At 64.6% G+C, this 112,582-nt stretch carries 105 protein-coding genes, 2 tRNA genes, 1 other RNA gene and 1 riboswitch (2 of these 109 cut by a window edge); of the genes, 52 read left to right on the plus strand and 56 right to left on the minus strand.

What is annotated here, in order from left to right; translation table 11 throughout:
• Positions 1–53, minus strand: partial view of a RadC family protein gene (gene radC / locus NCR39_RS02635; RefSeq protein ID WP_250450547.1) — the 5' end (the start) only. It extends 676 nt beyond the left edge of the window; the window shows 53 of its 729 coding nt (coding positions 1–53); it begins with the start codon at positions 51–53; its stop codon lies beyond the left edge, outside the window.
• 204 nt (positions 54–257) lie between these two features.
• On the opposite strand from radC, the gene NCR39_RS02640 reads away from it, so the two are divergent.
• From NCR39_RS02640 to NCR39_RS02670, 7 genes are all read left to right on the plus strand, one after another.
• Positions 258–713, plus strand: a complete 456-nt coding sequence (locus NCR39_RS02640) for an FKBP-type peptidyl-prolyl cis-trans isomerase (RefSeq protein ID WP_250450548.1) — start codon at positions 258–260, stop codon at positions 711–713.
• A 2-nt stretch (positions 714–715) separates the two neighbouring features.
• The gene (ispH, locus tag NCR39_RS02645; RefSeq protein ID WP_250450549.1) at positions 716–1,684 is read left to right on the plus strand and encodes a 4-hydroxy-3-methylbut-2-enyl diphosphate reductase; all 969 of its coding nucleotides are present in this window, start codon (positions 716–718) and stop codon (positions 1,682–1,684) included.
• A 345-nt stretch (positions 1,685–2,029) separates the two neighbouring features.
• Entirely contained in the window at positions 2,030–3,247 is a 1,218-nt protein-coding gene (locus tag NCR39_RS02650; RefSeq protein WP_250450550.1) for a branched-chain amino acid ABC transporter substrate-binding protein, read from the plus strand.
• A 222-nt stretch (positions 3,248–3,469) separates the two neighbouring features.
• Complete coding sequence (locus NCR39_RS02655; RefSeq protein WP_250450551.1) at positions 3,470–4,420, plus strand: branched-chain amino acid ABC transporter permease; 951 nt, start codon at positions 3,470–3,472, stop codon at positions 4,418–4,420.
• 25 nt (positions 4,421–4,445) lie between these two features.
• A complete protein-coding gene (locus tag NCR39_RS02660) occupies positions 4,446–5,615 on the plus strand; it encodes an ABC transporter permease subunit (protein WP_250450552.1) in 1,170 nt (389 codons plus the stop codon).
• A 15-nt stretch (positions 5,616–5,630) separates the two neighbouring features.
• On the plus strand, positions 5,631–6,407 hold the full coding sequence (locus NCR39_RS02665; RefSeq protein WP_250450553.1) for an ABC transporter ATP-binding protein: 777 nt from the start codon (positions 5,631–5,633) through the stop codon (positions 6,405–6,407).
• Positions 6,408–7,130 (plus strand): ABC transporter ATP-binding protein, encoded by a 723-nt coding sequence (locus NCR39_RS02670; protein ID WP_250450554.1) that lies wholly within the window; start codon positions 6,408–6,410, stop codon positions 7,128–7,130.
• 662 nt (positions 7,131–7,792) lie between these two features.
• Here the strand turns inward: NCR39_RS02670 and NCR39_RS02675 are convergent.
• From NCR39_RS02675 to NCR39_RS02685, 3 genes are all read right to left on the minus strand, one after another.
• Positions 7,793–8,215, minus strand: coding sequence for a GNAT family acetyltransferase (locus NCR39_RS02675; RefSeq protein WP_250450555.1), 423 nt, complete (start codon positions 8,213–8,215; stop codon positions 7,793–7,795).
• Positions 8,212–9,396 (minus strand): acetylornithine transaminase, encoded by a 1,185-nt coding sequence (locus tag NCR39_RS02680; protein WP_250450556.1) that lies wholly within the window; start codon positions 9,394–9,396, stop codon positions 8,212–8,214. Before NCR39_RS02680 ends, NCR39_RS02675 begins: the two co-directional genes overlap by 4 nt.
• A gap of 280 nt (positions 9,397–9,676) precedes the next feature.
• Positions 9,677–10,708, minus strand: a complete 1,032-nt coding sequence (locus NCR39_RS02685) for a CDP-6-deoxy-delta-3,4-glucoseen reductase (RefSeq protein WP_250450557.1) — start codon at positions 10,706–10,708, stop codon at positions 9,677–9,679.
• A 92-nt stretch (positions 10,709–10,800) separates the two neighbouring features.
• Between NCR39_RS02685 and NCR39_RS02690 the strand changes: the two genes are divergently transcribed.
• Positions 10,801–11,808, plus strand: a complete 1,008-nt coding sequence (locus tag NCR39_RS02690) for an NAD-dependent epimerase/dehydratase family protein (protein WP_250450558.1) — start codon at positions 10,801–10,803, stop codon at positions 11,806–11,808.
• An 18-nt stretch (positions 11,809–11,826) separates the two neighbouring features.
• Here NCR39_RS02690 and NCR39_RS02695 read toward each other — a convergent pair whose 3' ends face one another.
• The 3 genes from NCR39_RS02695 to NCR39_RS02705 all read right to left on the minus strand — a co-directional run bounded on the left by NCR39_RS02695 (position 11,827) and on the right by NCR39_RS02705 (position 15,003).
• The gene (locus NCR39_RS02695; RefSeq protein ID WP_250450560.1) at positions 11,827–12,003 is read right to left on the minus strand and encodes a hypothetical protein; all 177 of its coding nucleotides are present in this window, start codon (positions 12,001–12,003) and stop codon (positions 11,827–11,829) included.
• Between the two features lie 151 nt (positions 12,004–12,154).
• Complete coding sequence (locus NCR39_RS02700) at positions 12,155–12,877, minus strand: pseudouridine synthase (protein ID WP_250450561.1); 723 nt, start codon at positions 12,875–12,877, stop codon at positions 12,155–12,157.
• 80 nt (positions 12,878–12,957) lie between these two features.
• A complete protein-coding gene (locus tag NCR39_RS02705) occupies positions 12,958–15,003 on the minus strand; it encodes a hypothetical protein (RefSeq protein ID WP_250450562.1) in 2,046 nt (681 codons plus the stop codon).
• Between the two features lie 299 nt (positions 15,004–15,302).
• Between NCR39_RS02705 and NCR39_RS02710 the strand changes: the two genes are divergently transcribed.
• Positions 15,303–15,737 (plus strand): hypothetical protein, encoded by a 435-nt coding sequence (locus tag NCR39_RS02710; RefSeq protein WP_250450563.1) that lies wholly within the window; start codon positions 15,303–15,305, stop codon positions 15,735–15,737.
• Between the two features lie 230 nt (positions 15,738–15,967).
• Here NCR39_RS02710 and NCR39_RS02715 read toward each other — a convergent pair.
• The 3 genes from NCR39_RS02715 to NCR39_RS02725 all read right to left on the minus strand — a co-directional run bounded on the left by NCR39_RS02715 (position 15,968) and on the right by NCR39_RS02725 (position 18,320).
• Positions 15,968–16,052: transfer RNA gene (locus NCR39_RS02715), tRNA-Leu, on the minus strand.
• Between the two features lie 109 nt (positions 16,053–16,161).
• Positions 16,162–17,322 (minus strand): ABC transporter substrate-binding protein, encoded by a 1,161-nt coding sequence (locus NCR39_RS02720; RefSeq protein WP_250450564.1) that lies wholly within the window; start codon positions 17,320–17,322, stop codon positions 16,162–16,164.
• A gap of 56 nt (positions 17,323–17,378) precedes the next feature.
• Positions 17,379–18,320, minus strand: coding sequence for a CysB family HTH-type transcriptional regulator (locus NCR39_RS02725; protein ID WP_040051750.1), 942 nt, complete (start codon positions 18,318–18,320; stop codon positions 17,379–17,381).
• A 227-nt stretch (positions 18,321–18,547) separates the two neighbouring features.
• On the opposite strand from NCR39_RS02725, the gene NCR39_RS02730 reads away from it, so the two are divergent.
• The 7 genes from NCR39_RS02730 (at position 18,548) to NCR39_RS02760 (ending at position 25,551) form a co-directional block, all read left to right on the plus strand.
• Positions 18,548–20,224, plus strand: a complete 1,677-nt coding sequence (locus NCR39_RS02730) for a nitrite/sulfite reductase (protein WP_250450565.1) — start codon at positions 18,548–18,550, stop codon at positions 20,222–20,224.
• Between the two features lie 10 nt (positions 20,225–20,234).
• The gene (locus NCR39_RS02735) at positions 20,235–20,774 is read left to right on the plus strand and encodes a DUF934 domain-containing protein (RefSeq protein ID WP_250450566.1); all 540 of its coding nucleotides are present in this window, start codon (positions 20,235–20,237) and stop codon (positions 20,772–20,774) included.
• A gap of 4 nt (positions 20,775–20,778) precedes the next feature.
• Complete coding sequence (locus NCR39_RS02740) at positions 20,779–21,510, plus strand: phosphoadenylyl-sulfate reductase (RefSeq protein ID WP_250450567.1); 732 nt, start codon at positions 20,779–20,781, stop codon at positions 21,508–21,510.
• 94 nt (positions 21,511–21,604) lie between these two features.
• Complete coding sequence (cysD, locus tag NCR39_RS02745) at positions 21,605–22,567, plus strand: sulfate adenylyltransferase subunit CysD (RefSeq protein WP_250450569.1); 963 nt, start codon at positions 21,605–21,607, stop codon at positions 22,565–22,567.
• Positions 22,568–22,592: 25 nt separating this feature from the next.
• Entirely contained in the window at positions 22,593–23,906 is a 1,314-nt protein-coding gene (locus NCR39_RS02750) for a sulfate adenylyltransferase subunit 1 (protein ID WP_284507079.1), read from the plus strand.
• Positions 23,907–23,922: 16 nt separating this feature from the next.
• A complete protein-coding gene (gene cobA, locus NCR39_RS02755; RefSeq protein ID WP_250450571.1) occupies positions 23,923–24,681 on the plus strand; it encodes a uroporphyrinogen-III C-methyltransferase in 759 nt (252 codons plus the stop codon).
• A gap of 156 nt (positions 24,682–24,837) precedes the next feature.
• Positions 24,838–25,551, plus strand: a complete 714-nt coding sequence (locus NCR39_RS02760; protein ID WP_250450572.1) for a TIGR02117 family protein — start codon at positions 24,838–24,840, stop codon at positions 25,549–25,551.
• Between the two features lie 224 nt (positions 25,552–25,775).
• On the opposite strand, the gene NCR39_RS02765 is transcribed toward NCR39_RS02760, so the two are convergent.
• From NCR39_RS02765 to lptF, 3 genes are read right to left on the minus strand one after another with little or no spacing between them, the layout of a single operon-like run.
• Positions 25,776–26,141: a sirohydrochlorin chelatase gene (locus NCR39_RS02765; protein WP_250450573.1), complete on the minus strand. Its 366-nt coding sequence runs from the start codon at positions 26,139–26,141 to the stop codon at positions 25,776–25,778.
• Between the two features lie 18 nt (positions 26,142–26,159).
• A complete protein-coding gene (lptG, locus tag NCR39_RS02770; protein ID WP_250450574.1) occupies positions 26,160–27,308 on the minus strand; it encodes an LPS export ABC transporter permease LptG in 1,149 nt (382 codons plus the stop codon).
• Positions 27,309–27,312: 4 nt separating this feature from the next.
• The gene (gene lptF, locus NCR39_RS02775; protein WP_250450575.1) at positions 27,313–28,410 is read right to left on the minus strand and encodes an LPS export ABC transporter permease LptF; all 1,098 of its coding nucleotides are present in this window, start codon (positions 28,408–28,410) and stop codon (positions 27,313–27,315) included.
• Positions 28,411–28,574: 164 nt separating this feature from the next.
• On the opposite strand from lptF, the gene NCR39_RS02780 reads away from it, so the two are divergent.
• From NCR39_RS02780 to NCR39_RS02790, 3 genes are read left to right on the plus strand one after another with little or no spacing between them, the layout of a single operon-like run.
• Positions 28,575–30,122 carry a leucyl aminopeptidase gene (locus NCR39_RS02780; protein ID WP_250450576.1) on the plus strand — a complete coding sequence of 516 codons (1,548 nt, stop codon included), beginning with the start codon at positions 28,575–28,577 and terminating at the stop codon, positions 30,120–30,122.
• Between the two features lie 7 nt (positions 30,123–30,129).
• Positions 30,130–30,546 (plus strand): DNA polymerase III subunit chi, encoded by a 417-nt coding sequence (locus NCR39_RS02785; protein WP_040051762.1) that lies wholly within the window; start codon positions 30,130–30,132, stop codon positions 30,544–30,546.
• Between the two features lie 40 nt (positions 30,547–30,586).
• Positions 30,587–30,952, plus strand: a complete 366-nt coding sequence (locus NCR39_RS02790; protein WP_250450577.1) for a DUF2486 family protein — start codon at positions 30,587–30,589, stop codon at positions 30,950–30,952.
• Positions 30,953–31,069: 117 nt separating this feature from the next.
• Here NCR39_RS02790 and ilvD read toward each other — a convergent pair whose 3' ends face one another.
• Positions 31,070–32,743 carry a dihydroxy-acid dehydratase gene (gene ilvD, locus NCR39_RS02795; RefSeq protein WP_250450578.1) on the minus strand — a complete coding sequence of 558 codons (1,674 nt, stop codon included), beginning with the start codon at positions 32,741–32,743 and terminating at the stop codon, positions 31,070–31,072.
• Positions 32,744–32,849: 106 nt separating this feature from the next.
• On the opposite strand from ilvD, the gene NCR39_RS02800 reads away from it, so the two are divergent.
• Positions 32,850–33,806, plus strand: coding sequence for a LysR family transcriptional regulator (locus tag NCR39_RS02800; RefSeq protein WP_250450579.1), 957 nt, complete (start codon positions 32,850–32,852; stop codon positions 33,804–33,806).
• Positions 33,807–33,840: 34 nt separating this feature from the next.
• Positions 33,841–34,737, plus strand: a complete 897-nt coding sequence (gene lgt, locus NCR39_RS02805) for a prolipoprotein diacylglyceryl transferase (RefSeq protein ID WP_040051765.1) — start codon at positions 33,841–33,843, stop codon at positions 34,735–34,737.
• 18 nt (positions 34,738–34,755) lie between these two features.
• On the opposite strand, the gene NCR39_RS02810 is transcribed toward lgt, so the two are convergent.
• From NCR39_RS02810 to NCR39_RS02830, 5 genes are all read right to left on the minus strand, one after another.
• Positions 34,756–35,487 carry an SIMPL domain-containing protein gene (locus NCR39_RS02810; RefSeq protein WP_250451447.1) on the minus strand — a complete coding sequence of 244 codons (732 nt, stop codon included), beginning with the start codon at positions 35,485–35,487 and terminating at the stop codon, positions 34,756–34,758.
• 75 nt (positions 35,488–35,562) lie between these two features.
• Positions 35,563–36,027, minus strand: coding sequence for an EVE domain-containing protein (locus NCR39_RS02815; RefSeq protein ID WP_250450580.1), 465 nt, complete (start codon positions 36,025–36,027; stop codon positions 35,563–35,565).
• 86 nt (positions 36,028–36,113) lie between these two features.
• Positions 36,114–36,296: non-coding RNA, 6S RNA (ssrS, locus tag NCR39_RS02820), on the minus strand.
• A gap of 105 nt (positions 36,297–36,401) precedes the next feature.
• Positions 36,402–36,740: a cell division protein ZapA gene (locus tag NCR39_RS02825; RefSeq protein ID WP_250450581.1), complete on the minus strand. Its 339-nt coding sequence runs from the start codon at positions 36,738–36,740 to the stop codon at positions 36,402–36,404.
• The gene (locus NCR39_RS02830; RefSeq protein ID WP_250450583.1) at positions 36,737–37,126 is read right to left on the minus strand and encodes an ATPase; all 390 of its coding nucleotides are present in this window, start codon (positions 37,124–37,126) and stop codon (positions 36,737–36,739) included. Before NCR39_RS02830 ends, NCR39_RS02825 begins: the two co-directional genes overlap by 4 nt.
• A gap of 194 nt (positions 37,127–37,320) precedes the next feature.
• Positions 37,321–37,619, plus strand: a riboswitch (cobalamin riboswitch).
• Between the two features lie 104 nt (positions 37,620–37,723).
• On the opposite strand from NCR39_RS02830, the gene NCR39_RS02835 reads away from it, so the two are divergent.
• From NCR39_RS02835 to NCR39_RS02860, 6 genes are read left to right on the plus strand one after another with little or no spacing between them, the layout of a single operon-like run.
• Positions 37,724–39,586: a TonB-dependent receptor domain-containing protein gene (locus tag NCR39_RS02835; protein ID WP_250450584.1), complete on the plus strand. Its 1,863-nt coding sequence runs from the start codon at positions 37,724–37,726 to the stop codon at positions 39,584–39,586.
• 35 nt (positions 39,587–39,621) lie between these two features.
• On the plus strand, positions 39,622–40,620 hold the full coding sequence (locus tag NCR39_RS02840) for a FecCD family ABC transporter permease (protein ID WP_250451448.1): 999 nt from the start codon (positions 39,622–39,624) through the stop codon (positions 40,618–40,620).
• Entirely contained in the window at positions 40,617–41,396 is a 780-nt protein-coding gene (locus NCR39_RS02845; RefSeq protein WP_250450585.1) for an ABC transporter ATP-binding protein, read from the plus strand. The genes NCR39_RS02840 and NCR39_RS02845 overlap by 4 nt, the downstream gene beginning before the upstream one ends.
• A 13-nt stretch (positions 41,397–41,409) precedes the next feature.
• A complete protein-coding gene (cobT, locus tag NCR39_RS02850) occupies positions 41,410–42,465 on the plus strand; it encodes a nicotinate-nucleotide--dimethylbenzimidazole phosphoribosyltransferase (protein ID WP_250450586.1) in 1,056 nt (351 codons plus the stop codon).
• Positions 42,462–43,223, plus strand: a complete 762-nt coding sequence (locus NCR39_RS02855) for an adenosylcobinamide-GDP ribazoletransferase (protein WP_250450587.1) — start codon at positions 42,462–42,464, stop codon at positions 43,221–43,223. Before cobT ends, NCR39_RS02855 begins: the two co-directional genes overlap by 4 nt.
• Complete coding sequence (locus NCR39_RS02860) at positions 43,208–43,777, plus strand: histidine phosphatase family protein (RefSeq protein WP_250450588.1); 570 nt, start codon at positions 43,208–43,210, stop codon at positions 43,775–43,777. Before NCR39_RS02855 ends, NCR39_RS02860 begins: the two co-directional genes overlap by 16 nt.
• Positions 43,778–43,794: 17 nt before the next feature.
• On the opposite strand, the gene NCR39_RS02865 is transcribed toward NCR39_RS02860, so the two are convergent.
• The 4 genes from NCR39_RS02865 to cobU form a co-directional block, all read right to left on the minus strand.
• On the minus strand, positions 43,795–44,688 hold the full coding sequence (locus NCR39_RS02865; RefSeq protein ID WP_250450589.1) for a cobalamin-binding protein: 894 nt from the start codon (positions 44,686–44,688) through the stop codon (positions 43,795–43,797).
• Positions 44,685–45,680 carry a threonine-phosphate decarboxylase CobD gene (gene cobD / locus NCR39_RS02870; protein ID WP_250450590.1) on the minus strand — a complete coding sequence of 332 codons (996 nt, stop codon included), beginning with the start codon at positions 45,678–45,680 and terminating at the stop codon, positions 44,685–44,687. Before cobD ends, NCR39_RS02865 begins: the two co-directional genes overlap by 4 nt.
• Positions 45,681–45,747: 67 nt before the next feature.
• Positions 45,748–46,689, minus strand: coding sequence for an adenosylcobinamide-phosphate synthase CbiB (gene cbiB / locus NCR39_RS02875; RefSeq protein ID WP_250450591.1), 942 nt, complete (start codon positions 46,687–46,689; stop codon positions 45,748–45,750).
• A 4-nt stretch (positions 46,690–46,693) separates the two neighbouring features.
• On the minus strand, positions 46,694–47,248 hold the full coding sequence (cobU, locus tag NCR39_RS02880; RefSeq protein WP_250450593.1) for a bifunctional adenosylcobinamide kinase/adenosylcobinamide-phosphate guanylyltransferase: 555 nt from the start codon (positions 47,246–47,248) through the stop codon (positions 46,694–46,696).
• A 56-nt stretch (positions 47,249–47,304) separates the two neighbouring features.
• Between cobU and NCR39_RS02885 the strand changes: the two genes are divergently transcribed.
• Positions 47,305–48,777, plus strand: coding sequence for a cobyric acid synthase (locus tag NCR39_RS02885; RefSeq protein ID WP_250450595.1), 1,473 nt, complete (start codon positions 47,305–47,307; stop codon positions 48,775–48,777).
• Positions 48,778–49,019: 242 nt separating this feature from the next.
• Positions 49,020–50,570, plus strand: coding sequence for a DUF6119 family protein (locus NCR39_RS02890; RefSeq protein WP_250450597.1), 1,551 nt, complete (start codon positions 49,020–49,022; stop codon positions 50,568–50,570).
• 90 nt (positions 50,571–50,660) lie between these two features.
• Here the strand turns inward: NCR39_RS02890 and NCR39_RS02895 are convergent, their stop codons facing one another.
• Positions 50,661–51,077, minus strand: a complete 417-nt coding sequence (locus NCR39_RS02895) for a PaaI family thioesterase (protein ID WP_250450598.1) — start codon at positions 51,075–51,077, stop codon at positions 50,661–50,663.
• Between the two features lie 178 nt (positions 51,078–51,255).
• On the opposite strand from NCR39_RS02895, the gene NCR39_RS02900 reads away from it, so the two are divergent.
• Entirely contained in the window at positions 51,256–51,882 is a 627-nt protein-coding gene (locus NCR39_RS02900; RefSeq protein WP_250450599.1) for a ParA family protein, read from the plus strand.
• 81 nt (positions 51,883–51,963) lie between these two features.
• On the opposite strand, the gene panD is transcribed toward NCR39_RS02900, so the two are convergent.
• The 4 genes from panD to NCR39_RS02920 all read right to left on the minus strand — a co-directional run bounded on the left by panD (position 51,964) and on the right by NCR39_RS02920 (position 54,323).
• Entirely contained in the window at positions 51,964–52,350 is a 387-nt protein-coding gene (gene panD, locus NCR39_RS02905) for an aspartate 1-decarboxylase (protein ID WP_040051783.1), read from the minus strand.
• Between the two features lie 14 nt (positions 52,351–52,364).
• Positions 52,365–53,198, minus strand: coding sequence for a pantoate--beta-alanine ligase (panC, locus tag NCR39_RS02910; RefSeq protein WP_250450600.1), 834 nt, complete (start codon positions 53,196–53,198; stop codon positions 52,365–52,367).
• 70 nt (positions 53,199–53,268) lie between these two features.
• Entirely contained in the window at positions 53,269–54,132 is an 864-nt protein-coding gene (locus NCR39_RS02915; protein WP_502800154.1) for a segregation and condensation protein A, read from the minus strand.
• Between the two features lie 2 nt (positions 54,133–54,134).
• Positions 54,135–54,323 (minus strand): DUF3460 family protein, encoded by a 189-nt coding sequence (locus tag NCR39_RS02920; protein WP_208863111.1) that lies wholly within the window; start codon positions 54,321–54,323, stop codon positions 54,135–54,137.
• Positions 54,324–54,764: 441 nt separating this feature from the next.
• Between NCR39_RS02920 and NCR39_RS02925 the strand changes: the two genes are divergently transcribed.
• Both NCR39_RS02925 and NCR39_RS02930 read left to right on the plus strand, forming a co-directional pair.
• The gene (locus NCR39_RS02925) at positions 54,765–56,540 is read left to right on the plus strand and encodes an autotransporter assembly complex protein TamA (protein ID WP_250450601.1); all 1,776 of its coding nucleotides are present in this window, start codon (positions 54,765–54,767) and stop codon (positions 56,538–56,540) included.
• A gap of 32 nt (positions 56,541–56,572) precedes the next feature.
• The gene (locus NCR39_RS02930; RefSeq protein ID WP_250450602.1) at positions 56,573–60,718 is read left to right on the plus strand and encodes a translocation/assembly module TamB domain-containing protein; all 4,146 of its coding nucleotides are present in this window, start codon (positions 56,573–56,575) and stop codon (positions 60,716–60,718) included.
• Positions 60,719–60,786: 68 nt separating this feature from the next.
• Here the strand turns inward: NCR39_RS02930 and metG are convergent, their stop codons facing one another.
• A complete protein-coding gene (gene metG, locus NCR39_RS02935; protein WP_250450603.1) occupies positions 60,787–62,913 on the minus strand; it encodes a methionine--tRNA ligase in 2,127 nt (708 codons plus the stop codon).
• Between the two features lie 214 nt (positions 62,914–63,127).
• Between metG and NCR39_RS02940 the strand changes: the two genes are divergently transcribed.
• The gene (locus NCR39_RS02940) at positions 63,128–63,307 is read left to right on the plus strand and encodes a type II toxin-antitoxin system HicA family toxin (protein WP_040051953.1); all 180 of its coding nucleotides are present in this window, start codon (positions 63,128–63,130) and stop codon (positions 63,305–63,307) included.
• A complete protein-coding gene (locus NCR39_RS02945) occupies positions 63,304–63,762 on the plus strand; it encodes a type II toxin-antitoxin system HicB family antitoxin (RefSeq protein ID WP_342065416.1) in 459 nt (152 codons plus the stop codon). Before NCR39_RS02940 ends, NCR39_RS02945 begins: the two co-directional genes overlap by 4 nt.
• Before the next feature lie 217 nt (positions 63,763–63,979).
• On the opposite strand, the gene NCR39_RS02950 is transcribed toward NCR39_RS02945, so the two are convergent.
• The gene (locus NCR39_RS02950) at positions 63,980–64,636 is read right to left on the minus strand and encodes a YiaD family glycine zipper/OmpA-like lipoprotein (protein WP_250450604.1); all 657 of its coding nucleotides are present in this window, start codon (positions 64,634–64,636) and stop codon (positions 63,980–63,982) included.
• Positions 64,637–64,907: 271 nt separating this feature from the next.
• Here NCR39_RS02950 and apbC point away from each other — a divergent pair, with 271 nt between their 5' ends.
• From apbC to NCR39_RS02970, 4 genes are all read left to right on the plus strand, one after another.
• Positions 64,908–65,996, plus strand: a complete 1,089-nt coding sequence (gene apbC / locus NCR39_RS02955) for an iron-sulfur cluster carrier protein ApbC (protein WP_250450605.1) — start codon at positions 64,908–64,910, stop codon at positions 65,994–65,996.
• Between the two features lie 133 nt (positions 65,997–66,129).
• The gene (locus NCR39_RS02960) at positions 66,130–66,663 is read left to right on the plus strand and encodes a superoxide dismutase family protein (RefSeq protein WP_250450606.1); all 534 of its coding nucleotides are present in this window, start codon (positions 66,130–66,132) and stop codon (positions 66,661–66,663) included.
• A 158-nt stretch (positions 66,664–66,821) separates the two neighbouring features.
• Positions 66,822–67,391: a dCTP deaminase gene (gene dcd, locus NCR39_RS02965; RefSeq protein WP_008351052.1), complete on the plus strand. Its 570-nt coding sequence runs from the start codon at positions 66,822–66,824 to the stop codon at positions 67,389–67,391.
• A gap of 98 nt (positions 67,392–67,489) precedes the next feature.
• Positions 67,490–69,775: an arginine/lysine/ornithine decarboxylase gene (locus NCR39_RS02970; RefSeq protein ID WP_040051793.1), complete on the plus strand. Its 2,286-nt coding sequence runs from the start codon at positions 67,490–67,492 to the stop codon at positions 69,773–69,775.
• Between the two features lie 78 nt (positions 69,776–69,853).
• Here NCR39_RS02970 and gstA read toward each other — a convergent pair whose 3' ends face one another.
• Positions 69,854–70,459: a glutathione transferase GstA gene (gene gstA / locus NCR39_RS02975; RefSeq protein WP_250450607.1), complete on the minus strand. Its 606-nt coding sequence runs from the start codon at positions 70,457–70,459 to the stop codon at positions 69,854–69,856.
• Positions 70,460–70,601: 142 nt separating this feature from the next.
• On the minus strand, positions 70,602–71,531 hold the full coding sequence (locus tag NCR39_RS02980) for a bestrophin family protein (RefSeq protein WP_250450608.1): 930 nt from the start codon (positions 71,529–71,531) through the stop codon (positions 70,602–70,604).
• Positions 71,532–71,858: 327 nt separating this feature from the next.
• On the opposite strand from NCR39_RS02980, the gene NCR39_RS02985 reads away from it, so the two are divergent.
• Positions 71,859–73,298 (plus strand): lytic polysaccharide monooxygenase, encoded by a 1,440-nt coding sequence (locus NCR39_RS02985; protein WP_250450609.1) that lies wholly within the window; start codon positions 71,859–71,861, stop codon positions 73,296–73,298.
• Between the two features lie 51 nt (positions 73,299–73,349).
• On the opposite strand, the gene NCR39_RS02990 is transcribed toward NCR39_RS02985, so the two are convergent.
• A complete protein-coding gene (locus NCR39_RS02990; protein WP_250450610.1) occupies positions 73,350–74,189 on the minus strand; it encodes a 2OG-Fe(II) oxygenase in 840 nt (279 codons plus the stop codon).
• Positions 74,190–74,205: 16 nt separating this feature from the next.
• Between NCR39_RS02990 and NCR39_RS02995 the strand changes: the two genes are divergently transcribed.
• Entirely contained in the window at positions 74,206–75,030 is an 825-nt protein-coding gene (locus NCR39_RS02995) for a lytic transglycosylase domain-containing protein (RefSeq protein WP_250450611.1), read from the plus strand.
• Positions 75,031–75,070: 40 nt separating this feature from the next.
• On the opposite strand, the gene NCR39_RS03000 is transcribed toward NCR39_RS02995, so the two are convergent.
• The 13 genes from NCR39_RS03000 to NCR39_RS03060 form a co-directional block, all read right to left on the minus strand.
• Positions 75,071–75,565 carry a type II secretion system protein gene (locus NCR39_RS03000; protein ID WP_250450613.1) on the minus strand — a complete coding sequence of 165 codons (495 nt, stop codon included), beginning with the start codon at positions 75,563–75,565 and terminating at the stop codon, positions 75,071–75,073.
• Complete coding sequence (locus NCR39_RS03005) at positions 75,540–75,917, minus strand: type II secretion system protein (protein ID WP_250451450.1); 378 nt, start codon at positions 75,915–75,917, stop codon at positions 75,540–75,542. Before NCR39_RS03005 ends, NCR39_RS03000 begins: the two co-directional genes overlap by 26 nt.
• Positions 75,918–75,928: 11 nt before the next feature.
• On the minus strand, positions 75,929–76,396 hold the full coding sequence (locus tag NCR39_RS03010) for a type II secretion system protein (RefSeq protein ID WP_250450615.1): 468 nt from the start codon (positions 76,394–76,396) through the stop codon (positions 75,929–75,931).
• Between the two features lie 19 nt (positions 76,397–76,415).
• A complete protein-coding gene (locus tag NCR39_RS03015) occupies positions 76,416–78,326 on the minus strand; it encodes a secretin GspD/PilQ domain-containing protein (RefSeq protein ID WP_250450617.1) in 1,911 nt (636 codons plus the stop codon).
• Positions 78,323–78,865: a hypothetical protein gene (locus NCR39_RS03020; RefSeq protein WP_250450619.1), complete on the minus strand. Its 543-nt coding sequence runs from the start codon at positions 78,863–78,865 to the stop codon at positions 78,323–78,325. The genes NCR39_RS03015 and NCR39_RS03020 overlap by 4 nt, the downstream gene beginning before the upstream one ends.
• Positions 78,862–79,383, minus strand: coding sequence for a hypothetical protein (locus NCR39_RS03025; protein WP_250450621.1), 522 nt, complete (start codon positions 79,381–79,383; stop codon positions 78,862–78,864). The genes NCR39_RS03020 and NCR39_RS03025 overlap by 4 nt, the downstream gene beginning before the upstream one ends.
• Positions 79,380–79,955, minus strand: a complete 576-nt coding sequence (locus NCR39_RS03030) for a hypothetical protein (RefSeq protein ID WP_250450623.1) — start codon at positions 79,953–79,955, stop codon at positions 79,380–79,382. Before NCR39_RS03030 ends, NCR39_RS03025 begins: the two co-directional genes overlap by 4 nt.
• Entirely contained in the window at positions 79,952–80,755 is an 804-nt protein-coding gene (locus NCR39_RS03035; RefSeq protein ID WP_250450625.1) for a hypothetical protein, read from the minus strand. Before NCR39_RS03035 ends, NCR39_RS03030 begins: the two co-directional genes overlap by 4 nt.
• A gap of 13 nt (positions 80,756–80,768) precedes the next feature.
• Positions 80,769–82,409: a GspE/PulE family protein gene (locus tag NCR39_RS03040; protein ID WP_250450626.1), complete on the minus strand. Its 1,641-nt coding sequence runs from the start codon at positions 82,407–82,409 to the stop codon at positions 80,769–80,771.
• Positions 82,410–82,413: 4 nt separating this feature from the next.
• Positions 82,414–83,598: a type II secretion system F family protein gene (locus NCR39_RS03045; protein WP_250450627.1), complete on the minus strand. Its 1,185-nt coding sequence runs from the start codon at positions 83,596–83,598 to the stop codon at positions 82,414–82,416.
• Between the two features lie 17 nt (positions 83,599–83,615).
• Positions 83,616–84,077, minus strand: a complete 462-nt coding sequence (gspG, locus tag NCR39_RS03050; RefSeq protein WP_502800155.1) for a type II secretion system major pseudopilin GspG — start codon at positions 84,075–84,077, stop codon at positions 83,616–83,618.
• 297 nt (positions 84,078–84,374) lie between these two features.
• Positions 84,375–85,781, minus strand: a complete 1,407-nt coding sequence (argH, locus tag NCR39_RS03055; protein ID WP_250450629.1) for an argininosuccinate lyase — start codon at positions 85,779–85,781, stop codon at positions 84,375–84,377.
• 68 nt (positions 85,782–85,849) lie between these two features.
• Positions 85,850–86,659, minus strand: a complete 810-nt coding sequence (locus NCR39_RS03060) for a helix-turn-helix transcriptional regulator (protein ID WP_250450630.1) — start codon at positions 86,657–86,659, stop codon at positions 85,850–85,852.
• Between the two features lie 115 nt (positions 86,660–86,774).
• Between NCR39_RS03060 and NCR39_RS03065 the strand changes: the two genes are divergently transcribed.
• Positions 86,775–87,539: a class I SAM-dependent methyltransferase gene (locus tag NCR39_RS03065; protein ID WP_250450631.1), complete on the plus strand. Its 765-nt coding sequence runs from the start codon at positions 86,775–86,777 to the stop codon at positions 87,537–87,539.
• A 21-nt stretch (positions 87,540–87,560) separates the two neighbouring features.
• Here NCR39_RS03065 and ppc read toward each other — a convergent pair whose 3' ends face one another.
• Positions 87,561–90,611 carry a phosphoenolpyruvate carboxylase gene (gene ppc, locus NCR39_RS03070; protein ID WP_250450632.1) on the minus strand — a complete coding sequence of 1,017 codons (3,051 nt, stop codon included), beginning with the start codon at positions 90,609–90,611 and terminating at the stop codon, positions 87,561–87,563.
• Between the two features lie 278 nt (positions 90,612–90,889).
• On the opposite strand from ppc, the gene hemC reads away from it, so the two are divergent.
• The 4 genes from hemC (at position 90,890) to NCR39_RS03090 (ending at position 96,894) form a co-directional block, all read left to right on the plus strand.
• Entirely contained in the window at positions 90,890–91,924 is a 1,035-nt protein-coding gene (gene hemC / locus NCR39_RS03075) for a hydroxymethylbilane synthase (RefSeq protein WP_250450634.1), read from the plus strand.
• Positions 91,924–93,951, plus strand: coding sequence for a fused uroporphyrinogen-III synthase HemD/membrane protein HemX (gene hemDX, locus NCR39_RS03080; protein ID WP_250450636.1), 2,028 nt, complete (start codon positions 91,924–91,926; stop codon positions 93,949–93,951). Before hemC ends, hemDX begins: the two co-directional genes overlap by 1 nt.
• A complete protein-coding gene (locus tag NCR39_RS03085; protein WP_040051956.1) occupies positions 93,951–95,144 on the plus strand; it encodes a heme biosynthesis protein HemY in 1,194 nt (397 codons plus the stop codon). Before hemDX ends, NCR39_RS03085 begins: the two co-directional genes overlap by 1 nt.
• 160 nt (positions 95,145–95,304) lie before the next feature.
• Positions 95,305–96,894, plus strand: coding sequence for a GDSL-type esterase/lipase family protein (locus NCR39_RS03090; RefSeq protein WP_250450637.1), 1,590 nt, complete (start codon positions 95,305–95,307; stop codon positions 96,892–96,894).
• On the opposite strand, the gene NCR39_RS03095 is transcribed toward NCR39_RS03090, so the two are convergent.
• The 5 genes from NCR39_RS03095 to trxB all read right to left on the minus strand — a co-directional run bounded on the left by NCR39_RS03095 (position 96,884) and on the right by trxB (position 100,721).
• Positions 96,884–97,207: a rhodanese-like domain-containing protein gene (locus NCR39_RS03095; RefSeq protein WP_040051803.1), complete on the minus strand. Its 324-nt coding sequence runs from the start codon at positions 97,205–97,207 to the stop codon at positions 96,884–96,886. The two genes, NCR39_RS03090 and NCR39_RS03095, sit on opposite strands and share 11 nt — an antisense overlap.
• Before the next feature lie 69 nt (positions 97,208–97,276).
• Positions 97,277–97,930, minus strand: coding sequence for a protein-L-isoaspartate O-methyltransferase family protein (locus NCR39_RS03100; RefSeq protein ID WP_250450638.1), 654 nt, complete (start codon positions 97,928–97,930; stop codon positions 97,277–97,279).
• A 123-nt stretch (positions 97,931–98,053) separates the two neighbouring features.
• Complete coding sequence (locus NCR39_RS03105; RefSeq protein WP_250450639.1) at positions 98,054–98,674, minus strand: trimeric intracellular cation channel family protein; 621 nt, start codon at positions 98,672–98,674, stop codon at positions 98,054–98,056.
• A gap of 14 nt (positions 98,675–98,688) precedes the next feature.
• Entirely contained in the window at positions 98,689–99,477 is a 789-nt protein-coding gene (locus NCR39_RS03110) for a Smr/MutS family protein (protein ID WP_250450640.1), read from the minus strand.
• A 236-nt stretch (positions 99,478–99,713) separates the two neighbouring features.
• Positions 99,714–100,721, minus strand: coding sequence for a thioredoxin-disulfide reductase (trxB, locus tag NCR39_RS03115; protein ID WP_250450641.1), 1,008 nt, complete (start codon positions 100,719–100,721; stop codon positions 99,714–99,716).
• A 358-nt stretch (positions 100,722–101,079) separates the two neighbouring features.
• Here trxB and NCR39_RS03120 point away from each other — a divergent pair, with 358 nt between their 5' ends.
• Both NCR39_RS03120 and lolA read left to right on the plus strand, forming a co-directional pair.
• The gene (locus NCR39_RS03120; protein ID WP_250450642.1) at positions 101,080–103,404 is read left to right on the plus strand and encodes a DNA translocase FtsK; all 2,325 of its coding nucleotides are present in this window, start codon (positions 101,080–101,082) and stop codon (positions 103,402–103,404) included.
• Between the two features lie 42 nt (positions 103,405–103,446).
• Positions 103,447–104,115: an outer membrane lipoprotein chaperone LolA gene (gene lolA, locus NCR39_RS03125; protein WP_250450643.1), complete on the plus strand. Its 669-nt coding sequence runs from the start codon at positions 103,447–103,449 to the stop codon at positions 104,113–104,115.
• A gap of 48 nt (positions 104,116–104,163) precedes the next feature.
• Here lolA and NCR39_RS03130 read toward each other — a convergent pair whose 3' ends face one another.
• Both NCR39_RS03130 and NCR39_RS03135 read right to left on the minus strand, forming a co-directional pair.
• Positions 104,164–104,622 carry a hypothetical protein gene (locus tag NCR39_RS03130; RefSeq protein ID WP_250450645.1) on the minus strand — a complete coding sequence of 153 codons (459 nt, stop codon included), beginning with the start codon at positions 104,620–104,622 and terminating at the stop codon, positions 104,164–104,166.
• 189 nt (positions 104,623–104,811) lie between these two features.
• A complete protein-coding gene (locus tag NCR39_RS03135; protein ID WP_250450646.1) occupies positions 104,812–105,753 on the minus strand; it encodes a LysR family transcriptional regulator in 942 nt (313 codons plus the stop codon).
• Between the two features lie 125 nt (positions 105,754–105,878).
• On the opposite strand from NCR39_RS03135, the gene speB reads away from it, so the two are divergent.
• Positions 105,879–106,889, plus strand: coding sequence for an agmatinase (gene speB, locus NCR39_RS03140; protein WP_250450648.1), 1,011 nt, complete (start codon positions 105,879–105,881; stop codon positions 106,887–106,889).
• Positions 106,890–106,893: 4 nt separating this feature from the next.
• Here speB and cytX read toward each other — a convergent pair whose 3' ends face one another.
• Positions 106,894–108,228 (minus strand): putative hydroxymethylpyrimidine transporter CytX, encoded by a 1,335-nt coding sequence (gene cytX, locus NCR39_RS03145; protein WP_250450649.1) that lies wholly within the window; start codon positions 108,226–108,228, stop codon positions 106,894–106,896.
• Between the two features lie 203 nt (positions 108,229–108,431).
• On the opposite strand from cytX, the gene NCR39_RS03150 reads away from it, so the two are divergent.
• From NCR39_RS03150 to NCR39_RS03160, 3 genes are all read left to right on the plus strand, one after another.
• Positions 108,432–109,748 (plus strand): replication-associated recombination protein A, encoded by a 1,317-nt coding sequence (locus tag NCR39_RS03150; RefSeq protein ID WP_250450650.1) that lies wholly within the window; start codon positions 108,432–108,434, stop codon positions 109,746–109,748.
• A gap of 120 nt (positions 109,749–109,868) precedes the next feature.
• Positions 109,869–111,167 (plus strand): serine--tRNA ligase, encoded by a 1,299-nt coding sequence (serS, locus tag NCR39_RS03155; RefSeq protein ID WP_250450651.1) that lies wholly within the window; start codon positions 109,869–109,871, stop codon positions 111,165–111,167.
• Positions 111,168–111,276: 109 nt separating this feature from the next.
• Positions 111,277–111,367 (plus strand) — tRNA-Ser (locus tag NCR39_RS03160).
• A gap of 104 nt (positions 111,368–111,471) precedes the next feature.
• Here NCR39_RS03160 and NCR39_RS03165 read toward each other — a convergent pair.
• A complete protein-coding gene (locus tag NCR39_RS03165) occupies positions 111,472–111,822 on the minus strand; it encodes a hypothetical protein (RefSeq protein ID WP_250450652.1) in 351 nt (116 codons plus the stop codon).
• Positions 111,823–112,058: 236 nt separating this feature from the next.
• Here NCR39_RS03165 and map point away from each other — a divergent pair, with 236 nt between their 5' ends.
• On the plus strand, positions 112,059–112,582 hold the 5' portion of the coding sequence (map, locus tag NCR39_RS03170) for a type I methionyl aminopeptidase (RefSeq protein WP_040051815.1). 259 nt of this gene lie beyond the right edge of the window; the window shows 524 of its 783 coding nt (coding positions 1–524); the start codon lies at positions 112,059–112,061; its stop codon lies beyond the right edge, outside the window.

A 112,582-nucleotide genomic window follows, 5' to 3' on the forward strand; every position in this document is an offset into this window, starting at 1 on the left:
AGCGGCGCGTGGTCTTCCACGACGGGCGCAAGCAGGGGCAGGCAGGCCGTCATCGCGTGCTCCGTGCCGTTGCCGAAGCGAGGCGCGCCGCACGAACGACGCACGCGCCGGACGCGGCGCTTTGCAACTCTGTCTTACAATAGCGGTTTTGGCGCACGCTCTCACCCTGCGCCACGCGGTTCGCAGCTTCGTGCCGACGAGCCGCCGCTGGCCCGGCGCCCGCCGCGCTCGTTACTGAATCGCCACATCCAATACTCATGAGCATCATCGATATTTCCGAGGTGAAACCCGGTTCCCATGTCACGCTTCATTACCGGCTTGCATTGGCCGATGGTGCCGACATCGTCAACACGTTCACCGACAAGCCCGCGACCCTTCTGCTCGGCGCGGGCCAGCTTGCGCCGCCGCTCGAAGACATTTTGCTCGGGCTGAAGGTCGGCCACCATTCGACCTTTCAGCTAACGCCGGAGCAGGCGTTCGGGCCGCGCAATCCGGAACTGGTGCAGCGCGTGTCGATGGCGACGCTGCGCGAAAACAGCATGATCGGCGAGGATTTTTCTCCGGGCGATCTCGTCGAATTCAACGCGCCCAACGGCGGGCGCTATGCGGGCGTGCTCAAGGAAGTGGGCGAGACGTCCGCGCTCTTCGATTTCAATCACCCGCTCGCCGGCCAGGCGCTGGCCTTCGAAGTGAAAATCATCGGAATTCTGTAGCCATGAGCCTGACTGAAAGCCTCACCGATATCGACACCGACCTCGAAATCCTGCTCGCGCAGCCGCGCGGGTTCTGCGCGGGCGTCGATCGCGCGATCGAGATCGTCGAGCGGGCCATCAAACTGTTCGGCGCGCCCATCTACGTGCGCCACGAGATCGTCCATAACGCGTATGTCGTTGCGGATCTGCGCAAGAAAGGCGCGATCTTCATCGAAGAACTCTCGGACGTGCCCGAAGGCAGCACGCTGATCTTCAGCGCGCACGGCGTCTCGAAGGCGGTGCGCGCCGAAGCGGAAACGCGCGGGCTGCGCGTGTTCGACGCCACGTGCCCGCTCGTCACGAAGGTGCATATGGAAGTCGCGAAAATGCGCCAGGAAGGCTTCGATATCGTCATGATCGGACACAAGGGCCATCCTGAAGTGGAAGGCACAATGGGGCAGTCGGGCGAGGGCATGCATCTCGTGGAAGACATCGCGGACGTGCAAAAGCTCGATCTGCGCGATCCGAACCGCATCGCCTATGTCACGCAGACGACGCTTTCCGTCGACGACGCCTCCGCCATCATTGATGCGCTGAAGGCGAAGTATCCCGGCGTGAAGGAGCCGAAGAAGCAGGACATCTGCTACGCGACGCAGAATCGCCAGGACGCGGTCAAGTTCCTCGCGCCGCAGTGCGATGTCGTGATCGTGGTCGGCAGCCCGAACAGCTCGAATTCGAGCCGGCTGCGCGAAGTGGCCGAGCGCAGCGGCATTCCCGCCTATATGGTGGATTCGCCGTCGCAGATCGATCCGGCGTGGGTCGCGGACAAGAAGCGCATCGGCGTGACGGCGGGCGCATCGGCGCCGGAAGTGCTGGCGCAGGCGGTCATCGAACGATTGCGCGAGCTGGGCGTGCGCAGCGTGCGCTCGCTGGAAGGCATCGAAGAGACGATCTCCTTTCCGCTTCCGCGCGGATTGTCCTTGCCGCAGTGATTTAGACGAACTCCTCCAAAAGCGCCTCCGGGCGCTTTTTTTTCGTCCGCCGATGTGGAACAGTTCGCCGCCCGAATCGTCGAATGCACCGAAGCGGGGCATCGGAATGACGTGCAACGTTCGCTCCATTTAGGCCCACTCCCGAAGTGGTGCAACTGCTGCACAACGAAGGATCGCAACCCGGTTGCGCTGTTGCGCCAAAACCCGCTGAAAATGAGGGTTGCAATGCTGGAAAACCCCGCCACGCAAGAATATTGCTCGTCTCATATTTGGCGTTACAATTCGCGCGTCCTGAGTCCCCCGGGACTTTGGTAACGGTTTTGAAAGGCGCAGGAGATCTATCTGATGCGATTCAAGTTTGCTCACGCCGTGTCCATCGCGGCTGCGGTTGCAATGGCAACGGCATGCGGCAAGAAGGACGAGGGCGGAGCGAGCGGGGCAGCGTCGGCGGCGAGCGCCGCGGTCGCGCCGGCGGCTGCGCCTGCGCCCGCGAGCGAGGCAACGGTCGTCAGGATTGGTCACGTCGCGCCGCTCACCGGCACGCAGGCGCATCTTGGAAAGGATAACGAGAACGGCGCGCGGCTCGCGCTGGAAGAGATCAGCAGTCAGGGCCTGACGATCGACGGCCGATCCATTCGCCTCGAACTCGACAGCCAGGACGACGCAGCCGATTCGCGCACCGGCGAAGAAGCCGCGCAGCGGCTCGTCGATCATCATGTGGTCGCGGTGATCGGCCATATGAATTCGGGCGTGTCGATACCGGCGTCGAAAATTTATAGCGATGCGGGCATCGCCGAGATTTCGCCCTCGACGACGAACCCGCAATACACGAAGCAAGGTTACAAGACGACGTTCCGCGTCGTGGCCACCGACGCGCAGCAGGGCCCCGTGCTGGCCGGCTACGCGATGAAGACGCTGCATGCGCGCAAGGTCGTGATCGTCGATGACGCCAGCGCCTACGGCCGCGGCCTCGCCGACGAATTCGCGAAGGCGATACAGGCGGGCGGGGTAAAGATCGCCGCGCGCGAGTCGACAACCGAGAAGGCGCGTAATTTCAAGGCGATCCTCACCAAGATCAAGCGCGTGCAGCCCGACGTCGTCATGTACGGCGGCATGGATGTGACGGGCGGCCCGTTCGCGAAGGAAGCGGCGGCGCTCGGCGTCAAGGCGAAGATCCTGGCGGGCGACGGCGTCTGCACGCAGGAGTTGCCGCAGCTTGCGGGCGATGCCGTGCAGAACGTCGTCTGTTCCGAAGCGGGGCCCGCGCTCTCGAAGATGGACAAGGGCGCGGACTTTGCGCAGAAGTACGAGGCCCGTTTCCACACGCCGGTGCAGATTTACGCGCCGTTCACGTATGACGCGATGTACGTGATCGTCGATGCAATGAAGCGCGCCAATTCCATCGAAGCGGGCAAGGTGCTCGCGGCGATGGCCACGACGGATTTCAATGGTCTGACGGGGCATATCGCGTTTGACGACAAAGGCGATTTGAAGGCAGGCACCATCACGCTTTACGACTTCAAGGACAACAAGAAGGACGTGCTCGACGTCGTGAAGCAGTAGCAACAGGCGTTTGCAGGTCTTGCGGCGTCTAACCGACAGCGCCGTTTCGTATCCGTCTGGCGGATGCCCGCACCTATCCGGCGGCGGGCGGAACGGCAGGCGTTTAACCCTTACCGGTTTTTTTCAAAAGTACGCGCAGTGCTGCTCCAGATTTCGCTTCACACCGGTTTATCGGCCGGTGATAAAGGCGTGATCCGGTCGCACGGGGCTAAGGAGCTTTAAATGGATATTTTCATCCAGCAGATCATCAACGGTCTGGTGCTTGGCAGCGTCTACGCCATCATCGCGCTGGGGTACACGATGGTGTACGGGATTCTCGGCATCATCAACTTCGCGCACGGCGACGTGCTGATGGTGGGCGCGATGGTCGCGCTCTCCGCAATCGGCGTCATGCAAAACCACTTTCCTTCGATGCCCGGGCCGATCATGCTGACGATCGCCCTCGTCATCGCGGCGGTCGTCTGCGCGGTCGTCGGGTACACCATCGAAAAGGTCGCTTACCGGCCACTGCGTAAAGCGCCGCGTCTCGCGCCGCTCATTACCGCCATCGGCGTGTCGATTCTGCTGCAGACCATCGCGATGATGATCTGGGGCCGCAATCCGCTCGCGTTCCCGCAGCTTCTGCCGACCGATCCGATCAACGTGATCGCCGCCGACGAAACGCGTCCGGGCGCGGTCATCTCCATGACGGAAATCGTGATCATCGTGGTCGCGTTCCTCGTGATGGCGGGACTTCTGCTGCTCGTGCACAAGACCAAGCTCGGCCGCGCGATGCGCGCGATCGCGGAAAACCCCGGCGTCGCGTCGCTGATGGGCGTGAATCCGAACTTCGTGATCTCGGCGACCTTCATGATCGGCTCGGCGCTCGCGGCGCTTGCCGGCGTGATGATTGCGTCGGAATACGGCAACGCGCACTTCTACATGGGCTTCATCCCCGGCCTGAAGGCATTCACGGCCGCGGTGCTGGGCGGTATCGGCAACCTGGGCGGCGCGATGGTCGGCGGCGTGCTTCTCGGGCTGATCGAGCAGTTGGGCGCCGGGTATATCGGCAACCTGACGGGCGGCGTCTTCGGCAGTAACTACCAGGACGTGTTCGCCTTCATCGTGCTGATCATCGTGCTCGTGTTCCGTCCGTCGGGTCTACTCGGCGAACGTGTCGCGGACCGCGCTTAAAGACTCGTGTGAGGAGCTCAGAAAAATGACTTCGATTCAACCGATTGAGCCGTCGACGACGCTCATCCCCGAGAAGAACACGACGAAAACGCTCGTCGTCGGCATTCTCACCGCCGTGTTCGTGATCGCGGCGCCGATGGTGATCGGCGCGGCCGGCGGCAACTACTGGGTGCGCGTGCTCGACTTCGCGATGCTCTACGTGATGCTGGCGCTGGGCCTCAACGTCGTGGTCGGCTTCGCCGGCCTGCTCGACCTGGGCTACATCGCGTTCTACGCGGTCGGCGCGTACACGGCGGCGCTGCTGTCGTCGCCGCAACTGACGTCGCAGTTCGAGTGGATCGCGCACCTCGCGCCCGGCGGCCTGCACGTGCCGTTCCTCATCATCGTGCCGATCGCGATGGCGCTCGCCGCCACGTTCGGCGTGCTGCTCGGCGCGCCGACGCTTCGTCTGCGCGGCGACTATCTCGCGATCGTGACGCTCGGCTTCGGTGAAATCGTCCGGATCTTCATGAACAACCTCGATCGTCCGGTCAACATCACGAACGGTCCGAAGGGCATCACGGGCATCGATCCGGTGTCGGTGGCGGGCTTCAATCTGTCGCAGACGCACGAGTTCTTCGGCATGAAGTTCCCGTCCGTGTACATGTATTACTACCTGTTCGTGCTGGGCGCGCTGCTCGTGATCTGGGTGTGTACGCGTCTGCAGCATTCGCGTATCGGCCGTGCATGGGCCGCGATCCGCGAAGACGAAATCGCCGCGAAGGCGATGGGCATCAACACGCGCAACGTGAAACTGCTGGCATTCGCGATGGGCGCGTCGTTCGGAGGTCTGTCCGGCGCGATGTTCGGCACGTTCCAGGGCTTCGTGTCGCCGGAATCGTTCACGTTCTGGGAATCGATCGTCGTGCTGGCGTGCGTGGTGCTGGGCGGCATGGGCCACATTCCCGGCGTGATTCTCGGCGCGGTGCTGCTCGCCGTGTTCCCCGAGTTCCTGCGCTCGACGATGGGTCCGCTGCAAAACGCCATCTTCGGCCATCAGATCGTGGATACCGAAGTCATCCGCCAGTTGCTTTACGGTCTGGCGATGGTGCTGATCATGCTGTATCGCTCGGAAGGCCTGTGGCCCGCCGCGAAACACGAAGACAAGATCGCGAAGATCGCGAAGCGTGGCGGCAAGAAGCCGGTGCGCGCCTAAGCGGGGGATAAGGAAATGAGCGACAAACGTACTCGATTGTCCGTGCAGGGCGTGAACAAGCGTTTCGGCGGCTTGCAGGCGCTCTCGGATGTGCGCCTCGAAATCAAGGAAGGCGAGATTTACGGTCTGATCGGCCCGAACGGCGCCGGCAAGACCACGTTCTTCAACGTGATCACGGGCCTGTACACGCCGGATTCGGGCGTCTTCAAGCTCGACGGCGAAGCCTACACGCCGACCGCCGTGTATCAGGTGGCGAAGGCGGGCATCGCGCGCACGTTCCAGAACATTCGTCTCTTCGGCGGCATGACGGCGCTGGAAAACGTGATGGTCGGACGCCACGTGCGCACGAAGCACGGGCTGATCGGCGCGGTGTTGCAGACGCCGGCGGAACGCCGCGAAGAGCGCGAGATCAAGGAGCGCGCACTGGAGCTGCTGGAGTATGTCGGCGTGCTGCAGTACGCGGATTACACGTCGCGCAATCTGTCGTACGGGCATCAGCGCCGGCTGGAGATTGCGCGTGCATTGGCGACGGATCCGAAGCTGCTTGCGCTCGACGAACCCGCGGCCGGCATGAACGCGACGGAGAAGGTCGAGCTGACGCGTCTTTTGGACAAGATTCGCGCGGACGGCAGGACGATTCTGTTGATCGAACACGACGTGAAACTCGTGATGGGATTGTGCAACCGCATGACGGTGCTCGATTACGGCAAGGTGATCGCCGAGGGTCTGCCGCAGGACGTGCAGAAGGATCCGAAGGTGATCGAGGCATATCTGGGTGCGGGGGTGCACTAAATGGCGACCACGAACGCGATGTTGAAGGTCAAGGGTCTGCAGGTGAATTACGGCGGCATCCAGGCGGTGAAGGGTGTCGATCTGGAAGTCGGGCAGGGCGAACTCGTCACGCTGATCGGCGCGAACGGCGCGGGCAAGACCACGACGATGAAGGCCATCACCGGTTTGAAGCCCTATTCGGGCGGCGATATCGAGTACATGGGGCAGTCGATCAAGGGCGTGCCGACGCACGAGCTCTTGAAGCGCGGCCTGGCGATGGTGCCGGAAGGGCGCGGCATCTTCGCGCGCATGTCGATTCTCGAGAATATGCAGATGGGCGCGTATCTGCGTAACGATAGCGACGGCATTCAGAAGGATACCGAGCGCATGTTCGGCTTCTTTCCGCGTCTGAAGGAGCGTGCGTCGCAGTATGCCGGGACGCTTTCCGGCGGCGAGCAACAGATGCTCGCGATGGCGCGGGCTTTGTTGTCGCGACCGAAGCTGTTGTTGCTCGATGAGCCATCGATGGGTCTCTCGCCGATCATGGTCGAGAAGATTTTCGAAGTGGTTCGCGAGATCTCGAAGGAAGGGCTGACGGTGCTGCTCGTCGAGCAGAACGCGCGGCTCGCGCTGCAGGCCGCTAATCGCGGGTATGTCATGGACTCGGGGACCGTCACTATGTCCGGCGACGCCAAGGTCATGCTCGATGATCCCAAGGTTCGGGCTGCCTATCTCGGAGAGTGATTTTTTCGCTGATGCGCGGGGTTTGGGCGTTGCTCCGGTTATTCGTGTCGGTCTATTAGCACGCCCCTCCCCGGGGCGGGGGTCACTTTCTTTGCTGCTGCAAAGAAAGTAACCAAAGAAAGCAGCTTTTTCGCCCGCACTTCGTTTTTGATGTTGCACTTCGTAGAAACACGTTGGCACTCAGCTTGACACAGCCTTGAATCACCTTCCGCGCCCACTGAGCGCCACCCCATGCGAGCCCCCGGGCTCGACAAAACCGTCGGTTTGCACCGCGCCACTCGAAAGGGGAAATTCCACCGAGACCTACTCATTGCGCCATCAATCGGAAGAGTTTGGTTCGTAGTGTTATTTGTGACGCGTCGTTTGCGGTTGCGGGGTGGAGTCTTTTGACTTTGTGTGAGCGTTACTGCGCGATGGTGTTGACGAGCCCGGGGGCTCGCATGGGGTGGCGCTCGGTGGGCGTGGAAGGTGATTCAGGGCTGTTTCAAGCTGAGTGCCAATCTGGTTCTACGGAGTGTTCACGCTTAATGTGCTTTGGGCCAGAAAAGCTGCTTTCTTTGGTTACTTTCTTTGCAGCAGCAAAGAAAGTGACCCCCGCCCCGGGGAGGGGCGTGCTAATAGACCGACGCGAATACAGGTTCAACGACAGAGAGAAAAAAAGCCTAAAGCCGCTTCCCAAGACTGACGACATCATCAACCCGATACCCCATCCGTTCGTAGAACGAAACCAACTCGCGACGAACAGAAAGCACCTGCAAATTAACCTTAGGGCATCCGAGCCGAGCAAGCGCCGCTTCAGCATGAAGCATCAACGTGCGCCCAAAGCCCATCCGCCGAACCGAAGCCCTCACGGCAAGTGAATACACCCATCCACGATGCCCGTCATACCCACACATGACGGTCCCCACGACGGCATCGTCGATCACGCCGACGAAGAACAACTCAGGCTGAGTAGCAAGCTTATTGTCGATCGACAACGCCGGATCGCGCTGCGGCCTCGACGCATCCGCATACTCGGGAAACACGTCGCGCCACAACGCGATCACGGCATCGCGATCGCGTAGCTCGAAAGTCCGAACGATCACAGCGTATCGAGCACCGAACGCAGCATCGACATCATCTGGTCGATCTCGTCCTTCGTGACATTGAGCGCCGGCATGAAGCGCAGCAGATTCGGCCGCGCCGCGTTCAGCAGCAAACCGTCCGGCTGCATCAGTCGCGCCTTCTCGACGATCTGCGGTCCCTTGTCGCTATCGAGCAGCAACGCGCGCAGCAAACCCTCGCCACGCTCGCCCTTGAACCCGCGCTCGTCCGACAGCTTCAGCAGTTCGCTGCGCAAATACTCGCCGCGCTCGCGCACGCCTTCGAGAAAGCCCGGCGCCGTGAGCTGCGAAATCACCGAATAGCCGACCGCCGTCATCAACGGATTGCCGTTGTACGTGCCGCCCTGATCGCCCGCCTCGAAGCACGCGACCTCCGCCGTCGACAGCAGCGCGGCCAGCGGCACGCCACCGCCGATGCCCTTGCCGAGCGTCATGATGTCCGGCTCGATACCCGACAGCTCATACGCGAACAACGTCCCCGCGCGGCCGCAGCCGCTCTGCACTTCATCGACGATCAAGAGCAGATTGTGCTGCTTCGTCAGCGCGCGCAATTGCTGCATGAATTCGCGCGTCGCGGGAATCACGCCGCCTTCGCCCTGAATCGGCTCCAGCATCACCGCGACGGTCTTCTCGTTGATGAGTTTCGCGACGGACGCGATATCGTTCAGATCCGCCTTCGGGAAGCCCGGCACTTGCGGCGCGTAGATCGTGTCCCAGCCCGCCTTGCCGCTCGCGGACATCGTCGCGAGCGTGCGGCCGTGGAAGCTGTGATCGAACGTGATGATCTCGTACGCGCCATTGCGGAACTTGCGGCCCCACTTGCGCGCGAGCTTGATCGCGCCTTCGTTGGCCTCCGCGCCGCTGTTCGCGAAGAACACCTTGTCGAAGCAACTGTGCTTCGTGAGCAGACCGGCAAGCTGCGCCATCGGGCCGTTATAGAACGCGGGCGACGGATTGATCAGCGTGCGCGCCTGCTTGTCCATCGCTTCGATCATGCCGTCGTTGCAATGACCGAGCGAATTGACCGCCCAGCCCTGAATGAAGTCGAGATAGCGTTTGCCGGTATTGTCGTAGAGCCACGATCCCTTGCCGTGCGTGAACACGATCTCGGGACGGTTCGTGATGTACATCAGCGAATCGACAGGGTACTCATTGAAATTCATGACAGCGGGCTCCACGAGGCGATGACGAAAAGAAAATGCGGCGCGCAAAAAACAAAAGCCACGGTGTTTCCGTGGCTTCATTCTCTGCGCTTCAGTGTGACCGAACCATGACGAGCGCGAATGCTTGACGAGCCAGCGGCATCCCTAGGGAAGCGGCGAGCGGCGGCGTCGAAGTGCGTTCAGGATCGAGTTCATTCGCGAAGGATACGTTATGAAGTTCGTGCATGTAAACCGCCCGCGCGAATTTCCCGCGCGCGGACGGCTTGCCTGCATCGAGCGATCAGACCGGATGCGCGAGGTCGGCTGCGCTCGTGAACGAGTCCGCGTAGAACTCGTCCTCCGGGAGACGATGATGCAGCGTGAAATCGCGCTGCGCCGATTCCACCATCACCGGCGCGCCGCACGCATAGACCTGATACGCGCTCAAATCCGGCAGATCCTCGATGACCGCGCGATGAACGAAACCCGTGCGGCCATGCCAGCTGTCGCTTGCATCGGGTTCGGAAAGCACCGGGACGAACGTGAAGTTCGGCACTTCCTTCGCCCATTGCTCGGCGAGTTCCATCATGTACAGGTCTTTCTTGCGGCGGCCGCCCCAGTAAAGCGTCATCGGGCGATTCAGGTTCTTGAACACCGCATGCTCGATGATCGCCTTGATCGGCGCGAAGCCCGTGCCCGACGCGAGCAGCACGATAGGCTTCTCGGATTCGTCGCGCAGGAAGAACGTGCCGAGCGGACCTTCGAAGCGCAGGATGTCGCGCTCCTTCATCGCGCCGAACACGTGGTCCGTGAACGTGCCGCCCGGCATGTGGCGCACGTGCAGTTCGAGCGGGCCTTCGTGATGCGGCGGGCTCGCCATCGAATAGCTGCGGCGCTTGCCGTCCTTCAGAATGAATTCGATGTACTGCCCCGCGAGATACTGCAGGCGCTCGTTGGCGGGCAACTGCAGCTTCAGTTCGATGACATCGTCCGCGCGGCGCTCGAGCGCGTTGACGCGGCAAGGCAGCTTCTTGACCTGCACGTCGCCGACGCCCGCCACTTCGCGCACGTCGATGGTCAAATCGCTCTGCGCGGTCGCGCAGCAGAAGAGCGCCATGCCGCGCGTCTTTTCATCGTTGGAGAGCGCCGACGACGAATGCGGCGCCTGCTCGATTTCGCCTTCGACGACCGAGCCCTTGCAGGAGCCGCAAGCGCCGTTCTTGCAGCCGTACGGCAGGCCGATGCCCTGGCGCAGCGCCGCGGTCAGGACCGGTTCGTCGGGTTCCACCTGAAACTGCCGGCCGCTTTGCCGGAGCGTTACGTTGAATGCCATAGAAAAATTTCGTGCGATGGTGTGAATGTGTCTGTCGATGCCGCGTGTTCGCGGCCAAACGCGTGAAACGGGCGGCGGATACAATGCCTCGCATGATCGCCACTCGAAAACTGCGCCGCGCGCGCGTGCTGATCGTCGGATGCGGCGATGTCGGGCTGCGCACGTTGCCGCTCTTTCAGGCGCGCGCCGCGGCGCCGCGCGTGATCGCGCTCACGCATCATCCCGAACGCGCAGCCGAACTGCGCGCGGCGGGCGCGTTGCCGATTCCCGGCGATCTCGATGCACGCAAGCGTCTCGCGAGGCTCGCGGGCATCGCGCGGCACGTGCTGCATCTCGCGCCGCCGGCGCGCGACGGCGACATCGACCGCCGCACGCGCGCCTTGCTTGCAGCATTGCGCGCGCCTCGTCGTTCTGTTGCGCGTGGCGCGCATCCGGTGCGCCGTGGTCCGTCGTTCATTGTACCCGAGGGGCCTATTAGAGCCGTATCCGGAGCCGCATCGCGCCGCGCGCCCTTGCGCTTCGTGTATGCGAGCACGACGGGCGTTTATGGCGATTGCGGCGGCGCGATCATCGACGAAACGCGGCCCGCGCGGCCCGAAAACGAGCGCGCGCTGCGGCGCGTATCGGCGGAGAAGCAGTTGCGCGCGGCGGGCGTGGAAAGCGGATGGCGCGTGTCGATCGTGCGCATTCCCGGCATTTACGCGGAGAACCGTCTGCCGCTCGCGCGCATCGAACGGGCGATGCCCGCGCTCGTCGAACGCGACGACGTCTACACGAATCACATTCACGCCGACGATCTCGCCGCCATCATCGTGCGTGCGCTCGCGCGGGGACGGCCGCAGCGCGTGATCAACGCATCGGACGACACGGACCTGCGCATGGCCGATTATTTCGATCGCGTGGCCGACGCGTATCGATTGCCGCGCGTGCCGCGCATCACGCGCGAGGAAGCAAAGACGCGGCTCGAACCGATCACGCTGTCGTTCATGCGCGAATCGCGACGGCTTCGCAACGCGCGTCTCAAGCGCGAACTGGGATACGCGCTGCGCTATCCGACCGTCGACGATTTCCTGCGCGCACACGCCACGCGAGCGACGTAGCGACGTAGTGGCGCGGGACTAGATCAGCGCGGGAATCGTTTCGAGCAGCACGAAGCACATCAACGCGCCGATCAATGCGCCGATCAGGTTCGGCGAGTACCGGTGACGCACGTGCATGACGACGCCCAATACCCCGATCAGGACCGCGCACAACGCGACGAAAGCAATCAGCGCGACGCTCATGTGGGAAGCCATGATTCCTCCTGCCTTTGTTCTAGTCATTCTGGTTCCGTAATACGAGTATATGAGCGGCGGAACCGGAAGGCATGCTGCGGCGCAGCGGGCGAGCGTCGGGAGTTCTACGGATTTGCAAATGGATGCTGGCGTGGCGTCGTTCGCGCAGGCTTCAGGCGCTGGCTTCGTCCTTGGCGCGGAGTGCGGCGAGATCGGCTGGATCGAGCCAGCGCCATTCGCCTTCTTCGAGCGATGCCGGCAGCGCATAACCGCCCACGCGCTCCCGATGCAACTGCTCTACGCGATTGCCCGCCGCCGCGACCATCCGCTTGACCTGGTGATACTTGCCTTCGAGCACGGTGAGTTCGAGCAGCCGTTCGTCGCGCCGATGGGCGGCGAGCGCGGCCGTCGGCTTCGATTCGCCGTGCAGAAGGACGCCTTCGCGGAGACTCGCGAGCTGCGCGTCGTCGATCGGATGCCGCAGCGTCGCCAGATAGACCTTCGGCACCTTGCGCTTCGGCGAGGTGAAGGCGTGGACGAACGCGCCGTCGTCGGAGAAAAGAAGGAGGCCGGTCGTATCCTGATCGAGCCGTCCGACCGGCTGCACGCCGCGCTCGACGAGCTGCGGCGGCAGCAGATGAAACACGCTCAGGTGGTGCTGCGGATCGCGCGAACATTCGTAGCCCGCAGGCTTGTTTAGCGCGATGTACGCCTTTTCGCGATACGTCCACGCGCGGCCGTCGACGTCGAAATCGGGCGATGTCGCGATGGGAACGTCGGCGCGCGGATCGGTGCATACGTCGCCGCCGACGCGCACGCGCCCTTCGGCGACGATCCCGCGGCACTGGCGGCGCGACCCGAAGCCTTGGGAGAAGAGGAGGGTTTCGAGGTCCATCGGAGAGGAGGGAGTTGGAGCCGCATTCTAGCAAGGCCGGATGCGTGACTTGCGGCTCCCACTCGTGGCGCGCCGTCGCGTCAATGCGCGTCGCCCCGTCCCTTCGATACCGTCGGCACGCCCCAGCCGAAGAGCGTGTACGCGCCCGACGCGTCGCTTCGGCCGCCTGACGCCGACGCGCTCTTGCCGGCAACGCTCCAGCGACCGTCGAAGGTCATCGACGGGACCGCCGGCGCGGGCAAAGCGCTCGCCTGGCGGAAATAGGCGGTGTTGGCGTCGGCCTGGACGGTCATCGCGTGCTTGAGGGTGGCTTGCGCTTGCGCGTTGCGCGGATCGAGCGCGACGGCGCGGCGCGCGTTGCGTACCGCGCATGCCGGCTCGTGGTTCGCCGCGCACGAGCGGGCGCTGGCCATTGCGCTGTCGCGCGCGCGTTCCTGGCGGGAGACGTCGGCGGCGAGCTGCTGGGTTTGCGGACTGCGCGATTGCGTCGCCGTCAAGACGCGCAGGTGGCGGCGAGCAGTGGCGAGATCGCGGGTCGCGAGCGCTTGCTGGACCGCCGCGATGGTGCGCGCCTCTGCCGGCGAGGGTGCTTCCTGCGTGGGGGCGGCGGCGGACTTGTCCGTGTCCGGCTTGCGAGGGCGTTCTTGCGTCGGCTGATCTGCTCTGGCGACGGTTTGCGGGGCGGCGGTCGTCGTGGGCTTCGGCGCGTCTTTCATCACGATTTTCGGCGCGGCGGGTGGTGAACCTGCAGTGGCGGGGATGCTTGCGCGCGATGCGATTTGCGTGGGAGGGTTCGCGGATTTCGGCGCGGCGGGCGATGAATCCGCGTTGGCGGCGCTTGTCGCGCGCGATGCGGTTTGCGTGGGAGGGTTCGCGGATTTCGGCGCGGCGGGCAATGATTCCGCAGTGGCGGGGATGGTTGCGCGCGATGCGGTTTGCGTGGGAGGGTTCGCGGATTTCGGCGCGGCGGGCGATGAATCCGCAGTGGCGGCGCTTGTCGCGCGCGAAGCGGTTTGCGTCGGAGCGGTCGCTTGCACTGCCGGCACGGTTTGCGACGCGATGATCGTGCTTCGATTCGCCAGCGTCGGAACGGTTGCGGAAGCGGCGGTGGGCGGCGTCGATGCCGTAACGGTCTTCGTGGCCGTGCCACTGCTCGCAAGCGGCGATGCGGCATGCGCACCTCCGGTGGCGGAAGACGCGCTGCCTGCAAGCGTCGATGTCGCGGGCGTGGCGTCCGCCATAGTGGCGTTCGCCATGGCCCGCCCGCCTCCGCTTGCTGGGCGTGCGGATGCGACCGACGCCGCCGACTGCGCACTTTGCGGCGCGACGCCGCTTGCCGATTGCGAAACGACCGCGCCCGTCGCGGTGTTCGGCGGCGCGGCATCGCGTTTCGCGGCGAGATCGATCGCGTCGGCGACGGCTCGTCTGGATGCGTCGCGTGTTTTGGGCGATTCGTTCGCCATCGCCGGAACGCGAATCTCAGCGATGGGCTTCGAGGAAGGCACAGGCGGCGCGGCCGTCACAATTGCCGCCGTCGCGGGCATGCTCGCCGGACGCGTGACCGCCGTGCCGGCCGAAGCCGACGCCGACGCAACCAGTAGCCCGCCCCGACGATCTGCCTGCGCAGCCGCGTCATCACTGCGACGCCGGTCCAGCGCGGGCCTGTCCGCGTCGCCGTGATCTCGCGGCATCGACGCGCCGTTGCCGATTGCGCCCGCCACGGTGACGGACGGTGGCGGAGCGGACGCGGTGTCCATCTGCGCATAGAAATAGCCGCCCGCCGCGATTCCGGCGACCACGCCGCCCACGAGCACGGCGAGGCCCTTGCGCGCGGGCTTGCGTTCGGGCGACGCGAGCGCATCGCCGGGTTCCACGAGGCTCGGATACGACGTCACCATTTTCCGGCGCGCGAGCCGCGTGAGCCAGCCGGTGTCGCGCAAATCGACGAAATCGCGCGGATCCTCGACCGGCGCGGCGGCGGCGTCCTGGACGGTGACGCTCGTGAAGATCGCGCCCTGACGATCGGCCCCGCACGACGGACAGGTATCGTTGACCGCGGGCGACACCGCGTTGCAACGGCGGCAGATGACCGCATCGAGCGACAGCGAATATTCGGATTGCATCATCGGTGCCTCTTGAGTCAGGTTGCGCGGCGCTCCAACCGAAGTCACGGAACCGAGAAATCCGCCAGCAAAGTGGACGAGCGTGCGTGCAACTGCGCCGGGACGGAGACTCTCTTACGCGGATCGACCCATTCTCTCGACGAAAACCGGACCGGCTCTACGCGATTGCGCACATTTCAGGCAATGATCGTGTAAGGAAAACGTAGAGGCGCGTGCTGACGACGTTAGCCGAACGGCCGACTTCACGACTCACGGCCTGCGCGCGACAGTTGTGCTGATCAAAGCACGACAGGGACACAACGATGACCGCAATCCGGCTCCGGCCAACGAGTCAGCATCTCGCCTATCCGCTGCCGCTCTTCATGGGCGTCATCGAATACATTGTGCGAGTCGCGCTCAAGCAGCCCGGAGCGAACGAATTCTTTCCGATTTCATTGGTGGCTTCCGGCATCAGCATCAACATGGCGCTCGCCGCGCTTCCAACGGAGCTGCTTCACGGCCCGGTATTCTGGCAACTAGGGCAGCGTCTTGAGCGCGCGATATTTATCGCAAGTTTGGGAATATTCGCCTCGCTGGGCGGGGTGCTCTTATGGTTATATCTGCTCATCGCTTCCTTCAATGAGGATGTCAGAGCTTTGCTGCCTTTGCATCCCTTGATCGAAGCTTCGGCGTACTACGGACTATCCGTTTATTTGACTGTCTGCAAGGATAAGGAGGTGACATGCTGGAATTCGTGATGGGATTTTTCCGCGAATACTGGCCGCTTGTCGTGATGTGCGTCTTCGGCCAGTTTTGCACGCCGAGAATCGTCGACTGGCAATTCCGGCGAAGGATCGAAAGAGAGAAACAGCACGCCGCGAAGCACTGAAACCACCGCGCTTTCCAACGCCGCCGCCAATCCCAAGCCCCACGCCCCAAAACGCAAAAAGCCGCTCTCTTTCGAGAGCGGCTTTTTGCCTTGAATCCTTGGTGCCCAGGGCCGGAATCGAACCGGCACGCCTTGCGGCGGGGGATTTTGAGTCCCCTGCGTCTACCAATTTCACCACCTGGGCACGCTGTCTTGCTCGAAGAGGCCAAAGCGAAGAAACGCAACGCCTAATCGAGTCGGCGATTATGACCGAAAACCCCGCGCGGAGCAAGCAGCCGGGACTGAATCCAGAATCACTGGCTGAGATACGTGAACGCGCCGTTTTTGACGACGCCCATCACGCTCGCGCGCTGATCGAGCCCGACGTGATCGCTTGCGCTCGTGTTCACGACGCCGTTCGGCACCACCAGTTCATGAGCGCGCTCCAGCTCCGAGCGCAGCGCGACGCGAAATTCCTTCGTTCCCGGCTTGCCGGCCTTGAGCGCGCGCGACACGGCATCCTGCAGGCGCGGATACACGCCCGCCGCATCGCCGGCGAACTGCGTCACCGAGCCTTTGCCGTATTTATCCTCATAGGCGTTCACGAACGCGAGCGCCGCCTTCTTCGACGGATGATCCGCCGGCAGGGTGCGCGCGACGACCACCGGCTGCGTCGGGAAGAGCGTGCCTTCCACATCCTTGCCGCCGAGCTTGATGAACTCCGGCGTCGCGATGCCGTGCGTCTGGTAGATCGCGCCCTTGAAACCGCGCTCGACGAGCGTGCGCTGCGGCAGCACCGTCGGCGTGCCCGCGCCCGCGATCAGCACCGCGTCGGGCTTCGCGGCCATCAGCTTGAGAATCTGCCCGGTGACGCTCGCGTCGGTCCGGTTGAAGCGCTCGCTCGCGACAATCTTGATATGCCGCAAGTCCGCGAACTTCGTGAATTCGCTGAGCCAGCTATCGCCGTAACTGTCCGCGAAGCCGATGAACCCCACCGTCTTCACGCCGTGATTGGCCATGTAACGCGTCATCACGTCGGCCATCGCGCGGTCGGTCTGCGCCATCTTGAACGCCCAGACCTTCTTGCCTTCCTGCGGCTCGACGACGGACGCCGATCCGATCAGCGTGATCATCGGCGTCTGATATTCGGCGACCGGATCGAGCGCCGCGAGCGCCGCCGGCGTGATGTTCGGACCGACGATCACATCGACCTTGTCCTCGGTCATCAGCTTGCGGATATTGCGCACGGCCGCGCCGGGGTCCGAGCCGTCGTCGAGAATGATGTACTGCGCGTCCTGCCCGGCGATGGTCTTCGGCCACATCAGCATCGCGTTCTTGCTCGTGATGCCGATCGCGGCGGCCGGGCCCGTGCTCGACAGGTCCACGCCCACCTTGATCTGCGCATGCGCGGCGGCGGCCAGCAAAGTCAGGGCGGCGCCGGCGGCGAACCGGCGCGTGATCTTCGACAACGTCATGGGAAAGGTCTCCAGGGAGGTTCGTATTTTTTGTGGACAGCGTGGCGGCGCCGCGCTTACAACTCGTAGCTCTCGTGCTCGCCGGAAAGCGCCTGTTCGATCAGCTTGCGGTTCATCGACGGCGACAGCAGCTCGACGAGCGTGTACACATAGCTGCGCAGATAGGCGCCTTGCTTGAGCGCGAGCCGCGTGACGTTGCTGCCGAAGAGATGGCCGACGGGCATCGCGCGCAAGTGACGGTCGCGTTCCGGATTGAACGCGATATCCGCCATGATCCCGACGCCCAGCCCGAGTTCGACGTACGTCTTGATGACGTCCGCGTCGATGGCTTCGAGCACGATATCCGGCGTCAGCGAGCGCAGCGCGAACGCCTGATTGATCTTGGTGCGGCCGGCGAACGCGGCATCGTAGGTGATGAGCGGGTACTGCACGAGATCGTCGAGCGTGAGAAGCTTGCGCTCCAGCAGCGGATGATCGGGCAGCATGACCGCGAGGTGCTGCCACTGGAAGCAGGGCAGCGACACGAGTTCCTTGTAATTGGCGATGGCTTCCGTCGCGATGGCGATGTCCGCCTGATCGTGGATGACCATTTCCGCGACCTGCGTCGGGCTGCCTTGCAGGATCGAAAGATGCACCTTCGGAAAGCGCTTCTTGAACTCGGCGATGGCCGCCGGCAGCGAGTAGCGCGCCTGCGTATGCGTGGCGGCGATGACGAGGTTGCCCTGATCCTGGGCCGCGTAGTCCTTGCCGACGCGCTTCAGACTTTCCACTTCCTGCAGGATCTTCTCGACCGAGGCGAGAATGATGCGCCCCGGCTCGGTGAGCGAACGCACGCGCTTGCCGTGACGCGTGAAGATCTCGACGCCGAGCTCGTCCTCCAGTTCGATGATCGCCTTGGACACGCCCGGCTGCGATGTATACAGTGCCTTCGCTGCTTCCGTCAGGTTGAAGTTCTGCCGCACGGCCTCGCGCACGAAGCGGAACTGATGCAAATTCATTTAGAACCCTTCGTTATTACCTGATTGCATATCAAAGTAATTTTTCAGTCGTTTGCAATATATAGCAGGTTTATTACTATCAGTCCAATTTTTCCAATATCCATAGCTGTTTTCGTCATTAGCAAATGATCGTTCGATCTGAACGGTGAGCGCTGCGGCGAATCAATGGTTATCTGCGCGGCGTGATCTGGGACGCCGGCACTTAAACAAAAACTTGGGGTCCCCGAATGTACCAATACGATCAGGTCGACCAGCGAATCGTCGACGAGCGAGTCGCACAGTACGCCGATCAGGTTCGCCGGCGTCTGTCGGGCGAGTTGAGCGAAGAGGAATTTCGTCCGCTGCGGCTGCAGAACGGCCTGTACATGCAGCGCCACGCGTACATGCATCGCATCGCGATTCCTTACGGCAACCTGCGCAGCGACCAGCTCCGCATGCTGGCGACGATCGCGCGCGAGCACGACCGCGGCTACGGCCACTTCTCGACGCGCACGAACATTCAGTTCAACTGGGTCGAGCTCGAGGAAACGCCGGAAATCCTGCGCAAGCTGGCTTCGGTGCAGATGCACGCCATCCAGACGTCGGGCAACTGCATCCGCAACATCACGGCGGACCAGTTCGCGGGCGTCGCGCCTGACGAGGAAGTCGATCCGCGTCCGTGGGCCGAAATTCTGCGTCAATGGTCGACGTTCCACCCCGAGTTCGCCTGGCTGCCGCGCAAGTTCAAGATCGCGGTGTGCGGATCGGCGGAAGATCGCGCGGCGGTGCAGATTCACGACTTGGGCGTCTATCTGAAGAAGAACGCGCAGGGCGAAATCGTCGCGAGCATTCTCGCGGGCGGCGGGCTGGGCCGCACGCCGATCATCGGCGCGATCATCAAGGAAGACTTGCCGTGGCAGCATCTGCTGACCTATTGCGAAGCCGTGCTGCGCGTGTACAACCGCTACGGCCGCCGCGACAACATGTACAAGGCGCGCATCAAGATTCTGGTGAAGGCGCTGTCGGCGGAGAAATTCTCGAAGCAGGTCGAGGAAGAATGGCTGCATCTGAAGGACGGCCCGTCGACGCTCACGCAGGAAGAGGTCGAGCGCGTGTCGAAGTTTTTCGCGCCGCCCGTCTATGAAAAGCTGCCGGACACCGATGCTTCGTATGAGACGCATCTGATCGAGAACAAGGCGTTCGCGCGCTGGGTCGAGCGCAACGTGCGTCCGCACAAGGTTGCGGGTTATGCGGCGGTGACGCTCTCGCTCAAACCGACGGGCATCGCGCCCGGCGACGCCACCGACAAGCAGATGGACGACGTCGCCGATCTCGCCGACGCGTTCTCTTTCGGCGAAATCCGCGTGTCGCACGAGCAGAACCTGATTCTCGCGAACGTGAAGAAGCGCGATCTCTTCAGCGTGTGGGAACGCGCGAAGGCGGTCGGTTTCGCGACGGCGAACATCGGCTTGCTGACGGACATCATTTCGTGCCCCGGCGGCGATTTCTGCTCGCTCGCGAATGCGAAGTCGATCCCGATCGCGCAAGCCATCCAGCAGCGCTTCGACGACGCCGATTACGTCTACGACCTGGGCGACCTGTCGATCAACATCTCGGGCTGCATGAACGCGTGCGGTCATCACCACGTCGGCAACATCGGCGTGCTGGGCGTCGATAAGGACGGCTCGGAGTGGTATCAGGTGACGCTCGGCGGCGAGCAAAGCTCGGGCGCGACCGGCGCGCATCTCGGCAAGGTCATCGGCCCGTCGTTCTCGGCGCACGAAATGCCGGACGTCGTCACGAGCGTGATCGACACGTTCGTCGAGAACCGCATCGAAGGCGAGCGCTTCATCGAGACGTTCAACCGCCTCGGCATCGCGCCGTTCAAGGAGCGCGTGTACGCATCGCGCCAGGCTCACGCTTGAGGATTTGAAGATGACGTTGATTATCAAGAACCGCGCCATCGTGGAAGACGATTTCACCGTGGTCCGCGCAGCCGAAGACGGCGCGCTTCCGGCCATCGATGCGTTGCCCGCCGGCAAGGTGATCGTGCCGTTCGCGCTTTGGAAGGAACACAAGGACGCGCTCGTTGCATCGCGCTCGAAGGACGAACTCGGCGTGTGGCTCGCGCCCGACGACGAACCCGCCGATCTTGCGCCGGATTTCGGCAAGATCGCGGTGATCGCGGTCGATTTCCCGGTGTTCCGCGATGGCCGCGGCTTCTCCATCGGCCGTCTGCTGCGCGAGCGTTATCAGTGGACGGGCGAACTGCGCGCCATCGGCGACGTGCTGCGCGACCAGGTGTTCTTCCACTACCGCTGCGGCTTCGACGCATTCGCCGTGCGCGCGGACAAGGACATCAACGACGCGCTCAACGCGTTCAACGAGTTCAGCGAGCTGTATCAGGGCGCGAACGACAACCCCGAACCGCTGTTCCGCCGCCGCGCCGCGGTGCTCGCCACGCTCGGAGCCTGAAGGCATGACGCCAGAACTGCAAGCCAAGGTTGAACGTCTCGATGCGCTGCTCGATTCGATCGCAGCGCGCCACGAGCGCGTCAAGCTAGCCAGCAGCCTCGCCGCGGAAGACATGGTGCTCACGCACGCCATTCTTTCGCGCGGGGTCGGGATCGGCATCTTTTCGCTGAACACGGACCGCCTGCACGCGGAAACGCTCGGCATGCTCGACACTGTGAAAGCGCGCTACGGCTACGACATCGAACAGTTTCATCCGCAAGCCGATGCCGTCGATGCCTACGTTCGCGATCATGGCCTGAACGCGTTCTACGAGAGCATCGATCTGCGCAAGAGTTGCTGTCATATCCGCAAGGTCGAGCCGCTGAATCGCGCATTGTCGGATGTCTCCGCGTGGGTCACGGGCCAGCGCCGCGAGCAGTCCGTGACGCGCGCCGAGCTGCACGAGGAAGAGCACGACGCGCCGCGCGGCATCGCGAAGTTCAATCCGCTCGCGGACTGGACCGAAGCCGATGTCTGGGATTACCTGAAGGCGTTCGACGTGCCCGTGAATCCGCTGCATGCGCGCGGTTATCCGAGCATCGGCTGCGAGCCGTGCACGCGCGCGGTGCGCCCCGGCGAAGACAGCCGCGCGGGCCGCTGGTGGTGGGAATCGCGCGATACGAAGGAATGCGGCCTGCACATCACGAACATCAGCAGCATCAAGATCGTGGAAGAAGCGCCAAGCTCGGCGATCTAAGAGACTTAAAGACACCAAGGCGCAGAGACGCCGCAGCAAACCCTGTTACCGAACGCGGTGTCCGAAAGACGCCGCCATAAAAGGATCGACGAATATGAGCACGACGCTCGACCCCAACGTCACGACCCCGATCGTCAACCGGGCAACGCGGATGGACCATCTCGACTGGCTCGAAGCCGAGTCGATCCACATCCTGCGCGAGCTCGTCGCGGAATGCAGCAAGCCCGCGCTGCTGTTTTCGGGCGGCAAGGATTCGGTCGTCGTGCTGCATCTCGCGCTCAAGGCCTTCGGTCTCGGCGCGGGCCGCAAGACGCAGTTGCCGTTCCCGCTGGTTCACATCGATACCGGCCACAACTTCGACGAAGTGATCGACTTCCGCGATCGCCGCGCGGCGGAAATCGGCGCGGAACTGGTCGTCGGTCACGTGGAAGATTCGATCAAGAAGGGCACCGTGCGCCTGCGTCGCGAGACGGATTCGCGCAACGCCGCGCAAGCGGTGACACTGCTCGAAACCATCGAGGAACACGGCTACACGGCGATGATCGGCGGTGCGCGCCGCGACGAAGAGAAGGCGCGCGCGAAGGAGCGCATCTTCTCGTTCCGCGACGAATTCGGCCAGTGGGACCCGAAGGCGCAGCGCCCGGAACTGTGGAGCATCTACAACGCGCGTCTGCACAACGGCGAGCATCTGCGCGTGTTCCCGATCTCGAACTGGACCGAACTCGACGTGTGGCAATACATCGCGCGCGAGAAGCTCGAACTGCCGTCGATCTACTACGCGCATGACCGCGAGATCGTGCGCCGCAATGGGCTGCTCGTGCCCGTCACGCCGCTCACGCCCGTGCGCGAAGGCGAAACGCCGGAGATTGCGCAGGTGCGCTTCCGCACGGTCGGCGACATCAGTTGCACGTGCCCGGTCGCGAGCGATGCCGACGACGTCGAGAAGATCATCGCGGAAACGGCCGTGACGGAAATCACGGAACGCGGCGCGACGCGCATGGACGATCAGGCATCCGAAGCCGCGATGGAGCAGCGCAAGAAGCAAGGCTATTTCTAAGCAACGCCCAAGGAACCAACGAATCATGAGCATCTATCAAGCTGAAGACCTGGGCGTGCTGCGCTTCATCACGGCGGGCTCCGTCGACGACGGCAAGAGCACGCTGATCGGCCGCCTGCTGTACGACAGCAAGGCTGTGTTGTCGGATCAACTCTCGGCGATTTCGCGCGCGAAGAACAAGCGCACCGTCGGCGATGAAATCGATCTGTCGCTGCTCACCGACGGGCTGGAGGCCGAGCGCGAGCAGGGCATCACCATCGACGTCGCGTATCGCTATTTCGCGACCGCGAAGCGCAAGTTCATCATCGCCGATACGCCGGGCCACGAGCAGTACACGCGCAACATGGTGACGGGCGCATCGACGGCGCATGCCGCGATCATTCTCGTCGACGCGACGCGCGTCACGTTTGAGAACGGCGTCGCGCAATTGCTGCCGCAGACGAAGCGCCATAGCGCGATCGTCAAGCTGCTCGGCCTGCAGCACGCGATCGTCGCGATCAACAAGATGGATCTCGTCGATTACAGCGAGGCGCGCTTCAACGAAATCCGCGATGCGTATGTCGCGCTCGCGCGTCAGCTCGGCCTCGACAACGTGCGTTTCGTGCCGGTGTCGGCGCTGAAGGGCGACAACATCGTGACCGCGAGCGAGCGCATGCCGTGGTACGCGGGCGAACCGCTGCTGGATCTGCTCGAATCGCTGCCGGTCGCGCAGCCGAACGATCAGGCGCTGCGTTTCCCGGTGCAATGGGTCGCGCGTCAGGACGGCTCGCAGGCCGACGACTTCCGCGGCTACATGGGCCGCGTCGAGGCGGGCGAAGTGCGCGTCGGCGATGCGATCACCGTGCTGCCGGCGAATCGGCAGGCGACGGTCGCGGAAATCATCGCGCCGGTGCCGGGCGGCGTCGCGCCGGTGGATCGCGCGTTCGCGGGCCAGACGGTGACCATTCGCCTGACCGAAGACGTCGACGTGTCGCGCGGCGATACGTTCGTGCCGGCCGCCGCGACGGTCGATCCGGCGAAGAAGCTCGAAGCCGATCTCTGCTGGTTCGACGAAGAGCCGCTGTCGCCGCAGCGCAAGTATCTGCTGAAGCAGACGACGAACACGGTGTTCGCGCGCATCGGCGCGGTGAAGCAGGTGCTCGACGTGCATACGCTGTCGCATTCGGTGGATCGCACGACGCTCGCGATGAACGACATTGGCCGCGTGGCGCTGACGCTGCAAAAGCCGATCGTCGCCGATGCATACGACACGCATCAGGGCACCGGCGCGTTCGTGCTGATCGACGAGGCGACGCATCACACGGTCGCGGCCGGCATGATTCGCGCAATCGCAGGCTAATCGACGGACGAATGATATGGGCAAGGTCTATCTGATCGGAGCGGGGCCGGGTGCGGCGGATCTCATCACCGTGCGCGGCATGCGCCTGCTCGAACAGGCGGATGTCGTGCTGCACGACGCGCTGATCGAACCGGCGATGCTCGACTACGCGCCCAACGCGAAGAAGATCGCGGTCGGCAAGCGTTGCGGGCAGCGATCGACGGCCCAGCATTTCATCAACAAGCAGATCGTCGATGCGGCGCGCGAGCATGGCGTCGTCGTGCGTCTGAAGGGCGGCGATCCGATGCTTTTCGGCCGCGCCGACGAGGAAATGCGCGCGCTGGAAGCGGCGGGCATCGAGTACGACGTGGTGCCGGGCATCACGGCGGCGCTCGCGAGCGCGGCGACGCTCAGGCGTTCGCTGACGCTGCGCGGCGTGTCGCGCAGCGTGGCGCTGGCGACACATAGCCGCGCCGCCGATAGCGACGACATCCGCGAGCAGGCGAAGGCGGATTCGCTCGTGTTCTACATGGGCCGCGACAGTGCGCCGGATATCGCGCAGCAGCTCATCGACGCGGGCCGTCCCGGTTCGACGCCGGTGGCGATCGTCGAGGCGTGCAGCACGCCGCGCGAGCGCACGCTGACGCTGACGCTCGCGCAGATGGCGCTCGGCTGTGCGCAGGAATGGCTCGATCCGTCGCAGCCGAGCCTCTTGATGATCGGAGAGGCGTTTCGGGAACGCGCGTCGGCGGTGAAGCCGCGGGTGCATCTGAAGGGGATGCAGGCGGCGGCTTGACCCGAACCGGGTTTGTGAAAAATGAAAAAGCGCGTCCAGTCGTGACGCGCTTTTTTCTTGCGTGGCGATCCTGCGCGGCGGTAAGCTCCCGCGTCTTTTTCGCGGGAAGGTAGCAGTCGAATGCGCATGGTTTCGAGCCGTATATTCCGGAGTGCGATGCAATGCGCGGCGCGCGCGCTGGCCGTTCTGCTTTGCTCGCTGCTGGCCTACGCGCTGGCCGCGCTCGTCGCGGCTGTGCTGCCGGTCAATCGCGACTGGCAAGCCGTCGCGCCCGATCGCGGCGTGACCATCTGGCTGACCACCAACGGCGTCCATACTGCGCTTCTGATGCCGCGCAACACGGCGGGCGTCGACTGGACGCGATACTTCTCCCCCGCCGATACGCGCGCGCCCGCGGCGTCGGACCGTTACGACATGATCGAAGTCGGCTGGGGCGATCGCGAGTTCTTTCTGAATACGCCGGAATGGAAGGATCTGCGCGCGTCAACGGCGTTTCACGCGCTCGCGGGACTCGACGGCACGGTGCTGCACGTCGAGTTCACGGCAGCGCCGCGCAGCGCGTCGGAAGATGCGCTGCCGGTGACGATCTCTCACGCCGCGTACGGGCGTCTGGCGGCGCATGTGACGCACAGCCTGCGGCTGGATGCCAGCGGAAAGTCCACGAGCGTGCCGGCCCATCACTACGACGACCACGACGCCTTTTACGAAGCGCACGGCAACTATTCCGCGTTTTCGACGTGCAATCAGTGGACGCGTGACGCGCTCAATGTTGCAGGCGTGCGCGTGCCGGCGTGGACGCCGTTCGACAGGCCGTTGTTCTGGCAGTTACGGGGGAAGGGGGCTTCGAGCGCATCGGGGCCTGGAGGTTGAGGCTTGGCGTGAAAGCCCGAAGGTTTAGCTCTGGAAGGCAATGGCCCTCAACCGCTGCTGCTTCGAATTTCGCGCGAGCACGGTGTCGAGTGTCGCCATCGCCTTGGCCTTGCAATCGAGAGCAGTCGCGAGATGAAGCGCATCGCCGGCGCGCAGCCCGGTCGACGCGTCGAGCGCGAGCGTTTCGCGGCCCCGAAAGTCGGCCGAACGGCTAACGTCAGCCCCTAAACCTGCCTCAAACAGTACCCCGCGACTGCATCGAGCACGGCTTCATCCTCGCCGACCGCCGTCGCGCAATGAATCGCGACACCCGGATTCACCGCCCGGCACCGCTCCACGATCTGCGGCAAGTCCCGCCGCACGTGCCCGCCTTGCCCGAAGAACACCGGCACGACCGTGATCGCCTCGCAACCATCGGCTACTTGCGCGGCGACCGCGTCCGGCAGATCCGGCGTCATCAATTCGAGGAACGCGAGCGAAACCGGATCGCCGCGCGTGGCGCGCAGCTTCGCGGCCAGCCGCTCGAACGGCTCGGCCCAGCGCGGATCGCGCGCGCCATGACCGAAGAGGATGATGCCGTGCTTGCCCATCGCGTGCTCCGGAAAGACTCAGTGCCGCTCCACCCACTTCAGGCCCAGCAAGCCGATTGCCAGATAGGCGAGGGCGGGCGCCGCCGCCGTGATCGGCGCGGGCCACGTATTCAGCGTGCCGATGTGCGAGAACAGCGTGTTGAACAACTGGAAGCTCATGCCGATCATGATGCCGCCGAACACCTTCACGCCGACGACGCCCGCGCGCGTATGCAGATACGCGAACGGCAGCGACAGCACCAGCATCACGAGCACCGCGAACGGATACAGAATCTTGCGCCAGAACGCGATCTGATACCGCTGCGTGTCCTGATGATTCTCCGTCAAGTGCTGGATATAGCGGAACAGGTTGAACATCGACATCCGGTCCGGCGACACCAGCAGCACCGACAGAATCTGCGGCGTCAGTTCCGAGCGCAGCGAATATTCAGGCAGCGTTGTCTCTTTCGCGCGATACACCGGATTGAGCGCATCGCCGGGATTGGCGGCTTGCGGCGCGGCGTCGATCAATTGCGTTTCGGTCACGCCCGTCAGCTTCCAGTGGCCGGGCGGCTGAAACACGCCGCTTTGCGCGATGCGCACGTTCGACAGCCGGAACTTCGAATCGAATTCGTAGATGCGCACGTTCGCGATCGTCGTGTCGGGATTGAGCGTTCCCACGTTGACGAAGCGAGTCACCTGCTCGCCGTTTTCCTTCGCGTTGAGCGTGTCCTTTACCCACACGCCCGACTGAAAATTCGACGACACCGACGATCCCAGCGCCTCCAGCCGCACGCGCTCGGACAACTGGTCCGCATACGGTCCGACCACTTCGCCGATGATGTACGTCACCAGCACGATAGGCACGCCGATCTTCAGCAGCGAGCGCAGCGCGGTGCCGGTGGACAGGCCCGACACGCGAAAGATGGTGAATTCCGACGCCGCCGCCATCTGCGCGAACACGTAGATCGCGGAGATGAGCGCGGCGACGGGAATGATCTCGTAGAAGCGCGAGGGCGTCTGCAGCGCGACGCGCAGCACCGCGAGCGTGAACTTATAGTTGCCGTGCCCGACCGTGTTCAGTTCGTTGATCAGGTCGAAGAAGAAGAACAGGCCCGAGAACGCGAACAGGATGAAGATGAACGCGAGATAGATCTGGCGCGCGAAGTATCGTTCGTAGATGCGCATTGCGTCACGCTCCCTTCGTGCGCGTGAACGTCGCGCGCGTGAAGAGCGGCCGGTTGCGCACGCGCAGCCAGAAGATGAACGCGACGAGCGCGCTCACCAGAATATGCAGCCCCGCGATGCCCACGCCGAACGAAAGCTTGCCTTGCTCGATCCACGACTGCACCACGTTCAGCAGGTTCGAGTACGTGAGATAGATCAGCACGGCCATCACGAGATTGATGGTCCGGCTGCGGCGCGGATTCTGGTACGAAAGCGGAATGGCGAGCAGCATCAGATTGATGGCGATGAGCGGCAGCCCCATGCGCCAGGCGAATTCGGCGAGGTTCTGCTTGGTCGGATCGGCGAGGAGATCGGGCGTGGAGATGCCCGTCGTCGATGGCGTGTTGACCACCTGGTGGTTCAGAATCTTCACGCCGTAACGCTCGAATTCCATGATCCGGAAGTTGGGCTGGCCGGGCTCGCCGTCGTAACGGCGGCCGTTTTCCAGCACGATGAAGCGGTCGCCGTCCGCGCGCGTTTCGGTGTGTCCGTTCTTCGAGACGATCACGTTGACCTTGCCGCCTTCCGTGCTCGTGACGAACACGTTCTCGACGTGCCCCTGATCCGGCGACATCTTCTCGATGAAGAACACGCGATGGCTCGACGGCGATTCGCGGAACTGCCCCGGCGCCAGCAGCGACACTTCATCGCGCTGCTGAAACCGCGCCTTGATGAGCTTGCTTTGCTGATTCGACCACGGCCAGCCGACGAACGCGAAGAAGACGATGAGAATGATGATCGGCGTGGCGAACACGGCGACCGGCTTGATGAGCTGCGTCTGGCTGACGCCCGAGGCGAGCCATACCACCATCTCCGAATCCCGATACCAGCGCGTGAGCACGAAGAGAATGGAGACGAAGAGCGTGACGATCAGCATGACGGCCAGATAGCCGATGACGGTGAGTCCGATCAGTACGACGACATCGCGCGGGTCGACCTGGCCCGACGCCGCGAAGCCGACGATGCGGATCATCATCGTCGTCAGCATGATCGTGAGCAGCACCATGAACACGGCGCCGGCCGTGTACGCGAGTTCGCGCTGCAGGGAGCGTTCGAAGATCATTGAATTTTGCTTGAGGCCGGCGGCGGCTATGCGGACTAACGTATGAGAGACGCTGAGAGCAGCGCTTCGTTCCCTCGCGCCGCGAGCCTGTGACCGCCGCGGTAAAAATAGCGGATAATTGCGGCTTTCATCCTTCAGCCCAGATTTTACCGAGGATAAGCGCGATGGACTTTAGCATAAAAGCCTGTGATTGGAGCAAAGGCGAGGCAAATGGTTTCCTCACCGGGAAAGCCGATGTCGTCGTGCTCGGCGTGTTCGAAGCACAGACGCTCACGGGCGCCGCACGCGTCATGGATGTCGCGACGAAAGGGCTCATTTCGCGCGTCGTGAAGGCGGGCGACATGAGCGGCCGCGCAGGCACCACGCTGATGGTTCCCGAAGTGACCGGCATCGGCGCGGCGCGCGTGCTGCTCGTCGGGCTCGGCAAGCAGGACGCCTTCAATCAGAAAGCTTATGGCGAAGCCGTGCGCGCGGCATGGCGCGTGATTCTCGGCACGAAGATCGCGCAAGCGACGTTCACGCTCGCGCAATTGCCGATTCTCGAACGCACCGGCGACTGGGCCGTGCGTGCCGCCGTTCTCGCGCTGCGCGAACTCACGTACAAGTTCACGCAGATGAAGAGCAAGCCGGACAACGGCGCGGCGTCGCTCAAGAAGATTGTCTTCAGCATCGATACCGCCGACGAGAAGACCGCGCGCGTCGCCGTGAAGCAGGCTGTCGCGATCGCGAACGGTATGGACCTCACGCGCGATCTCGGCAATCTGCCGCCGAATATCTGCACGCCGACTTATCTCGGCCAGACCGCGAAGAAGCTCGGCCGCGACTGGAAGCTCAAGGTCGAGGTGCTCGGACAGAAGCAGATCGAAGCGCTGAACATGGGTTCGTTCCTGTCGGTCGCGAAGGGATCGGTGCAGCCGCCGCAGTTCATCGTCATGCACTACCAGGGCGCGGGCGAAGCGGTGAAGACGCGCGGCAAGAGCGCGTCGAATGCGTCGAATGCGCCGATCGTGCTCGTCGGCAAGGGCATCACGTTCGATTCGGGCGGCATCTCCATCAAGCCCGGCGAGTCGATGGACGAGATGAAGTACGACATGTGCGGCGCGGGTTCCGTGTTCGGCACCATGCGCGCCGTCGCGGAAATGGGCCTCAAGCTGAACGTGATCGGCGTCGTGCCGACCTGCGAGAACATGCCCGCGGGCAACGCGGTCAAGCCGGGCGACATCATCACGGCGATGAACGGCACGACCATCGAAGTGCTCAACACCGACGCCGAAGGCCGCCTCATTCTCTGCGACGCGCTGACTTACGCGGAACGTTTCAAGCCGGCCGCCGTCGTCGATATCGCGACGCTCACGGGCGCGTGCATCATCGCGCTCGGTCATCACAACACGGGCCTCTTCTCGAAGGACGACGCGCTCGCGGGCGAATTGCTCGACGCGTCGCGCGAAGCAGTCGATCCGGCGTGGCGCCTGCCGCTCGACGACGAGTATCAGGATCAGCTCAAGTCGAATTTCGCGGATGTGGCGAACATCGGCGGGCGGCCGGCGGGCAGCGTGACGGCGGCGTGCTTCTTGTCGCGTTTCGCGCAGAACTATCCGTGGGCGCACCTCGACATCGCCGGGACCGCGTGGAAGAGCGGCGCGGCGAAGGGCGCGACCGGACGGCCGGTGCCGCTGCTGTCGCAGTTCCTGATCGATCGCGCGGGGCAGTGAGCCGGCCGTGACGCGCATCGACTTCCATACGAATGTCGGCGATCCGCTCGCCTACGCCTGCCGCCTCGCGCGCAAGGCGTATGCGAGCGGGCGGGCGCTCGTCGTGCTCGCGGAGCCCGCGCGCCTCGCCGCCTTCGACGAGCAGTTGTGGACCTTCGCGCCGCTCGAATTCGTGCCGCACTGCATGGCGAAAAGCCCGCTCGCGCAGGACACGCCGGTGGTGCTCGCGTCGGATCTCGACGGCGTGCCGCATCATCAGGTGCTCGTGAATCTGGGCGCGCCGGTGCCCGCGCAATTCGCGCGCTTCGAGCGGCTGATCGAGATCGTCGGCAACGAGGGCGACGAACTCGCCGCCGGGCGCGAGCGCTTCCGCTTCTATCGCGATCGCGGCTACGCCATCGAAACGCACAAGCAAGGCGGCTGAACGAACAGTGGGCGGCCGTGCGCGCGGGTAGCATCGGCGCATGGCGACCACTCACGAGCAGCCGGACATCATGACCGATACCCCGAACACGCCCGAATCCTTCGATCCTTCCATTCCCGTTCTCACCGATGTCGTCGTGCCCGGCAAGCCGGAGTACGCGCGCGCGGCGGCGGTCGCGTACGAGGCGCAGCTCATCGCGGAACGCATGCAGGGGCGCGTCACGCAGTTTCTGAGCGGCGACGCGCGCGCGCTGATCGAAGCGCGCTGTCAGGACGTGCTGCGCGCGCATTCGGCGAAGCTCGTGCAGGACATCACGCGCGAAGTGTCGCTCGCGCTCGAAGCGCACATGCGCGAATGGGTGAGCGTGGCGGTGGAGGAGGAGTTGCGCCGGCAGCGGGAGGGTTGAGCGCGGCGGGCTTCGCAATCGTCGATAGCAGGCGGAAACGACAAAGGGGCGCATTCAGCGCCCCTTTGTTTTTACCTGCGACTACGCGTTGTTACGCGTTGATACGCGCGACGCCGCTCAACCCGTCACCGCCCCGCGATTCGCCGGCAGCGCGAGCGTCGCGTACTTCGCCAGCACGCCGCGCGTGTATCGCGGAGCCGGTTTCTTCCACGCGGCGCGACGGCGCGCGATCTCGGCATCGTCCACGTTCAGTTGCAGCAGCAGCTTGTGCGCGTCGATGGTGATCGAATCGCCTTCCTGCACGAGGCCGATGGTCCCGCCCGCGAACGCTTCCGGCGCGACGTGGCCGACCACCATGCCCCACGTGCCGCCCGAGAAACGCCCGTCGGTGATGAGACCGACCGATTCGCCCAGGCCCTTGCCGATGATCGCCGACGTCGGCGCGAGCATCTCCGGCATGCCGGGGCCGCCTTGCGGGCCGAGGTAACGCAGCACGACCACATCGCCCGCCTTGATCTTGTCGGCGAGAATGGCTTCCATCGCGCTCTGCTCGTCGTCGAACACGCGCGCCGGGCCGGTGATGACCGGATTCTTCAGGCCCGTGATCTTCGCGACCGCGCCGTCTTCCGCGAGGTTGCCTCGCAGGATCGCCAAGTGGCCTTGCTTGTAGAGCGCCTGCTCGATCGGGAAAATCACCTTCTGATCCGCGCGCGGCTTGCTCGGCACGTCCTTCAGTTCTTCCGCGAGCGTGCGGCCGGTGATCGTCATGCAATCGCCGTGCAAAAGGCCCGCGTCGAGGAGAATCTTCATCACTTGCGGAATGCCGCCGGCCTTGTGCAGGTCGGTTGCGACGTATTGGCCCGACGGCTTCAGGTCGCAAATCACCGGCACTTTCTTGCGCATGCGCTCGAAGTCGTCGATGCTCCATTCCACTTCCGCCGCGTGCGCGATCGCCAGATAGTGCAGCACGGCGTTGGTCGAGCCGCCCGTCGCCATGATCAGCGCGACCGCGTTTTCAATCGACTTCTTCGTGATGATGTCGCGCGGTTTCAGGTCCTTCTTGACCGCTTCGACCAGCACGCGCGCCGATTCGGCGGACGAGTCGACCTTTTCGTCGTCGGGGTTCGCCATCGTCGACGAATACAAGAGCGACATGCCGAGCGCCTCGAATGACGAACTCATCGTGTTGGCCGTGTACATGCCGCCGCACGAGCCGGTGGACGGGCACGCGTTCTTCTCGACGCCCTTGAAGTCCTCTTCCGACATGCGGCCCGCCGTGAATTCGCCGACCGCCTCGAACGACGACACGATGGTCAGGTCCTTGCCCTTCCAGTTGCCCGGACGGATGGTGCCGCCGTACACGTAGATGCCCGGCACGTTCATGCGCGCGAGGCCGATCATGCCGCCCGGCATGTTCTTGTCGCAGCCGCCGATCACGACCACGCCGTCCATCCACTGGCCCTGCACGGCGGTCTCGATACAGTCCGCGATCACTTCGCGCGACACGAGCGAGTACTTCATGCCTTCGGTGCCCATCGACATGCCGTCGGAGATGGTCGGCGTGCCGAAAATCTGCGGGTTCGCGTCGGACTGCCTGATCGCGGCGATGGCGGCATCGGCGAGACGCTGCAAGCCCGCGTTGCACGGCGTGATGGTCGAATGCCCGTTCGCGATGCCGATCATCGGCTTGTCGAAGTCTTCCTCCTTGTAGCCGAGGGCGTAGTACATCGAACGGTTGGGCGAGCGCGCAACGCCCTGCGTAATGTTTTTCGAGCGGCGATTGAAGGCCATTTGGGGGCTCCTTGAAGATTTTTTTGTCTAGTGGCGGAAGAATGCAGCGTCGGCTTGTGTCTGTCCAATATATTATTCAAGGCATATTAGGTCGCGAAATATATCAATGGATGAACGGAATCCGCCCATCGAGCTGCGTTTGTTGCGTTACTTCGTGACGGTCGCCGAAGAGATGCACTTCGGCCGCGCCGCCGCGCGTCTCGCGATGACGCAGCCGCCTCTCTCGCAAGCAATCCGCGCGCTGGAAGACGCGCTCGGCGTGGCGTTGTTCGCGCGGACCAAGCGCACGGTCGAACTGACGCCCGTCGGCAAGGACTTGCTGCCGGAAGTGCGCCGCCTGCTCGCGTCCGCCGATGCCCTGCGTCCGCTCGCGCAGTCGCTCGCGCGCGGGGAGGCGGGCGTGCTGTCGCTCGCGTTCGTGTCCACGGCGGACTACGGGCTCTTGCCCGCGCTGCTGCGCGATTTCGGCGCGCGCTATCCGGGCGTGCGGCTGCAACTGACCGAGGCGACGAGCGACGTGCAGATCGAGGAACTCGTCGCCGGACGCATCGACGCGGGCCTCGTCATTCCGCCGCTGCCGCCGCGCCACGCGATGTCGCTGTCGTATCTCGCGATCGCGCGGGAGCCGCTCGTCGTCGCGATGTCGGCGGAAGCGGCGGAACAATTGCAGCAGGGCACGGCCGAATGGGCAGACACGCCCGTCGATCTGCGCGAAGTGGCCGCCGCGCCGCTCGTCGTGTTTCCGAGGCGTCTCGCGCCGGGCTTATATGACATCATTATGGGCTGCTACGGCGCGGCGGGCCTGACGCCGCGCATCGGGCAAGAGGCGATCCAGATGCAGACCATCGTGAGCCTCGTGTCCGCGGGCATGGGCGTGGCGCTCGTGCCGCAGTCGCTGCGTCATCTGCGGCGCACGGGCGTGGTGTATCGTCCGTTGCGCCCGGTCGCGGATGCGCCCGTCGTCGAAACGGGGCTCGTGTGGCGCGCGGCGGAGGTGAGCCCGGTGCTTGCCGGGTTCATCGAGATCGTGCGCGCGCGGGCCGCAGCCGTCTCTGCTTTATGATTCGTGCCTGACTTCGCTCTTCGAACATTCAACGATGCTCATCCACCCCAATTTCGATCCCGTCGCCATTCATCTCGGACCGCTCGCCGTGCGGTGGTACGGGCTCATGTATCTGGTCGCGTTCATCTCGGCCATCGTCATCGGCCGATTGCGGCTGCGGCTGCCGTATGTCGCCGCGCAAGGCTGGAACGCCAAGGACATCGACGACATGCTGTTCTACGGCGTGCTCGGCACGATTCTCGGCGGCCGAATCGGCTATGTGGTCTTCTACAAGGCGAGCTATTACGCGACGCATCCGCTCGATATCTTCAAGGTGTGGGAAGGCGGGATGTCGTTTCACGGCGGCTTTCTCGGCGTGACGCTCGCGATGGTGCTGTTCGCGTATCAGCGCCGGCGCACGTGGCTGCAAGTCACGGATTTCGTCGCGCCGATGGTGCCGCTCGGGCTCGCGGCAGGGCGGCTCGGCAACTTCATCAACGGCGAATTGTGGGGCCGCGTGACGGACCCGAGCGCGCCGTGGGCCATGCTCTTCCAGCATTCGACGAACGACGACGCCGTGTGGCTCGCGAAGAATCCGCAGCTCGACGCGAAGTGGCATCTGACGGAGATTTTCCAGCGCTATCAGATGCTGCCGCGCCATCCGTCGCAGTTGTACGAGATCGCGCTGGAAGGCATCGTGCTGTTCATCGTGATCTGGACGTTCTCGCGCAAGCCGCGTCCGATGGGCGCAGTCTCCGCGCTATTCCTGATCGGCTATGGACTCGCGCGCTTCACGGTGGAATTCGCGCGCGAGCCGGACGATTATCTCGGCCTGCTCGCGCTCGGCCTTTCGATGGGCCAATGGCTTTCGCTGCCGATGATCATCGCGGGCATCGTCATGATGGTGTGGGCGTACAAGCGGCATCGGCGCGTGCCGGCCAACGCCGCCTGATTCAACGCTCGCGCAGTCTCAACGCGCCATCTGCACCGAACCGGACACGTCGACGGTCACCGTCGTCGTGCCGGCTTCGAGCGCCATCGGCGCGGCCATCTTCGCATCGGCGGACATGCCGCGCGCCTGCATCATCATGACCGGACGCGGCGCCGCGCCGCTCTGGCCGACGTTCACTTCACGGATCGTGAAGCCGCTATAGCCGAATGCCTGCGATGCCGCCTGCGCCTGCTTGCGGAACGAATCGATGGCCTGCGTCGAGAGCTTTTGCGCGGCGGCGCGCTGCGCTTCGGGCGACAGCGAGAACGTGACGTTGCCGACCTGCATCGACGAACTCATCTTGCCCGCGAGCTTCGATGCCGCCGCGAAGTCGTGCGATTCGAGCACGACTTCCGTGCGTCCGCGCCACGCGGATATCTTGCCGTCGCGATCCGTCGACGGATACACGCTGAACGCGCCGCTCTTCGCGGTCACGCCATCGACGCCCTTCGCTTCGCGCAACGCGGCTTCGGCGCGCTGATTGAGCGTCGCGGTGAGCGACGAGGGATCGGCGGCTTCCTGCTCGTAGAAGAGCGTGATGGTGACGACATCCTGCGGCACTTGCGCGCTCGCTTGCGCCGACAGCGAGAGCACGCCCGAAGGCTGCGGATTGGCGATGACCGTCTGCGCGACGGCCGTGGCCGAAAAGGTGAGCGCGGCGCTCGACATCGCGAGCGCGAGCGCGAGGGCGGCGGCGGTTTTCTTGTTCATCATCGAAGGACTCCAACGCTTGAGCGTCGCGCGTTTCGCGACGGCGTTTAGGCGGTCCAACCGTGCGCTTAGTTCCTATTTCCCGGCGAGACGTTCGGTAATGAAGCGCCACTGCGCTTCGGTGACGGGCGTGATCGACAGCCGGTTGCCGCGCGCGAGCACTTGCATGTCGGCGAGTTCTTCGTGCGCGCGCAGTTCGGCGAGCGAAATGAGCGGCGTTTTCTTGACGAAGCTCACATCGACGAGCAGCCAGCGCGGCGTTTCGTGCGTGGACTTGGGATCGAAGTAGGGACTCTTCGCGTCGAACTGCGTGGGATCGGGATAAGCCGTCGATGCGACCTTCGCGATGCCCGCGATACCCGGCTCGGGACAGCTCGAGTGATAGAACAGCACGCCGTCGCCGACCTGCATGGCGTCGCGCATGAAGTTGCGCGCCTGATAGTTGCGCACGCCGGTCCACGGCAGCGTTTTCTTCGGCGCGTGCGCGAGATGATCGATGCTCGCTTCGTCCGGTTCGGACTTCATCAGCCAGTAGCGCATGAGGGGAGCGTGAAGAGAATCGACGGTGAAAATGAAAACGGCACCGGATAAACCGATGCCGTTTGTGCCGCTTGTGCCGTTTGAATAAGGTCCCCGCCTCAGCCGCTAGGCCGGCATCCTGAACCTGGGTTCAAGATTGGTCGCGGTAAGCAACACTTCGGGTACATCAGACAGAGTGACGCGCGCGCCCGTGTTACAAGGTTCCGCAACCGTGCCAATGTGACATTGGTTCAAGGAATATATGACCTTGGCGCACCAGGCAGGGAAACATCACTCTACACCAATCATTTGTCTTATGCAGCCCCTCGCGGGCCTCGCGCCGGTATCTTTTTTTGATTGACACCAACATGCCGATTAGGCCGGCGCATCGGTGCTTATTGCATGTCGTTTTGCACGCCGTTTTGCACTTCGTATTGCGCGATGACCGCGCCGAGCTGCTGGTTCATCGAGTGAACCGTGCGGCGGATTTCTTCGGCGGGGAACGCTTCGCCGTGACGCACGCTGTCCTGCAGCTTGAGCAATTCGGACGCCAGCGAAAGGGCAGCCATGACCGCGATGCGATCCGTGCCGCGCACGCTGCTTGCATTGCGAATCTTGTTCATTTCGGCATCGACGCGGGCCACGGCCTCGCGCAACGCGGCTTCCGTTTCAGGCGAGCACGCAAGGCGATACGGCTGTCCGAGAATGGATACTTCGATCTGCTTGGTCGTCACGCCTTCTCTCCCTGATGATGTTCGCCGTGCATCTCTTCCGCGTGCGCATGTTCATGCTGCGCTTCGCCCGAAGCTTGCGATTCGGCGTTGAGAAGGTCGAGCTGATTGTCGCTTTCGGCATGATGCGCTTTCGCGCGCGGCAGCTTTTCGAGGATCGCGTTCAAGCGCACTTGCGCGTCGTCGATCTTCGCGGAGAGCGAATCGCGCTCGGCTTGCAGCGCGTCGCGTTCGCCTCGCACCTGCACGAGTTCGGCCTGGGCGCCGGCGAAGTCTGCGCGCAATGCTTCGATTTGCGCTTCGAGCGCGAGACGCGCCTGATTATGGCGCTCGCTGATCTGGATCAGCCGGCCGATGTTTCCTGACAGTGATTCGAGTTCGTTGAGCATGTGCTGCGTCCTCTAAAGACCTGGCATTTTAGCGCGGTTCAATGCAGCTTCCGATAATTGTCTCGTTTCGAGACGTAACATCCCCGGATCATGCGTGCATCGCGATGTATTTGTGTGTGGAATGAGCGAGCGAGGCGCGGCGATGATGGTCGCGATGCCCGGCGCGCGTTCTTGACTGCCCCGATGCCCGCTCCTACACTTGCGGCACTTTTGGTGCTCGCGTCCGCTTCTCTCGCGGATGCAGTCAAACGGGAAACAGGGAGCGACGTTCCGGCGCATGACCGGGGCGCGCCAACCTGTGCTGCCCCCGCAACGGTAAGCGACCGCAACGCAAGTTGCAAGTCGTCCCTCGCGCGTTTTTCGCGGCGCATCGCGTGATTTTTTATCGCAGATGCCGTCTGCAAGAAACGTGTCGACGCCACTGCGCGCCATGCGCGGGAAGGCGGGACGAAGCGTCGCCAGCCCGGATACCGGCCAATCGTCCAGCACGCCGATGTCGTCGAACGAGTCAGGAATCGTACGATGCGGCGCGCGCGTCGCGCACAGACCTCGCGGGGAGCGGGGCACGCGCCAGCCCCGAACCGGAATTCTTCACGCATGGTCTTGCCTTCGTCCGGCATCGAACGTCGCGCCGTCTGCGCCGCCGTTTGCGCCGCCCTCAATGTGCTCGCGCAGCCTGCACGCGCCGATACCACCGAACAGGTTCTCACGCCCGTCGTCGTGACCGCGACACGCAGCGCGCAGCCGCTCGCCGATTCCCTCCCGCAGACCTCGCTCTTCGACGAGCAGGACATTGCCGACACCAACGCCGACGACGTGCTCGGTCTCATCGCGCTCGCGCCCGGCGTGCAAATCACGCGCAACGGCGGGCCGGGATCGAACTCGGGCGTGTTCATACGCGGCGCGGCGTCGTCGCAATCGCTCGTTCTGATCGATGGCGTGCGCGTCGAATCGGTATCGCTCGGGGCGGCGCAGTTGTCGCAACTGATGCTCGATCAGACCGATCGCGTCGAGGTCGTGAACGGCAACGTGTCGGCGCTGTACGGGTCGAATGCGATCGGCGGCGTCGTTCAGATATTCACGAAAGAGGGCGACGCGCATCCGCCGCGCTTTCACTTCGAAGCGGAATACGGCAGCTATCACACGCAGCGGCAATCGGCGGGCGTGGACGGCGCGCTCGATGCCGATGGCCGCACCACGTTCAGCCTGAACGTGTCGCGCGAAAAGACCGACGGCTTCTCGTCAATCGATCCGGCGCTCGCGCCCGGCGCGAATCCGAACGCAAACGGCTATCTGAACGAAAGCGTCGCGGCGACGCTGCGCCACAAGTTCACCGACAAGTGGGACGCGGGCGTGCGCTTTCTGCAATCGAACGGCGTCGACAGTTTCGACGATCCCTACGGCTCGCCGACCGACATCAACAATGCGCACGATCGCGTGCGCTCGGCGTCGGTGTTCGCGAACGGCAAGCTGACGGACCGCTGGACCACGCACTTCACGATCGCGCAGGGACAGGACCGCGCGAACATCGAGCAGAACGGCGTCTATACGAGCCGCTTCAACTCCGAGAATCATCAGTATCTCTGGCAGAACGACTTCAAAATCACGGACGCGCACAAGCTGCTGTTCGGCTACGAGCACCTGGATCAATCGCTCGATTCGGATCAACTCAGCGCGCCGGATCGTCATGTGAACTCGGTGTTCGCGGGCTACGTGGGCCGCTTCGGCGCGAGCGACGTGCAGGCGAACGTGCGTCACGACCAGTACTCGGATTTCGGCGGCGCGAACAGCTACTATCTGGGCTACGCCTATAACTTCGACGCGCACTGGCGCGCGAGCGCGAGCTACTCGGCGTCGTTCCGCGCGCCGAGCTTCGACGACCTCTACTATCCGTTCAGCGGCAATCCGTCGATTCAGCCGGAGCGCAGCCATTCGGTCGAGGCCGCGCTGCAATACGCATCGGGCAAAGTGGGCGTGCTGCGCGTGACCGCGTTCCAGACGCGCTATTCGAATCTGATCGATTACGTATCGGACGGCAGCGGCTTCTATATCGCGCAGAACGTGGGGCGCGCGAAGGTGCAGGGCGTCGAGGGATCGTGGGCGGGGCATGTCGGCGCCACGGATGTGCGCGCGGGCGTGACGTTCCAGAATCCCGTCGACGAGACGAATCACGAAGACCTGACGCGACGCGCGCGGCGCTTCGCCACGCTGTCGGCGCATCGTTCTTTCGGACGATGGCGCGTGGGCGGCGAGTGGATCGTGAGCGGCGCGCGCAGCGATTACGATTCGACGCTCGCGGGCTACGGCGTGGTGAATCTGTCCGCGCGCTACGACATCACGAAGTCGTGGTGGCTGAGCGCGCGCATCGACAATCTGTTCGACCGGAACTATGAACTTGCGTACTCGTACAACACGCCCCGGCGCGGCGCGTACATCACGCTGGGCTTCAATCCGTCGTGAGCGTGGCGTCTGACGCGCGGCGTCATCCCAAGGCGATGACCGCCAGCCGCGCCGCGCTCATCTGGCTCGCGCTCGGCGCGGCGGCGTTCGTCGTGCTCGCGGCGTCGCTCGCGCTCGGCAGTGTGAATCTGCCGATGCCGCGTGCAATCGCCGCGCTGCTGCACGCGCGCGCCGCCACGCCCGATATCGCCGATGAAATCGTGCTCACGCTGCGATTGCCGCGCGCGCTGGCGGGCTTCGCATCGGGTGCGCTGCTCGCACTCGCGGGCGCGCTGCTGCAAGTGCTGCTGCGCAATCCGCTGGCCGAACCGTACGTGCTCGGCGTGTCCGGCGGCGCGGCCACGTTCGCGCTCACCGCGATGCTCGCGTCGATGCCCTGGTGGGGCGTGGATATCGCCGCGTGCGCGGGCGCGTTTTTGTCGATCGTGCTGGTGCTCGGACTCGCGCGCACGCATCTTTGGCACGGCGAACAGGACGCATCGCCACGGCTTTTGCTCACGGGGGTCGTGATCGCGGCGGGGTGGGGCGCGCTCATCACGCTGATTCTCAGCGTCACGCCGGAGAACCGGCTGCGCGGCATGCTCTTCTGGCTCACCGGCGACCTCAACGGCGCGGCGACGCCGTGGCCCGCGATGATCGCGCTCGCCGTCGCGCTTGCCGTCATCGCGCCCGCCGCGCCGCAATTGAACGTGCTGCTGCGCGGCGATGCCACCGCGCGTGCGCTCGGCGTGCCCGTCGAACGGTTGCGGCTGCGCGTGTATCTCGTGGCGTCGATCGCGGCGGCGGCTGCGGTGACGACGGCGGGAACCATCGGCTTCGTCGGGCTCGTCGTGCCGCATCTCTTGCGGCTCGCGTTCGGCAACGACCAGCGCATGCTCGTGCCCGCCGCGCCGCTCGCGGGCGGCCTCGCCGTGATGAGCGCCGATCTCGCCGCGCGCACGGTCATCGCGCCGGGACAATTGCCGGTGGGCGTCGTGACGGCGCTCGTCGGCGTGCCGATGTTCCTCTGGATGCTGCTGCGCCGGCCGCGATGAACACGCTTCATATCGACAATCTCTCGTTGCGCGCCGGCGATCGCACTCTGGTGCGGGCCTTGAGCGCGACCATCGCGGCGGGCGACGTGTGGTGCATCGCCGGGCCGAACGGCGCGGGCAAGACGACGCTCATCGGCGTGCTCGCGGGCCTCGCGAAACCTGCGTCGGGTTCCGTATCGCTCGATGGCCGCGCGCTTTCCGCCTGGCGCGCCGCTGATCTCGCACGCCGCCGCGCGCTGATGCCGCAAAGCACGCACGACGTCTTCAGCGCGACCGTGCTCGACACCGTGCTGCTCAACCGCTTTCCGTATCTCACCGGCTGGGGCTGGGAAAGCGACGACGACCGCGCCGCCGCGCACGCCGCACTCGATGCGCTCGGCCTCGCCGCGTTCGCATCGCGCGACGTGTTGACGCTCTCGGGCGGCGAACGCCAACGCGTCGCGCTCGCGGCGGTGCTGTGTCAAAACGCGCCGCTGCTGCTGCTCGACGAACCGCTCGCGCATCTGGACCTGCATCATCAGATCGATTGCCTGAACGCGCTCGTCAAATCCGCGCGCGATGAACGGCGCGCCGTCGTGCTCTCGTGTCACGATATGAATCTCGCGCGCCGCTTCGCCACGCATGCGCTTTTGCTCGACGGCCAGGGCGGCACGCATGCCGGCCCCGTTGCGGATGTGCTGACGCCCGAGCGTGCGAGCGCCGCGTTCGGCTATCCGCTCGTACTGATTCGCGATGGCGCGCATGAAGCGCTCGTGCCGTCGATTCACCGTCACTGACCGAGGAACGCCGATGTCCCACGCCATTCCGATGCCCCGCGCGCTCGACCGCACGCTCGAAGCGGAGCTGCGCCGCATCATCGACATGAAGACGAAGCCGCCCGGCAGCCTCGGGCGGCTCGAATCGCTCGCGCTGCACATGGGCCTGATTCAACGCACGACGAAGCCGCGCATCGAGCGTCCCGCGATGATCGTGTTCGCGGGCGATCACGGTATCGCGGCGGAAGGAGTGAGTCCGTATCCGCAGGAAGTGACCGCGCAGATGGTCGCGAATTTTCTGGCGGGCGGCGCGGCGATCAACGCGCTTTCGCGCTCTGTCGGCATGACGCTCGAAGTCGTGGATGCGGGCGTCGCATCGCCTATTTCGATTGATAAGGGATGCGAACGATTGTCGCTCGGCCTCGGCACGCGCAACTTCGCGCACGAACCGGCGATGTCGCGCGACACGGCGCACGAAGGCATCGCGCGTGGCGCGGCGCGCGTGCGGCATCATGCGTCGCTCGGCACGAACGTGATCGGCTTCGGCGAAATGGGGATCGCGAATACGTCGGCGGCGGCGTGCCTGATGAGCCGGCTGTGCGCATTGCCGATCGACGATTGCGTCGGACGCGGCACCGGTCTCGACGATCGCGGTCTCGCGCATAAACGCGACGTGCTGCGCCGCGCGCTGGCTGCGCATCCATCGAACGGCGATGCCATCGACACGCTCGCCACGTTCGGCGGCTTCGAAATAGCGATGATGACGGGCGCGTATCTCGCGGCGGCCGAGGCGCGCATGACCATTCTCGTCGATGGCTTCATCGCGACATCGGCGTTGCTCGTGGCGTCGAAGATCGCGCCGGACGTGCTGGATTATTGCGTGTTCGCGCATGCATCGAACGAAGCGGGGCACGCGCGCATGCTCGCGCATTTCAACGCCGCGCCGCTTCTGCAACTCGACTTGCGGCTCGGCGAAGGCACGGGCGCGGCGCTCGCGTTGCCGATTCTGCGCGCGGCTGTCGCGTTCGTCGACGAGATGGCGAGCTTCGATTCGGCGGGCGTTTCGAACAAGAACGACGCACAAGCATGAGCCGTCCGCTCGACGAGCTGCGCTATTTCTTCACCGCGCTCGGCTACTTCACGCGCGTGCCGGTGCCGCGCTGGGTCGGCTTCGAGCGCGAATATCTGAACGCGGCGGCGCGCTATTTTCCGCTCGTCGGCGCGATGGTCGGCGGCGTCGCGGCGCTCGTCTATCTCGCGGCGTTGCGCGTGTTTCCGGCGGGCGTGGCCGTGCTGCTCTCGATGACCGCCACGCTCGCGCTCACGGGCGCGTTCCACGAAGACGGCCTCGCCGATTGCGCCGATGCCTTCGGCGGCGGCTACACGCGCGACGACGTGCTGCGCATCATGCACGATTCGCGCATCGGCGCATTCGGGGCGATCGCGCTCGTGATCGCGCTGGCGCTCAAGTGGCAGACGCTCGCCGCGCTGCCGCCGATGCGCGCCGCATCGCTCATGATCGCCGCCCACGCCGCGAGCCGCGCGTGCGCGATCAGCTATCTCGTCACGCTCGATTACGTGCGCGCCGAAGGCAAGGCGAAGCCGGTCGCGCAGAAGATGAGCATGATGTCGTTCGCGCTCGCGATGGTTTTCGGCTTGCCGTGGCTCTGGTGGTTCGGCTGGCGCTTCGCGTGCGTGACGGTCGTCGTTCTCGCGGCCATGCGCTTCATCGCCGGGCGATACTTCGTGCGGCGCATCGGCGGTTATACGGGCGATTGCCTCGGCTGCGCGCAGCAAGTGTTCGAACTCGCGATCTACCTCGTGGGACTCGCATGGATCTCGTACTGATACGGCATCCGGCGGTCGCGATCGATGCCGGCGTCTGCTACGGCCAGACCGATGCGCCTCTGTTGCGCGACGCGTACGAATCGGCGGGTGAGTTGACAGAACGGATGCGCGCGCTGAACGTGCCCGATTGCGTCGATGGATGGCATGCGAGCCCGCTTCGCCGATGCGCGTCGCTTGCAGAGGCGCTCGGTTCCGCTCGCATCGATACGCGGCTGTCCGAGATGCACTTCGGCGCGTGGGAAGGCTGCGCGTGGAATGACATCGATCGCGCGCTCATCGATGCGTGGGCTGCGGATATCGAACATGCGCGTCCGCATGGCGGCGAGAGTCTCGCGCAGTTCGGCGAGCGCGTGATTGCATGGTTCGACGATGCATCCGCCGATGCTTCAGACGCGATGCACGTCATCGCGCATGCAGGCGTGATGCGCGTGCTCGCGGCGCATGTGCTGCGCATCGATCGCGCGAGCGTGCTGCAATGGACGCTCGATTTTGGGGCTATCGTGTGGCTTCGGCGATCGTCTGCGGGATGGAAAATCGTTCGATGGAATGCTTAGGCATCCTGATTAATTCTTCACCGTCGCCCGCGTGCAATATCCAGATCGCGGCACAAGTCCGCTGCTCCAATCGCGATACGCGGCGTCGGACGATTGATGACATCGCCATCGATGCCGAACAGGTTCCCGCGCGCCACCGCCGTGATCGACGGCCATTGCTTCCAGCGATCCAACGCCGGCAACGAGCGATCCGGCTTCGTCGCGCCGGGCGTCGCGGTGACGATCGCTTCGGGATTCGCCGCGAGCACGGCTTCCGTCGATATTGTCGGCACGCGCGGCGCTTGCGCCGCGAACACGTTCACGCCGCCGCACACGCCGATGACTTCGCTGAACACGTTGTCGCGATTGAGCGTCATGAGCGGATCGTCCCAGACCTGATAGAACACGCGCACCGGAGCGAGGCGCGCGTACTTCGCACGCAGTTGCGCGATGTCGCGCGTGAATGCCGACGATGCCGCGCGCGCCGTGTCCTCGGTGCCGAGCAGCACGCCGAGCTTGTCGATGCTCGCGGCGATATCGTCGAGATGCGTCGGCTCGCTGTAGTAAAGCGGAATGCCGAGCGCGGCGAGCCGGTCCATCTGACGCGCGGCATTGCCGTGCCGCCACACGACGATCAGATCCGGATGCAGCGCGACGATGCGTTCGAGATCGAGCGCCTTGTTGTCGCCGACGCGGGGTATCGATTGCGCCGCTTTCGGATAATCGCTATAGCTCACCGTGCCGACGATGCGCGCGCCGCCGCCCGCCGCGAAGAGCAGTTCGGTGACGTGCGGCGCGAGGCTCACGACGCGCTTGGCATTAGCGGGAAGCGTGACTTGCGCGCCGGTGTCGTCGGTGACGGTGAGGGCGGCTTGGGCGTGCGTCGCGATAAACACGGCGATGAACATGAAGAGCATCGAGCGCAACGTCATGCGCAAATCTCCGCGATCGCGCGTTCGAGTCGCGCCCATTCGCCTTCGCTTCCCGGCAAGCCGATGCGCAGGCTCGTCGTCATTCCCGGCTTATCGAAGAGACGCGTCCAGATGCCGCGCGCCGCGAGTTCGTGTTGCAAAGACGGCGCGCGCGGCGTGGGCGTCCATGCGAAAAGCGGCGTCGCGCGGACGTCGAAGCCATGACGCGCGATGAGTTCGGCCAAACGCGCGCCGTCGCGCTGCAGACGATCGCGCGTTTCGTGCTGCCACGCGTGATCGGCGAACGCTGACATCACCGCGTGCCGCGCCGGGCCGCCGACGGTCCACGCGCCGAGCGCATCGCGCAAGGCATCGGTCAACGCGGGCGCGGCGAGCACGAAGCCCGCGCGAATGCCCGCCAGCCCGAAGAACTTGCCGGCCGAGCGCAGCACGACGAGGCCGTCGCACGCCGTCTCCGCTGCGAGCGACGCGGCGGGATCGGTGTCGGCGAAGGCTTCATCGACGATCAGCGTGCCGCCACGCGATGCGAGTTGCGCGTGCCAGCGCAGCAAGGTATCGCGCGAAAGGCGATCGGCGGTCGGATTGTTCGGGTTCGCGACGATCACGTGATTCAGCGCGGCGGGCAAGTCGGCGCATGCGATGTCGAGCGGTTCGATGGCATGCCCCGCGCGCGCGAACGCCGGCGCATATTCGCCGTACGTCAACGGCGCAATGCCCGCGATGCCGCGCTTCAGCAGCAACGGCAACGCGCGGATTGCCGCTTGCGAGCCGGCAACCGGCAGCGCGTGCGGCGCGCCGTAATAGCGGGCGGCGCAATCGGCGAGGCCGTCGTCGTCTTCGGGCAGACGGCGCCAGACATCGGGCGGAACGGGCGGCACCGGATAGCCGCGCGGATTGATGCCCGTCGAGAGGTCGAGCCAGTCGTCGAGCGGAATTGCGTAGCGGCGTGCGGCTTCGCGGAGATTGCCGCCGTGGGGGATCGAGTCAGCCATTCCTGATTGCACAAAAGGTTACGGGAAGCGATAGCGTTGCGATGAACCCGAAGCGCGCGAGAGCGATTCACGCGTTCGTCGTCACGCTGAAAACCGCCAGCACGAGCAGCACCGCGAGCCACAGCATCATCGACCGGTCGACGAGCCGCAGCGCCGCCACCACATCGCGCGGCGCGGCGTCGTGCCCGGCGCCGAGCGTCGGCCGCGCTTCGAGCACGCCGTGATACACCGCCGCGCCGCCGATCAGCACGTTCAGACTGCCCGCGCCCGAGGCCATCACCGGGCCCGCGTTCGGGCTGTCCCACGAGCGCGCCTGCGTGCGCCAGCAGTGCCACGCCATGCGCGTGTCGCCCGTGAGCGCGTAGGTCGCCGCCGTGAGCCGCGCGGGAACGAAGTTGAGCACGTCGTCGAAGCGCGCCGCCGCCCAGCCGAAGCGCAGATAGCGCGGCGTGCGATAACCCCACATCGCGTCGAGCGTGTTGGCCAGGCGAAACGCGAGCGCGCCCGGACCGCCCGCGACCGCGAACCAGAAGAGCGCGCCGAAGATCGCATCGTTGCCGTTCTCCAGCGCCGATTCGACCGCCGCGCGCGAGAGCGCGTTCTCATCGGCATGCGACGTATCGCGCGACACGATGCGCGACGTCAGCACGCGCGCGCCGTCGATATCGCCGAAACTGAGCGCGCGGGCAATCGGCGCGATGTGTTCGCGCAAGCTCTTTGCGCCGAGCGCGAACCACAGCAGCAGCACGTGCACGAGGCACGCGTACGTGAACGGCAGCACGCTGACGAGCATCCACGCGATGAGAACCGGCGGCGCGACCGCGACGAACCACGCGGCGATTCCCGCCGGCCGCGCGCGATGCCCCGTGTTCATGCGCGACTCGATCTTCGCCGCGAGCTTGCCGAAGGCGACGAGCGGATGCCGCGTGCGCGGCTCGCCGAACACGCGATCGACGATCACGCCGAGCACCGCGAGCAGCGCCATCGCATAGACGGAGAGCAGGAGCATCGCGTCAGCCCTTGAGCGCGAGCGGCAGGCCCGCAGCCATCAGCACGGCGCGCGTGCTCGCGGCCGCGACGCGCTGATTCAGACGGCCGAGTTCATCGACGTAAAGGCGCGTCACCGAGCCGAGCGGCACCACGCCCAGACCGATCTCGTTGCTCACGACGATGACCTTGCTGCGCACATCGGCCAATGCGCGGTCGAAGGCATCGAAAGCGGCGTGAGGAACGGATGGCGGTGCGTCGGGCGCGGCATCGGGCGGGCAGAGCAGATTGGCGAGCCACAGCGTGAGGCAATCGATCAGCACGCAGTGTCCTTGGGCGTCGGCGTCGCGCAGCGCGAGCGCGAGATCGAGCGGCGCTTCGACGAGCGTCCAGTGCGCGGGCCGCCGCTCGCGATGATGCTTCACGCGCTCCGCGAATTCGCTATCGCCGATGCGCGCGGTCGCGATGTACGTGACGGGCAGGCCGCTTTCGCCGGCAAGGCGCTCGGCGTAGGCGCTCTTGCCCGAGCGGGCGCCGCCGAGGATGAAAGTGAGGTCGCGCGAAAGGGCGTTCGAGGTCATCGCAATATTGTAGCGGCGGGATAAGATAGCGGGCTGCGCTTCCGAGGAACTTCCCGATGCAATTCAAGCCTCGCGGCACGCTGATGATTCAGGGCGCCACGTCCGATGCCGGCAAGAGCACGCTCGTCGCGGGCCTGTGCCGTCTCGCGCGGCGAAGCGGCGTGAAGGTCGCGCCGTTCAAGCCGCAGAACATGGCGCTGAACAGCGCGGTGACGATCGACGGCGGCGAGATCGGCCGCGCGCAGGCGCTTCAGGCGATCGCGGCGGGCGTGCCGGCGCGCATCGACTTCAATCCGGTCCTGCTCAAGCCGACGAGCGATCGCGGCGCGCAGGTCATCATCCACGGCCACGCGCACGCGAATCTCGACGCGCGCGCCTATCACGCGTACAAGCGCACCGCGTTCGACGCCGTGCTCGCGTCCTATGCGCGGTTGCGCGCCGGGTTCGATGCGGTGATCGTCGAAGGCGCGGGCAGTCCCGCCGAAATCAATCTGCGCGACGGCGATATCGCCAACATGGGCTTCGCGGAACATGTCGATTGCCCGGTCGTGCTCGTCGCGGATATCGATCGCGGCGGCGTGTTCGCGCATCTCGTCGGCACGCTCGCGTGTCTTTCGGAGAGCGAGCGCGCGCGCGTGAAGGGCTTCGTGATCAATCGTTTTCGCGGCGATATTTCGCTGCTGAAGCCGGGCCTCGACTGGCTCGAAGCGCAGACGGGCAAGCCGGTGTTCGGCGTGCTGCCGTACCTGCATGGCTTGACGCTGGACGCCGAGGACATGCTGCCGGGCATCGCGCATTCGCGGGGCGAGCGGGCGGCGCTGAAGGTGATCGTGCCGGCGCTGCCGCGCATCAGCAATCACACGGATTTCGATCCGCTGCGGGCGCATCCGCAAGTGGAGTTCGACTACGTGCGCGCGGGCGTCGCGCCGCCGCCGGCGGATCTGATCGTGCTGCCGGGATCGAAGAGCGTGCAGCGCGACCTCGCGTGGCTGCGCGAAAACGGCTGGGATCGCGCGATAGAACGGCATCTGCGATACGGCGGCAAGGTGCTCGGCATCTGCGGCGGCATGCAGATGCTGGGACGCGGGATCGACGATCCGGATGGCGTCGAAGGCGCGGCGGGGCGTGTCGATGGGCTCGGCCTGCTCGATCTCACGACCGTGCTGACGCCAAGCAAGCAACTGGAGAACGTGAGCGGGCGGTTGATGATCGGCGGGACATCGGCGGCCGTGCGCGGCTACGAGATTCACATGGGGCGCACGAGCGGCGCGGCGCTGGATCGGCCTTTTGTCGCGCTGGAGTCGGGGCGAGTCGACGGCGCGATATCGGACGACGGGCAAATCGCCGCGACGTATCTGCACGGCGTCTTCGATACGCCCGAAGCGTGCGCAGCGCTGCTCGCATGGGCGGGCGTGCAGGGCGCCGCGCCGCTCGATTATCCGGCGCTGCGCGAGGCGTCGCTGGATCGGCTGGCGGATGTGTTTGGGAATTCAATGAATCTCACGCAGTTAGAAACTCTTTTTTACTGACCTCACCTCGATAAGCTGCGAATTTATTGACGCAGACCTCAAGCTAAGCGGCAGTTGAGCGCGACGAATCGTCTCGTGCCTTATTCCTAATCTTTCGACTAATGGCTCGACGGCAGTAGGCTACTGCTCGTATATTAGTTGAGATCGTGATCCGATCGGAATATAAAAATCTAGACTTACTGCTGCTTAAGGGGCGATGCTTGAGTAAAGTCAATCAAAAACTTTGTATTTGATTGTTGCGTTTGGGTTTCTCGCCCAATACTGCAGTCAAAGATGGTATTGAGTTGAAGCGTTGGGGACGATTTGAAAGTGCCTATTTGATCTCTGGAACATTAGGAAGGCAAACGCCCAAGTGGGTGGAGTTTTTGAAACTTCCGAAAGAAGAGAGGCAAGCTATCTTCAACGCGAGTGCGTATGGACTTGTTTTCGTCTCATCCGCCGGTCGATGGTTTGCCTTGTCTTTTGGCATGGGACACACAAAGCTTAACATTGATGCTGTCGAGCAAGATTTTGGCTTGCGCGTAGTATTGAATTCCGTAGATCCCGAACGACTGAGAAGCGCTGACGTCAGAACGCCGGACGAAAATACGATATCGCGTCGGACTCAAACAAGTCGCGGTTCGGACCAAACGGCCTTTGACATTGACGTAGAGCGCGATCTGGTTCGGGGCCTTGCCGGCGTTCCGAAAAATGCCGAATTCGGCTCGAACGTCGCAGGCACAGACAGCTTAACATTGACGAGATCCCTCGCGATCGACGAACTTCCTGCTGTCTGCGCTGAAGTTTTAGATGTCTATCAAAGGCTCGACTATAAAGAGTCCTTCGCTTGGGTCGATCAGATACGGCACGAGCGTAATCAAAGCATCATCGATGTTCTCAATGACAAACTCGTCCAAGCGTTCAGAAAAGCGCAGGCGGTCGGTTCGACGGATTCATTATACTTGGCCTTTCCTGTCATCTACGATCCTGAGAAACTTGCAAAGATCGCTTACACAGGTTTTCGCAGTCTGCGGATTCATCAAGATCTCGACATTGATTCGTTCGTCGAAGATTTGAACGCTAGGGGGCGTGAATTTTCGGCTGAGGACCTTGTTAAGATCACCGTCTGTGAGGTCGATGATCGAAGAAACCAAACCGCAGGAAAGTGGAAGCTCCGAGATTGTGTCGTGTTTGAAACTCAATATATGGGTTTGCGCTATGTTTTATCTAGTGGGCGCTGGTATAAGGTCGATGCTGATCTGGCGAATGAAGTAAGGGAATTTTTCGAAAGGGCTTCCCAGTTTCCCCTGCCGTTTGCTGAAGAAGATGAACAGGAATGTGAATACAACGAGCGTATCGCCCATACTGATTCCGATTTGATTTGTTTGGACCGAAAATTGATCAAGCCGGCCGGCGCACGGTCCCCCATCGAGATTTGTGACATACTGACACGTCAACGTCACCTAATTCATGTCAAGGACGAGGTCTCATCGTCGAAACTGAGTCACTTGTTTAATCAAGGTACGGTTTCGGCGCAAGTGCTGGCGAACGAAGCATGCTGTCGTGACCTTGTGAACGAGAGAATCAGTATTGAGCAACAAGCTAGCGGGAAGGCAGGGTTTGAAGGTGTTATCCCACAATCGCAGGCTGAATTTAAGCGCAGCGATTTCACAGTCGTCTATGCCGTAATAACAAAAGCGAAAAGGGACAGCCTTCCCTTTTTCAGCCTTGTTTCCTTTCGGCAGGCAGCGCGCAATCTCGAGGGTCTAGGTTTCCGGTTCGCGTTCGGATGGATTGAACGTCGCAAGGGATAGCTCTGAGACTACTGGGCGTTCAACTCCGTAGCCACCGACGTCCTCGTTGAACGCTTCCTTCCATCCCGCGTTTGCGGTCTCGGTGTTGTTCTAATACAGAATCATCTGCGTACACCGAAACATCGCGATCAGCTTGCCGTCGCCGTTCGTCACGGTCGCGTCCCACACGTGCGTGCTGCGCCCCAAATGCACGGCGCTCGCCTTCGCGACGATCTTCCCGTCGCGCGCCGTCGAAACGTGATTGCTCTTGAGTTCGAGCGTCGTGAAGTTCTGCGCCTTGTCCGGCAGATGCGCGATGCACGCATATCCGCAGCACGTATCCGCCAGTCCGACGACGGTCGCCGCATGCAGAAAGCCGTTCGGCGCGAGCAGTTCCGGCCGGATCACGAGTTCGCCGGTGAGCGCGCCTTCATCGAGCGACACGACCTGGATGCCCAGCAAATCGGGCAGGCGGCCTTTCTGGCGGTTGCGCAGATATTCGAGCGTGACATCGGGGCGAAGCGGCATGGGCGTGATTCCTCGAAGGGTGAGCGGCACCGCGCGAGCGTTAGCCATTCGGCCAGCGTGCCGCGCGCGACTTTTGCCGATAATATCAACGGCTCGAATCATGTATCCGTTCTATAACGACGAAACCGTGCGCGCCGTTCCGGGATAAACGCGCGCCGGCCTAACTACAGGACCTTTCATGACCGTGATCGTGGTGGCAAATCCGAAGGGCGGCGTCGGCAAGAGCACGCTCGCAACCAATCTCGCAGGCTATTTCGCGGCGAACGGCGAATGGGTCGCGCTCGCCGACCTCGACAAACAGCGTTCCGCGCACGCGTGGCTCGCGCTGCGCGTCGACACGCTGCCGAAAATCGAGGAGTGGAGCGTCGATGTCGATGCCCCCGCGAAGCCGCCCAAAGGTCTGGAAAAAGCCATCGTCGATACTCCGGCCGGCGTTCACGGCAACCGGCTCGCGCTCGCGCTGCAACTTGCCGACAAGGTCATCGTGCCGCTGCAGCCGTCCATGTTCGACATCCTCGCGACGCAGGACTTCCTTGCGAAGCTCGCGAAGGAGAAGGCGGTGCGCAAGGGCGCGATCCAGATCGGCGTCGTCGGCATGCGGGTGGACGCGCGCACGCGATCGGCGGACCAGTTGCATCGGTTCGTCGAAGGGCTCGACCTGCCGGTGCTCGGCTTTCTGCGCGACACGCAGAATTACGTGCAGCTCGCCGCGCACGGTCTCACGTTGTGGGATGTCGCCAAAAGCCGCGTCGAGAAAGATCTGGAGCAGTGGCAGCCGATCATCGAATGGGCGGAGAAAAAGTAACAAGGCCGGCGGTCCATGACGGATGTGCCGGCCTCGTGAAGAGCAAAACCCGGAGCAAAACCCGGAGCAAAGCTCAGGAGATTACGTCCAGTTCTGCGTCGGAACGTGATCGCGGCTGCCCTTGATGCGGTTCTCGCCGTCCACGAACACGAGATTCGGCTTCCAGCCGGCCTTGATCTCGTTCTCGTCGACCTGCGCGAACGCCGCGATGATCACGAGATCGCCCAGTTGCGCGCGGCGCGCCGCCGATCCGTTCAGCGAGATCATGCCGCTGCCGCGCTCGCCCTTGATCGCGTACGTCGTCAGCCGCTCGCCGTTGTTCACGTTCCAGATGTCGATCTGCTCGTTTTCCAGCAGATTCGCCGCTTCGAGCAGATCCTCGTCGATGGCGCACGAGCCTTCGTAATGCAGCTCGCAGTGCGTGACCGTCGCGCGATGAATCTTCGATTTGAGCATGGTGCGTTGCATGTTGCCGGCTTCCTTCAGATTTCCAGATTGTCGATGAGGCGCGTCGCGCCGAGCTTCGCCGCGGCGAGCACGACGAGCGGCGCGTTCGCATCCGCTTCGCCCGGCGTGAGCAGGTCGACGCGCTTGCGCACGCTGATGTAGTCGGGTTTCCAGCCGCGTTCGGCAAGCGCGTTCATCGCGTCGCGCTCCAGCGCGGCGATATCGCGATTGCCCGACAAGACGCTCTCCCGCACGCGATTCAGTTGCAGCGCGAGTTGCGGCGCTTCCGCGCGCTCTTCCGCCGACAAAAAGCGATTGCGTGACGACAGCGCGAGCCCGTCCTCGTCACGCACGGTTTCGGCGGCGACGATTTCTGTCGGCAGCGCGAACTGGTGGCACATCTGCCGCACGATCATCAACTGCTGGTAATCCTTCTTGCCGAACACCGCGACGCGCGGCTGCACGCACGACATCAGCTTCATCACGACCGTGCACACACCGTGAAAAAAACCGGGGCGGAATTCGCCTTCGAGAATGTCGCCGAGATTGTGCGGCGGATGCACGCGATACTGCTGCGGCTCCGGATACATGTCGCTTTCGGTCGGCGCGAAGAGCACGTAGACGTTCTCTTGCTGCAGCTTTTCGATGTCGTCCAGCAGCGTGCGCGGGTATTTGTCGAAGTCTTCGTTCGGGCCGAATTGCAGCCGGTTGACGAAGATGCTCGCGACGACGGGATCGCCGTGCTGGCGCGCGAGGCGCATCAGCGAGAGATGGCCTTCGTGCAGGTTGCCCATCGTCGGAACGAAGGCGGTGCGGTTCTGACCGCGCAGCTGATCGCGCAGTTCGTGAATGGAGCTGATGACTTTCATCGAGCGGGTGTCTCCTGGCGGGCGGCGGCAGACCGGCCGCTCCAAGGGAAAGGTAAGGAAAGGGCGGCTTCTAGGCGGGAGAGTACGCCAGTCTCACGTAGATGGGCGCATAAGGCTCCGCCTGCGTGATTTCGATCAGCGATTCGCGCGACAGCTCGAGCATGGCGATGAAGTTCACCACGACGACCGGCACGCCGCGCGAGGTATCGAAGAGTTCGGTGAATTCCATGAAGCGCGCGTTCTGCAGGCGGCGCAGGATCACGCTCATGTGCTCGCGCACGGAAAGCTCCTCGCGCGAAATCTTGTGATGCTGCACGAGCTTCGCGCGCTTGATGACGTCGGCCCAGGCGGCGCGCAGGTCGTTCATGTCGACGTCGGGGAAGCGCTGTTCCGTCGACTGTTCGATGTAGACGTCCGCGCGCAGGAAGTCGCGGCCCAACTGCGGCAACTGGTCGATGCGCTGCGCCGCGAGTTTCATCTGCTCGTATTCGAGCAGGCGCCGCACGAGTTCGGCGCGCGGATCTTCGGCGTCCTCGCCGGTGTCGGCCTTCTTGACCGGCAGCAGCATGCGCGACTTGATCTCGATCAGCATGGCCGCCATCAGCAGATATTCCGACGCGAGTTCCAGATTCGACTGGCGAATCTGATCGACATAGCCGAGATATTGCGCGGTGACATCCGCCATCGGAATGTCGAGCACGTTGAAATTCTGCTTGCGGATGAGATACAGCAAGAGGTCGAGCGGGCCTTCGAACGCTTCGAGAAAGACTTCGAGCGCGTCGGGCGGAATGTACAGGTCGGTCGGCAGCTTCCAGAGCGGCTCGCCGTAGAGATGCGCGAACGCGACGCCGTCGATGGTGTCGGGCGTCGAATCGGTCGCGGGCGCGGCGAGCGCCACGTCGCGCGACGGTTTCGGCTCGTGGCCGGCGCTCACGTTCAGAAGTTCTGGTAGTAGACGTAAGGCGTCTGCTTCACGCGCGAAGTCTGCTGACGGTCGCGCTCGTCGAGGTCGATCGGCTGCTTGTCCCACAGGAGCGCGCGTCCGCGGCGCTGTTCGTCTTCCAGCGACGGCTTCTGCGCTTTCAACTGATTGATGAACTGGGTGATGTCCGACTGATACATGATCCGGCTTCCGTGGGTTCGATGCGGTTCGTTGGATGGCGGCAGTGCGCTCGGCAGGCGAATTCGGCAGGCGATTTCGGCGACGCGGCCGCAGGTTCGCCGGAATTTTACCGCAAGCATCGGCGGCATCGGGCATATCGGACGCCTCGCGCGGCGCCTGAATCGCGCATGCGCGTGCGAAAACGCGGGGAACCGGGCGCGGCGCGAGCCGTCCAACGGCGCACGGCGAAAGGCGCCTATGCCGTATTTTTACGTCGCCCGGACGTAGCGGTGTGGTGAAATAGCGCTCGCGCGCCGTGCTGCGCTCATCGCACGAAAAACGTCGCATGGCGGATCCGCTTCGCCTTTCAATCCATTTTTTTCCGATGCCGGAGGTCGCGTTTGGCGGGGCGTTCGTTTGATTTGCTGTGTGCGGTCCGCGGCCTCGCCGCCCGCCGGCGCACGATGAAGCCGCTCGCGCCGGCCGCCGGCCATCGCCCGTTTTCGGCGTTGACCGCGCGCATTGCGTTCACCGCGCTCGCGACGCTCACGATGGCGACGCCCGCCTTCGCGAAATACGACGTGGACATCGACGCGCCGCGCAGCATCAAGAAGCTGCTGAAAGATCACCTCGAACTCTCGCGTTTCGCCAAGCGCGACGACGTCAGCGACGACCAGTTCCAGTTCCTCGTCACGGCCGCGCCGAAAGACGTGCGCGATCTCGTCGCGACCGAGGGATTTTTCACGCCGGTCGTGCGCACGGACGTCACGACCGTCGACGGCAAGCGCTCCGTCAAGGTGAGCGTCGATCCCGGCCCGCAGACGACAATCGCGTCCGTCAATCTGAAATTCACGGGCGCGGTGACGACGGAAGACCGCACGCAGGAAAACGCCGCGCGTTTCGCTTTCTCGGCCCACGAGGGCGATCCCTTCACGCAGGACGCCTGGGACGGCGCGAAAAGCGCCGCGCTGAAGGCGCTGCAAGCGCGGCGCTATCTCGGCGCGCGCATCGTGCGCTCGCAGGCGCGCATCAATCCGCGCACGCATATCGCGGATCTCTCCGTCACGTTCGACAGCGGCCCGACCTTCACCTTCGGCAAGCTCGATATCAGCGGCACGAAGCGGTATCCGCAGAAGATCATCGAGAACGTGAATCCGATCAACGAAGGCGAAATCTACGACGTCGCGCGCGTGAACGAACTCCAGCGGCAAGTGCAGAACACGCCGTATTACGCGAGCGTCGCGATCGACGTGGCCAACGACGTCGAAAAGCCGAACGAAACGCCGCTGCACATCAAGGTCAGCGAGTATCCGTATCACAGCGTGCGTTATGGCGTCGGCTACGCGACGGACACGGGCTTCCACGTGCAGGGCGCCTACAGTTATCTGAACACGTTCGGCGCGGCGTATCCGTTCACCATCTCCGGCCGGCTCGACCAGACGCAGCAGTACGGCCGCGTGCAGCTCGCCATGCCGCCGGATTCGCGCGGCTGGGTCAACGCGGTCTTCGGTTCCTACACGATCACCGACGTTTCCGACACGAACATCTACAGCGCGCGCGTCGGCGTGCAGCGTTCGCGTTCGACGCAGAACATCGACACGACGTACTCGCTGACGTTCTACGACGACCGCCTGACGCAGAACGAGCCGAATCCGTCGAGGGCGCGCGCGCTCGTGCCTGCGTGGACGTGGATTCGCCGCGACGTCGACGATCCGCTGTTCCCGCGCCGCGGCAACGTGATTCGCGCCGAGGCAAGTTTCGCGGTGAAGAACGTGCTGACCGACCAGACTTTCGCGCGCCTCTACACCAACATGCAGCAATACCTGTCGCTCGGCAGGAGCGATCTGCTCGTGTTTCGCGCGGAGTTCGGCGGCGTGTTCACGAGCGGGCCGTCGAGCGGCGTGCCGGCGTCGCTGCTGTTCCGCGCGGGCGGCGCGAATTCGGTGCGCGGCTACAGCTATCTGGGCATCGGCCACAACGTTTCCGGCTCCATTCTGCCGACGAAGTACATGGTGACGGGCAGCAGCGAGTATCAACACTGGTTCACGCACGATTGGGGCGGCGCGGTGTTCTTCGACATCGGCACGGCGACGGATACCTGGGGCGAGCGCGTGTTTCAGCCGGGCGTGGGCGTCGGCGCGCGGTGGCGCAGTCCGGTCGGGCCGGTCAACGTGGATGTCGCGTATGGACTCAAGAACAAGAGCATCAAGCCGTATCTGACGCTCGGCATTGCTTTCTGAGCGATGCATCGACGAATTTCGACTAACGAAGCATGACGGATCCAGTCAATCAGGCGAACGGCGGCAACGGCGACGCCCACGCGAACGGCGGCAACGGCAACGGCGACGCGCCGAAGACGCCGCCACGCAAGCGCGGCGGGCGGCGCTTTCTGCGCTGGATGGGCGCGCTCGTGCTCGTCGTCGTGCTGATCGTGGCGCTGGCGCTCGGGACCGTTTTCTTCGCGCTGACGACGGATCGCGGCACGCGTTTCGCCTGGGACGCGGCGACGTCGCTGCTCGGCGGGAAGCTCTCCGGCAAGCTCGACGGCGGCGCGATCGCCACCGGCCTGCAACTGCGCGACGTCCGCTGGAAGGACGGCAAGGGCACGGACATCGCGGTGGACAGCGTCTCGGGCCGCTGGGCGCTCACGCGCGATCCGCTGCGCTTCACCATCGACTATCTGCATGTCGGGACGATCGACGCGCGCATCGCGCCATCGAACGAGCCGAGCAAGAAAACCGAGTTGCCGAACGACCTGCGGCTGCCGATTCAGCTCGCCGTGCGCGATCTGCGCGTCGCGAAGCTGCGGCTGCACGAAGGCGCGACGACGACCGAATTCTCCGGTCTCGTCTTCAACGGACGCAGCGACGGCCAGCATCACGAAGCCAATGTGGAGCGGCTCACGACGCCGTTCGGCTCCGTGACGGCCGCCGCGAAACTCGACGGCGGCGCGCGCCCGTTCCCGCTTTCCGGCGACGCGACCTATGCGGGCAAGGTCAACGACGAGACCGTGCAGGTGAGCGCGCGCTTGTCGGGATCGCTTGAAGATTTGGTCGCGGACGTCGATGCCAGCGGCCTGAAGCTCGCCGGCCAGGCGCACGTCGAAGCCACGCCGTTCGCCGACGTGCCGCTCAAGCTCGCCATCGTGACCGCGGATCACATCAATCCGCAGGCGTTCAGCGCGGGCGCGCCCGCCGCCGACCTCGCCGTGCGCGCCGAAGTGAAGCCGGTTGCGGGCGGGAAGGCGTTCGCCGTGAGCGGGCCGGTGTCGATCGTGAACGCGAAGCCCGGTTCCATCGACAAGAAACTGCTGCCGCTCATCGACGCCCGCGCGAACGTGCGGCTCGACGCGTCCGCGCAGACCATCGCGGACCTGAACGTGCGGCTCCTGAAGAACGCGACGATCACGGGCGGCGGGTCGCTCGCGGGCGGCAAGGGGCGCTTCGACCTGAAGGTGGCGAAGCTCGATCTCAACGCGATCGAACCGAGCGTGCGCGCGACGGACTTCGCGGGGCCGGTGAGCGTTGTGCTCGCGGGCGATTCGCAAGCCGTGACCGTCGATCTGAACGATCCGAAAGCGGCCATCCGCGCGCAGGCGAAGGTCAGGCTGGACGCGAAGCAGACCACGCTCGACGACGTGAAGCTGACCGTCGGCAAGGGGCGCGTGGAGGCGAGCGGCGCGCTGAAAAAGGACGTCCATTCGAGCTACGACGTCAAAGCGAAGTTCGTCGAATTCAATCCGCTGTTGTTGCAGCAGCAACTGATCGCGCCGAAGGTCACGCAAAAGCCGGCGGCGAAGAAGACGGCCGCGCCACCGCGCGTGATCGAGGCGCGCGTGAACGGCACGCTCGCCGCGTCGGGCATGCTCGCGCCGACGCTCACGGCCAAGGCCACGTTCAAGCTCGACGACAGCACGTACGACAACCTGCCGCTCACCGGCGCGGGCACCGTGCAGATCGCGGGCGCGCGCATTTTGCCGAGCACGGCGAAGCTCTCGGTGGCGGGCAACGATGTCGATCTGAACGGCAGTTTCGGCGCGCCCGGCGACCGGCTGCGCTTCCGGATCGATGCGCCGCAACTGGAGCGCCTCGGTTTCGGACTGGCCGGGACGGTGAAGGCGGACGGCGACCTGACCGGCTCGCTCGCGCATCCGAATGTCGCGGCGAATTATCAGGCCGATGGCGTCGTGTTCGGCGCGAACCGGCTCGGTCACGCGGAAGGCCACGCCGATATCCGCGACGGCGCGAACGGCGCGCTCGTGTTCACGCTGAAGGCACGCGATGCGCGTGCATCGGGCGTCGAAATCGCCACGCTCGACGCGAATCTCAACGGCACGCGCATGCAGCACACGCTCGCGTTGACCACGACGGGCAAGGTGCAGGGCCAGCCGGTGAATCTCACGCTCGGCGCGAACGGCAAGTTCACCGACGCCGCCGACGGCCCGCACTGGGACGGCGTCATCACGAAGCTCACGAACAAGGGCACGCCGTCGGTGAATCTGGAGTCGCCGCTCGCGGTGAGTTACGGGCCGAAGCGCATCGTGCTCGGCGCGACGCGGCTCGTCGCGGAAGGCGCGGCGCTCGATCTCAAATCGTTCGCGCTCGAAGGCGGGCGCATTCAGTCGGCGGGTACGCTCACGAATCTCTCGGTGCCGCGCCTGCTCGAAGTGCGGCGCGAGATGACGGGCGAGGAATCGTCGATACGCACGGACCTGATCTTCGACGGCGACTGGAATTTCTCGCTCGGCGCGACAGCCACGGGCTACGCGCAGATCAAGCGGCGCGGCGGCGACGTGACCATCGACGGCACGCGCGGCGTCGCGGCGCTCGGCATCTCGGAAATCGTCGCGCGCGCGGATTTCACGGGCGGCGACCGGCTCAACGCGACGCTGCACGCGAAAGCGAGCCGCATCGGCGTGATCGACGCGAACGTGCACACGACGCTCGTCCCGCGCGACGGCATGCTCACCGTGGCCGACGAAGCGCCGCTTTCGGGCGCCATCGACGCGAACGTGCCGGAATTGCGCACCACCGGCGGCCTGCTCGGCGCGAACTATCTGCTCGGCGGCAAGCTCGCGATGAAGCTGACGATCGCGGGCATCGTCGCGAAGCCGAGCCTGTCCGGATCGCTGACGGGCGACAACATATCCGCGACGGTCGTCGATCAGGGCGTGCAGTTGAAGGACGGCATCATTCGCATTGCGCTGTCGGAGAATCTCGTCGATTTCCGGCAAGTCGAGTTTCACGGCGCGAGCGGCACGCTGCGCGCGACGGGCAAGGTGCGGCTCGACCAGCAGGAGCCGGATCTGACGGCGAGCATCATCGCGGACAAGCTCGAACTCTTCGCTTCGCCGGACCGGCAGCTGATGCTGTCGGGCAGCGCGAGCATCGCGAACGCGGGCTTGCAGGGCGGCATGGCGATCAACGGCAAGTTCACCGTCGATCACGGGCTCTTCGACCTGCCCGAAAGCTCCGCGCCCGCGCTCGGCGACGACGTCGTGATCGTGCGCCCGGACGGCACCGTGAAGGGCGAGAACGGCAAGCAGATGGTCGCCGCGACCGAGAAGCCCGTCGGGCCGTTCACGCCGCGCGCGAACATCGATATCGATCTGGGACAGCGCTTCCGCTTCAAGGGCGCGGGCGCGGACCTCGGGCTCGCGGGCACCATCACCGCGACGAGCGCGCCGAACATGCCGCTGCGCGCGGTCGGCAACGTGCGCGTGACGCCGGGTTCCACGTACACGGCGTTCGGGCGCAAGCTCGGTATCGAGAACGGCTTCTTCACGTTCAACGGGCCGGTGGCGAATCCCGGCATCAATATTCTCGCGATGCGGCGCAATCAGGAAATCGAAGCGGGCGTGCAGGTGACGGGCACGGTGCAGTCGCCGGTCGCGAAGCTGATTTCCGAGCCGAACGTGCCGGACAACGAAAAGCTCTCGTGGCTGCTCTTCGGCCACGGCACCGATCAGGGCAACAACGTCGGCCAGCAGAGCGCGATGACGAGCGCGCTCGCGCTGCTCGGCAGCCGCGGCGGCGCGAAGATCGCGCAGACGGTGGGGCTCGATGAACTGACGGTCGGATCGAGCGAAGTCGGGCTGACCGATCCGCAAGTGGTGCTGCTGTCGAAAGCGATCAACGAACGTCTCGTGCTCGGCTACGAGCAGGGCTTGCAGTCGGCGCAGAACGCCGTGAAGGCCACGCTCGCGCTGTCGCGATTCTGGTCGGTGACGGCGTATGGCGGCACGTATCAGGGCCTCGACCTGTCGTACACGCGGCGCTTCAATTCGTGGGCGCGCTTGCTGTCGATGTCGTCGTCGCCGCGATCGGCGGAGCAGCCATCGGCGGCATCGGGCGCGTCGGGCGTGTCGGCGCCGCTCGGGGCTTCGTCGGCGCTGGAATCGGATTCGTCCGGGGAGTAAGGGCGCTTGAGCAAAACAAAAGGGCACGCAAACTTCGCGTGCCCTTTTTGCTTTTTAGCCGATGCGCCTTACTTCACGCGCATGCCCGGCTTCGCGCCGCTATGCGGTTCGAGGATGTAAAGGCCCGGCTCGGCCTTCTCGTCGGCAGAGGAAGCGGCGAGCACCATGCCTTCCGACATGCCGAACTTCATCTTGCGCGGCGCGAGGTTCGCGACCATGACCGTCAGCTTGCCGATCAGATCCTGCGGCTGATACGCCGATTTGATGCCCGAGAACACGTTGCGCGTCTTTTCTTCGCCGACGTCGAGCGTCAGTTGCAGGAGCTTGTCGGAGCCTTCGACCGCCTTGCAATCGACGATCTTCGCGATCCGCAAATCGACCTTCGCGAAGTCGTCGATGGAAATGACGCCGGATTCTTCCTGCTTCGCTTCCTTCTTGGCGGCAGCCTTCGGCGCAGTGGCGGCGGCTTCCGTCGCCGGTTGCAGCGATTCGCGATTCGCGGCCAGCAACGCCTCGATCTGCTTCGGATCGACGCGCGTCGTCAGATGCTTGTACGCGTTGATCGCGTTCGCCGACGACAGCGGCTTGTCCGCATCGGCCCAGACGAGCGGCGCGATGCCCAGGAACGCTTCGACCGATTCGATCAGCTTCGGCAACACGGGCTTCAGCGCGAGCGACAGAAGGCGGAACGCTTCCAGACTCACGCTGCAGGTTTCGTGCAGCGCGTCCGCGTTCGCCGGGTCTTTCGCCTGTTCCCACGGCTTCGCGGAATCGACGTAGTGGTTGACGGCATCGGCGAGTTCCATGGTCGTGCGCAACGCGCGGCCGTATTCGCGCGATTCGTAGAAGCCCGCGATCTGGGCAATCGCGCCGCGCAGTTGCGCGATCAGCGGATGCTGCATCGCGCTGTCCAGCACGCGGCCGTCGAATCGCTTGATGAGGAAGCCCGCCGCGCGGCTCGCGATGTTCACGTACTTGCCGACGAGATCGCTGTTCACGCGCGCCTGGAAGTCCTCGAGGTTCAGGTCGATGTCTTCCATCGTGCTATTGAGCTTCGCCGCGAAGTAGTAGCGCAGCCACTCCGGGTTGAGCCCGGTGTCGATCACGCTTTGCGCGGTGATGAACGTGCCGCGCGACTTCGACATCTTCGCGCCGTCGACGGTCAGGAAGCCGTGCGCGAACACGTTGGTCGGCGTGCGATGGCCGGAGAATTCGAGCATCGCGGGCCAGAACAGCGTGTGGAAATACAGGATGTCCTTGCCGATGAAGTGATACTGCTCGGCGGTCGAACCGGGCTTGACCCACGCATCGAAATCGATGCCGGTGCGATCGGCCAGGTTGCGGAAGCTCGCGTAATAGCCGACGGGGGCATCGACCCAGACGTAGAAATACTTGCCCGGCGCGCCGGGAATTTCGAAGCCGAAGTAGGGCGCGTCGCGGGAAATGTCCCAGTCGGCGAGTTTGGCGTCGCCCTTGTCGCCGAGCCATTCGCGCATCTTGTTCGTCGCTTCCGGCTGCGCGAGCCCGCCGACCCAGCCGCGCAGGAAGTCTTCGCAGCGCGGATCGGAGAGGCGGAAGAAGTAGTGCGTCGAGGTCTTGCGGATGGGCGTCGCGCCCGACACGACCGAATACGGGTTGACGAGTTCGGTCGGCTGGTAGGTCGAGCCGCAGACTTCGCAGTTGTCGCCGTACTGGTCCTTCGCGCCGCATTTCGGGCATTCGCCCTTGATGAAGCGGTCCGGCAGGAACATTTCCTTGACCGGATCGTAGGCTTGCTCGATGTCGCGCGCCTCGATCAGGCCGGCTTGCTTGAGCGCGGTGTAGATCGAATTGCAGAGGACGCGATTTTCGTCGGCATCGGTCGAATAGTAGTTGTCGAACGAGATGCCGAAGCTGTCGAAATCGCGCTTGTGCTCTTTCCAGACGCGCTCGATTAGCTGCTTCGGCGTGATGCCTTCCTTCTCGGCGCGCAGCATGATGGGCGTGCCGTGGGTGTCGTCGGCGCCGACGTAGCAGACCTCGTGGCCATGCATTCGCAGCGTCCGAACCCAGATATCCGTCTGAATGTACTCGACCATATGGCCGATGTGAATCTGACCGTTCGCATAAGGCAGCGCGGACGTGACGAGGATCTGGCGGCGGCCGCTGGAAGCGGCGGACGCGACGGGTGCAGTGGCGGAAATCGGTGCTGACATAAAGGCGCGGCCCGGAGGGAATTGCTTCAGGTTGTGAAAAAGCGGATTTTCGATTTTAGCAGGGCGGGGGATGGGGGCGCGGCGACGGCTCGTGCTGGCGGGGAGAGGCTGCTTGTTCGCAACTACAAAATACAACAAAAAAGCTGCATTTTTCGCTTAGCGCGATATAACATGTATGTTGTATTTTGATCTCTCCGCAATGGTGGGAGAGGTTATGAAATTCAGTGAGTTCAAGAGGTGGCTTCGCGAGCAGGGCGTGTGTATCGCGCCGGGCAAAGGAAGCCATCTGCGCGCGTCGCTCAATGGCAAGAGGTCCACGATCCCGGATCACGGCAGTAAGGAAATTGGTAAGGGAATCGCGGAGAAGATTAAGAAACAACTCGGATTGAAATGAGCGAGGTCGCAATGTTCCTTGGAGAAACCAATACCATGCTGTCCTATCCAGTCAACCTGGAACTCGACACGAACAACACCTTTCTTGTCACCTTCCCGGACATTCCGGAAGCGATCACCGCTGGTGACGACGAAGGCGAAGCGCTACTCAACGGACTCGAGGCGCTTGAAACGGCCATCGAAATGTATTTCGACGACAAGCGCGAAGTACCCATGCCCTCCAAGCCCAAAAAAGGCCAACTGGTCGTCAATCTCCCTGCGCTGGTGGTGACAAAAGTGCTGCTTGCCAATGAGATGATCCGCCAAGGCGTGCGCAAGTCGGACCTTGCCCGACGGCTCAACGTCCATATGCCACAAGTAGACCGTTTGCTCGACCCGCGCCATTCATCGAAGTTTGAAGCGATGGAAGCAGCTTTCCGGTCGCTCGGCAGACGCCTTAATATTTCTATCGCCTGAGCAAGACCCGCGAATCGAAAGCACAAAAAAAACCGGGGTCCAATCGGGCCCCGGAGCAACAACGACAAGAGGAGAATGGCAGGCGATGGCCCAGCCATCCACCTACCGTAACAAGAGACACGCGCCGTGCCGGCAAGTTTCAAAATTTTTTCGGCCGCCTTTCCCAAGGCGCCGACAGCACGCATCCGCTCGTTGTTTCTCCAATCAAATCAGACGCTTACTGCACCTGACCCGGCTGCGCGGTCGCGCGCAGATAGATTTCCACGCGACGATTCTGCGCGCGGCCAGCTTCCGTCGAATTGTCGGCGATCGGCTGGTTCTGGCCCATGCCCTGCGCCGACAGGCGCTGCGCCGGCACGCCGTGCGTCGAGATGTACGACGCCACGCTCTGCGCGCGATTTTGCGACAGCGTCTGGTTGTAAGCCGCCGTGCCGGTGTTATCCGTGTGGCCGACGACGCTCGCAATCAACTCCGGATGCTGCTGCAACGTTTGCGTGACCGAATTCAGAACCGGATCGAACGACGGCTTGATCGCGTAGCTGTTCGTATCGAACGAGATGGAGTTCGGGATGTTGACCTTGAGCGAGCCGTCCTGCTGCTCAGTCACTTGCGTGCCGGTGCCCTTCGAATCGCCGGAAATCTTGTTGCGGATGGCCTGCCAGTTGTAGCCGGTGATGCCGCCGACCGCCGCGCCCGTCGCCGCGCCGATGGCCGCGCCCTTGCCGCCGCCGAAAATCGCGCCGATGCCGGCACCCGTGGCCGCGCCGACGCCCGTGCCGACGGCGGTATTGGTGCCCTGCTGCGATGCGCAGCCGGTAACGAGCGCGCCAACGAGGGCAAATGCGGACAGGCGGGTCAACAACTTCGTATTCATCTTTGATCTCCTTGATTCAACTAGCGATTCGGCGACACGCGCCGACAGTGCGAAAGGGTCTTCGGACGGGCTTTCGGGCAAGCCTCTACAATATCGGGAATATTGAGAAACGCGCCCGTCCGCCCGGTGCGATACGTCCCCGGAAAGCCACAGCAGCGGGATAGTGCAGCGCGAAGCGACTCGCGCGCAACGGCGCTAACAAATACTTTCAATTTCCTCAGTTTGTTGCAGCGCGACGCAGCCTAAGCAACAAGCGTTCCCTGGAGTTTCAATGAGCATTGATCGCGCGCGGATCGACACCGCACTCGCTACCCTGACCGATCCGAACACCCACCGCAAGTTCGTCGACAGCAAGAACATCCGCAACGTTTCCATCGATGGCGGCAAGGTCTCCGTGGCCGTCGTGCTGGGCTATCCGGCGAAGACGCAGTTCGAACTCATCGGCAAACTCGTCGCCGATGCGCTGCGCCAGGTGCCCGGCGTCACCGACGTTTCGGTCGACGTTTCGTCGCAAGTCGTTGCACATGCGGTGCAACGCGGCGTGAAGCTGCTGCCGAACGTCAAGAACATCATCGCGGTGGCATCGGGCAAGGGCGGCGTCGGCAAGAGCACGACGGCGACGAACCTCGCGCTCGCGCTCGCGCAGGAAGGCGCGTCGGTCGGCATGCTCGACGCGGACATCTACGGCCCTTCGCTGCCGATGATGCTCGGCATTTCGGGCCGCCCGGAATCGCCCGACAATCAGTCGATGAACCCGCTCACGGGCCACGGCATTCAGGCGAATTCCATCGGCTTTCTGATCGAGCAGGACAACCCGATGGTCTGGCGCGGCCCGATGGTCACGTCCGCGCTCGAACAACTGCTGCGTCAGACGAACTGGAAGGACCTCGACTATCTCGTCGTCGACATGCCGCCGGGCACCGGCGACATTCAGCTCACGCTGTCGCAGAAAGTGCCGGTGACGGGCGCCGTGATCGTCACGACGCCGCAGGACATCGCGCTGCTCGACGCGAAGAAGGGCTTGAAGATGTTCGAGAAGGTCGGCATTCCGATTCTCGGCATCGTCGAGAACATGAGCACGCACGTCTGCTCGAACTGCGGCCACGAAGAGCACATCTTCGGCGCGGGCGGCGGCGAGCGCATGGCGAAGGAATACGGCGTCGAGATTCTCGGGCAGCTGCCGCTCGACATTTCGATCCGCGAGCGCACCGACGCCGGACAGCCGACGGTCGTGTCGCAGCCGGAAAGCCGCATCGCGGAGACGTATCGTGCGATCGCCCGCCGCGTCGCGATCTCGATCGCCGAGCGCCAGCGCGACATGACGTCGAAGTTCCCGAGCATCGTCGTTCAGAACACGTGATCTAGACACGCGGCCGGGCGCGCTTCGCCGCGTCTTTCGCGAGCCGTGTGCGGCGCGGCTCGCGGTATCATGTCGCCTTCTACGCGGGGCAGCGTCGGCGCACGGGGTGCCGGCGGGCCGCCAAGAGGATCGCATGAGAGACAGATTCGACGGGAGGGCGCTTTTCGCCTTGTTCGCCACGGCCGCCTGCAGCGTTGCGCTGAGCGGCTGCGGCATCATCTTCCAGAATCACGAAAAAATCGCCGACGCCACGCTGAAGCCCACTCCGGGCAACACGGCGCGCGGCACCATCACGCTGACCGAGCGATCGGACGGCGTCCAGGTCACCTACAGCCTCACCGACATGCCGCCCAACAGCGATCACGCGCTGCAGGTTCACGAGCGCGGCGACTGCATCGCGGTGAACGGCGCCGACACGAGCCCCGTGTTCGCGCTGCCGTCCGAACGCGGGCGCGCGGGCGGCCGGCTCGAAGGCGAACTCGGCAACATCCACGCGGACGCGAACGGCTCGGCCACGGGCTTCATCGTCGCGACGGACGTTTCGCTCGACGGCGTGCGCTCGGTCATTTCGCGCGCGATCATGCTGCATCGCGAAGCCACGGACCCCTACGCGATGAGCCCGCACAACGTGGGTCCGGCGCTTGCGTGCGGCGTAATTCGCCGCTGAGCGCATCGGCCGAACGGCCGGCTTCGCCCTTAAGATCATTCGCGTAAAATACGCGCTCGTTTTTCGTCTTTCGTCTGGCCGCACGGGCCATGCGCCGTTTCACCGAAGGCCTGCGGTCGCATTGTCGATGGCAGGCTGCAACGCTGGGTAGCGTTCCTATGAGCATCAAGTCCGACAAGTGGATTCGGCGCATGGCCGAAGAGCACAAGATGATCGAGCCGTTCGTGCGCGATCAGGTGCGCGTGGCCGAGGACGGCCGCAAGATCGTGAGCTACGGCACGTCGAGCTACGGCTACGACATCCGCGTGGCCGACGAATTCAAGATCTTCACGAACATCAATTCCACCATCGTCGATCCGAAAGCCTTCGACGAGAAATCGTTCGTGGACTTCAAGGGCGATGTCTGCATCATCCCGCCGAACTCGTTCGCACTCGCGCGCACGGTCGAATATTTCCGCATTCCGCGCTCGTGCCTGACCGTGTGTCTCGGCAAATCGACTTACGCGCGCTGCGGGATCATCGTGAACGTGACGCCGTTCGAGCCGGAATGGGAAGGCTACGTCACGCTCGAATTCTCGAATACGACACCTTTGCCTGCGAAGATCTACGCGAACGAGGGCGTGGCCCAGGTTCTGTTCTTCGAAAGCGACGAAATGTGCGAGACGTCCTATGCGGATCGCGGCGGCAAATACCAGGGGCAGCACGGCGTCACGCTGCCGAAGACCTGATCGCCGCTGCGCCGCCAGCACCGCACGCGCTTGTCGAAAGACCGCTGACACGAGCTTAGAGTCTCGGGCAGCGGTCGTTCCATTTGGAGATTCGCCTCATGAAGTTTCGCTTTCCCGTCGTCATCATCGACGAAGACTTTCGCTCCGAGAACATTTCGGGTTCCGGCATCCGCGCGCTCGCCGAGGCGATCGAGAAAGAAGGCGCCGAAGTGCTCGGCCTGACGAGCTATGGCGACCTCGCCGCGTTCGCGCAGCAGTCGAGCCGCGCGTCGTGCTTCATTCTTTCGATCGACGACGACGAGCTTCTGCCTTACGCCGATAACGTCGTCGTCGAAGGCGATACGCCCGAACTGGCGTCGGCCATCGTCGCGCTGCGTGCGTTCATCGACGCCGTGCGCCGCCGCAACGCCGACATCCCCATCTTCCTGTACGGCGAAACGCGCACGTCGCGCCATCTGCCGAACGACATCCTGCGCGAACTGCACGGCTTCATCCACATGTTCGAGGACACGCCGGAGTTCGTCGCGCGGCACGTCATTCGCGAGGCGAAGGTGTATCTCGACTCGCTCGCGCCGCCGTTTTTCAAGGAGCTCGTGCAGTACGCGGAAGAGGGTTCGTATTCGTGGCACTGTCCGGGGCACTCGGGCGGCGTCGCGTTCCTGAAGAACCCGCTCGGGCAGATGTTCCACCAGTTCTTTGGCGAGAACATGCTGCGCGCGGACGTGTGCAACGCGGTCGAGGAACTCGGCCAGCTGCTCGATCACACCGGCCCGGTCGCGGCCTCCGAGCGCAACGCGGCGCGCATTTTCAGCGCGGACCATCTGTTCTTCGTGACGAACGGCACGTCCACGTCGAACAAGATCGTGTGGCACGCGACGGTCGCGCCGGGCGATATCGTCGTCGTGGACCGCAACTGCCACAAGTCGATCCTGCACGCGATCACGATGACGGGCGCGATCCCCGTGTTCCTCACGCCGACGCGCAATCACTTCGGCATCATCGGTCCGATTTCGCGCGACGAGTTCAAGCCCGAAGTCATTCGCAGGAAGATCGAGGAGAATCCGTTCGCGCGCGAGGCGCTCGCGAAGAATCCGAAGGTCAAGCCGCGCATTCTCACGATCACGCAGAGCACGTACGACGGCGTGGTCTACAACGTCGAGATGATCAAGGACTTGCTCGGCGACACGGTCGATACGCTGCACTTCGACGAAGCGTGGCTACCGCACGCCGAGTTCCATTCGTTCTATCAGGACATGCACGCGATCGGCGCGGGCCGGCCGCGCACGGGCGCGCTCGTGTTCGCGACGCACTCCACGCACAAGCTGCTCGCCGGCATTTCGCAGGCGTCGCAGATTCTCGTGCAGGACAGCGAGAACAGCACGTTCGACCGCCATCGCTTCAACGAGGCGTATCTGATGCACACGTCGACGTCGCCGCAATACGCGATCATCGCGTCGTGCGACGTCGCGGCCGCGATGATGGAAGCGCCGGGCGGCCCGGCGCTCGTGGAGGAATCGATTGCGGAAGCGCTCGATTTCCGCCGCGCGATGCGCAAGGTCGATGCCGAATACGGCGACGACTGGTTCTTCAAGGTCTGGGGCCCGGACGCGCTGGCCGAGGAAGGCATCGGCGACCGCGAGGACTGGATGCTGAAGCCGAACGACCGCTGGCACGGCTTCGGGCCGCTCGCGGAAGGCTTCAACATGCTCGATCCGATCAAGGCGACGATCATCACGCCGGGACTCGACGTGGACGGCGAATTCGGCGAGACGGGCATTCCGGCGGGCATCGTGACGCGCTATCTGGCGGAGCACGGCATCATCGTGGAGAAGACGGGGCTTTACTCGTTCTTCATCATGTTCACGATCGGCATCACGAAGGGCCGCTGGAACTCGATGGTCACCGAGCTTCAGCAGTTCAAGGACGACTACGACAACAACCAGCCGCTGTGGCGCGTGCTGCCGGAGTTCGTCGCGCAGCATCCGTCGTATGAGCGCATCGGCCTGCGCGATCTGTGCCAGCAGATTCACAGCGTCTACCGCGCGAACGACATCGCGCGTCTCACGACCGAGATGTATCTGTCGAGCATGGAGCCGGCGATGAAGCCGTCCGAAGCGTACGCGAAGCTCGTGCACCGCGAGATCGACCGCGTGCCTATCGACGAACTCGAAGGCCGCGTGACGAGCATTCTGCTCACGCCGTATCCGCCGGGCATTCCGTTGCTGATTCCGGGCGAGCGCTTCAATCGCACGATCGTCGATTATCTGCGCTTCGCGCGCGAGTTCAACGAGCGCTTCCCGGGCTTCCACACGGATATTCACGGGCTCGTCGGCGAGATGATCAACGGGCGCATCGAGTATTTCGTCGATTGCGTGCGCGACTGATCTTCGCGCGTTCGATGCAATGAAAAACGGCCCGCGAGGGCCGTTTTCTTTTCGATGCCGCGGATAACGCGGCTGGCGTCAGATGAGACCTTCCGCCTTCATCGCCGCCTGCACGCCCGCGCGCGCGCCGACGCGCGCCTGATACGCGGTCAGCGCCGGCCACTTGCCGAGATCGAGATCGATGTGCTGCGCCCAGCCGAGCACGGTGAAGAGATACGCATCGCCGATGCTGAATTCATCGCCGAGCAGATACTGCTTGTCGTCGATATGCTTCGCGACGTAAGCGAGACGGCGTTCGAGATTGCCCATCGCGACCGCTTTCCATTCGGGCGTGCCCGCCGGATTGAAGAACGGCGAGAAGTTCTTGTGCAGCTCGGTGCCGATGAACGTGAGCCAGCCTTGCAGGCGATACCGCGCCATGCCGTCGGCGAGCGGCGCGAGATGCTTGGCCGGAACCTGATCCGCGATGTATTGCATGATCGCGGGGCCTTCGGTCAGCACTTCGCCGTTGTCCAGCTGCAGCGCGGGCACGTAGCCCTTTTCGTTGATCGCCGTGAAATCGGCGCCGCTTGCGGTGCGTTTCGTTTTCAGATCGACTGCTTCGATCTCGAAGGGAAGACCGGATTCCTGCAGAACGATATGCGATGCGAGCGAGCAAGCGCCCGCCTTGTAGAACAGTTTCAAAACAATTTCTCCAGAAAAAGTCCGCACGATTATGAATGAAGTCGCGCGCGGGCAGTATCCGCCATCAGGAAACTAACTGTGCCGTTTGGTGAAAGACCGCTTTCAATCAGTTCACAGTTGCCTGAAAGCAATCGATCGGTTATCAGTCGAGGATGAAATCGCGCGAAGGCGACAAGGGCTTCGGCGCGAGAGGAAATTCCGGGTCGGCCGCCATGTCATGCAGCGCGAGTTCGATGCCCTCGCACATCGCGTTCAGCGCGAGGTCGTTCTCTTCGAGGCCGAACGGATCTTCGATCTGCGCGGCGATCGCTTCCAGCGCCATGAATGCATAGGCGACGAGCAGCGCGAAGAGGGGCGTCAGCAGACCGGCGCCATCGACGAGACCGAACGGCAGCATCACGCAGAACAGATAGATGGTGCGATGGATCATCACCGAGTAGGAAAAGGGCAAGGGCGTGGCCGAGAGCCGTTCGCATCCGCCGATCACATCGGACAGCGTGTTCAGATTGTGCTGGATCGCGAGCGCCGAATAGCCGTCCAGCGTGCCTTCGCGCCGGCGCTCGGCCACCCATTCTCCGAGCCAGAGCATGATCAGGGCGGGCCGGTATTTCGCGGCTGCGACGCGCGCGTGCAAATCGGACGGCAATCGGGGAGCAAGATCGGCGAGCGCGTCGGTGCCGCGCAACTGATGCCGAAGCGCATGCGCCAATGCGCCGAGCGCCGCGAGAAAACGCCGCGACTGACTGCGATCTTGCGGCTCCGGCGACGTCAACACCTGCTGCGCCAGTGCGCGCGACGTGTTGAGCAACGCGCCCCACAGCTTGCGGCCTTCCCACCAGCGCTCGTAACTTGCGCTGTTGCGAAAGCCGAGAAACACGGCTAGCGCGATGCCGACGAGCGCGAACGGCGGCGTGCCGAGCCCGATCGGATAGTGGCGCATGTGGTCGTGCATGAAGATCGCCGTGACCGACAGCATGAAGATGAGCCCGAGCCGCGGCAGCAATTGAGGCAGCACGGAGCCGCGCCAGACGAACAGCATGCGGAACCAGTGCAGCTTGGGGCGAATGATCATCTTTCGGGTCTGTCTCGGGAATGAACGGCGATGCGTCGCGATACGGCAGGCTGTAGCGTTGCCTGCCATGCATTCTAAGTCAGCCCGCCGCTTGACTGCCTGCGGATTGTTCATCGTCCGCGGCGGACACGACTGATTCGCCGCGCGACCGTTCTTCATGCAACCACGAGAACGGAAGGCAATACAACTTCGGTTCATTCGAATAATTTAGATATGCGAAATAAATGCGTCGTGGGTCACGGCGCCGGTTCAATTGCCAAACATCTCCGGACATGCGCGTACGACCCGTCAAGGTGCGCACCGGCGAACAACAAGGAGGGAGTTTTCATGCTCGCAGTCAGGCGCAACATATTGTCGATGCTGGTCCCGCTCGCCATTCCATGTGCTGCTTCGGCGCACGGAACGCTCGAAACACCGCTGAGCCGCGTGTATTCGTGCTATCTCGAAGGGCCGGAAAGCCCGAAGTCGGCAGCGTGCCGGGCAGCAGTGGCGGTCGCGGGCCCGGGCTTCCTGTATGACTGGGCGGGCGTCAACCAGTTGCCCAACGGGGATCACAAGGTCGTCGTGCCGGACGGACATCTGTGCAGCGCCGGAAAGACGAATTACTACGGACTCGACCTCGGCCGCAACGACTGGCCGACGACCTCGATCTCCGCCGATCTGAGCGGCAACTTCACATTCGTCTGGTACGCGACCGCGCCGCACGTCACGCGCTACTTCCAGTTCTACATGTCGAACGACGGCTACGATCCCGCGCAACCGCTGAAATGGTCCGATCTCGACAGCAAGCCGTTTTGCGAAATCAACAGCGTCACGCTGGAAAACGGGCGCTACAAGATGCAGTGCAAGCTGCCGGCGGGAAAGACCGGCAAGCGGACCATCTATGTGATCTGGCAGCGCAACGACAGCGCGGAGGCGTTCTACGCGTGCGCGGACGTGTCGATCAACGGAGTCAAGTCGACGTGGCGCGAGTTGCGTCCGGTGCCGACGACGGCGCAGAACCAGCCCGCCGGCATGAAAGTCACGTTGCGCGTATTCGATCCCGACGGCCACGATCTGGAATCGATCAGTTACACGGTGACGGCGGAGACCACGAACGCCGCGGACTGGATGTATGCGATGGCGACGACCATCAACAATCAGTCCAGGCGCGTGCATGTCGGATTGATCGATAACAACGGCAATGTCGTGCCGCAGAAGGAGCCGTCGGCGAATCGCATTTATGTCGATGGTCCGACGGACTACAACTTCATGGTGGACTACACCGGCTCGCCGGCACCGACGCCCGCGCCCGCACCCACGCCATCTCCGGCACCGACGCCAGCGCCCGCGCCCACGCCGACTCCGGCTCCGGCACCCACGCCAACACCCGCGCCCGCGCCAACGCCTGCGCCCACGCCGGCGCCGACGCCCGCGCCATCGCCGAGTGCGGGCGGTACGTGCGCGGTGCCGTGGCAGGGCGGCACGATCTACAGGTCGAAGGAACAGGTTTCGGCCAACGGACACAACTACGGCGCGCGCTGGGAGAACGGCGACAACCCCGTGACCAGCTCCGGCACCGGAAAGCCGTGGCAAGACCTGGGCACGTGTTCGGGCCAAACGTCGCTGACTTGCGCGGCGCCGTGGAGCGCGAGCAAGACCTACGCGAACGCCGGCACGAGCGTGAGCTACAAGGGCATGAACTATCGCAACAAGTGGTGGTCGGCCAATGTCGATCCGGCGACGAATTCGGACGGCGCCTGGGAAAAGGTCGGACCCTGCAAGTAATTGCGGGCGCGCATCGCGCGGGGCGAAACACCCGGCGCGATGCGCTCGCTATCAAGCTCGAAAACGTCCCCGGCGAATCCATTTCGTCGCGATCCATTTTTCGCCCGCTTCGACAGGCGTGCCGGCATGCAGCGTTTTCGGATCGCTCTGGCCGAGCGCGTTGCCGTACTCGAAATAGAGGGCGCAGCCGCGCCGCGGATGAATGGTGAGCCCAACGGCCGGAAAGGTCGTGTCGCCACCGCGCGCGACTTCGTTGAGATACAGGATGACGGTCGCCACGCGCTGTCCGCCGCGCTGTAAGTGATGCCGGCTGCCCGCTTGTTCCTCCGGGAAATAATCGAAATGCGGACGATATTCGCCGCCGACGCTATACCGCAGGATATGCAGTTCCTCGCCGTTCTCGACTGGTTGCCGGAACAGTTCCGCAAGCCGTCGATCGATGTCGCCCACGAGCGCGTTTGCCGATGCATCGACGAACGCGCCTTCGCTCCTGCGTTCACTGCTGGCGACCTCGTTGCCCGAATCCGGATCGACGACCGACGAGCGTTGCACGCGCGCGCGGCCGATCTCGATGAGCCGGTCGCATTCGTCGTGCGCGAGGACATCGGCGAACAGCGCGATGACCGGCTGCTCGCAACCGAAGAGCCTGCGCGCTTCGCAGTCGCTCGCGGTGAGCACGCGGCCGGGCGGCAGCATCGGCGTGCCGTGGACGTAGGCGGACGTATCGGCCGCTTCGCCCGCGAGATGACGCGCGAGGATTCGCCGTGCGGTGTCCGGATCGAACGCCGCCGCGACCATCGCATCGATCAGCGATTGATGCGTGCAACCGCGAAGAATGTTTTCATCGAGCCACGTCTTCCATGTGGCGTCGAAACGGGGAGTGTCATTCATGGCGAAATGATCAGGGATGAAATCACAAGAAAATACTTCGTATGACGAAGCATTTGAAAATTTGCGCCGTGCGATGTGCGCGTGCCTGTTCGTGTGCGCGACGTGGCCTTTCCACGCGCGTGCGGCGACCATGTTCCGCTGCGAGTCCGGCGACAACGCGGTGAGCTATGTCAGCGAGCGCATCGATCACGCGCGGTGCAGCCGCCTTGCCACGAACTGGCGCGAGCGGGTATCGACGTCCGATAGCGCGTCTTCGCCCGCGATATCGCGCCGGCGCGACGCCACGGCGCGCATCTACAGCTACGTCGAGGATGGCGTGCGGCATTACCTGACGCGCAAGCCGGAGGGCGTCGCGGCGAGCGTGTCGGTGATCGAGCTGCATTTCATCGAGACCTGCGCGCTGTGCGAGCCGGCAGCCGACGTGAACATCGCCGCGCTCACGCTCGACACGCGCGCCTACGGACGCGAGATCGATGCGGCGGCGGCATCGTTCGGCGTCGATCGTGCGCTGGTGCGCGCCGTGATTCACGCGGAGTCGGGGTATCGCGCCGATGCCATCTCGGCCAAGGGCGCGCAAGGGCTCATGCAATTGATGCCCGCGACCGCCGCGCGCTTCGACGTCCGCGATCCGTTCGACGCGGCGCAAAACATTCGCGGCGGCGTGCGCTATCTTGCGTGGCTCTTGCGGCGCTTCGGCGGCGATGTCGATCTCGCGCTCGCGGCTTACAACAGCGGCGAAGGGGCGGTTGCGCGTCACGCCGGCGTACCGCCTTATGCCGAGACGCGGGCCTACGTTTCGCGCGTGAAGATGCTGGCGGAGCGCTATCGCGGCGTGCACTAGCGGCGCGCCTTGCTTTGTTCGATTCGATGACATCTCAGTGCTAACGCCGGCTCGTGCTTCTGTCGGAAACACTGCCGAGAACATAGATGAACTTCCAGTCGGCATAGCTCGTCGCCGTCGCGAAACTCGCGTCGTCGTCGGAAAAGCCGTCCTTCTTGAACGGCGCTTCGGTCGATGCGCTATACACGCCATACAACTCGCCGCCCGGTCCTCGGACGATCTGCCAGTCGCCGTTGGTCATCGGATCGGCGTAGGGCTGACGCAGATAGCGCCGCACGAAGGCATCGCGCGGATCGCGCAGCAAGTCCTTCAAGTCACGCGGAAACGCCGCGCCGTTGCCAGCCCTGACGTAGGCTTCGATGGCCGCGCGAATCGCGTCTCCGCGACGCAGCAGTTCGTCCTCCTTCGCGCGCTGCGCCTGCGTGCTCCAAAGCTCGCCGATCTTCATCAGATAGATGCCGATCAGCGCCACGGACATCAGCGCCCACAACATGCCGAAGCCGCGCTGCCTACCACGCGCTGTAGCTCGTGCCATCTTTCGCCCTGCCTTTCGCGCCGCTGCGCACGTTGTACACGCCCGGCGTGCCGTCGGCGGGCGGCTCGGTCGCCCATGCCGAACGGCTCATGGCGACCGGGTCCATCGGAATGTCGCGCAGATAGTGCATTTCAACCAGTTCGTCGAGCGATTGCGGATAGCGGCCCTGATCGGCGCGAAAGTGGTCGATCGAATCGCGCAGGGCGGCGAGGTTCTCGTGCAGCACGGTTTCCTTCGCCTTGTCCGCCTGGCCGAAGTAACGCGGCACGACGATCGTCAGCAACGTCGCGATGATCGCCAGCACGACGAGCAACTCGATCAGCGTGAACGCGCGGCGCAGCTTCCTTTGCATGACCATGAGCATCACCATCTTCGATAGGGAACGCCGTTGAGTCCCGTGCCTTCCGAGAGCGAATAGACGTCGTAGATGTCGTCGCCTTCGGCGGGCGATTCCGCGTCGCTCGCGTAGCTGCGCTTGCCCCACGTGGCTTCGTCGGCGCGGCTCGGGCAATCGCACATCGGATCGCGCGGCACGCGCCGCAGGAAATAGATGCGCGCGTGCGTCGGACTCGTCTTGTCGAGCACGCCTTCGACGAGCGTTTCCAGCGTCGGCGGATAACCCGGATCGCCCGGCGCGCGATCCAGCTTGCCTTCGTCGCCGGCTTTCCGGTAGGCGTCGATCGCATCGCGAATGCTCCACAGCGCGCGACGCAATTCGTCCTCCTTCTGACGCTGCGCCGTCACCTGGACGAGCGGCGCGGCGACCATCGCGAGCGCGGCGAGAATCGCGAGCGTCACCAGCAATTCGATGATCGTGAAGCCTCGTTGCATCGCGCTTGCCTCCTGTCGTTCAGGGCTGCGCGGGCGGCAGCGTTCCGGGCGCCGGGACTTGCGGCGAACGCGGCGCGGGGAGCGGCAACGCGGCGGCTTGCTGCGGCGGCGGTTGTGGCGATTGAAGCGGTTGTAGCGATTGAAGCGCGTTCCGATTGCCGATCACGACATCGCGTTCGATCGCGATGCGGCTCTCCGTGCCCGACTCGAATTGCACGACGTTGCCCGCGGGCATCGCCTGATTGCGCACGATGCGCGGCGTCAGCAGGAGCACGAGTTCGGTTTCGCGGGCGTCGTTGAGGCGGTCGCCGAAAATGCGATCGAGCATCGGGATGCGGCTCAGGCCCGGCAAGCCGGAGCCGGTGGCGCGCTCGTTGCGTTGCAGGAGACCGGCGAGCATCTGCGTTTCGTTGTTGCGCACGCTCATCACGGTATCCGCCGTGCGCGTGCCGATCTGATACGCGACGAGCCCGGTCGTCGTCGTGATCGTATCGGTGACGTTCGACACTTCCATGTGCAGCTTCACCTGCACTTCGTCGCTGTTGACGATCACCGGCGCCACTTCCAGCGACAGCCCGACATCCTGATAGTTGACGCTTTCGGAACTGAAATTGCTCGACAGCGTGGTCGTCACGACAGGCAGGCGATCGCCGATCAGCACCTTCGCCTTCTCGCGATTTCTCACGCGGATGCTCGGGTTGGCGAGCGTGCGCGTCTTGCCCTGCGTCTGCAGGAAGTCGATGCCGACCGGGCCGACGCGCACGAGCACGTCGCTGCTGTTCAGGTTGCGCAGTTGCTGGAGCGTGACCGTGTTCTGCGGCAGCGTGGTCTGATCGGCCGCCTTGCCGGACTGCAGGCCGAACGAGATGTTGTCCGGATACTGAACGCCCATGTGCAGCAGATCGGACGACGATATTTCGAGCACCTGCGCATCGATGACGACTTCGGCGGGCGTCACGTCCAGTGCGCGGATGATGCGCTCCGCGACCGTCAGCGTCTCCGGCGCGTCGCGCATGACGATGGCGTTGGTGCGCTCGTCGAGCACGGCGTCGCGCGTCTTGACCATCTGCTTGAGCACGCCGAGCACCTGCGTCGCCGCCGAGTTCTGCAAATAGAACGTGCGCACGACGAGATCGCGATACTCCGTTTCCTTGTCCGGCCGCTTCGGATAAACGAGGATGGCGTTGTCGCCCACGACCTTGCTCGCCAGTTGATTGGCCTGGAGCACCATCGTCAGCACCTGTTTGACGGGCGTGTTGCTCGCGTAGATCGTGGTCGGCGCGCTCGCCTGCACGTCGCGGTCGAAGGTGAAGTTCAGCCCCGTGATGTTCGACATCAGTTCGAAGATGCTGATGAGCGGCTGATCGCGAAACTGCACGGTGATCGGCTGATCCAGATCCTTGCTCAGCTTCGGCGCGAGACCGGCGGCTTTCGGCGTGAGCAGTTCGTCACGCAGACGCGCGGCGCGGGCGTTGTCCGGCTGCTTCGCGAGCGTCTCGTTGGCGATCGCGAGCGCTTCCTGCGGCTCGTCCATCCGGATCGATTCCGCGTGCCGCAGCGCCCCGTCGATGGCGGCCTGCCGGTTGATCCACTCGATCAGTTCGCGCGGCTGATCGTCACCGGGCGCGGCGATCTGCGCGCGTCGCGCCCACGCCAGCGCCTGCGCCGGATCGCCCGCACGATACGCGTCCGTCGCGCGTTGCAGATAGTCGAGCGACAGGCGGCGTCGCAGGCTCATGTACCAGTTCCTGATCTCGAGATCGTCGGGATACTCCGCGGTCTGCTGCGCGAGCAGTTCGAGCTGCGCATCGGGCGGCTTGCCGGCGAGCCGGTTCTGCAGGTCCTGACGATGCAACTCGCCCGCACACGAACTGAGAAGCGGCAGCAGCGGCAACAGCAGCCACACGGCCAGGTCTTTGAGCCGGCTCATTTGATGTCTCCGAGTGACAGCGTTTGCCGGCGTTTGAGCGGCAGATACGTGAAGCGGACTTCCTTGCGATCGATTTCGTCGATCCGGTAGGCGTTGAGAATCGTCTCGCCGGGGCGCAGAAAGCCCTGCCTTGCGCAGTTCGCGCAGAGCGCGAATTCGCGTCCCGTTCCGGCCAGCACGATGTAGAGCACGCCTTGCGAATCGAGCCACAGCGCGCGCACGGTGAACGGCAGCGGCGGCGGTTCGGGCGGCGGAGGCGGCGTGACCGGTCCGGGCGGCGGCGGTGGAGGCGGCGGCGGCTGCCAGTTCTGGCTCGGAAACAGATCGACCGGCGCGCTCGCGGCATCGGGCGCGTTCGCATCCGGCGCGCGGGGCGAAGACGCGGGAAGCGCCGAATGGCGTGTCGACGGTATCGCGGGCGGCACGGCATCGTCCTTTGCGCTGCGACGATGCGCGAACGCGACCAGCCCGAGCGTGAGCGCGAGAAGGATCAGGAGCGGCGTCGACACCTTGAACGCGCGTGCGTCGGGCGCTTTCATTTCGACGTTTCCACGACAAACGCGCATTGCAGACGCACTTCCAGTTCCGTCGCGCCGATGTTGGGCCGCGACATCGTCACGCGCTCCCAGCGGATGCCCGGCAACGTCCGCAATTCGAAGACGAAGTTGCGCAGCGGGAGATAGCGGCTCGTGAAAGTCGTCTCGATGACATAGCGGCGCAGCGGCGAATCCTTGTCCTGCGCGGCCAGTTGATACGTGACCTGCGGAATCGTCAGGCCGTATTTCGCGGCGATGGCGTGCATGCTGTGCAGAAACACGAGATACCGCTCTTCGGCGCTGACGGGCGCGACGGCTTCGTCGGGCGAAGAGGGCGGCGGCTGCGTGAGCTTCGCGGCGCGCGCATCGAGATCGGCCGTGCGCGCGGCGATGTCGCGACGCAGCGGCACGATCTCGGCAAGCGCGATCATCGCCGCGCCGCCGATGAGCAGCAGCGCGATCAGTCCGAACGTCCCGAGACGCCATTGCAGGCGGCGCAGTTCCCACGCGCGGCGGTTCATCGGCGGGCTCCGGATGCATCGCTCGTGGAAGGCGGAACCGAAGTCGCCGGCAAGGAAGCGGCGAACGCCTTCCACGTCACCTGCAACGACGTTTCCACCGACGGAGCCGGCGGTCCCGGCTTCTTCGTCTGCCGCTTGAGCGCCACGGTTTCGACTTGCGGCTGCGCCTGGAACCAGCCCGCGTAAGAGATCGCTTCCTGCACCGAGCGCGTCTCGAATTGCATGTTGATCTGCCGCGACGCCGTCACGATGTCGATCGCGAGAAACGCGATATCCGGATGCCATCCCGCCTCGATCAGATCGCGCGCCGGCTCGGCCGCGTAGCGCTGTTGAGCCATGAGCGCGGCGCTGCGCGCGTCGCCGCCGCGATGCGCATTGCTGATGCGCGCGAACTGCGCCTCCTTTTTCGCGATCGCGGATTCGCGTGCGTCGAGCGCTTCGCCTTGCGCGTGAAGCGCGTCGCGATACTGCATCACAGCGATGATGGCGGCGACGCTCACGAGCAACGCGATGAGCCCGGCCGCCGCGCCCGGACGATTCGCGTGATGCATGTCGATGCGCGGCGCTTTCATGACGCGTCGTCCCACGCCGCACGCAGCCATTCGACGCCGGCCGCCTGCGCGGACCAGCGCACGCCGTCGCCCGGCCCGATCACGTAGCGGCGCTCGGGCGGCACGTCGGCGCAGAGCGTGAAGGCGTCGCGCAAAACGTCGTCGAGCGCGCCCGCGACCGGCAGCGCGATGAAGCCCGCCCAGCCGCCGTCGCGCCGCAGCCCGATCTGCGCGATGACCGCGCCACCGTCCGCGTCCGTCGCCTCCAGCACGGCGATAGCGATGGAACCGTCGCGAATCCGCGCGGCGTGCCGTTGCAGCGCGAACGTGTACGCCGGCTCGATGCCGCTCAGGACGAGCTTGCGCCCCTTGCACATCTTTTCGATGCCCGCGCACAACGCCTCGGGCATCGCGGCGGCGAGACGGCCGCATCGCCAGCCGCCGTCGGTCACGGAAAAGCGCGATGTCTCGCCGCCCGCGCCGGTCTGCATCGCCTTGACGCGCGCGGCGTCGATCCATTTCCGCGGCTTCGGGGACGGCTGCCAGGGCAGCGCGTAGTACCGCGCGAACGGCGCGCCGGCCACCACGCGCAGCGTATGCAGACCGGGACGGGACGGCTTCGGCGCGAGCGTTTCGATGGCTTCGAGCGCCGCCGCGACATCGCCGCGCGCGAAAGATTCGGCGTCGCGCGGCGAGCCGGGCACGCGCGCGCGGCCGCCTTCGAGCAGGATCGTCGTGCGGCTCGTCAGCGTGATAGCCGTGGCCGTGGATGCCGCCGCCTTCGCGCGCAAGAAGTCGATGTAATCGGAGAAACGTGACATCGTGCCCCTGCGCCTAGCTTTCCACGATGGTCACGCGATTGACTTCGGCGAGCGTCGTGCGCCCATCCGCGACCGCGCGCAACGCGATCTGCCTGATCGGCACGAAGCCGCTCTCGCAGGCAAGCTGCTTCAGTTCCATGATCGGCCGCCGCTCGACGAAGCACTGCTTGATCGCGTCGTTCAGGCGCAGCACTTCCGCAATCGGCTGACGCCCGAGATAACCCGTGCGGCGGCACATCTCGCAGCCCGCGCCGCGCCGGAAGCGCCAGCCCGCCACCTGTTCGCGCGTGAGCGCCGAGGCGCGCAGCGTGGCGTCGTCGGGCGGGACGTCGTCGCGGATGCAATGCGGGCAGTTCTTGCGCATCAGCCGTTGAGCGACTGCGCCGAGGAGGGCATCGACGAAACTGTGCATGTCGACGCCCATGTGCAGAAAGCGGTCGAGCACGGAAAACACGTTGTTCGCGTGCACGGACGTCAGCACGAGGTGACCGGTGAGCGCTGCCTGCACGGCGATGTTCGCCGTCTCGCCGTCGCGGATTTCGCCGACGAGAATCTTGTCCGGATCGTGACGCAGGATCGAGCGCAGCCCGCGCGCGAAGGTCAGCCCTTTCTTGTCGTTGATGGGGATTTGCAGCACGCCCGGCAGTTCGTATTCGACCGGATCCTCGATGGTGATGATCTTCTCGTCGCCGGTGTTGATCTCGGTGAGCGTGGCGTAGAGCGTCGTCGATTTGCCGGAACCGGTCGGTCCCGTCACGAGCAGAAGTCCGTACGGCTCGTGCGCGATGGAGCGGATCGCATCGACGATTTGCGGCTCGTGGCCGATCGAATCCAGCCGCAGCGCGCCGTTGCCCGCTTCGCCGCGCGCTTTGTCGAGCACGCGCAGAACCGCATCCTCGCCGTGGATCGACGGCATGATCGACACGCGAAAATCGATTTCGCGCTGGCTGATGAGCGCCTTGAAACGCCCGTCCTGCGGAATGCGCCGCTCGCCGATATCGAGGTCCGCCATCACCTTCAGGCGCGAGAGCACGTGTTCCGCCGTGTCGACGCCGCTCGCGCTCGCCGTTTCCTGCAACACGCCGTCGATGCGGTACTTGATGACGAGTCCCGTCGCCGTGCTTTCGATGTGTATGTCCGACGCGCGCGCCTTGAGCGCGTCGTACAGCGACGAGTTGACGAGCCGGACCACCGGATGCGCGTCGGCGGCGAGCGTCGCCAGCGTGATCTCGACGCCCGAATCGGCGATCGCGGCCGGCTGGCCTTCCACGCTGATCTGCGTGAGCGCGTGATGCGCCGACTCGTGCCGCGCGAGATACGCCGTCAGTTCCGACGGCACGCAGAAGCCGAACGCGAACGGCTTCTTCACGCGGTTCATCGCCCAGGCGCGCAGGAGCGGATCGAAGGGATCGGCGACGAGCAGCCGGAGCATCGTTTCCGCGCGCGTGGAATCGGCGGCGAGCAGGCATTTGCGCGACATGGCGTCGCCGAAAGGGAGCAGGTCGAAGCGCGGTTCGAGCGCATCGAGCGCGGCGGCGTCGAAGCCGCGCAGACGAAGCATGCGCGCGACCGTTTGCAGATAGACGGCGGGATCGTGTCCGGCTTCGTCCCAGACTTGCTGCTGACGCGGGTGAGATTGTGCAATGACGTTCATCGTGTCACCCCACGGCGCCCGCAAGCTGGAAGATCGGCATGTACAGCAAAAAGATGATCGTCCCGACGATGCCGCCGACCGCGAGCATCAGCACCGGCTCGACGACGCGCATCAGCATGTCGATGGCGCGGTCGAGTTCCTCGTCGCAGAATTCGGCGGAGCGCGTCACCATGCCGGCGAGTTCGCCGCTCTGTTCGCCCACGCGGATCAGCCGCTCGGCGACGGGCGTCGTCAAATTCGCGGCGGGCAGCGCGCCCGACAGCGGCTTGCCCGCGCGAATGTCGTCGAGCGCCTGCGACAGCGCGTCTTGCAGATGCGCGGGCAGCACCTGCGCGGCCAGTTCGAGCGATGCCACCATCGACATGCCGCCCGCGAGCAGCAGCCCGAGCGTGCGATAAAACCGCGTGAGGCCGAAAAGCCGCTGATAGTCCGTGAGCTTCGGCAGACTGAAAAACGTCGCGACGAGCCGGTTGCGGACGTTCGCGCTGCGCAGCGAGAGGCCCGCGCCGGCGATCGCCGCGAAGAGCGCCGCGAGCAGCACGCCGCCGTGCGCCTCGACGAGATTGCCCCACGCGAGCATCATGCGCACGGTGAACGGCATGTCCTTCATCGTGGCGAAAATCTGGCTGAACTTCGGGATCACGTAGAACGCCATGAAAAGGATGATCGCGGCGCCCGTTCCGATGACGATCGACGGATACACCATCGACGACACGACTTTCTTGCGCACCGTCGAGAGCCGCGCGTCGTAGTGGTGATAGCGCTTGAGCGCTTCGGCCAGATGCCCGGTCTGCTCCGCCGATGCAACCGTCGCCACATACAGCGGCGGAAATTGGTCCGGCTGACGTTCGAGTGCGCGCGAGAGCGGCTCGCCCTCGTAGAGCGCCGCGACGATGCCTTGCAGCACGGTCCGGTTCAACCCTTCCCTGCTTTTGTCGCGCAGCGTTTCGACCGTTTCGACGAGGCTCAGGCCGGCTTCGAGCAGCGCGATCAGTTCCTGCGTGAAGAGCGCGCGCTCGAACACCGGCTTGCGCAGCGAGAAGCGGCGCGGCTTCGCGTCGAGCGGCGTTGCATCGACGAGCGAAAGACCCATTTCCGCGACGCGCGCGCGCAATTGCGCGTCGTTGTCGGCATCGAGTTCGAGTTCCTGCTGGCCGCTGTCGGTATCGATCCGGGCGCGATATCGCATGGTGATCGCCGCGCACGTCATTTGTCGACGATATCCGCATCCTCGCCGCTGCCGCCGGGCTTGCCGTCCGCGCCGTAGGTCATCAGGTCGTAGTCCTTGCCGCCTTCGCCCGGCGAGCGATAGATATACGGCTTGCCCCACGGATCGTTCGGGATCGCGCTCGTCATGTACGGGCCTTCCCAGCCGGCCGTGTTGCCGCCGTTCGTCATGAGCGCGGCGAGGCCCGCGTCCGTGCCGGGAAAGCGACCCGTGTCCAGACGATAACGGTCGAGCGCGCCTTCGATGCCCTTCATCTGCGACGCGGCCGTCTTGCTGCGCGCCTTGCCCACTTCGCCGAACAGTTTCGGTCCGACATAGCCCGCCAGCAGCGCGATGATGAGCAGCACGACCAGCAGTTCCAGCAAGGTGAATCCGCGCTGCCGTGAAGCGGTATGAATTTCGGAATGCTTATTAACACGATGCATGAGAATAGCCGCCATCGTTTCGTTATGGGTCGTTTCGTTTCCGAGCTGGGAGTTGCTGCGGCTTTCGACGCGTTATGCGGTTGGCCGAACGCGCGGTGCAAAAACACTGATAACCGAACGATCCACGCGAAGCAAGCCCCTCGTAAGAAAGCGGCTTCCCTGAAGCATGAACGCCCGAATGACGCGATGCGTTCGCGTCGTTTCGACGATCGAATCGTACCGGGCCATCATTCGATTCGATGTCTGCGCGAAAAAAAGACCCGCGTTGCGCGGGTCTTTTCCGAAGCCTCGACAGTGCCTCGTCGACGCGTTTCAGGCGAGCGATTCGCGCGCCGCCTTCGCCGCCGCGCGCACCTGATCCGGCGCGGTGCCGCCCGCATGATTGCGGCTCGCGACCGAGCCTTCGAGCGTCAGATAGTCGAACACGTCTTCGCCGATCAGATGCGCGACGTTCGGCAATTCGATGCGCATCGCGTCCAGCGACAGGTCCGCGATATCGCAGCCGCGATCGTCGCAAATCCGCACCGCATGCGCGACCGCTTCGTGCGCATCGCGGAAGGGCAGGCCGCGCTTCACGAGATAGTCGGCGAGATCGGTGGCCGTCGAGAAGCCTTGCAATGCAGCCGCGCGCATCGCTTGCGGCTTGACCGTGATGCCCGCCGCCATTTCCGCGAAGATGCGCAGCGTGTCCGCGACGGTATCGACCGTATCGAACAGCGGTTCCTTGTCTTCCTGATTGTCCTTGTTGTACGCGAGCGGCTGGCCTTTCATCAGCGTGAGCAGCGCCATCAGATGCCCGTTCACGCGTCCCGTCTTGCCGCGCGCAAGTTCGGGCACGTCGGGATTCTTCTTCTGCGGCATGATCGACGAACCCGTGCAGAAGCGGTCCGCCAGATCGATGAAGCCGACGCGCGGGCTCATCCACAGCACGAGTTCTTCGGAGAAGCGCGACACGTGCGTCATCACGAGCGCGGCCGCCGCCGTGAATTCGATCGCGAAGTCGCGGTCGGACACGGCATCGAGCGAATTCGCGCAGATGCCGTCGAAGCCGAGCGTCGCGGCCACCGCGTGACGGTCGATCGGATAGCTCGTGCCCGCGAGCGCCGCGGCGCCGAGCGGCAGGCGATTCACGCGCTTGCGGCAATCGCGCATGCGTTCGGCGTCGCGCGAGAACATTTCGACGTACGCGAGAAGGTGATGCCCGAACGTCACCGGCTGCGCGACCTGCAAATGCGTGAAGCCGGGCATGATCGTGTCGGCGTGCTTTTCCGCCATGTCGATGAGCGCGACGCGCAGGTCCTTCAGCAAGTCGCCGATGCGGTCGATCTCGCCGCGCAGCCACAGGCGGATGTCGGTCGCGACCTGATCGTTGCGCGAGCGGCCGGTGTGCAGGCGCTTGCCGGCATCGCCGATCAACGCCGTCAGCCGCGCTTCGATATTCAGATGCACGTCTTCAAGGTCCAGCTTCCATTCGAATTCGCCGCGCTCGATTTCGCCCCTGATCTGCGCCATGCCGCGCTCGATGGCCGCGAGGTCGTCGGCGCCGATGATCTTCTGCGCCGCGAGCATCGATGCATGCGCGAGCGAGCCTTGAATGTCGACGAGCGCGAGCCGCTTGTCGAAAAACACCGACGACGTGTAGCGCTTGACGAGTTCCGACATCGGCTCGGAGAAGCGAGCCGACCAGGCTTCGCCTTTTTTGTGAAGTTGGGACGTCATGGTGTTTTCTCAGCGGGAGGGTTTGGCTTGATTCGGCTTCGGAAAGACGAAAATTTTAACATTCGACGCTATTCGGACCCGACCAGGATCACGAGCTTCAAGTCTTCGCGATGCGCGGGCTTGAACGTGATCTGATTGAACACGATGCGCCCGCGCGACGGATGCTCGAACGCGCGCTCGCCGCCTTCGCGCTCGAACACGTCCTGCGAGGCCCAGAAGCGCGCGAAGGCATCGCTCGCGGCGGAAAGCGAATCGATCAGCGCGCGCGTGGGCGCATCGTTCAGATGGCGGATGGAATCGGCGCGAAACTCGGCGGCAAGACGCCGCGCGCGCGTTTCCCAGTCGACGATCAGCGCGCGCGCCGCCGGCGACGTGAACGTGTACGTCAGCAGATTGCGGTCGTGCTCGCCGTCGAGCCAGCCGACGAAGAGACCGGCGGCGGGCGCGTTCCAGCGCAGCGCGTTCCACTGCCGGTCGAGCACGTACGCGGGCGCGTCGATCAGCCCGACGGTTTGCAAAAGCGCGGCGGGGACGTCCTGCGCGGCGGGATCGGGCTCGGCGGGATCGCGCTGGGCGGCGAGTTCGAAAAGATACGCGCGTTCGGCGCGCGAGAGTTGCAGCGCGACGGCGATGCGCGCGAGGGCATCGGCGGAAGCGGATACGGGGCGCCCTTGCTCGATCCACGTGTACCAGGTCGGACTGACGCCGCAGAGTTGCGCGACTTCCTCACGACGCAGGCCCGGCGTGCGGCGGCGCGGTCCGGGCGGCAGGCCGACGGCGAGCGGCGACAGCCGTTCACGATGCGTGCGGATGAATTCGCCGAGCGCGCGCGCGGGCGTTTCCGCCAATGGCTCGGAAGACGTTTTCTCAGGATGCATTCGGACTTCGACGGGTGGTTCAGATACCAGAATAATTGCTCAACTTGTACTGGTACCGGGCGGGCTCTATTGTAGCGGGCAGGCGCTTTGGCCCATCACGAAACCGGAGAGCAGGATGAAACATCACGATCAGGTCGCCGACGCGTTCGGCTCGACCGCCGCCGCGTATCTCACGAGCCAGGTTCACGCGACCGGCGCGGATCTGCAGAATCTCGCGGCGACGTTCGCGGCCACGTGCGGCAATGCGCGCGTGCTGGACATGGGCTGCGGCGCGGGGCACGCGAGTTTCGCGATCGCGCCGCACGTGCGCGAAGTGGTGGCGTACGACATCGCGCCGCAGATGCTCGCCACGGTCGATACCGCCGCGAAGGAACGCGGCCTGAGCACGATCCGCACGCAGCAGGGCGCGGCGGAAACGCTGCCGTTCGACGACGCATCGTTCGACTGGGCCGTGAGCCGCATGAGCGCGCATCACTGGCGCGACGTGCCGCGCGCGCTGGCGGAAGTGCATCGCGTGCTGAAGCCGGGCGGGCGGCTGAAGTTCATCGACATCGCGGGCATCGACGATCCGCTCTACGACACGCACATTCAGGCCGTCGAAGTGCTGCGCGATGCGTCGCACATCCGCGACTATCGCGCGGACGAATGGATCGCCATGCTCGACGCCGCCGGCTTCGACGCGCACGTCACCGAGCGCTGGCGCCTTCCGCTGGAATTCGAAGCGTGGGTGTCGCGGATGCGCACGCCGCCCGAGCGCGTGACGGCCATCCGCTCGATGTGGACGAGCGCGCCCGACGAAGTGCGCCAGTACTTCGCCGTGAAGGACGACTGCTCCTTCGAACTCGACGCGCTGATGATCGAGGCGAAGCGCCGGGACTGACGCTCGCCTTAAGCGGGATCGTCAGCCGGTGTTGCGCAAGCCCGCCGCGATCCCGTTGATCGTCAGGTGAATGCCGCGCCGCAGCCGCACGTTCTGATCGCCCGCGCGGTGGCGCTTCAACAGTTCCACTTGCAGGTGATTGAGCGGATCGAGATACGGGAAGCGGTTCTTGATCGAACGCGCGAGCAGCGGGTTGTCGGAGAGCCGCTCGTGACGGCCGGTGATTTCGGTCAGCACGCGGCACGTGCGCTCGTGTTCCCCGACGATGCGGTCGAACACGAGCTTGCGCAGCTTCTTGTCGCTGACGAGCTGCGCATAGCGCGACGCCACCGCGAGGTCCGTCTTGGCGAGCACCATGTCCATGTTCGACAGCAGATTCTGGAAGAACGGCCAGGTCTTGTGCATCTTGCGCAGCGTGTTGAGCCGCTTCGCGCGATCGGCGTCGGAGCCGCCCGCATCGAGAAACGCGGTGACCGCGCTGCCGAAGCCGTACCAGCCGGTGAGCAGCAGGCGGCACTGGCCCCACGAAAAGCCCCACGGAATCGCGCGCAAATCCTCGATCTTGCGATGCTTCGGGTCCTGCAGCTTGCGCGACGCCGGCCGGCTGCCGATGTTCAGTTCCGCGATTTCCGCGATCGGCGTCGACGAGAAGAAGTAGTCGGTGAAACCTGGCGTCTCGTAGACGAGCGCGCGATACGCGGCCATCGCGGCATCGGAGAGCGTCTGCATCGTCGCTTCGAATTGCGGCAGTTGCGCGGGCGCGTTTTCGTGCGGCAGCAGCGATGCCTCCAGCGTCGCGGCCACGACCGTTTCCAGATTGCGCCGCCCGATTTCCGGATTGCCGAACTTGCTCGCGATGACTTCGCCTTGCTCGGTCAGGCGGATTTGACCGTCGACGGTGCCGGGCGGCTGCGAAAGAATCGCCTGATACGTCGGGCCGCCGCCGCGTCCGACCGTGCCGCCGCGCCCGTGGAACAGCCTGAGCGTCGTGCCGCGTGCCTTGAAGAGCGCGACGAGCGCCAGTTCCGCGCGATACAACTCCCAGTTCGACGTGAGAAAACCGCCGTCCTTGTTGCTGTCCGAATAGCCGAGCATGACTTCCTGTTCGCCGCCCTGATTGGCGATGAGCGCATCGACGCCCGGCAGCGCGAACAGGTCGCCCATGATGACGGGCGCATTGCGCAAGTCCGCGATCGTCTCGAAAAGCGGAATGACCATCAGGCCGTCGCGCGCGGGATCGTTCTTCGCGCCGAGACAGCCTTGCAGCACGCCCGTTTCCTTCTGCAGCAGCATGACTTCCAGCAGATCGCTGACGGTCTCCGTGTGCGAAATGATGTAGTTGCGCACCGCGCGCGCGCCGAAATTCTCGCGGATCACGCGCGCCGCTTCGAGCACGCCGAGTTCGCTTTTCGCGAGATCGGAATATTCGGCGTAAGGCAGGCGCAGCGGGCGCGGCTGTCCGAGTTCCTTCAGCAGCACGCGTTGCTTGTCTTCCTCGGAAAGCGCCGCGTAATCCTGCTCGACGCCGCCGCGCGCCAGCAATTCGGCGATGACCGCTTCGTGGATGTCCGAGCTTTGCCGCAAATCGATGCTCGCCAGATGAAAGCCGAAGACTTCCGATGCCCGCGCGAGCGGCGACAGGCGCGCGGCCGACAGCGACGCGCCGTGGTGCTCGGCGAGCGAATCGATCAGCACGTGCAGATCGCGCGTGAACTCGGCGGCGTCGGCGTAGGGCGTCGCGCGAACCGGGGCCGCGCCGCGTCCGGCGCTGCGCACCGCGACGACGCCTTCGCCCAGCCGCACGCGCGCGCTCGCGGCAAGCCGCGTGTAGATGCCGATCAGCGCGCGCCGATACGGCTCGTCCGTGCGATGCGGCGAGCGGTCCGGCGATGCTTCCGCCAGCGCCTGCAACGCTTCGCTCGATCCCGAGAGCAGTTCCGACACCGACAATTCCGCGCCGAGCTTGTGCACTTCTTCGAGATAGTGCTCGAAGATGACCGTCGCTTGCCGCGTGATGGCGTTTTCGAGCGTCGCGGCGGTGACGTTCGGATTGCCGTCGCGGTCGCCGCCGATCCAGCTTCCCATCTGGAAGAACGGCGGCAGCCGCGCGGGCAGGCCGTGCTCGGCGAGCGCGGCTTCGATATCGGCGTACAGCGCGGGAATTTCATCGAGGAAAGTCGCGCGATAGTAGGACAGCGCGTTCTCGATTTCATCCGCGACGGTCAGGCGCGAGTCGCGCAGCATCCGCGTCTGCCACAGCGATGTGACGCGCGCGCGCAGCACCGCTTCGTTCTGCGTGCGCTCGCGGGCGGTCAATTCCTGATCGCGCTCGGCGAGCAGGCGCGCGATGTCGTGCTGCGCATCGAGAATGCTCTTGCGCTGCACTTCGGTCGGATGCGCGGTGAGGACGGGCACGATCAGCGCGTCGTCGAAAAATTTCTGCAGCATCTTGCGCGTCGCGCTGACGTTCTTCTGCTCGCGCATGCGCTCGATCGCATAGGCGATGGTGCCGGGCCGCGGCGCGCTGCCCGCGAGCGCGTGAATGCGCCGCCGGCGGTTGTGATGCCGGTCTTCCGCGATATTCGCCAGATGCGAGAAATAGCTGAACGCGCGCACGACGCTCACCGTCTGTTCCGGCGACAGCGCGCGCAGGCGTTTTTCGAGCGACTGCGAGGCATCGACATCGTCTTCGCGGCGGAATTTCACGGCGGTCTGACGAATGGTCTCGACCATGTCGAACACGGCGTCGCCTTCCTGCTCGCGCAGCACTTCGCCGAGCAGCCGGCCGAGAAAGCGGATGTCCTCGAAAAGCGGGCGGTCCTTGTCGTCGCGGGCGCGGCCTGCTGTCGCGGGCTTCGCGCGTTCGGCGGATGCTTCGCCGATGACGGCATCGGCCTTCGCCTTCTTGCGCGGCTTCGCCATGTCCGCTTTCTTCGGAGGCTTCGGCTTCAGCGCGACGGCGGAAGGCGGCGGCGTCACGGGCGTCATGGGCGACGCGGCGGACGCGATGGAGGATGAGTCGGGCGATGCGCCGTTACTGCGAGCCTGGCGGGCCGATGCGGAAGACGTCACGTTGAATTCCTCTCTGATGCAAGCCAAAGACCATCGACGGACGCTTAAGGCGAGAGCCTGCGCCCGGGTGTCATGCGGACCATCGAAAGCGAACGCGCGTAAAGCGCCGAGTGCGCGCGCACGTGTCTCCCCGTGCTGCGCCCACGCACGTCGCCGACCTCGCGGACGCTCGGAAAGGCGCGCCGGACAAGGCTCCGGCGTGCCGCCCGCGCCAAATGGACCCTGGCGTGCGTGCTACCATTGTTCGTTATTTCATCCCGTCATCCGATCGAGCATCAATGAATTCCGAGACGCATTCAACGACACCGCCGCCAAGCCTCGTCATCGCTTCGCGGGAAAGCCGGCTCGCGATGTGGCAAGCCGAGCACGTGCGGTGTGCGCTGCACAAATTATATCCATCTTGCGACGTCAAAATTCTCGGAATGACGACGCGCGGCGATCAGATTCTGGATCGCACGCTTTCCAAAGTCGGCGGCAAGGGACTCTTCGTCAAGGAACTCGAAGCGGCGCTCGCCGAAGGACGCGCCGATCTCGCCGTCCATTCGCTCAAAGACGTGCCGATGCAGTTGCCCGAAGGCTTCACGCTCGGCGCGATTCTCGAACGCGAAGATCCGCGCGATGCCTTCGTCTCGCCGCATTCCGCGTCGCTGGCGGAATTGCCGGCGGGAAGCGTCGTCGGCACGTCGAGCCTGCGCCGCGAATCGATGATCCGCGCGCGCTTTCCGCATCTCGATGTCCGGCCGTTGCGCGGCAATCTGGACACGCGTCTCGCCAAGCTGGATCGCGGCGACTACGCGGCCATCATTCTCGCGGCAGCCGGACTGAAACGCCTCGGCATGGAAGCGCGCATCCGCGCGTTGCTCGATCCCGCCGACAGCCTGCCCGCCGCGGGCCAGGGCGCGCTCGGCATCGAGATTCGCGCGGATCGCGCCGATCTCGCCGCGTGGCTCGCGCCGCTGCACGACGAAGCGACCGCGCTCGCCGTCGAGGCGGAACGCGCGGTGTCGCGCGCGCTCGGCGGAAGCTGCGAAGTGCCGCTCGCCGCGTTCGCGCAGTGGCAGGGCGACGCGCTGCATTTGCGCGGCGCGGTATCCATGCCTGACGGCAAGCGTGTGCTGCGCGCGGAGGAACACGTGCGTGCGCCCGATTTCGCGGCGGCGCTCGCGCTCGGCCAGCGCGTGTCGGCGGATCTGGAAGCGCAAGGCGCGATGGACATCGTCAACGCGCTCACGACCATGAGCCGCGCCGACGCGCCCAACGCCGCGCCCGCGAAGCAGGACGAACTTCCGCCGTCCGCGGCGAATCCGTCCTGATGGCGAGCGCGCGCCGCGCCACCGTCGTCATCACGCGGCCGGGCGGGCAGTCGTCCGGGCTGACCGGGCGGCTTACCCGCGCCGGTTTCGACGCGTTCGAATTCCCGCTCATCGACATCGCCCCCGTTTCCGACGATGCCCCGCTGCGCGCCGCCCTCGACGAGTTGTACGGGCCGGAGCGTTACGCGCTCGTCGTGTTCGTCTCGCCGAATGCGGTCGATCACGCGTTCGGCCGCCTTTTCGCGCCGTGGCCCGCGGACGTGCCCGTGGCGGCGGTCGGACCGGGAAGCGTCGCGGCGCTCGCGCGGCAAGGCGTGAGCGCGCCGGGGCATCGCGTGATCAGTCCGTCGGCGGAACATGCCGATCCGCGCTTCGACTCGGAGGCGCTGTACACGGCGATCGAATCGCACTTCGGCGCGAACGGGCTCGAAGGCAAGCGCGTGCTGATCGTGCGCGGCGACGGCGGGCGCGAATGGCTCGCCGAGCGTCTCGCGGAAGCGGGCGCGCGCGTCGAAAAGGCGGCGGCGTACCGGCGTCTGTTGCCCGAACCGTCGATGCAAAAGTGGGAGCGCATCCACACGCTGCTCGCGGGCGCGCCGCATGCGTGGCTGCTGACGAGTTCCGAAGGCGTGCGCAATCTCGACGAACTCGCGCGCGAGCATCTCACCGCCGACGAAATCGCGCGCATCAAGCGGGCGCCGGTGGTCTGCCCGCACCCGCGTATCGCCGAGGCCGCGCGCCAGACGGGTTTTGATAGGATTACGGTGTCCGGCGCCGGCGATGAGCGCATCGTGCAGTCGCTCGAAACGCTGTTTCCAGGCGACGCGTCATCGGCGGCCGTATCGACGGACCACTCACCGGCCAGTTCGGCGGACAACTCACCGGCTCATCAACCGGCTCAATCACGCATGACTGATTCGAACGATTCCAAGAAAGCTTCACCTCAGCCGAACGTGACACCGCCCCTGCCGCCCAACACGCCGTTCACGCCCTACGAGCAGCAGAAGCGGCGCGGCGGCGCGGGCAACGTATTGCTGTGGTTCGTCGTCGCCATTCTGGCCATCGCGGCGGGCGCGGGCGGCTATGCGCTGAACCGCAAGTTCGACCGCAAGGAACAGGAACTGACGCAGCGCGTGGCGCAGGCCGACGCGCAAAACGCCGAACTCCGCGCGAAGACCGATCAGGCCGCGAGCGCGGCGGGCGCGCTCAATACGCAGATCATCCAGTTGCAAGGCAAGCTCGCCGATGCCGAAGCGCACAGCCAGGCGTTGCAGCAGCAATATCAGGATCTCGCGAGCAATCGCGACGACTGGACCATCGCGGAAGTCGAGCAAATTCTCTCGAGCGCGAGCCAGCAACTGCAACTGACCGGCAACGTGCAACTGGCGCTTTTCGCGCTCGAAAGCGCCGACACGCGCTTAGCCGCGACGACCGGCCCGCAGGTGGTGACCATCCGCAAGGCCATCGCGCAGGACATGGACAAGCTGAAGGCCGCGCCGACCACCGATCTGACCGGTCTCGCCATCAAGCTCGACACCGCCATCGAACAGATCGACACGTTGCCGCTCGCGGGCGAAGCGCCGATCGAGCGTGCGCGCGCGCAAGCCGCCGCGCCGGCCGATAGCGCGTCGATCGCGGCGGCGACCGGCGAGCCGCGCTGGAAGGTGCTGTGGCGGCAGATCACGGCGGGCATCGGCCAGCAACTGGCGAGTCTCGTGTCCGTGCGACGCATCGACAACGCGGACGCCATGCTCACGGCGCCTGATCAGGGCTATTTCGTGCGCCAGAACGTGAAGCTGCGGCTCTTGTCCGCGCGTCTGTCGCTGCTCTCGCGCAGCGAAGCCACGCTCAAGTCGGACCTTCAGGCCGCCGACGCATCGCTTGGGCGCTACTTCGATCCGTCGTCGAAGAAAGTGGAGGCCGTGCGCGGTCTCGTGAAGCAGGTCGATCAGGCATCGGTCGCGGTCGCCGTGCCGAACCTGAACGCGAGCCTCGCCGCCGTGCATCAGTTCAAGCGAGGCGGATGATGACGATTCGTGGACTCATCTGGCTCGCGCTGCTGTTCGCGGTCGCGGTGATCGTCGCGACGGTCGGCGGCTTCGACGGCGGGCAGGTTCTGATCGTGGTGCCGCCGTATCGCGTGGACGTGTCGCTGAATCTGTTCGTGGTGGCGCTCGTCGTGCTGTTCATTGTGCTGTACGCGCTGATTCGCGCGGCGCGCGGCGTGTGGAAGATGCCCGAGCGCGTGGCCGCGTATCGTGCGCGCAGCCGGCTCGCGAAGGCGAATGCGGCGTTGCGCGACGCCATCGGCCATTTGTATGCGGGCCGCTTCTCGAAGGCGGAGAAGGCTTCGCGCGACGCGCTTTCCGTCGATGCGAACAAGGGCGCGGCCAGCCTGATCGGCGCGCAGGCGGCGCATCGGCTGCACGAATACGCGCGCCGCGACGAATGGCTCGCGCAAATCAGCGGCGCGGACTGGCAGGACGCGCGCCTCATGGCCACCGCCGACATGCGCGCCGATGGCCGCGACGCGGACGGCGCGCTCATCGCGCTGACGGAAATGCAGGCGCAGGGCGGGCGGCGCATCCACGCGCAGCAGATCGCGCTGCGTGCCCAGCAGCAATTGAAGAACTGGGGCGAAGTGCTGAAGCTCGTGCGGATGCTGGAAAAGCGCGAGGCGCTGCATCCGGCGGTCGCGGTGCGTTTGCGTCAGGTGGCGGCGGAAAATCTGCTGCGCGATCGCCGGCATAATCCCGACGCGCTGCTCGAACTCTGGCAATCGCTCTCGGTGACGGAGCGCCAGTCGCCGCGTCTCGCCGATCTCGCGGCGGAACTGCTGATCGCGCTCGATCGTCGCGCGGAAGCGAGGAAGATCGTCGAAGATGCGCTCGCGCATAACTGGGACGCGCGGCTGTTGCGGCGCTATCCGGATTGCGTCGTGGGCGGCGACGCGTTCCCGCTCATCCAGCGCGCCGAAGCGTGGCAGAAGGAGCGCACCGAAGACGCGGACCTGCTGTTCACGCTCGGCCGCCTGTGTCTGCATCAGCAGTTGTGGGGCAAGGCGCAGGCGTTCCTCGAATCGGCGCTGAAACTGGCCGATAACGAGCCGCTGAAGATCCGCACGCATCGCGCGCTGGCGCGTCTGCACGAACAGCTCGGCGACGCCGACAAAGCCGCCGAGCACTATCGCGCGAGCGCGCTGGCGATGAACGTCGTTTAAGCGAATTCGTCGTCGGATTCGTTAGAAAGCCGCATGCTTGCAAAGGCATGCGGCTTTTTCATTTCTTCGTCTCCGTCTGTTCGTTCGCGCACGGCCACGAACCGGCGCTGCGTGATCTATTCTCATTCAACAATCGCGCGAGTCATAAAAAGGAGACGAAGTGGATACAGCGAACCGACTTCGGTGGCTCGTCACGCCGGCGCTTTGCGCGCTGCTTTCATGCGTGGAAACGTCGCCTGCACTCGCGCAGACCGGCGCGCCGCAATGGACGGGCACGTGGTCCGCCGCGCCCGCGATCACGAGCGATCCCGGCTTCGACAATCAGACGATTCGCCAGATCGTGCACACGAGCATCGGCGGGACGGCGGTGCGGCTGCGCTTCTCCAATCTCTTCGGCAGCCAGCCCGTCACGCTCGGCAACGTGCATGTCGCCGAGCGGGCGAGCGGCGCGCGGACCGTCGCCGCGACGGACCGCGCCGCCACGTTCAACGGTCAAGCGTACGTGACGATTCCGGCAGGCGGCTCCGTCGTCAGCGATACCGTCGCGTTTCAGGCGCCCGTGCTCGGCGACGTGGCCGTGAGCTTCCATGTGCCGTCGAAGACGCCGCCGAATTCGACCGGCCACCCCGCCGGCTTGCAGGACGTCTATATCGCGCCCGGCGACGTGAGCGGCGATGCGTCGTTCGCGGGCGGCGTCGCCAACGCGGCGGGCGGGCAGTCGTACTACTTCCTCACCAATCTCGATGTCGTCAACGCGGGCGCGACGGGCGCGGTCGTCGCGTTCGGGGCATCGATCACGGACGGCCTCGCGTCCACGCCGAACACGAACCGGCGCTGGCCGAACCGGCTGGCCGAGCGGCTGATCGCCGCGGGCATGAACGTCGGCGTGCTGAATCAGGGCATCAGCGGAAACAACTTCTTTTCCGACGGCGATTCGTCCGGGCAGGCGGGCCTCACGCGCTTTCAGCGCGACGTGCTGCAACAGGCCAACGTGAAGTGGGTGATCGTGTCCGACGACGCCGTGAACAATCTCATCGGGGGCAATCCGCCGACTGCGCAGCGGCTGACCGGCGCGTTCGAGCAGTTGATTTCGCAGGCGCACGCCGCGCACGTCAAGGTGATCTGCTCGACGCTCACGCCGTTCGAAGGCATTTCGCGATGGACGCCCGCCATCGAGGACACGCGGCAGGCGGTGAACGCGTTCTTGCGCGATCCATCGAGCGGATGCGACGGCGTGCTCGATCAGGCCGCCGCGCTCGGCGGTCCCGGCGACGCGTCCATCGCCTACGCGAGCGCGTTCAATAGCGGCGACGACCTGCATCCGAACGATGCGGGCCTCTTGGCCATCGCCGATGCGGCGCATCTCGACTGGTTCGCCGCGCTGCCCGCCGTGCGCGCGCCGTCGGGCTGCGGAAGGCTCGCGCCGGGCGAGGGCTTGTCGATCGGGCAGACGCTCTCATCCTGCGACGGGCGTTTCGCGCTGACGCTGGGCCGCGACGGATTTCTCGCGATCGTCTACGAAGGCGCGGCGATCTGGTCGACGAGCGATGCGGGCGCGCCAGGCGTGGAGATGCGTTTCGAGGAGGACGGCACGCTCTCGCTATTCGATGCGAACGGCGCGCGCGTATGGCAAAGCGGGAAGGCGAACGTGGCGGTCGGCTACGCCTACATGCAGCGCGACGGCAACCTCGTCGTCTATTCGACGGCCGGCAAGCCGGTCTGGGCGACCGGCACGATCGTCAATAAGTAGGAACGGACGGATCGACCTGACGCGACCACGCGTCGATGCCGCCGTACAGATTGAAGATGTTCGTGAAGCCGCGCGACTCCAGGAACATGCCGACCGAGGCGCTGCGCGCGCCGTGATGGCAGATGCAGACGATCTGCGCGTCGTCGTCGAGTTCTTCGCTGCGCGCGGGAATGTCGCGCATCGGGATCGACACGACGTTGTCCATCTTCGCCGTCTGAAGCTCCCACGGTTCGCGCACGTCGAGCAGCACGGGGGCGGGGCGGGACGAATCGGCGAGCCACGCGGCGAGTTCGGGTGCGGTGAGATTCTGCATGGGATCGAAATCGGAACGGACGATGAGAGCCCGCGGCGGCGTTAAGTCCGCGCCGCGGAGCGATTGAGTTCAGAACCTGAACGGCGAAGGATGCAGCGCGTTCTTCAGCGGCGCGACGAGCGTTTCGAAGATATCCGACACGCGGAACTGCTTTTCGTCGACGCGCGTGATGATCTGCGCCTTCATGACGGGCGCCGCGCCGACGAACGCCGCAATGCGCCCGCCGATGCTCAGCTGCTCCAGAAACTCCTGCGGCATGACCGGCAGGCCGCCGGACACGCAGATGACGTCGTACGGTGCGCCCTGATCCCAGCCGCGCGCGCCGTCGCCCTGCGCGACCTGCGCATTCGTCACGCCGTTCGCGGCGAGATTCTGCTTCGCGAAATCGGCGAGTTCCGGCGAGATTTCGACGGTCGTCACGCTGCGGCCGCGATGCGCGAGCAGCGCCGCCATGTAGCCCGACCCGGCGCCGATTTCCAGCACCGTTTCGGTCTTCTTCACCGCGAGTTCCTGCAGGATGCGCGCTTCGACCCTGGGCGCGAGCATGCGTTCGCCGCCGGGCAGCGGGATTTCGAGGTCCGCGAAAGCGATGTTGCGATAGGCGGCGGGAACGAAGTTCTCACGCTTGACGATCGACAGCAGGTTCAGAACGTCCTGGTCCAGCACATCCCACGGACGAATCTGTTGCTCGATCATGTTGAAACGCGCTTGCTCGATGTTCATTTTCTGTGTGCGTGTTGACGACCGGAGACTGACGCCCCGATGCCCCGGCGCGTGCGCCGGAGGGAGGCGGATTGACTCCGCGATTGTAGCAAACGAGGGCGTTTTCCCGTCTGCATCGCGGGTTCAGCGCGGCAGGCGAATGTCGAATTTGAAGGTGATGAGCCGCGCGACGAGGATAAACGCCGTCGACATCAGCACGTTGTAGATCGGCTCGACGGCGAACTGCTCCAGCCCGATGTACATCCAGCAGCCCGCGAACGCGCACACCGCGTAAGGCCGCGAATCGCGCAGGATGAGCGGGACTTCGTTGCACAGCACGTCCCGGATGATGCCGCCGAACACGCCGGTGGTGACGCCCATCATCGTCGCGGTGAAGATGGGCATTTGCGCGTCGAGCGCGATGGACGTGCCCGACACGCTGAACAGGCCGAGCCCGATGGCGTCGGTCACGAGCAGCGCGCGCTGATCGAAGAGGCGCGTCGTGAGGCGAAGGAAGAGCGGCGCGAAGATCGACATCGCGAAGATCGCGAGCACGTATCCCTGATGCTCCACCCAGTAGAACGGGCGGCGCGAGAGGAGCACGTCGCGCACGGTGCCGCCGCCGAACGCGGTCGCGAGCGCGACGAGAAACGCGCCGACCGCGTCGAGCCGGCGCTTCCTCGCTTCGATGAGGCCGGAGAGCGCATACGCGAAGATCGCGAACGCCTCCATGATGGAAATGGCGAGGGTGAGTCTGGGATGCACGTGCGTTCCGTCGTTCAGCGGGTCTTGTCTTGTGGATGATTGTGATGCCGCGGCGCGCCGCCCGGCTGCAGCAGCACGAGCACGGCGCCCGCGCCGCCGTCGTGCGGACGCGCCTGACAGAACGCGATCACTTCCGCCTTCTGCACGAGCCACGCGCGCACCTTGCCCTTGAGCACCGGATGCTTGCCGATGGAGCCGAGCCCCTTGCCATGAATCACGCGCAGGCAGCGCAGCCCGCGCTTCACCGATTCGCGGATGAATTCCGCGAGCGCCTCGCGCGCTTCCTCGCGCCGCATGCCGTGCAGATCGAGCTGCGCCTGCACGATCCACGCGCCGCGCCGCAGCTTCTTCACCACTTCCTGACTGACGCCGGGCCGGATATAGGACAGCGTCTCGTCGATGTCGAGCAGGCTTTCGGGATCGTATTCGTCGGAAAGCGCTTCCTGCAGCACCGCTTCTTCGTCGCGCAGGCTTTGCAGCGGCAGCGGCGAAGGCGGCACACGCACGACGGTCGTGCGCGGCGGCGTCTTGAGCGGCTCGATTTCGCCGATCGCGCGACGAAACTCGTCGGCATCCGCGACGGCTTCACGCTCGGCCCGCGCCGCCGCGACGCGTTCGGCTTGCCGCTTGTCGGCGTCGGCCTTGAGCGCGGTCTTGAGCGACGCGAGACCCGAGAGCCCGTCGCGCCTGACCGCCGCCGATACGTCGCGCGGATCGGCAGGCTTCCCGGCGGGCGCAGCCGGGCGCGGCGCTTGTGGCCGGCGGGACTTCGGTTCGTTCGGGTGAGGATGATTTTTCGGCATCGTTCGGCCAGAAGAGTCGGCTGCCAGTCAGCGACGCGCGGCGCGCCGATTTTGCCACGCGCGCGGCGGCTGTCGAATGGGCGAAGGTGAAATGCGCGTACCGACGGAGAGAAACAAAAAAACGGGCCGTGGCCCGTTTCGTTCCGCCTACGCGCCACGACGCGCCCGAGCGCCACACGCCGAAACCGCGCGCCGGCCCTCATTCTAATGGCCGGGCGCGCCGTATCGCTTGCCGCTCAGCGGTCCTTTTCGTGGCTCATCGAGTGCGGCGTGGGCGTTTCGTCGATGGCTTCGAGATAACGCTGCGCATCGAGCGCGGCCATGCAGCCGGTGCCCGCGCTCGTGATGGCCTGACGGTAGATGTGATCCTGCACGTCGCCCGCCGCGAACACACCGGGGATGCTCGTCGCGGTCGCGTTGCCGGCCGTGCCGCCCTTCGTGATGATGTAGCCGTTCTTCATCTCGACCTGGTTCACGAACAGGTCCGTGTTCGGCTTGTGACCGATCGCGACGAACACGCCCTGCAGCGCGACGTCGGTGGTTTCGCCCGTGCCCGTGTGCTTCACGCGCAGGCCGGTGACGCCGGAATCGTCGCCCAGCACTTCGTCGAGCACGTGGTTCCACTTGATCTCGACGACGCCTTCCTGCTCCTTCGCGAGCAGGCGGTCGATCAGAATCGGCTCGGCGCGGAACTTGTCGCGGCGGTGAATGACCGTCACCTTCTTCGCGATGCCCGACAGATACAGCGCTTCTTCGACCGCCGTGTTACCGCCGCCGATGACCGCGACTTCGCCGTTGCGATAGAAGAAGCCGTCGCACGTGGCGCACGCGGACACGCCCTTGCCCATGAACGCCTGCTCGGACGGCTCGCCGAGATATTGCGCCGATGCGCCCGTCGCGATGATGAGCGAATCGCACGTGTACTCGCCCGAATCGCCGATCAGCCGGAACGGCCGCTCATTCAGCTTGGCAGTATGGATGTGATCGAACACGATCTCGGTGTTGAAGCGGCGCGCGTGTTCTTCCATGCGCTGCATCAGTTCCGGACCTTGCACGCCCGAGGGATCGCCCGGCCAGTTTTCGACGTCGGTGGTGGTCATCAGCTGGCCGCCTTGCGCGAGGCCGGTGACGAGCAGCGGCGACAGGTTCGCGCGCGCCGCATAGACGGCGGCGGAGTAGCCGGCGGGGCCGGAACCGAGAATCAGCACTTTGGCGTGCTTGGGCGCGCTTTGGGATGAAGACATGGCGATGGTCCGTTATTGATGGTCTGACCGGAAGCGGAAGCGGTGGCATCCGCGCAGCAAGTTCGACTCCCGCGCGCGTCGCTTCCGGTGACTCGTAGTTGGATGCAAGTCCTCGATTATAAAGGGCCGTGCAAAACCCTTCCGAGTGAACCTTTCAATCGCTTTGATAGGGCAGAGTCGCAGAAATGACGCCAAAAACGCGCGCCCGGTGCACGTGAGGAGTGTTACAGCATGCAAGTGCCGGCCGGTTTTTGCGCCTGTCCCTGCAATGCAGCGTTTACAATAGGCCACCGTTCATGCAGCCCGGATCGCCACCGGCGCGAAATCTCCAAGGGCTGCGAAAAGCGACACCGAATCAATGGCAAAAGCATCCTATTCCGCGAGCCCGCAGGCGTTGCCGCACCGCATGTCGCGGCTCTTCACCGAGATTCGCTGGATTCTCCAGGTCGCGCTCGGACTTTTCCTCGTGATGGCGCTGATTTCCTATAGCCGCAAGGATCCGAGCTGGACGCACGCGGTGAGCGTCGACCGCATTTCGAACTGGGCAGGGCGCGTCGGCGCGTATGCGTCGGACATTCTGCTGCTCGTGTTCGGGCTGTCGTCGTACTGGCTCGTCGTGCTGCTCGGGCGGCGCATCGTCGCGAATTACCGGCGCATCAGCGAGCCGGCGGCGCAATCGTCCGCCAGCGATGAAAACGCCCCGCGCGACCGCACCTGGCTCGCCGAAGCTTTCGCGTTCGTGCTCGTGCTGCTCGCAAGCGACGGCATCGAGGCGCTGCGCATGTGGTCGCTCAAGGTGCCGCTGCCGCGCGCGCCGGGCGGCGTCGTCGGCGATATCGTCGCGCGGCATGTTTCGCACGCGCTCGGCTTCACGGGCGCGACGCTCTTTCTGCTGATCGCGCTCGCGATCGGGCTGTCGCTCTATTTCCGCTTTTCGTGGCTTTCCGTCTGCGAGAAAGTCGGCGAGGGCATTCTCAATGCGATCACCGGCGCGCAGCTGCGGCGCGAAGCGGGGCGCGATCGCAAGCTCGGCGAGGAAGCGGCATCGAAGCGCGAAGGCAAGGTCGTGCGCTCGCGCGTGAAGCACGAAGATCACGAGCCCGTGGTGATCGTGCCGCCGGTCGCGACGCCGCCGCGCTCCGAACGCGTCGAGAAGGAAAAGCAGGTGCCGCTGTTCACGGACCTGCCGGGCGATTCCACCTTGCCGCCCATCTCGCTGCTCGATCCGCCGCCGAAGACGCAGGAAACCATCGCCGCCGATACGCTCGAATACACGTCGCGTCTCATCGAAAAGAAGCTGAAGGATTTCGGCGTCGAGGTGAGCGTGGTCGCGGCGTATCCGGGGCCGGTCGTCACGCGCTATGAAATCGAGCCGGCGACGGGCGTGAAGGGCAGCCAGATCGTCGGGCTGGCGAAGGATCTCGCGCGGTCGCTGTCGCTCGTGTCGATTCGCGTCGTCGAGACGATTCCGGGCAAGAACTTCATGGCGCTCGAATTGCCGAACCAGCGCCGGCAGACCGTCAAGCTCTCCGAGATTCTCGGCTCCGAGGTGTACGCGAACGGCGCGTCGCCGCTCACGATGGGTCTCGGCAAGGACATCGGCGGCAATCCGGTTTGCGCCGATCTCGCCAAGATGCCGCACTTGCTGGTCGCGGGCACGACGGGTTCGGGCAAGTCGGTCGGCATCAACGCGATGATTCTTTCGCTGCTCTACAAGGCGAGCGCGGATCAGGTGCGGCTCATTCTGATCGACCCGAAGATGCTCGAAATGAGCGTCTACGAAGGCATCCCGCATCTGTTGTGTCCGGTCGTCACGGACATGCGGCAGGCCGGCCACGCGCTCAACTGGGCCGTCGCCGAGATGGAGCGCCGCTACAAGCTGATGAGCAAGATGGGCGTGCGCAACCTCGCGAGCTTCAACACGAAGATCGACGAAGCGAAGAAGCGCGACGAGAAGATTCCGAATCCGTTCAGCCTCACGCCCGACGATCCCGAGCCGCTCACGCGCCTGCCGAACATCGTGGTGGTGATCGACGAGCTCGCCGATCTGATGATGGTCGTCGGCAAGAAGGTCGAAGAACTGATCGCGCGGATCGCGCAGAAGGCGCGGGCGGCGGGCATTCACCTGATTCTCGCGACGCAGCGGCCTTCGGTCGACGTCATCACCGGCCTCATCAAGGCGAACGTGCCGACGCGCATGGCGTTCCAGGTGTCGTCGAAGATCGATTCGCGCACGATTCTGGATCAGCAGGGCGCCGAGTCGCTGCTCGGCATGGGCGACATGCTTTATCTGCCGCCGGGCAGCGGTTTGCCGGTGCGCGTGCACGGCGCGTTCGTGTCGGACGAGGAAGTGCATCGCGTGGTCGACAAGCTGAAGGAGCACGGCGAGCCGAATTACATCGAAGGCATTCTGGAAGGCGGACTCGCGGGCGACGGCGACGAAGGCGCGGCCGGTGCGGGCGCGGGTTCGAGCGACGGCGAAGCGGATCCGCTCTACGACCAGGCGGTCGAAGTCGTGATCAAGAACCGGCGCGCGTCGATTTCGCTCGTGCAGCGGCACTTGCGCATCGGCTATAACCGGGCGGCGCGGCTGCTGGAGCAAATGGAGAACTCGGGCCTCGTTTCGGCGATGTCGTCGAACGGCAACCGCGAGATTCTCGCGCCGGCGCGTGAAGCGGAATAACGTCGCGCGCTGGCCGGCACTATCTGGATGGAGAACGAGACTATGAAGCAACGAACGGGGAAGATTTTCGGCGCGGCGATTCTGTCGGCTTCGATGCTCTTCGCAACGCACGCATTCGCGAGCGGCACCGAGCAACTGAAGCTCTTCGTGTCGCAAGTGCACGCGGCGCGCGGCGACTTCACGCAGCAGGAAGTCAAGGCGCCGAGCAAGGCGAACAACGGCGCGATGGCCACGCCGACGGCGTCGAAGGGCGCGAACTCCAGCGGCACGTTCATGTTCGCGCGGCCGGGCAAGTTCATCTGGTCCTACGAGAAGCCGTATTCGCAGGTCCTGCAGGCGGACGGCGACAAGCTGTACGTCTATGACAAAGACCTGAATCAAGTGACGGTGCGCAGCCTTGGCGGCGCGCTCGGCGCAAGTCCGGCAGCGATTCTTTTCGGCAGCAACGATCTCGACAAGAACTTCACGTTGCGCGATGCGGGCGTGAAGGGCGGCATCGACTGGCTCGAACTCACTCCGAAGGCGAAGGACACGCAATTCGAGACCGTGGGCATCGGCTTCAAGGACGGCAATCTCCAGGCGATGGAGTTGCACGACGTCTTCGGCAACGTCACGCTGCTGACGTTCTCGAACATCCAGAAGAACCCGCCGATTAAGGGCGATACCTTCAAGTTCAACGTGCCGAAAGGCGCGGACGTGATCAACGGGTAATAAAAAACGCGGCTCCCCGGAGCCGCGTTTCGTTTGTGGCGTCTACTTTTAGTGATAGTTCGTGACGAGCGTCACGAGTTTCGCGGACGCGTCCGTTCCCTGCATCGACAGCACGCCGCCCGATGCGCCCACGTGAAAGACGCCGCCGCTGTTCGGCGCGATGCGGCGGCCTTTGCCGTCCGCGAAGCTCGCGTTCAACTCGGCGGGCGTCGCGCGATGATTGTCGATAGACAGCGAAACATCCGCGCTCGGCGCACTGTTCGGCTCGGGCGTGAACGTCACCGATGCCGTGTTTCCGCTTTGGTCTCCTCGCGCGGAAAATCCGGGGCCGTCCGCCGACGTTCGCGCGTTCGTCGAGAGTCCGAACGGCGGCGCGACCAGCGCTCCCAGGAAGGTGATCGTGCCGCCCGGAACGGTCACCGCGCCGGCGGAAACGGCGAAGCAGGCGGCCGCGCCTGCAATGGCGATTCGTCCGAGCCGGATGGCGTGCATCGTCGTGTTGCGCATCTCGTTCCCCTTTCTTGGTCGTTTCGTTTCTCGCTCAAGCGGATCGTTCTGATCCGATTCGTCGAAGCGTAAGACGATAATAAGAGGAGTCCGATTCGATTGCCAAGGAAAATCGCACGAGCATCTCAAAATAAATGCGATGCGCGTTGAGAAGTCATCGATTAATTTGTTTCGACTGCTTATGAGCCGCTAAATTCGCTTCGTCATTTCGATGCGATGCGCCCGCGCCATGTCCTCGATGAAGGCATCGACGATGTCGTTCTTCGCGCTGTGCACGCCGCGTCCGCCGCCTTTGCGATCGGCGCGCGTGACCATGTGGAACGCGACGCGATAACGCATCGTCGATTCGTTGAGCGGCGCGAGCAGGCCGTCGTTCACATAGGACGCCGCGAAGTGCTCCGGCAGATAGCCGAGGTGTCGCCCGGAGAGGACGAGCATCGCGACCGCTTCCATGTTGTCCGCGACCGCGCTGATCGAACGCGGCGCGAGCGCGCCCGCCTCGGGCAGCGGATAACTGCGCCACGCCCAATCGTGCTCGGCCGCTTCCGCGAGCGTCACGCGGCCCGCGCGGTCGAAAAGCGGATGCGTCCGCGCGCAATACGCGAGCTGATCCTCCGCGAAGATCTCCGTGTAATCGAGCGACGGCACGCGATGCCAGAAATAGCCGATCGCCATGTGAATGCGGCCGGCGAGCAGCATTTCTTCCAGTTCGCCCGGTGAGCGCACGAGCACCGAAAAGCGCACGGATTCGTCGCGTTCCCGAAAGCGCGCGATGGCTTCGCTGATCCGCGCGTTCGCGCTGACCGGCGTGTTGCCGATCATCCCGAGCGTCAGCGTGCCGACGAGCTTTCGGCCGACGTTGCGCGCGGTCGAATCGAACGTTTCGACGGCGGCGAGGAGCGCGCGGCACGCATCGACGAACTGTTCGCCGCGCGACGTCAGCGCGAAACCGCCGCGCCCGCGCTCGCAAAGCCGATAGCCAAGCCGCGTTTCGAGCGTCGCGAGCTGCGTGCTGATGGTCGACTGGCCGACGTTGAGCGTCGCTTGCGCGGACGAAACGCCGCCTGCATCGACGATGGCGAGGAACACGCGAATGAGCCGCAGATCCAGGTCGGAAAGGTGAGTGAACATGGGCGCCGCCGTTTGCAGGGATACATCGATTGGAATCGATGTGAAGTTGATTTCGGCTGCATTTTAACTCGGCGCGAAAGGCGGTATTTCTAGCGAATCTCAGTCACCCGCGAACATTCGCCATCATGAATACGTCTTCGCTCTTTGCGCCCGCCGAACACTTCGATTCCCATTTCCACGATCATCGCGCCGAGCGGCCGCAGCCGTTGTCGGGCAACCAGATGCCGCGTTGCGGCGGCATCACGACGATGATGCGCCTGCCGCATGTTCCGTCCGCCGCCGGACTCGACGCGTGTTTCGTCGGCGTGCCGTTCGATCTCGGCACGTCGAACCGCACGGGCGCGCGCTTCGGGCCACGTCAGGTGCGCAGCGAATCGGTGCTGCTGCGCCCGTACAACATGGCGACGCGCGCCGCGCCGTTCGATTCGCTGCGCGTCGCGGATATCGGCGACGTGGCGATCAATCCGTACAACCTGCTCGATTCCATCGACCGGATCGAGCGCGCGTATCGCGAAATTCTCAAACACGGCTGCAAGCCGATCACGCTCGGCGGCGATCACACCATCGCGCTGCCGATCCTGCGCGCCATTCACGCGAAGCACGGCAAGGTCGGGCTGATTCACGTCGATGCCCACGCCGACGTCAACGACACCATGTTCGGCGAGAAGATCGCGCACGGCACGCCGTTTCGCCGCGCGGTGGAGGAGGGCTTGCTCGACTGCGAGCGCGTGGTGCAGATCGGCCTGCGCGGAACCGGCTACGAAGCGGGCGACTTCGACTGGTGCCGCGAGCAGGGCTTTCGCGTCGTGCAGACGGAAGCGTGCTGGAACAAGTCGCTCGCGCCGTTGATGGAGGAAGTCCGCGCGCAGATGGGCGACGGACCGGTGTATATCACGTTCGATATCGACGGCATCGATCCGGCGTTCGCGCCCGGCACCGGCACGCCCGAGATCGCCGGGCTGACGGTGCCGCAGGCGCTGGAGATCGTGCGGGGCGCGTGGGGACTGAATATCGTCGGCGCGGATCTGGTTGAGGTCGCGCCGCCCTACGATCCGTTCGGAACGACGGCGCTACTCGCGGCGAACATCGCGTTCGAGTTGTTGTGCGTGCTGCCTGGCGTGCAGCGGCGGGTGTGAGGCGTTACGACGCCAACTCCGCGCCCCGCGTCGAAACCAGCAGCAGGTAACACACGGCACCGAGCGCGAGCGATGGCAGCGTCGCGCCGAGGTCGGGCAGCCACTGATTGATCGCGTGATAAGCCGCAATGCCGATCGCCCACGCGATGAACGCGCTGACGTGCCAGCCGCCCGAGTAACCGTAGCGGCCATCGGTGCGGCCGAGCGCGGCCGTATCGATCCGGCGCTTTCTCACGATGAAGTGATCCGCCAGCACCACGCCGAAGAGCGGCGCGAAGACCGAGCCGATCAGCAGCAGGAAGTTCTGATACTTGCCCATCGCGACGACGAGCGCGACCAGCGTACACAACGCGCCGTAGCCCGCGGAGAGCATCGGCACGCTCGCGCGCGCCCAGAACGTGCCGGTGGACACGGCCGCCGAGTGGATGTCGGCGAAAGCGTTGTCGATTTCATCGATCAGAATGAGCAGCAGCGCAATGCCGCCGCCCGCTTGCGCGAACGCGACCGTGAGCAGCGCATCGCCGCCGCCCGCCGCGAGTCCGTACACCGCGCCGAGCGCATAGAACCACAAATTCGCGATGCCGTAGCCGAGCAGCGTGCCGCGGAACGTGCCGCCCGCGCTGCGCCCGAAGCGCGTGTAATCGGCGATGAGCGGCAGCCATGAAAGCGGCATTGCCACGACGAGGTCGATGCCCGCGCCGAACGCCATCTCGCCGGTGCCGGGACGCGCCATCAGCGCGGCGAGATCGTGCTTCGAAAGCAGATTCCACGTGAGCCAGCCCGCGCCGCCCAGCAGCAGCCAGATGCCCCACGTGCGCAGAAAGCGCCGCACGAAAGACAGCGGACCGCTGATGGCGAGCAGCGTTGCGAGCGCGCCGAACGCGAGCGTCCAGACGAGCGGCATCGACAGATGGAAGGATTGCTTCGCGAGGGCGTCGGCGGAATCGCGCATGACGATGATTTCGAACGAGCCCCAGCCGACCAGTTGCACCGCGTTCAGCACCGCCGGCACGGATGCGCCGCGCACGCCGAGCGTCGGCCGCAGCGACGACATGGCCGCGAGCCCGGTGTCCGTGCCGATCACGCCCGCGAGCGCGAGCAGCACGACGCCGACCACGGTGCCGATGACGATGGCCACCAGCGCGTGCGGCAGCGACAGTCCCGGCACGAGCAGCGCGCCCGCCTGCGCCACCAGAAGCCCGATGCCGAGCGAAAACCACAGCGCGAAGGCGTCGCTGATGCCGAAGGCGCGCCGGTCGGCGGGTACCGGGACGAGCGGCGCGTAAGTGGACGTGTTCTCTTGCTGCATCGGATTCGATCCCCAAATAGTGTCGGTCATGAATGACGCCGCGCTCCCGACCGGCGCGGATCGTCTTCGGCGCGCGGCTGTCATAATCACCCGATTCCTGACCTATTTTGCGCCGCGCCACGCCGCGCGGAAACCTGGCCGAATGGCCGATGCACCGCGCTCCAGGAAAAGCGCAAGATTATCGCCGCGTGCGACAACCGCGCCAACCCGCATTCACTCGCGTCCACAGCACCATGTTCGAAGAAAACCGTGGCAACGTTCCGCTCGCGGAGCGCCTGCGCCCCCGCACCATCGACGATGTGATCGGCCAGAAGCATCTGCTCGGGCCCAACAAGCCGCTGCGCGTCGCGTTCGAATCGGGCGAGGCGCATTCGATGATTCTCTGGGGCCCGCCCGGCGTCGGCAAGACGACGCTCGCGCGCCTCATGGCCGCCGCGTTCCACGCGGAGTTCATCTCGCTGTCGGCGGTGCTCTCGGGCGTGAAGGATATCCGCGAGGCCGTCGAGACCGCGCAGATTCATCGCGCGAACGGGCGGCAGACGCTCGTGTTCGTCGACGAAGTGCATCGCTTCAACAAGAGCCAGCAGGACGCTTTCCTGCCGCACGTCGAATCCGGCCTGTTCGTGTTCGTCGGCGCGACGACCGAGAATCCGTCGTTCGAAGTGAACAGCGCGTTGCTCTCGCGCGCGGCGGTGTACGTGCTGAAAAGCCTCGACGCGGATGAATTGAAGGAATTGCTCGAACGCGCGACGGTGGAACTCGGCGGCCTCACGTTCACGGACGAGGCGCGCGACGCGCTCATCGGCTCGGCGGACGGCGACGGGCGCAAGCTCCTGAACAATCTGGAGATCGTCGCGCGGGCGGCGGCGCAGCAGAAAAAAACCGATGTGGATGGCGCGTTGCTCGGCAGTGCGCTTGCGGAAAATCTGCGCCGTTTCGACAAGGGCGGCGACGCGTTCTACGATCAGATCAGCGCGCTGCACAAGTCGGTGCGCGGCAGCAATCCGGACGCGGCGCTGTACTGGTTCTGCCGCATGATCGACGGCGGCGCGGACGCGCGTTATCTGGCGCGGCGCATCGTGCGGATGGCGTGGGAGGACATCGGGCTGGCCGACCCGCGCGGCGCGCGCATCGCGCTCGACGCCGCCGAGACGTACGAGCGGCTTGGCTCGCCGGAGGGCGAACTCGCGCTCGCGCAGGCGCTCATCTATCTCGCGGTCGCGCCGAAATCGAACGCGGGCTACAACGCGTACAACGAGGCGCGGCGGTTCGTCGGCAAGGATCAGTCGCGCGGCGTGCCGGTGCATCTGCGCAACGCGCCGACGAAGCTGATGAAGGAACTCGGCTACGGCCACGAGTACCGCTACGCGCACGACGAACCGGACGCCTACGCCGCCGGCGAAACGTATCTGCCCGACGGCATGCGCGACCCGCACTGGTATCAGCCGACGCCGCGCGGGCTTGAAGGCAAGATCGGCGAGAAATTGTCGCGGCTCGCGGAACTGGACGATGCGTGGCGGCGCGAGCATCGCGAGGACAAGAAGCGGTAGCGCGATGGCGTCCCGCGCAGGACCGCCGGACAGACTTCGGCGGTATGTCCGAACAGCCAGTGCCGACTGACCGGTGCGCTAGAATCGGCGTTTTCGAATACTTAACAAAAGCAGCCCGCCATGCTCGACATTCAACTTCTCCGCAAAGACCTGGACGGCGTCGCGAAGCGCCTCGCCGATCGAGGCTACACGCTCGACGTCGCCGCCTTCGCCGCGCTCGAAGCCGAGCGTCGCGAGATCCAGACGCGCACCGAGGAACTCCAGGCGCGTCGCAACAGCCTGTCGAAGCAGATCGGCGCGATGAAAGGCCGCGGCGAGGACACGTCGGCGGTGATGGCGGAAGTCGGCGGCATCGGCGACACCATGAAGGAATCGGCGGCGAAGCTGGAAGACATCCAGAAGCGCCTGTCGGACCTGATGCTCACCGTGCCGAACCTGCCGCATGAAAGCGTGCCGGTGGGCCGGGACGAGACGCAGAACGTCGAAGTGCGGCGCTGGGGCGCACCGCGCACGTTCGACTTCGAAGTGAAGGATCACGTCGATGTCGGCGCGCCGCTCGGCCTCGACTTCGAGACCGGCGCGAAGCTCTCGGGCGCGCGCTTCACGCTTTTGCGCGGGCAGATTGCGCGGCTGCATCGCGCGCTCGCGCAGCTCATGATCGACACGCACACGGAGCAGCACGGCTACACCGAGGCTTACACGCCGTACATCGTGAATCCGGAGATTCTCTACGGCACCGGCCAGTTGCCGAAGTTCGCCGACGACATGTTCCGCGTCGAAAAGGGCGGCGACGAGAACACGGTCACGCAGTACCTCATCTCCACGTCGGAGATTTCGCTGACGAATACCGTGCGCGACAGCATCCTCGAAGCGAGCGCGCTGCCCGTGAAGCTGACGGCGCATTCGCCGTGCTTCCGTTCCGAGGCCGGCTCGTACGGACGCGACACGCGCGGCCTGATCCGTCAGCATCAGTTCGACAAGGTCGAGATGGTGCAGGTCGTCGCGCCTGAACATTCGTACGCGGCGCTCGACGAGATGGTCGGCCAGGCGGAAGCCATCCTGCAGAAGCTCGAACTGCCGTATCGCGTGATCACGCTGTGCACCGGCGACATGGGCTTCTCGGCGGCGAAGACCTTCGATCTGGAAGTGTGGCTGCCGGCGCAGAACACGTATCGCGAGATTTCGAGCTGCTCGAATACAGAGGCGTTCCAGGCGCGGCGCATGCAGGCGCGCTTTCGCAACGCGCAAGGCAAGCCGGAGTTCGTGCATACGCTCAACGGCTCGGGGCTGGCGGTCGGGCGCACGCTCGTCGCGGTGCTGGAGAACTTCCAGAACGCGGACGGATCGGTGACGATTCCGGCGGCGCTGCGCCCGTATATGGGCGGCGTGGAGCGCATTGAAGTCCGCGCAACGGCATGATGTTTATTTGCAAAAAGGTGCTTGAAAAGTTTCGCGTCTCCGATATACTTTCATTCTTCGTTGAGCAACGACCCGTTTAGCGAAGGCCGGCAGAAGCAAGCTGGTAGACGGAAAGGTGGCAGAGTGGTCGAATGTACCTGACTCGAAATCAGGCGTACGGTTTCCCCGTACCGTGGGTTCGAATCCCACCCTTTCCGCCAAGACATATAAACCCCGCAAGTCGCAAGACTTGCGGGGTTTTCGTTTTGGGCTCGGCATTTCAAGCGCTTCGCATTCCCGCGCCATCGCGGCGCGGTCGCTGCAATCAGACGGTACATCGCGCCACGTCGAATCTCAGTTGCGGCTCGGGCACGCCGCCGTCGTCGCTCGTGGACTGCTGCACCTTCACGATCGATCCATACCCGGACGGCGTGAGCGTCACGAGCCACGCATTCGATCCCACCATCAGCTCCGTCGATCCCTGGTCGCGCGTCACTTGTGCCGAGGGCAACATGCGCTGCAAACACGTCGATATATCCGACGCCGCGCGCGCCGACGACACGTAAACCACCGGCTTCGACGCCCGCAGTTCCGGACCGCTGGTCGATCCGCACGCGACAAGCGCGCCGGCCGCGCATACACAAGCGACAACGAGAGAAAGGCGATGCAAGGTCATAACGCTCCTCGAGAAAACGCAATGCAGCCGACGGACATGAGATTCACTCATGACGCTGCCAAAAAGCAGTGCAACGGGCGGCAAGCACGCGCCCGTCGTCCGGCGGGAAGAGCGGCAATGCTATCATCGGCCCAATTGTCCTCGTGCGCGGTCCTCGCGCGCGGCGCACGTCCGGCACTCGCCGACGGCGGCCCGACGCCCGCGTCGAGGCGGCCCGAATCCATCCGCATCGCTCAATGGCCATCACCCTCAAGACTCCCGCCGACATCGAGAAATTGCGCATCTCAGGCCGCATGGCCGCCGAAGTCCTCGCGATGATCGGCGAACACGTGCGCCCCGGCGTCACCACCGACGAACTCGACGCCATCTGCAATCGCTTCATCGTCGATGAACTGAAGGCCGTTCCGGCGAACGTCGGCTACATGGGCTTTCCGAAGACCGTCTGCACGTCGGTGAATCACGTGGTCTGCCACGGCATTCCGGGTCCGAAAGAATTGAAGGACGGCGACATCATCAACATCGACGTCGCGATCATCAAGGACGGCTACTTCGGCGACACGAGCCGCATGTATTACGCCGGCACGCCGGGCAAGGAAGCGCGTCGTCTCACCGAAACCACCTACGAAGCGATGGTCGCGGGCATCCGCGCGGTGCGTCCGGGCGCGACGCTCGGCGATATCGGCTTTGCGATTCAATCGATCGCGCATCGCGAAGGCTTCTCGGTGGTGCGCGAGTACTGCGGGCACGGCATCGGCCGGGT

The sequence above is a fragment of the Caballeronia sp. ATUFL_M2_KS44 genome (assembly GCF_023630965.1).
GTDB classification, from domain to species: Bacteria; Pseudomonadota; Gammaproteobacteria; order Burkholderiales; family Burkholderiaceae; genus Caballeronia; species Caballeronia concitans.

Coding starts and splice junctions, on each gene's coding strand:
- NCR39_RS02640 (WP_250450548.1), top strand. CDS start 258: ATGAGCATCATCGATATTTCCGAGGTGAAACCCGGTTCCCATGTCACG.
- ispH (WP_250450549.1), top strand. CDS start 716: ATGAGCCTGACTGAAAGCCTCACCGATATCGACACCGACCTCGAAATC.
- NCR39_RS02650 (WP_250450550.1), top strand. CDS start 2,030: ATGCGATTCAAGTTTGCTCACGCCGTGTCCATCGCGGCTGCGGTTGCA.
- NCR39_RS02655 (WP_250450551.1), top strand. CDS start 3,470: ATGGATATTTTCATCCAGCAGATCATCAACGGTCTGGTGCTTGGCAGC.
- NCR39_RS02660 (WP_250450552.1), top strand. CDS start 4,446: ATGACTTCGATTCAACCGATTGAGCCGTCGACGACGCTCATCCCCGAG.
- NCR39_RS02665 (WP_250450553.1), top strand. CDS start 5,631: ATGAGCGACAAACGTACTCGATTGTCCGTGCAGGGCGTGAACAAGCGT.
- NCR39_RS02670 (WP_250450554.1), top strand. CDS start 6,408: ATGGCGACCACGAACGCGATGTTGAAGGTCAAGGGTCTGCAGGTGAAT.
- NCR39_RS02680 (WP_250450556.1), bottom strand. CDS start 9,396: ATGAATTTCAATGAGTACCCTGTCGATTCGCTGATGTACATCACGAAC.
- NCR39_RS02685 (WP_250450557.1), bottom strand. CDS start 10,708: ATGGCATTCAACGTAACGCTCCGGCAAAGCGGCCGGCAGTTTCAGGTG.
- NCR39_RS02690 (WP_250450558.1), top strand. CDS start 10,801: ATGATCGCCACTCGAAAACTGCGCCGCGCGCGCGTGCTGATCGTCGGA.
- NCR39_RS02695 (WP_250450560.1), bottom strand. CDS start 12,003: ATGGCTTCCCACATGAGCGTCGCGCTGATTGCTTTCGTCGCGTTGTGC.
- NCR39_RS02700 (WP_250450561.1), bottom strand. CDS start 12,877: ATGGACCTCGAAACCCTCCTCTTCTCCCAAGGCTTCGGGTCGCGCCGC.
- NCR39_RS02705 (WP_250450562.1), bottom strand. CDS start 15,003: ATGATGCAATCCGAATATTCGCTGTCGCTCGATGCGGTCATCTGCCGC.
- NCR39_RS02710 (WP_250450563.1), top strand. CDS start 15,303: ATGACCGCAATCCGGCTCCGGCCAACGAGTCAGCATCTCGCCTATCCG.
- NCR39_RS02720 (WP_250450564.1), bottom strand. CDS start 17,322: ATGACGTTGTCGAAGATCACGCGCCGGTTCGCCGCCGGCGCCGCCCTG.
- NCR39_RS02725 (WP_040051750.1), bottom strand. CDS start 18,320: ATGAATTTGCATCAGTTCCGCTTCGTGCGCGAGGCCGTGCGGCAGAAC.
- NCR39_RS02730 (WP_250450565.1), top strand. CDS start 18,548: ATGTACCAATACGATCAGGTCGACCAGCGAATCGTCGACGAGCGAGTC.
- NCR39_RS02735 (WP_250450566.1), top strand. CDS start 20,235: ATGACGTTGATTATCAAGAACCGCGCCATCGTGGAAGACGATTTCACC.
- NCR39_RS02740 (WP_250450567.1), top strand. CDS start 20,779: ATGACGCCAGAACTGCAAGCCAAGGTTGAACGTCTCGATGCGCTGCTC.
- cysD (WP_250450569.1), top strand. CDS start 21,605: ATGAGCACGACGCTCGACCCCAACGTCACGACCCCGATCGTCAACCGG.
- NCR39_RS02750 (WP_284507079.1), top strand. CDS start 22,593: ATGAGCATCTATCAAGCTGAAGACCTGGGCGTGCTGCGCTTCATCACG.
- cobA (WP_250450571.1), top strand. CDS start 23,923: ATGGGCAAGGTCTATCTGATCGGAGCGGGGCCGGGTGCGGCGGATCTC.
- NCR39_RS02760 (WP_250450572.1), top strand. CDS start 24,838: ATGCAATGCGCGGCGCGCGCGCTGGCCGTTCTGCTTTGCTCGCTGCTG.
- NCR39_RS02765 (WP_250450573.1), bottom strand. CDS start 26,141: ATGGGCAAGCACGGCATCATCCTCTTCGGTCATGGCGCGCGCGATCCG.
- lptG (WP_250450574.1), bottom strand. CDS start 27,308: ATGCGCATCTACGAACGATACTTCGCGCGCCAGATCTATCTCGCGTTC.
- lptF (WP_250450575.1), bottom strand. CDS start 28,410: ATGATCTTCGAACGCTCCCTGCAGCGCGAACTCGCGTACACGGCCGGC.
- NCR39_RS02780 (WP_250450576.1), top strand. CDS start 28,575: ATGGACTTTAGCATAAAAGCCTGTGATTGGAGCAAAGGCGAGGCAAAT.
- NCR39_RS02790 (WP_250450577.1), top strand. CDS start 30,587: ATGGCGACCACTCACGAGCAGCCGGACATCATGACCGATACCCCGAAC.
- ilvD (WP_250450578.1), bottom strand. CDS start 32,743: ATGGCCTTCAATCGCCGCTCGAAAAACATTACGCAGGGCGTTGCGCGC.
- NCR39_RS02800 (WP_250450579.1), top strand. CDS start 32,850: ATGGATGAACGGAATCCGCCCATCGAGCTGCGTTTGTTGCGTTACTTC.
- lgt (WP_040051765.1), top strand. CDS start 33,841: ATGCTCATCCACCCCAATTTCGATCCCGTCGCCATTCATCTCGGACCG.
- NCR39_RS02810 (WP_250451447.1), bottom strand. CDS start 35,487: ATGAACAAGAAAACCGCCGCCGCCCTCGCGCTCGCGCTCGCGATGTCG.
- NCR39_RS02815 (WP_250450580.1), bottom strand. CDS start 36,027: ATGCGCTACTGGCTGATGAAGTCCGAACCGGACGAAGCGAGCATCGAT.
- NCR39_RS02830 (WP_250450583.1), bottom strand. CDS start 37,126: ATGCTCAACGAACTCGAATCACTGTCAGGAAACATCGGCCGGCTGATC.
- NCR39_RS02835 (WP_250450584.1), top strand. CDS start 37,724: ATGGTCTTGCCTTCGTCCGGCATCGAACGTCGCGCCGTCTGCGCCGCC.
- NCR39_RS02840 (WP_250451448.1), top strand. CDS start 39,622: ATGACCGCCAGCCGCGCCGCGCTCATCTGGCTCGCGCTCGGCGCGGCG.
- NCR39_RS02845 (WP_250450585.1), top strand. CDS start 40,617: ATGAACACGCTTCATATCGACAATCTCTCGTTGCGCGCCGGCGATCGC.
- cobT (WP_250450586.1), top strand. CDS start 41,410: ATGTCCCACGCCATTCCGATGCCCCGCGCGCTCGACCGCACGCTCGAA.
- NCR39_RS02855 (WP_250450587.1), top strand. CDS start 42,462: ATGAGCCGTCCGCTCGACGAGCTGCGCTATTTCTTCACCGCGCTCGGC.
- NCR39_RS02860 (WP_250450588.1), top strand. CDS start 43,208: ATGGATCTCGTACTGATACGGCATCCGGCGGTCGCGATCGATGCCGGC.
- NCR39_RS02865 (WP_250450589.1), bottom strand. CDS start 44,688: ATGACGTTGCGCTCGATGCTCTTCATGTTCATCGCCGTGTTTATCGCG.
- cobD (WP_250450590.1), bottom strand. CDS start 45,680: ATGGCTGACTCGATCCCCCACGGCGGCAATCTCCGCGAAGCCGCACGC.
- cbiB (WP_250450591.1), bottom strand. CDS start 46,689: ATGCTCCTGCTCTCCGTCTATGCGATGGCGCTGCTCGCGGTGCTCGGC.
- cobU (WP_250450593.1), bottom strand. CDS start 47,248: ATGACCTCGAACGCCCTTTCGCGCGACCTCACTTTCATCCTCGGCGGC.
- NCR39_RS02885 (WP_250450595.1), top strand. CDS start 47,305: ATGCAATTCAAGCCTCGCGGCACGCTGATGATTCAGGGCGCCACGTCC.
- NCR39_RS02895 (WP_250450598.1), bottom strand. CDS start 51,077: ATGCCGCTTCGCCCCGATGTCACGCTCGAATATCTGCGCAACCGCCAG.
- NCR39_RS02900 (WP_250450599.1), top strand. CDS start 51,256: ATGACCGTGATCGTGGTGGCAAATCCGAAGGGCGGCGTCGGCAAGAGC.
- panD (WP_040051783.1), bottom strand. CDS start 52,350: ATGCAACGCACCATGCTCAAATCGAAGATTCATCGCGCGACGGTCACG.
- panC (WP_250450600.1), bottom strand. CDS start 53,198: ATGAAAGTCATCAGCTCCATTCACGAACTGCGCGATCAGCTGCGCGGT.
- NCR39_RS02925 (WP_250450601.1), top strand. CDS start 54,765: ATGAAGCCGCTCGCGCCGGCCGCCGGCCATCGCCCGTTTTCGGCGTTG.
- NCR39_RS02930 (WP_250450602.1), top strand. CDS start 56,573: ATGACGGATCCAGTCAATCAGGCGAACGGCGGCAACGGCGACGCCCAC.
- metG (WP_250450603.1), bottom strand. CDS start 62,913: ATGTCAGCACCGATTTCCGCCACTGCACCCGTCGCGTCCGCCGCTTCC.
- NCR39_RS02940 (WP_040051953.1), top strand. CDS start 63,128: ATGAAATTCAGTGAGTTCAAGAGGTGGCTTCGCGAGCAGGGCGTGTGT.
- NCR39_RS02945 (WP_342065416.1), top strand. CDS start 63,304: ATGAGCGAGGTCGCAATGTTCCTTGGAGAAACCAATACCATGCTGTCC.
- NCR39_RS02950 (WP_250450604.1), bottom strand. CDS start 64,636: ATGAATACGAAGTTGTTGACCCGCCTGTCCGCATTTGCCCTCGTTGGC.
- apbC (WP_250450605.1), top strand. CDS start 64,908: ATGAGCATTGATCGCGCGCGGATCGACACCGCACTCGCTACCCTGACC.
- NCR39_RS02960 (WP_250450606.1), top strand. CDS start 66,130: ATGAGAGACAGATTCGACGGGAGGGCGCTTTTCGCCTTGTTCGCCACG.
- dcd (WP_008351052.1), top strand. CDS start 66,822: ATGAGCATCAAGTCCGACAAGTGGATTCGGCGCATGGCCGAAGAGCAC.
- NCR39_RS02970 (WP_040051793.1), top strand. CDS start 67,490: ATGAAGTTTCGCTTTCCCGTCGTCATCATCGACGAAGACTTTCGCTCC.
- NCR39_RS02980 (WP_250450608.1), bottom strand. CDS start 71,531: ATGATCATTCGCCCCAAGCTGCACTGGTTCCGCATGCTGTTCGTCTGG.
- NCR39_RS02985 (WP_250450609.1), top strand. CDS start 71,859: ATGCTCGCAGTCAGGCGCAACATATTGTCGATGCTGGTCCCGCTCGCC.
- NCR39_RS02990 (WP_250450610.1), bottom strand. CDS start 74,189: ATGAATGACACTCCCCGTTTCGACGCCACATGGAAGACGTGGCTCGAT.
- NCR39_RS02995 (WP_250450611.1), top strand. CDS start 74,206: ATGAAATCACAAGAAAATACTTCGTATGACGAAGCATTTGAAAATTTG.
- NCR39_RS03000 (WP_250450613.1), bottom strand. CDS start 75,565: ATGGCACGAGCTACAGCGCGTGGTAGGCAGCGCGGCTTCGGCATGTTG.
- NCR39_RS03005 (WP_250451450.1), bottom strand. CDS start 75,917: ATGCAAAGGAAGCTGCGCCGCGCGTTCACGCTGATCGAGTTGCTCGTC.
- NCR39_RS03010 (WP_250450615.1), bottom strand. CDS start 76,396: ATGCAACGAGGCTTCACGATCATCGAATTGCTGGTGACGCTCGCGATT.
- NCR39_RS03015 (WP_250450617.1), bottom strand. CDS start 78,326: ATGAGCCGGCTCAAAGACCTGGCCGTGTGGCTGCTGTTGCCGCTGCTG.
- NCR39_RS03020 (WP_250450619.1), bottom strand. CDS start 78,865: ATGAAAGCGCCCGACGCACGCGCGTTCAAGGTGTCGACGCCGCTCCTG.
- NCR39_RS03025 (WP_250450621.1), bottom strand. CDS start 79,383: ATGAACCGCCGCGCGTGGGAACTGCGCCGCCTGCAATGGCGTCTCGGG.
- NCR39_RS03030 (WP_250450623.1), bottom strand. CDS start 79,955: ATGAAAGCGCCGCGCATCGACATGCATCACGCGAATCGTCCGGGCGCG.
- NCR39_RS03035 (WP_250450625.1), bottom strand. CDS start 80,755: ATGTCACGTTTCTCCGATTACATCGACTTCTTGCGCGCGAAGGCGGCG.
- NCR39_RS03040 (WP_250450626.1), bottom strand. CDS start 82,409: ATGAACGTCATTGCACAATCTCACCCGCGTCAGCAGCAAGTCTGGGAC.
- NCR39_RS03045 (WP_250450627.1), bottom strand. CDS start 83,598: ATGCGATATCGCGCCCGGATCGATACCGACAGCGGCCAGCAGGAACTC.
- gspG (WP_502800155.1), bottom strand. CDS start 84,077: ATGGCGGCTATTCTCATGCATCGTGTTAATAAGCATTCCGAAATTCAT.
- argH (WP_250450629.1), bottom strand. CDS start 85,781: ATGACGTCCCAACTTCACAAAAAAGGCGAAGCCTGGTCGGCTCGCTTC.
- NCR39_RS03060 (WP_250450630.1), bottom strand. CDS start 86,659: ATGCATCCTGAGAAAACGTCTTCCGAGCCATTGGCGGAAACGCCCGCG.
- NCR39_RS03065 (WP_250450631.1), top strand. CDS start 86,775: ATGAAACATCACGATCAGGTCGCCGACGCGTTCGGCTCGACCGCCGCC.
- hemC (WP_250450634.1), top strand. CDS start 90,890: ATGAATTCCGAGACGCATTCAACGACACCGCCGCCAAGCCTCGTCATC.
- hemDX (WP_250450636.1), top strand. CDS start 91,924: ATGGCGAGCGCGCGCCGCGCCACCGTCGTCATCACGCGGCCGGGCGGG.
- NCR39_RS03085 (WP_040051956.1), top strand. CDS start 93,951: ATGACGATTCGTGGACTCATCTGGCTCGCGCTGCTGTTCGCGGTCGCG.
- NCR39_RS03095 (WP_040051803.1), bottom strand. CDS start 97,207: ATGCAGAATCTCACCGCACCCGAACTCGCCGCGTGGCTCGCCGATTCG.
- NCR39_RS03100 (WP_250450638.1), bottom strand. CDS start 97,930: ATGAACATCGAGCAAGCGCGTTTCAACATGATCGAGCAACAGATTCGT.
- NCR39_RS03110 (WP_250450640.1), bottom strand. CDS start 99,477: ATGCCGAAAAATCATCCTCACCCGAACGAACCGAAGTCCCGCCGGCCA.
- trxB (WP_250450641.1), bottom strand. CDS start 100,721: ATGTCTTCATCCCAAAGCGCGCCCAAGCACGCCAAAGTGCTGATTCTC.
- NCR39_RS03120 (WP_250450642.1), top strand. CDS start 101,080: ATGGCAAAAGCATCCTATTCCGCGAGCCCGCAGGCGTTGCCGCACCGC.
- lolA (WP_250450643.1), top strand. CDS start 103,447: ATGAAGCAACGAACGGGGAAGATTTTCGGCGCGGCGATTCTGTCGGCT.
- NCR39_RS03130 (WP_250450645.1), bottom strand. CDS start 104,622: ATGCGCAACACGACGATGCACGCCATCCGGCTCGGACGAATCGCCATT.
- NCR39_RS03135 (WP_250450646.1), bottom strand. CDS start 105,753: ATGTTCACTCACCTTTCCGACCTGGATCTGCGGCTCATTCGCGTGTTC.
- speB (WP_250450648.1), top strand. CDS start 105,879: ATGAATACGTCTTCGCTCTTTGCGCCCGCCGAACACTTCGATTCCCAT.
- cytX (WP_250450649.1), bottom strand. CDS start 108,228: ATGACCGACACTATTTGGGGATCGAATCCGATGCAGCAAGAGAACACG.
- NCR39_RS03150 (WP_250450650.1), top strand. CDS start 108,432: ATGTTCGAAGAAAACCGTGGCAACGTTCCGCTCGCGGAGCGCCTGCGC.
- serS (WP_250450651.1), top strand. CDS start 109,869: ATGCTCGACATTCAACTTCTCCGCAAAGACCTGGACGGCGTCGCGAAG.
- NCR39_RS03165 (WP_250450652.1), bottom strand. CDS start 111,822: ATGACCTTGCATCGCCTTTCTCTCGTTGTCGCTTGTGTATGCGCGGCC.